Raw genomic sequence first — 112138 nt, 5'->3', positions numbered from 1 at the left:
AGTTTCCCGAACAGCGCGGTGATGCGCGCCGACGTGGCGATCCACGCGGTGCGGGTGCCCAACCCGTACCAGATGGTCACCGACTTCACTTTCGACGGCGTGACCCCGTTCGGTGACGCGTACAAATCCCGCGCATCCGACGCACCCGACGCACTAGACGCCGCGCTGACGAACGCGCCGGCCGGCGCCATCGTTCGCGGCGGGGTCTATTGGGAGGCCTACCGCGATCCGGTCTCCACTGTCGTTTTGCTGGACAAGAAGACGGGGTATCACTTAGCGCAGTGGAACCTGTAGTTCGTCTGGCCACGACGGACTCCGTCGACGCCGTCGAACTCGCCGCCGTCGCCGCGCGCACCTTCCCATTGGCCTGCCCTCCCGCGGTCGCACTCGGAGACATCGCCTCGTTCATCGACGCCAATCTCTCCGACGTGCGCTTCAGTGAGTACCTGGCCGACCCACGGCGGCTGATCTTCACCGCCGGTAATGACGGCGACATCATCGGCTACGTCATGCTGGTCGACGGCGTGAGCGACGACCCCGAAGTGCAACAGGCCGTACGGCTTCGGCCCGCCATCGAGCTGTCCAAGATGTATGTGCTTCCGGCACAGCATGGTTCGGGCGCGGCGGCGGCATTGATGGCTGCCGCACTCGCCGCTGCGAGTGAGCGCGGCCGACGCTGCGTCTGGCTGGGAGTCAACCAGAACAACGAACGCGCACAAAGCTTTTACACCAAGCATGGATTTACCGCCAGTGGTCACAGAAGCTTTCGGCTTGGCGCCCACACCGAGAGCGACTACGTGATGGTGCGCCCGATCACGCGGTGACGGCGGCGCTGAGCGCCAACAGGCGCGAGGTGGCCCGCAGGTACTTCTTGCGGAATCCACCGGCAAGCATCTCCCGGCTGAATACGTGGTCGAGCCTCTCCCCCGATGCCAGCACCGGAATGCCGGCGTCGTAGAGCCGGTCGGTCAGCGCCACCAGACGCAGTGCCACGTTCTGATCCTCGATCAAGTGCACACCCGTCAGGCAGACGGTCGTGACACCGTCGATCAGCGCCAGGTAGCGCGACGGGTGCATGGTGGCCAGATGGGCGCAGAGCGCGTCGAAGTCGTCGAGCGTCGCGCCCGCCACCGTCGCGGCGTGGGCAGCCACCTCGTCGTCGGACGGCGGGCGCGGCGCCGGCGCCAGGTCGCGATGTCGGTAGTCCGGTCCCTCGATCCGCACGACGTCGAAAATGGCTGCCAGCGTGGTGATTTCGCGCAAGAAATCCTGGGCGGCGAAGCGGCCCTCGCCCAGCTGCTCGGGCAGCGTGTTGGAGGTCGCGGCCACCGACACCCCGCGCTCGACGAGCTGTGCGAGCAGCCGCGAGATCAGCGTGGTGTTGCCCGGGTCGTCGAGTTCGAACTCGTCGATGCACAGCAGCGTGTAATTACCGAGCAACTCGACGCATTCAACGAAACCGAATACCCCGGCCAGCTGCGTAAGTTCCATGAAGGTCGCAAATGCTTTGCCGTGCACTGCATCATCGGGAACCTGGCGGTACGCAGCGGCCAGCAGATGCGTCTTGCCGACACCGAAACCGCCGTCGAGATAGAGCCCCACACCCGGCAATACCTCGCGCCGGCCGAGCAACTTCCGGCGCCCGGCGCGCCGTTCAATCGTCCGCTCGCAGAACTGTCGGCAGGCCTGCACGGCGGCCGACTGGCTCGGCTGGGCCGGGTCGGGCTGGTAGCTCGTGAAGCTCGCGTCGGCGAAGGTCGGCGGGGGGGTCAGCTGCGCGACCAGCCGTTCCGGCGAGACGGTCGGCTGCCGGTCGACCAGACGAGCAACCCCCTGCATGCACGCACCCTATCGACGTGTTGCAATCAAGCACATGGCTGACCATTCAGCTGACGATTCCGGCGCGGTGCAGATGCGTCTGCTGGGCGCCGAACGCGCCATCGACGGCGGCGAGCTGGCCGAGCTGTACAGCTACCCCGCCGACCACGACGGTGTGTGGTTGCGCGCGAATTTCATCGCCAGCCTCGACGGCGGCGCGACCTTCGGCGGCAAGTCCGGACAGCTGGGTGGTCCCGGCGATCGCGCGGTGTTCGGCGCGCTCCGGGAGACCGCCGACGTCATCCTGGTCGGCGCCGGCACCGTGCGCACCGAGGGCTACGCCGGGGCGCGGCCCAATGTCGCCGCGCGGCAACACCGTCAGGCCCGGGGGCAGAGCGAGGTGCCGCAGGTGGCGATCGTCTCCCGCTCCGGTCGTCTCGAGCGCGACATGCCGGTGTTCACCCGCACCGAGGTGGCGCCGCTGGTGTGCACCTGCACCGTGGCGCTCGACCACACCCGTCGCACCCTGGCCGATCTCGCCGAGGTGGTCGACTGCTCGGTCGGCGACCCCGAGAGCGTCGACTCCGCCGCGGTGCTGGGCGCGCTGGCCGAGCGCGGCCTACGGCGGGTGCTGACCGAGGGCGGCCCGATGCTGTTCAGCTCGTTCGTCGCGCGGAATCTGCTCGACGAACTGTGCCTGACCATCGCGCCGACCCTGGTCGGTGGCAGCGCCGGGCGGATCGCCACCGGCCCGGAGCAGGTTCTGACGGGGATGCGGCGCGCGCACATCCTGTCCGACGACGACGGCTACCTGTACACGCGCTACGTGCGCAGCGACGCCTGACGATCCGCCAATCGCTACTGTGGTCGGCATGAACAGGCGCGCCGCACTCGCCACGTCGCTGCTCGTGGTGACCGCCGTGGTGGCCGGCTGCGCGCCCGGATTGGCCGCCAATCCCCGGTTCGCCACCAACGCCGGCGCCCGGCCGCAGGGCAAACCGACGAAGACGACCACCCCCAACGGCCCGGCTCCGATCGCCAAGCCGAAGAACGAATTGCCTTGGCACGACTGCACATCCAAGGAATTCACGCAGGCCGCCGCGCCCGCTCCCGCCGGCGTCAAGCTGGAGTGCGCGACCTACGACGCTGACCTCGACCCGGTGAACGGCGCGGCCGGATCGTTGAGCATCGGCGTGGTGCGGGCTCGCGCGAGCGACACCCCCGACGACGCCGGGCCGCTGGTGTTCACGACCGGGTCGGACCTACCGTCGTCATTGCAACTGCCCGTGTGGCTCGCCCGCTCGGGCGCTGACGTGCTGAAAAGCCACCCCATCGTCGCCGTCGACCGGCGCGGCATGGGCACGTCCAGCCCGGTCGACTGCCTGGAGCAGTTCGATCGTCAGGAGATTCACGACCAGGCGCAGTTCGAGTCCGGCAACGACCCCGTCGCGAACCTCGCCAACATCGTGCAGACCTCCACCACCAGTTGCACCGACACCATCGCGCCGGGCGACTCGGCCTACGACAACACCCACTCCGCCACCGACATCGAGCGGCTGCGGAGCATTTGGGACGTGCCCGCGCTGGCGCTGATCGGTATCGGCAACGGCGCCCAGGTGGCGCTGTCGTACGCCAGCGCACATCCGGACAAGGTCGCGCGGCTGGTCCTGGACTCCCCGCTCGCCCTAGGCGTGGGCGCCGAGACCGCAGCCGAACAGAAGGTCAAAGGCCAGCAAGCGGCACTCGACGCGTTCACCAAACAGTGCGCCGCCGTCAACTGCCCGCTGGGACCGGACCCGAAAGCCGCCGTCGGCGACCTGCTCGACGCCGCCCGCTCCGGGCGGGGCCCCGCCGGCGCCTCCGTCGCCTCGATCGTCGCCGCCATCACCACGTCACTGGGCTACCCCACCGGCGATCGGATCGGCACCACCAACGAGTTGGCCACCGCGCTGGCCAACGCCCGCGGCGGCGACACCAATCTGCTGGCCGGCATCATCAACCGGGCCGACGGCACCACCGGCTCCGACGGCCAGTTCGTCAACACCTGCAGCGACGCCATCAACAGGCCCACCCCCGACCGGATCCGCGAACTGGTGGTCGCCTGGGCCAAGCTCTACCCGCAGTTCGGCACCGTCGGGGCACTCAGCCTGGTCAAGTGCGTCTCCTGGCCGAGCACGACGCCGCCGCAGCCGCCCAAGAAACTCTCCGTCAACGTGTTGCTGATGGGCGTGCAGGACGACCCCGTCGTCGGGTCGGAGGGCGTCTCGGCCACGGCGGCCACCATCATCAACGCCACGGCCGCCAGCAAGCGAGTGATGTGGCAGGGCATCGGCCACGGCGCCAGCATCTACTCGTCGTGCGCGGTCCCGCCGCTGATCGGCTACCTCAATAGCGGCACCCTGCCGGCCACCGACACCTATTGCCCTGCCTGACTCTTCAGGCCGTATAGGGTTCGCTCGTGACGCGAGCCATCTTTGCTCCCCGCATCTCCGCGCCGAGCACCGCCGACGTGCTGCGCGCGGCGCTGTGGCCGGTGGCCATCCTGGCGGTCATCCATCGCACCATCGTGGTGACCACGAACGGCAACATCACCGACGACTTCAAGCCGGTCTACCGCGCCGTCCTCAATTTCCGGCACGGCTGGGACATCTACAACGAACATTTCGACTACGTCGACCCGCACTACCTGTACCCGCCCGGCGGCACGTTGATCATGGCGCCGTTCGGCTATCTGCCGTTCGCCGAATCGCGGTACCTGTTCGTCGCGATCAACAGCGCCGCGATCGTTCTCGCGGCGTACGTACTGCTGAAGATGTTCAAGTTCAGCCTCAGCTCGGTGGCCGCGCCGGCATTGCTTCTGGCGATGTTCTGCACCGAATCCGTTACCAACACACTGGTTTTCACCAACATCAACGGCGTCATCCTGTTGTGCGAGGTGTTGTTCCTGCATTGGCTGCTGGATGGCCGGACCAGTCGGCAGTGGTGGGCGGGCATCGCGATCGGCCTGACGCTGGTGGTGAAGCCGGCGCTGGGCCCGCTGCTGTTGCTGCCGCTGCTGAATCGGCAGTGGCGCTCGTTGGTGCCGGCCTTCCTGGTGCCGCTGGTCTTCAACCTGGCCGCGTGGAAACTGGTCGTCAATCCCGGCGACTTCATCACCCGCACCGTGCCCTACATGCTGGGCGTCCGCGACTACTTCAACAGCTCGATCGAGGGCAACGGCGTCTATTTCGGGCTGCCGTTCTGGCTGATCCATCTGCTGCGAATCCTGTTCACGCTGTTGGCCATTGGCAGCCTGTGGCTGCTGTACCGCTATTACCGCACCCGCGATCCGTTGTTCTGGTTCACCACCTCGTCGGGCGTGCTCCTGCTCTGGTCGTGGCTGGTGCTGGCCCTGGCGCAGGGCTACTACTCGATGATGCTGTTCCCGTTCTTGATGACGGTGGTGCTGCGTAATTCGGTGATCCGCAACTGGCCGGCCTGGTTGGGCATCTACGGGTTCCTGACGATGGACCGCTGGCTGCTGTTCAACTGGATGTTCGCCGGGCGGCCGCTGGAGTACCTCAAGATCACCTACGGCTGGTCGCTGTTGCTGATCGTGACGTTCTGTGTGCTGTTGTTCCGCTACCAGGACGCCAAGGCCGACGGGCGGCTCGACGAGGGCATCGATCCGGCGTGGCTGACGACTGAGCAACCGCGCGGCGCGGTGATCGCGAGCGCGGCGGAGCCGGGCGCGGCGGGTCAGCGCAATCAGGGTTAGCGTGGAGGCATGACCACTTCCCAACCTCGGGTCCAGCTCAGCGACGACGAATGGCGCAAAAAGCTCAACCCGCAGGAGTTCGACGTGCTGCGCCGCGCCGGCACCGAGCGCCCCTTCGTCGGTGAGTACACCGACACCAAGACCGAGGGCGTCTACAACTGCCGCGCCTGCGGAGCAGAATTGTTCCGCAGCACCGAGAAATTCGAGTCGCACTGCGGCTGGCCGTCGTTCTTCGATCCGGCCGACTCCGACGCGGTGATCCTGCGTCCTGATCACTCGATGGGCACCACCCGGGTCGAGGTGCTGTGCGCCAACTGCCACAGCCACCTGGGCCACGTGTTCGAGGGCGAGGGCTACCCCACCCCGACGGATCAGCGCTATTGCATCAACTCGATCTCGCTGCGCCTGGTTCCGTCCTGAGCGTCGCTGTCCCCGCGAGCAGACGTGAGTGATCCCGCGCTGCTCGACGATCCCGTCTGGCACGCCCTCACCGGACCGCATCGCCGATTCGCGGTGGCCGGCGAACATCCGGGACGCGCCTGCCGGTACCGCGTCGACGTCGCTCCCTTCGGCGCTGTGCGCGATACGGCCGATCCCCACGCATGGCGCGAACTCGCCGACCTGTGCGGCCCCGGCGGGCGCGCCGCGCTCGAAGCCCCCGAGGTGATCGAAACGCCGACCGGATGGGCGACGGGCACCGTATTCGAGCTCGCCCAGATGATCGCTCCCGCCAACGGCCTAACCATCGGTGATACGACGGAAACCGTTGTCCCGCTTGATAAGCGCAATGCCGCCGAGATGATCGCGCTGGCCGAGCTGACCAGGCCGGGACCGTTTCTGACGTCCACCGTCGAGTTGGGCGGCTACCTCGGGGTGCGGCGCGAGGGCCGCCTGGTCGCGATGGCGGGCCGCCGGATGCACCTGCCCGGCTGGATCGAGATCAGCGCGGTCTGCACCCATCCGGATCACCGCGGGCAGGGCCTGTCGCGGTTGCTGATGGCAACCGTCGAGACCGCGATCCGGCGCACGGGGCACCGCGCTTTCCTGCACGTGCTGCACGAAAACACCCGCGCCATCAGTATTTATCGCGGCCTGGGGTTCACCACTCGCGCCGACATGACGATGACCGTGGCGCACCCGGAAGGCTAGTCGACGCGAGTGGCGTGCACTTCCCAGAACGGAGCATGCACGCGTCCGTCGGTCAGCCACGGCTCGATGGCACGGAAGCGCTCGGCGACCGACTCCATCTCCGCAGCGCGTTCGGGAGCGCGCCGGAGCATCTCGTCGAAGTTCTGCGCGCTCATGTTGATCTGGTAGGTCGTCGGCCCCAGATAGGTGATGTCCCAACCGGCGTCGGGCAGGACGTCGCGGAAGTCGTTCTCCGACAGCGACCGTGGCATGTGGAATCCGTTGACATTGCCCACACCGAACTCGAACATGAACAGCCGGGCCCCGGGTTTTGTCGCCCGGTGCAACGCACGGGCATAGGACCTCTGCAGCTCCGGTTCGGTCGAAAAGGTGTGGTAGAAGGCGCAATCCACGACGGTGTCGAAGCGGTTGTCCAACCCGTCCAGCTTCGTCGCATCGGCCAGCTGGAAATCCACCGACACCCCGGCCTTGGCCGCATTCTCGCGGGCGCGCACGAGCGCGGTCTCCGAGCCGTCGATGCCGGTGGCCGAATAACCCCGCGCGGCATAGTAGATGGCGTGATGGCCGGGCCCGGTTCCGGGATCGAGCACCTCGCCCCGGATAGCGCCGAGCGCTTCGAGTTGCTGTACTACCGGCTGCGGTCCACCGATGTCCCACGGCGTTGCGGCAGGCAGGCCGTGTGCGACCCGGTCGTCGCGGTACATCTCCTCGAAGCGGGCGGGATCGGTCGGATCGAATTGGGCCGTCATATGTCTCCCTCTGCAGCCGAGTCAGGGCAGCGAATTGACCAGTTGCTCGACCGGAACCCGCGGCCCGGTGTAGAACGGCGTTTCCTCGCGCGTGTGCCGCCGGGCGTCGGTGGCCCGCAGTTCTCGCATCAGGTCGACGATCCGGTGCAGTTCTGGCGCTTCGAACGCCAGCAACCACTCATAGTCACCGAGCGCGAAAGCCGGCACGGTGTTGGCCCGGACGTCTTTGTATTCGCGCGCGGCCATGCCGTGTTCGGCGAGCATGCGGCGACGCTCCTCGTCGGGCAGCAGGTACCACTCCAAGGACCGCACGAACGGGTAGACGCAGATGTAGTTGCCCGGCTCCTCGCCGGCCAGGAACGCCGGAACGTGGCTCTTGTTGAACTCGGCCGGCCGGTGCAGCGCGACGCTGCTCCACACCGGCGTCGACGCCCGGCCCAGCGTGGTAGTGCGACGGAAGTCGGAGTAGGTGGTCTGCAGGGCCTCGACGTGTTCGGCGTGCGTCCAGATCATGAAGTCGGCGTCGGCCCGTAAGCCGGCCACGTCGTACAGACCGCGGACTACCACGCCGCCCTCTTCGCGCTGCTTGAAGAAGGTGGCGGTCTCGTCGACGATCCCGTCGCGCTGGTCCCCCAATTCGCCGGGCCGCACCGAGAACACCGAGAACATCAGGTAACGAACGGTCGAGTTGAGAGCGTCGTAGTCCAGGCGAGCCATGGGATCTATCGTGCCACGGGCGTTTCGACCGCCCGGACCGCGGCAGCGGCGGCCCGGCCGGCCGCCCCGACACAGGCCGGCACGCCGATCCCGTCGAGGTAACTGCCGGCCACCTGCAACGTCGGCGGCAGCCCGGCGCGCAACTCGGCCACCAGGTCGCGATGACCCGGACCGTATTGCGGCATCGCGTCCGGCCAGCGCTGCACAAGCACGTCGACCGGTTCGACGGCCAGGCCGAACACCATGGCCAGGTCTTCCAGCGCCCACGCCAGCAGCTCGTCGTCGGAGGCGTGGGTCGCCAGATCGTCGCCGAAGCGCCCGAACGACAGCCGCAACAGCTCCACGTCGGTCCGTCGCCCCCACTTGCGCGACGACAATGTTATTGCCTTGGCGCGCAACCGTTCTCCGCTGGCCACCAGGACGCCCGAATTCTGTGGGAAGTCGATTCCGCGCGGCACCGCCATCGCGAGCACCGCCGACGACGCGCTCTCGATCCGGCGCGCGGCCGCCGCCGTCTGCGGGGCGATGCCGTCGACCAACCCGGCCAGCCGCGCGGCCGGGACGGCGAAGATCACAGCGTCGGCGTGCCATTGCGCGCCCGCGCCGTCGCGCAGAGACCAGCCCCGCCCGTCGGCTTCGACACCGGCGATCGCGGCCCGCGCCCAATTGATCCGGCCCTGGCGCACCAACTCCTCGACCAGGACCGTGTATCCCCCGCCGACCGCGCCGAAGATGGGTCCGGACGACACGCTGGTCAGCGCCTGGCGAACCGCGTCGGTCACGCTGCTGGCGCCGGCGTCCAGGCCGGTGGCCAGCGTCGGAGCCGCAGCGCGCAGGCCGATGGTGGCCGCCGACCCCGCGTAGACCCCGCTCAGCATGGGATCCACCGATCGGGCCACCACCTGCTCGCCGAACCGGTCGACGAGCAGGTCGGCGACGGCCGGATCGGCGCCCGGTTGCCAATTCAGTGGCTGGTCCGGCTCGGCGGCGATCCGCGCCAGCGTGGCGTCGTTGACCAGACCGGCCATCGACTCCGCCGACGACGGGATGCCGTTGAGAGTGCCGGTCGGCAGCGGGTGCAGCCGGTCCTGGCTGTAGATGAGCGGCCGTGCCCCGGTGGTGCCCAGTTGCTCGTTGGCCAGGCCCAATTCGGCCAGCAACGCGGGCATTTCGGGCCGGCGCACGACGAAAGCCTCGGCACCGACGTCGACCGCAACCCCGCCGACGCGCTCGGTACGCAGCACGCCGCCGAGCCGGTCGGCCGGGTCGAACAGGGTGATGCTCGCGTCGTCACCGACGTTCTGACGCAACCGGTACGCGGCGGTCAGTCCTGAAATACCCCCGCCGACAACGCAATACGAATGCTGGGCCGGTGTCATAAGGAGTGGATCAGCGCTACCAGGTCGGTGAGGATGGCCGGGTCGGTCTCCGGCAGCACGCCGTGGCCGAGATTGAAGACGTGCCCGGCGGCACCGGCGTCGACGGCACGTCGCCCATCGTCGACCACCGTGCGGGCGGCCCGCTCCACCGTCGGCCAGCCGGCCAGCAAGACCGCGGGATCGAGGTTGCCCTGCAAGGCTTTTCCGGCCTCGACGCGACCCGCGGCGTCGATCAGCGAGGTGCGCCAGTCGACACCGACCACCGTCGCGCCGGCCGATGACATCGCGCCGAGCAACTCAGCCGTCCCGACGCCGAAGTGGGTCATCGGAACGCCGTGATCGGCCAGCGCGGCGAACACCCGCGCACTGTGCGGCAGCACCAGGCGGCGATAGTCGGCCAGCGACAACACCCCGGCCCACGAGTCGAACACCTGAATCGCGTCGATCCCGGCATCGAGTTGCACCCGCAGGAAGCCGATCGTCAGGTCGGTCAGCTTCTCCATCAGCGCATTCCAGATGTCGGGCTCGGCCAGCATCATCGCCTTGGTCTTGGCGTGGTTGCGACTCGGACCACCCTCGACCAGGTAGGACGCCAGCGTGAACGGCGCCCCGGCAAAGCCGATCAGTGGCACCTGGCCCAGTTCGCGCACCAGCAGCGAGACCGCGTCCGCGACCGGTTGCACGCCGGCCGGATCGAGCGGTTGCAGTGTCTCGACGTCGGCGGCCGTGCGCACCGGCGCCGCGATCACCGGCCCCACATCGGCGACGATGTCCACGTCGACCCCGGCGCCGCGCAGCGGAACGACGATGTCGGAGAACAGGATTGCGGCATCGACGTCGTGCCGGCGAATCGGCTGCAGCGTAATCTCGGTGATCAGCTCGGCGTTGAAGCAGGCCTCCATCATGGTGTTCTGCTTGCGCAACTCGCGGTATTCCGGCAGCGAACGGCCGGCCTGACGCATGAACCACACCGGCACCCGGTTGGGCTTGCGGCCCGCGGCCGCAGCCAGATACGGAGATTCGGGGAGCGTGCGACGGTCACTCATCAGGATCAATGCTGCCACGCCCGGCCGACCGCCGGGTGCGGCGGGCGGGCCGAGGGGCGGCAGCGCCGAGCGATGGTCGGCGGTCAGCACACTGGCGCTCTTGCGCCATAGCTCTCCGAGACGGCGTTGTACCGGAGTTCGACCGCCGCACGGTCACCGTGCTCGGGTACCGTCTCGGCACACGCACGCTGGATCATGTTCGCCTGATCGATCAGGATGTCGGCGTGGCGGGGGTCGGTCGTCTGATCCATGATCGCCTTGAGCGCCTCGAGTTGGCGCATGTACAACGCGGGCATACCGTTGCTGGCTTGGCGGATCTTGTCGAAGGATCGCTGCATGAGATTTTCGTAGCTCACCTGCTCACAGATGACGCGGATGCGCCCGGTGCTGTCACGGTAGGCCTGATCCGGCGTCCACACCCGGGACAGTTGGCACAACGTGTTGCCGAGCCAATCGACGCACGTCATTGCTGTGTAAGTGTCGTTGACCGCCGGCGACAGTGCGCGGATGGCAATCTCGACCAACTGGTCGATGGCGAAGGCGGGATCTTGAGCAAGCGTCCGAACCGGGCCGGTGATCAGCGCGCGCTTCAAGCAGCGGGTTACTTGATCGGCCGCGTGCGGCGGCCACACGCCGACTAACTCACTGCCTTCGACCAGGAAGTTGCCGGGCCGGCAGGGCACATGGATCACCCCGTCGAACTCCGACGCCATCTGGACCAGCATGTCGTGGCGAATCGCTTGTAGGTAGCCACCTTTCGGCGTGGGCACGACCGATCCCGCCGACGCGACGGTGGCGACGAGCTCGCTGACTTCTTGAAGGTCATCCAGTTCAGGTCGCCTTCGCATCGGTATGTCTGGCCGTCGGACCTTGAGGTAGCGCGCAAGGTCGCCGGCAATGTTGGCGATGACGAAAGGAAGCTGGATCGCAACCGCGATGTGGTGCAGAAAGTAGATGAGCACAGCCAGATCGAGTAGCACCAGCCCGAACACCATCGAAACCGAGAAGTGCGGCACGAACTCGCCGTGTTCCGCCGGACCGATGGCCAACAACACCAGCACGCAATACACCGCTGTCGCGACGAAGGTGCCAAGCGTCAGTTGCGTACCGCGATCGCGGATGAAGTTGCGCAGCATCCGTGGGCCGAACTGGGTGGATGCGAGCGTGAGAGTGACGATGGTGACCGAGAAATTGATACCGATCACGGTCATGATCGCCGCCGCGACCGCCAACAGAATCTCGCGAGCCGTGTCGGCGCTGCCCGCCTCGACCCAGGCGGGCAGGGTGAGCGTGTGATGGTAGACCGCCCGATCGACTTGCAGAGTTCCCCAGAACAAAGCGACCGCGGCCACTACCTCCATACTCGGTATCAGCCAGAAATTCGTCCACAGCACCTCGCGTCGGTACTGCGACAATCTCACCGTCGATCGCACTAAATGAGAGTAGCCATCAGATCGGAAACGCGCTGGGTACGGCGCTCTCTGCGGGCTGGGCCTCCACCCGTGCGTAGTCTCGTCGTCGGTAATGCCCGCGAGCCAGTCGTCAGGAGCCCGGATGCCCGTCAGCCACCCGCCAGTCAGCTACGACGAGTTCCCCAGCCTGCGCATCGAACGCGCCGACCACGGCGTGCTGCACGTCATCCTCGACTCCCCCGGGCTCAACTCCGTAGGCCCGCAGATGCACCGCGACCTCGCCGACATCTGGCCGGCGATCGGGCGTGACCCCGAGGTGCGCGCGGTGCTGGTCCGCGGCGAAGGCAAGGCGTTCTCCTCGGGCGGCAGCTTCGACCTGATCGACGAGACCATGGGTGAGCACGAGGGCCGGCTGCGCATCATGCGCGAGGCCCGCGACCTGGTGCTGAACATGGTCAACCTGGACAAGCCGGTGATCTCGGCGATCCACGGGGCGGCGGTGGGCGCCGGCCTGGTGGTCGCACTGCTGGCCGACGTCTCGGTGGCCGGCCGCAACGCCAAGATCATCGACGGGCACACCAAGTTGGGCGTGGCCGCCGGCGATCACGCCGCGATCTGCTGGCCGCTGCTGGTGGGTATGGCCAAGGCGAAGTACTACCTGCTGACCTGCGCGCCGCTGTCTGGTGAGGAAGCCGAGCGCATCGGGCTGGTCTCGCTATGCGTCGACGACGGCGAGGTACTCGAGACCGCGAACCGCATCGCCGACGAGCTCGCACAGGGCGCGCAAGCGGCCATCCGGTTCACCAAACACAGCCTCAACCACTGGTACCGGTCGGCGGCGCCCGCCTTCGAAACGTCGCTTGGCCTGGAGTTCCTGAGCTTCGGCGGGCCCGACGTGCGGGAAGGTCTGGCCGCCCACCGCGAGAAGCGTCCGGCACGTTTCACCGCCGATTAGTGATCGCCCTCCGAGCACCTGCCGGACCGGAACGGCGCGCCTGTGTCCGGGTGTCGCCGGATAGGTCTAGCGTCAAACGCTGTGAACCGCCAGCAACGTTGCGAGGCGGATCGACGCGACGAGGAGGTGCGGCGCCCATGACAGCAGCCGAGCCCGCCCCGTTTCGTGAGGCAGTGGAGGCGATGAGCGGCGCGACCGTGCGATCGGAGATCGAGCTGGGCCCCATCCGGCCGCCGCAGCGGCTCGCGCCCTACAGCTACGCCCTCGGCGCCGAGGTCAAGCGGCCCGAAACCGACATCGTGCCGGAGCGCTCCGACGGTGACGCGTTCGGCCGGCTGATCCTGCTGTACGACCCGGAGGGCGCCGACGCGTGGGACGGCACCATGCGGCTGGTCGCCTACATCCAGGCCGACCTCGATTCCAGCGAAGCCGTCGACCCGCTGCTGCCCGAGGTCGCCTGGAGCTGGCTGGTCGAGGCGCTGGACGCCCGGGCCGAACAGGTCACGGCGCTCGGCGGCACGGTCACCGCGACTACCTCGGTGCGCTACGGCGACATTTCCGGACCGCCGCGGGCGCACCAGTTGGAGCTGCGCGCGTCCTGGACCGCACTCACCACCGACATCGGGACGCATGTCCAGGCGTTCTGCGAGGTGCTCGAGCACGCCGCGGGTCTGCCGCCGGTCGGGGTGACAGATTTGGGCACCCGGTCGCGCGTCTGACATGGCCAGCGAGCCGACAGAGACACCTACCGACACGCCCGACGCCGCGGAACCCGACGTCACGCCCTTGCTGCACCCCGCCGACGGGGTGCCCGATCTCTCGGTCACTGCCGACGAAATCAAAGCTGCCGCAACACTATTGGCGGGCGGCCAGGGGCCCTTCGCGGTCGACGCCGAGCGGGCGTCGGGGTTCCGGTACTCCAACCGCGCCTACCTGATTCAGATCCGGCGGGCCGGCGCAGGCACCGTGCTGATCGATCCGGTGAGCCATGGCGGCGCCTCGTTGGACGTGCTGCGGCCCGTAGCCGATGTGCTCTCCGACGACGAGTGGATACTGCACGCGGCCGACCAGGACCTGCCGTGCCTGGCCGAGGTAGGCATGCAACCGCCGGCGCTCTACGACACCGAATTGGCCGGGCGGCTGGCCGGATTCGACCGGGTGAACCTCGCGGCAATGACTCAGCGCCTGCTCGGCGTGGGGTTGGCCAAAGGCCACGGCGCGGCGGACTGGTCGCGACGCCCGCTGCCGGCGGCCTGGCTCAACTACGCGGCCCTCGACGTCGAGGTGTTGATCGACTTGCGCCACGCGATTGCGGCCGTGCTGGAAGAACAGGGCAAAAGCGGTTGGGCCGCACAGGAATTCGACTTTCTGCGGATCGCCGGTCAGGGTCCGCCGACCACCCGGCGGGACCGCTGGCGACGGACGTCAGGCATCCACAAGGTACGCAACCAGCGGGCGCTGGCCGCGGTCCGCGAATTATGGACTGTGCGAGACGAAATCGCGCAGCGACGCGACATCGCGCCGGGCCGCATCCTGCCCGACTCGGCGATCATCGAGGCTGCCACCACCGACCCCAAAACGCTCGACGACCTGGTCGCACTGCCGATCTTCGGCGGAAAACGGCAGCGCCGCAGCGCGTCCACCTGGCTGGCCGCGCTCAAGGTCGCACGCGAAAACCCCGGCCCCACTGAGGAAGCCGAGCCCCCGAACGGCCCACCGGCCCCCGCGCGCTGGGCGCGCCGACGGCCTGAGGCGGCCGTGCGCCTCGACGCCGCCCGATCGGCGCTGCGTGATCTATCGGAAAAGGTCACGGTACCGGCGGAGAACCTGGTGACACCCGAATTGATCCGGCGGCTGTGCTGGGACTGGGAGGACCCCGCCGGTGACGTCGCCACCGCGATCGACGAATTCCTGGCCGCCGGACAGGCCCGCGCTTGGCAGCGCGAGTTGGCCGTGCCGGTGCTGACCTCGGCGCTGCAGACGCCGCCCGCACCCGCCGAGGACTAATCCAGGCGTTCGGTGATCGCCGCGCCGGAGTCGACGCCGTCGCCGGACAACGCGGCGATCCAGCCGGTGATGCGACGGGCCACGTGCTGGTCGGTCAGGCCGGAGTCGTCGAGCACCTCACCGCGCGAGGCCTGGTCGAAAAACTGTTGCGGCAGACCGATATCGCGGCAGGGTACGTCGATCTCGGCGGCCCGCAGCGCGGCCGACACCGCCGAGCCGATACCACCGGACACCCCGTTGTCTTCCAGCGTGACGACGACCTTGTGCGCGATCGCGAGCTCCGCCAACGCCTCCGACACCGGCAGCACCCACCGCGGGTCGATCACCGTGACGCCGATGCCCTGGTCGCGCAGCCGCTCGGCCACCGCGAGCGCCATCGACGCGAACGCGCCGACCGAAACCAGCAGCACGTCGGCGCCCAGGCCGTCGGTCGGCACCGCGAGCACGTCCAGCCCGGAGTGCTTTTGGACAGCCGGAATGTCCTCGCCGACATCTCCTTTCGGGAACCGGATCACGGTCGGGCCGTCGTCGACGGCCAGCGCCTCGCCGAGCTCCTCGCGCAAGCGGGCGCCGTCGCGGGGTGCGGCCACCCGGATGCCCGGGACGATGCCCAGCATCGACATGTCCCACATGCCGTTATGACTCGCGCCGTCGCTGCCGGTGACACCTGCCCGGTCGAGCACGATCGTGACCGGCAGCTTGTGCAGGGCGACGTCCATCATGATCTGGTCGAACGCCCGGTTGAGGAACGTCGCGTAGATCGCGACGACGGGGTGCATGCCGCCCATCGCCAGCCCGGCGGCCGATGTCATCGCGTGCTGCTCGGCGATCCCGACGTCAAACAGCCTGTCCGGGAAGCGTTCTCCGAACGCGCTCAATCCAGTCGGCCCGGGCATCGCGGCGGTGATCGCGACGATGTCGCGGCGCTTGGTCGCCTGCTCGATGAGCGACTCCGAGAAGGTCGCCGTCCAACTCGGCCCCGGCACCTTGGTGGCCAGCCCGGTCGCCGGGTCGATCACGCCGCAGGAGTGCATCTGGTCGGCCTCGTCGTCCTCGGCCGGTCCGTAGCCCCGGCCCTTCTGGGTGACGACGTGCACCAGCACCGGGCCGTGGAATCCGCGCGCCCGCTTCAGCGCAGCCTCGACGGCGTGCTCGTCGTGGCCGTCGACCGGGCCCATGTACTTCAACCCCAGGTCGGTGAACAGCAGCTGCGGCGAAAGCGCGTCCTTCACACCGGCTTTCACGCTGTGCATGAACTGGTAGGCCAGGTCGCCGACGACCGGCATACCGCGCACAGCGCTGCGGCCGCGTTCCAGCAGGCTCTCGTAGCCGGGCTGCAGACGCAGCATGGCCAGATGATTGGCCAGCCCCCCAAAGGTCGGCGCGTAGCTGCGGCCGTTGTCGTTGACGACGATCACCACCGGCCGGCGCGCAGCGGCGATGTTGTTCAACGCCTCCCAGCACATTCCACCGGTGAGCGCCCCGTCGCCGACGACCGCGACCACATGCCGGTTCCGGTGGCCGGTCAGTTCGAAGGCCTTGGCCAACCCGTCGGCGTACGACAGAGCAGCGCTGGCATGACTCGACTCGACCCAGTCGTGCTCGCTCTCCGAGCGCGACGGATAACCGGACAGCCCATCCTTTTTCCGTAACGTCGCGAAGTCCGCGGCGCGACCGGTCAGCATCTTGTGCACGTAGGACTGGTGGCCGGTGTCGAAGATGATCGGATCGTGCGGGGAGTCGAAAACCCGGTGCAGTGCCAGCGTCAACTCGACCACGCCGAGGTTCGGGCCGAGGTGCCCACCGGTCGCGGCGACCTTGTGAATGAGAAACTCGCGGATCTCGGCCGCCAGATCGTCCAGATCCGCCTGCGAGAGGTGCTGCAGATCGGCGGGCCCACGGATCTGTTCAAGCATTCCGCCAGTGTACGCAGAAGGGTCGGGCAGGCACGCGGACCAGCGCGGATACCCCGATCACCACACCTGCCACGCTCAGAAACAACACAGACAAGCCTGCTAACGTAACCCCCCGGTGTGCCGGGAAGCCTGGTCGGCGTTCTTTCGCGCTGTTCGGGTCTTCCTGCTAATTACAGGCTATTCGGGAGTGCGGCATGACTTGCTCGGTCGACGCCACCGCGCTTAGCGGACGGACGTCAGGGTTCCTCGGGGTGATCATCGAATCACGCCCATTGGCAGCGGCGATCGAATCTTGAGGGCCGCCCACCTGCACATGTCGAACTACGCAATCGCCTGCCGGCAGGACCGCCGATGAGTAGCGCGCTGTTTCACGCCGTTTACGCGTCCACTGTGTTCGTGGTCTGTTATGTGCTGATCACGACCGAGCGGTTCAACAAGACCAAAGTCGCACTGGCCGGTGCGATCTTGATGTTCTTCTTGCCTTGGTTCACGTCGGAGGACATCTTCTATTCGCGAGGCACCGGGGTGAACTGGGACGTCCTGTTCCTGTTGCTCGGGATGATGATCATCGTCAGCGTCGTCCGTCAAACCGGAGCCTTCGAATACGTGGCGATCTGGTCGGCCAAGCGCGCCAAGGGATCTCCGTTGAGGATCCTTATTTTGCTGATTCTCGTCACCGCGCTCGGCACGGCCGTTCTGGACAACGTCACGACGATTTTGCTGATCGCGCCGGTCACCCTGCTGGTGTGTGACCGTCTCGCGATGAACCCCGCGCCGTTCTTGGTCGTCGAAGCCATCGCCGCCAATATCGCCGGCGCGGCGACCCTCGTCGGAGACCCGACGAGCATCATCATCGGTACCGGCGCCCACCTGAGCTTCATCGAGTTCAGCGCCAACATGGCGCCGGCGGTGTTACTGGTTCTTACGGCGCTGATCCTCATCCTCCCGTTGCTCTACCCCGGCTTCTTCGTCGCCGATCCGGAACGGGTCGCCGACGTGATGGCCCTGAATGAACGCGAAGCGATCCGCAATTCAAAACTGCTCAAGCAGTGCTCGATCGTGCTGGCCATCGTGTTCGTCGGGTTCGTGTTGCACCAGCAGATCCACATGGAACCGTCGATGGTGGCGATGGCCGGTGCCGGAATTCTGATCGTGATCTCGGGCATCGAGCGAGAGTTCTACCTGGCCAGCGTGGAGTGGGAAACGCTGTTGTTCTTCGCCGGCCTGTTCGTCATGGTCGGAGCGCTGGTGCGGACTGGAGTGATCAAGGAATTAGCCCAAGTCGCCAGCCACGTCGCGCAAGGAGACGCCTGGAAGGCGACGCTGCTTCTGCTCACTATTTCTTTCACGATCGGCAGCGTCATCAACAATGTTCCCTACGCGGCCGCGATGACCCCGATCGTCGCGCAATTCGCCGACTCCATCCCCGGACACGCGAGCTCCGGCGTGCTGTGGTGGGCGCTGCTGCTCGGAACGGTGCTCGGCGGAAATCTGACGATGGTCGGCGCAAGCGCGAACATCGTGGCGGTCGGGATCGCGGAGCGGTCCGGTCATCCAGTCTCGTTCTGGGACTTCACCAAACGCGGAGCAGCGGTCACGTTCATGTCGTTTGTGCTGTCCCTCGGCTACCTGTGGCTGCGCTACTTCGCCTAGCGGCGAGCATTGGTCGTATGGTGGCGTAGTGCGAGCTGAGGAACTCGACGAGCAGTTTCCCATCGTGGACGTGGACTCCGACGCCCTCGAGGCCGCGCGCATGATCGCCGAGCATCACCTGCCGGGGCTGATCGTCATTGACTCTTCGCGCAAGCCGTATGCCGTGCTGCTGGCCTCCGAGGTGTTGCACCTGATCCTGCCGCGCTATGTGCAGGACAACATGATGTTGGCCGGTGTCATGGGCGACGCGCTCGCCGATCACGCCCAGAACCTGGCCGGTAAGACCGTCGGGGACGTACTGCCCAAGCAGCCGAAGAAGATCCCTTCGGTGGACGCGCGCGACGGCGTCATCAAGGTGGCCGCCGAGATGGCGCAGCTGCGTACGCCGTTGATCGCGGTGGTCCAGAACGGCGCACTGCACGGGGTGATCACCGCTTCGCGACTGCTGGCCGGAGCGCTCAAGTCGTGAGCCCGAGCGCCGCAGCGTCGAACGCAACCTGAGAATTCCCTTACGCCCATCCCATTATCCGTTTCCGTCGGACGGAAGTATTGTGTCGGTGTGCGGGCAGAGGATCTCGACGAAAAGTTTCCGGTAGTCAAAATCGACTCGAATGCGCTTGACGCGGTTCGTTTGCTCGCTGAGCACCGGCTGAACGGTTTGGTGGTCGTCACCGACACCTCCGAGACACCGTTCGCGGTGCTGCCGGCCTCGCAGGTGGTGCGTTTTATCGTCCCGGGTTACGTGCAGGACGACCCCGGTCTCGCCAGCGTGGTCACCGAGACGATGGCCGACCATGCCGCGGAGAAGTTGAGCGGCAAGACCATTCGCGAACTGCTGCCCAAACAGCGCCAGCACATCCCAGTGGCCGAAGCCGACGACACCATCATCGAGGTGGCCGAGGTCATGGCACGGTTGCGGAGCCCATTGGTCGCGGTAGTCAAAGACGGCCGACTGCATGGGGTGATCACCGCATCCCGGTTGCTAGCTGCCGCGCTCAAAGAATGACCGCGGCTACCCGCAGCACGTCGGGCTAGACGGCGCCGATGATCTATTACGCACTCGCGGTGTTCGTCGTCGCGTACGGGTTCATCATCAGTGAGCGCTTCAATAAGACCACCGTCGCGCTGACCGGTGCGGGCCTGATGCTCTGCCTGCCGGTGCTGGACTCCGCCGACGTCTTCTACTCCCAGGACAGCGGAATCGACTGGGACGTCATCTTTTTGATGCTGGGCATGATGATCATCGTCAGCATCATGCGGCAGACCGGAGCATTCGAGTACGCCGCGATCTGGGCGGTCAAGCGCGCCAACGGCTCTCCGGTGCGCATCATGATTCTATTGATGCTGGTGATGGCGCTGGCATCGGCGATCCTGCCGAACGTCGTCTCGGTACTGCTGATCGCCCCCGTCACCTTGCTGGTCTGCGAGCGGCTCGAGATCAACCCCGTCCCCTTCCTGATCGCGGAGGTGTTCGCCTCCAACATCGGCGGCGCGGCGACACTCGTCGGCGATCCACCCAACATCATCATCGGCGCCCGAAAAGGCCTGTCGTTCAACGCGTTCTTGGTAAACATGGCGCCGGTCGTGGTGATCATCATGGTGGCTCTGTGCGCTGCTGTGCCGCTGCTGTTTCGCGGCCTCGGCACGGTCGACCCCGGGCGCGTCGCCGATGTCGTCACCGTGGACGACGACGACGTCATCCACGATCGTCGGCTGTTGGTCAAATGCGGCATCGTTCTCGTCGCCGTGCTCACCGGCTTCGTCGTCTCGCCCGACATCCACATGGCGCCCTCGCTGGTGGCACTGCTCGGCGCCGGCGCGCTGATCCTGTGGTCGCGGGCGGACCAATCCGACTACATGTCCAGCGTGGAGTGGGACTCTCTACTGTTCATCCTCGGCCTGTTCATCATGGTCGGCGCACTGCTGAAGACCGGTGTGATCGGCGCGATGGGACGACTGGCGGCCAGCGCCATCGGCGGCAACATGTTGCTGGCAACGATGCTGATTCTGATCGTCTCCACCGTGGCCTCGGGCCTGATCGACAACGTGCCGTACGTCGCGACGATGACCCCGATCGTCGATCAACTGGCGAAAACCATGCCCGGTCCGTCCCATCACGACGTGCTCTGGTGGTCGCTGGCACTGGGCGGGGACCTGGGTGGCAATCTGACCGCGGTCGGCGCCACCTCCAATATCGTGATGATCGGCATCGCGATGCGGTCCGGCAACCCGATCTCGTTCTGGGAGTTCACCCGTAAAGGCATCGCGGCGACGACTCTGACCACGGTGCTGTGCGCGCTTTACCTGTGGCTGCGGTACTTCGCGCTGGCCTGAGCGGTCAGCGGGTCAGCAACGCGACGCATTCGATGTGATGGGTCAGCGGGAACGAGTCGAACACCGACAGCTTCTGCACCGCGTACCCGTGCCCTTGGTAGAGTCCGACATCGCGCGCGAATGACGCTGCCTCACAACCGATATGGACGATGCGGGGCACGTCGGCCGCGGCCAGTAGGTCGATCACCTCGCGTCCGGCGCCACCGCGCGGCGGATCGAGGACGGCCACGTCGGCGCGGCCGCGCTGCGCGGTCAGGGCCCGTCGCACCGAATCGCTAACGACGTGCACCTGCGGAAGGTCGGCCAGCGTCGCACGCGCCGCCCGCGACGCGGCCCGGGCACTGTCGACGGTGAGCACCCGGCCCGACTCCCCCACCGCGTCGGCCAGGCCGGCGGCGAAAAGGCCCGCGCCACCGTAGAGGTCCCACGCCGTCGCCCCCGGATCGGGTTGAGCCCACTCGCCGACCAGCTCGCTGTAGGTCCGGGCGGCGTCGCGGTGGGCTTGCCAGAACCCGGTCACCGGCACCTGCCAGCTGTGCCGGCCCGCACGCTGCACACCCGAATGGCCGCCTTCGATCACGTCGGTCGCGTTGCGCCGGCCGTGGCGCACAGTCCGAGCGACATGTCGCTGCCCGTCGTCGTCGAGCACGACGTGCAGGTGCGCGCCGGGCGGCCAAGCCGTGTCGGTCAGCCCGTCGGTGATCCCCGGCGGCAGCTGACCGCAGTGCAGATCGGTGACCAGATCCTTGCTGTGGTAGCGGTGAAATCCCGGTCGGCCGTCCCCGCCGACGTCGAGCCGGATGCGCGTCCGCCAGCCGGTGGGCCCGGTCGGGCCGAGCGGCCGGACCTCATCGTCCCACTGGTAATTACCCAGGCGCGCAAGCTGATTGGAGACGACGGCGGCTTTCAAGGCCCGCGCCGCGGTCGGCTCGACGAACGCGAGGTCGCAGCAACCCGCCCCGTCGACGCCGGCTATCGGGCACAGCGACTCCGCCCGGTCGGCGGACGGGTCGATCACCTCGAGTGTCTCGGCATGCCAATACGATCCCCGGTCGGCGGTGACCCGCACCCGGACCTGCTCGCCGGGCAGCGCGTAACGGACGAACACCACCCGACCGTCGTGGCGCGCCACGCAACTACCGCCGTTGGCGGGCGCGCCCACGGTCAGCGTCAGCTCCTGCAACGCCGGTGGCGGCGCCGCGGTGGTGTCCGAGGTCAATCGAAGATCCCGCGACGCGCATCGCCAGGCGCGGCATGCGGTTGTAAAGTCTTGATCCGCTCCGACGAATTCAGTTGCCATGGAACGGAAGTCACCATCACGCCGGGCATGAAAAGCAGCCGTCCCTTGAGCCGCAGCGCGCTCTGGTTGTGCAGCACGTGCTCCCACCAGTGACCGACCACGTATTCCGGCAGGAACACGGTGACCACGCTGCGCGGCGACTCCTTGCTGACCCGCTTCACGTAATCGAGGATGGGACGGGTGATTTCGCGATATGGCGAGGCGATCACCTTCAGCGGCACGTTGAGGTTGCTGTCTTCCCACCGGCGGACGAGCTTGCGGGTCTCGGCATCGTCGACGCTGACCGTGATCGCCTCGAGCACATCGGGCCTCGTCGCCCGTGCGTAGGCCAGCGCGCGCAAGGTCGGCAGATGCAACTTCGACACCAGCACGATCGCATGGTTCTTGCTCGGCAGCACCATGTCGTTGTCGACCGCATGCTGCTCGATCTCCCGGCTGACCGTGTCGTAGTGCTTGCGGATCATCTTCATCAGGACGAACAGCAGGGCCATCGCGACGATCGCGATCCAGGCGCCCGCCAGGAACTTGGTGACCATCACGACGAGTAGCACCGTTCCGGTGGCCACGAACCCGATCGTGTTGACCACCCGGGAGCGGATCATCCTGCTGCGGGCAGCGGGATCGGATTCGTTGCGCAGCAACCGAGTCCAGTGCCGGACCATTCCGATTTGGCTCAGGGTGAACGAAATGAAGACGCCCACGATGTAGAGCTGGATCAACGCGGTGACTTGCGCCCGGAACGCGATGATCGCCGCCAGCGCGGCCACCGCCAGGAACACGATGCCGTTGGAGAACGCGAGGCGGTCGCCGCGAGTGTGCAACTGGCGGGGCAGATAGCTGTCCTGCGCGAGCACCGAGCCCAATACCGGAAAGCCATTGAACGCCGTGTTGGCCGCCAGCACCAAGATCAGCGCTGTCACGACGGCGATCAGCAGGAAGCCGATGTGGAAGCTGCCGAACACCGTCTGCGCGATCTGGGTGACGAGCGTCTTCTGCTGGTAGCCCGCCGGGGCGCCGCTCAACTGCGCGTCCGGGTCGTCGACGATCTGGACCTTGGTCTCCTTGGCCAGCAGGATGATGCCCATCAGCAGGCTGACCGCGATACCGCCGAGCATCAGCAGCGTCGTTGCCGCGTTGCGCGACTTGGGCTTTCGGAAGGCCGGCACTCCGTTGCTGATCGCCTCGACCCCGGTCAGCGCCGCACACCCCGACGAAAACGACCGCGCGACCAGGAACGCGAACGCGAAGCCGGTGATCGCCCCGTGTTCGGCGTGCATCGTGAAGCCGGCGGACTCGGCGCGCAGTGGCTCGCCCATCAGATAGATCCGGATCAGCCCCCAGCCGAGCATCGCGCCGACGCCGATGATGAACGCGTAGGTCGGAATGGCAAAGGCCACACCGGATTCCCGGATGCCGCGCAGGTTCAACCCCATCACGAGCAGGATGGCCGCGACGCAGAACAGCACCTTGTGGGTGGCCACGAACGGGATCGCGGAGCCGATGTTCGACATCGCAGACGCGGTCGAAACGGCAACAGTGAGAACGTAATCCACCATCAGCGCGCTGGCCACGGTGAGCCCGGCGTTGGACCCGAGGTTGGTGGTGACCACCTCGTAGTCCCCGCCGCCGGAGGGGTAGGCGTGCACGTTCTGCCTATAGCTGGCGACCACCACCAGCATCACTGCGGCGACCGCGACACCGATCCACGGTGTCAGCGCGTAAGCCGTCAGCCCCGCCACCGACAGCATCAGGAAGACCTCTTCGGGGGCGTATGCGACCGAGGACAGCGCGTCGGAGGCGAACACCGGCAGCGCGATCCGCTTGGGCAGCAGGGTGTGGCTCAGCCGGTCGCTGCGAAACGGCCGACCCAGCAGGAGTCGGCGCGCCGCAGTCGAAAGTTTGGACACGAGAGCCAAGAGTAAGCGCAACCGTGCCTGCCGGTACGGTTCGGTGGACGAGAATGTCTGCCAAATCGGCTGGCCATTACGGCTGACCGGGCCGAGAGGACGTCTGAGTGCGAGTCGTTGTGATGGGCTGCGGCCGGGTCGGATCGTCGGTCGCCGACGGTCTGTCCCGCATCGGCCACGAGGTAGCGGTGATCGACAGCGACAGCACCGCGTTCAGTCGCCTCAGCCCCGAGTTCGCCGGCGAGCGGGTGCTCGGACTGGGATTCGACCGCGACGTGTTGTTGAAGGCCGGTATCGAGGGCGCCGATGCCTTCGCCGCGGTGTCCTCCGGCGACAACTCCAACATCATCTCCGCGCGCCTGGCCCGCGAGACGTTCGGCGTCCGGCGGGTGGTCGCCCGGATCTACGACGCCAAGCGCGCCGAGGTCTACGAGCGCCTCGGCATTCCAACAATCGCCACGGTGCCCTGGACGACGGACCGGTTGCTGCACGCGCTGACCCGCGAGAGCGAGACCGCCAAGTGGCGGGACCCGAGCGGGACCGTCGCCGTCCTGGAACTGGCGCTGCACGAGGATTGGGTGGGCCGCCTGGTCACCGACCTCGAGAGCGCCACCGAGGCGCGGGTGGCGTTTCTGATCCGGTTCGGCACCGGCATCCTGCCCGAGCCCAAGACCGTCATCCAGTCCGGCGATCAGATCTACATCGCGGCGATCTCCGGACACGCGGCCGAGGCGCTGGCCATCGCGGCGCTGCCGCCGAGCGAGGACCCTGAACAGTGAAGCGCGCCGGCGACGATGCAGAGTTCATCGATGAGGAGGAGCGGCGCCAATGAAGGTCGCCATTGCCGGTGCGGGGGCCGTCGGTCGCTCCGTGGCGCGCGAGCTGATCGAGAACCACCACGACGTGACGCTGATCGAGCGCAACCCGGAACACATCGACGAGGACGCCATCCCGGCCGCACACTGGCGGTTCGGTGACGCGTGCGAGGTGAGTGTGCTGGAGTCGGTGCACCTGCACGAGTTCGACGTGGTGGTGGCCGCCACCGGCGACGACAAGGCCAACGTGGTGCTCAGCCTGCTGGCCAAGACGGAGTTCGCGGTGCCCCGCGTGGTGGCCCGGGTCAACGACCCGCGTAACGAGTGGTTGTTCACCGATGCCTGGGGTGTCGACGTGGCGGTGTCCACCCCCCGGATGCTGGCGTCGCTGATCGAGGAGGCCGTCGCGGTCGGAGATCTGGTGCGGCTGATGGAGTTCCGGAAGGGTCAGGCCAACCTGGTCGAGATCACGCTGCCGGACAACACGCCGTGGGGCGGCAAGCCGGTGCGCAAGCTGCAGTTGCCGCGCGACGTCGCGCTGGTCACCATCCTGCGCGGACCGCGGGTGATCGTGCCGCAGGACGACGAGCCGTTGGAAGGCGGCGACGAGCTGTTGTTCGTCGCGGTCACCGAGGCGGAAGAGGAACTGCGTCAGCATCTGCTGCCGCCTCAGTGAGCTCGACATCGAGCGCGCGCTGCGCCGTGCGGATCGCCAGGAACGTCACCAGCGCCGCCACCGCCGTCAGCGGCCAACCCATCGCGATGCGGGCCACCACCAGCCAGCCGGTGTGGTCGGAGTCGTAGAGCACCCGCTGCACCACGAAACGGGCCGTGAACACCACCACCCAGGTGAACGTCGCGACGTCGAACGCGTAGACCGCGCGACGCACACCGCGCCAGCCCCGGTCGTGGCCGTGCAGCCAGCTCCAGATGTAGCCCACGACGGGCCGGCGAATCACGATCGACACCGCGAAGATCGCCGCATAGATCAAAGACGTCCAGATGCCCAGCAGGAAGTAGCCTTTCGACTCCCCCATCAGGTAGGCGATCAGCACGCAGACCGCGACGCCGATCAACCCGGACACCGCCGGCTGCACGGACTCCCGGCGGAGCAGCCGCCACACGAGGATCAGCGCGGCCACGCCCAGCGCGGCACCGGACGCCGCGGCCAGACCGAGCAGCTTGGAGGTGCCGACGAACACGAGCACCGGCAGCGACGAATAGACGATCCCGGAGACCCCGCCGAGCTGCTCCATCATGCGCTCAGCCGGGGTGCTGCCGTCGGTCAGTTCGCCGTCGACGGCCTCAACCGTGTCGCCGGCGTCGTTGGCACGGCTCACCGCTGAATCTCGTAGTGCGGGTTGTAGATCGCTTTGCTGCCGTTCTCCAGCTTGCCGAGCCGCCCCTGAACACGCAGCGTGCGACCCGACTCGATGCCGGGAATCCGGCGCTGGCCCAACCACACCAGCTCGATGGTGTCGGTGCCGTCGAAGAGTTCCGCGCGCACCCCGTCGGAACAGCCCTGGCCGTTGCATTCGACGCTGCGCAGCATGCCGACCACCGTGACCTCTTGGCCGCGCTCACAATCGATGGCCCGTTGCGCCCCGGTCGTCACCGCCTCGTCGCACAACTCCTCGGCGTCACGCTGTTCGGGGTCCTCCGTCAATCGACGGGTAAGCCGGCGCAGATAACCTTCCGCCGCCATGGGCTCTCCTGAGCATCTGAATTGCTGGTCGTGTAATCCCAACGGACACCGTAGACCGATTGGTTCCCCAATGCCACGCGGCACCCGGGCAGTATCGAGGGGTGACTATCGACCTGCGCGGGGCACGCGCCATCGTGTTTCCCGGGACGGGGTCCGACGACCGCTACGTCGTCCGGGCGTTTGCCGGGCCGCTGCGGTCCGCGGGGGCCGAACTGGTTGCACCGGCGCCGCAGCCGGCCCGGTTGATCGCCGGCTACGTCGACGCCATGGACGAGGCCGCGCGCCATGGGCCCATCGTGGTCGGCGGGGTCTCGCTGGGCGCAGCGGTGTCGCTGGCGTGGGCATTGCGCCACCCCGAGCGCACGGTCGCGGTGCTGGCCGCGCTGCCGGCCTGGACGGGTGCACCCGACGGCGCGACGGCCGCACTCGCGGCCCAGGTCTCGGCGCGGCAATTGCGCGCGGACGGCCTGGAGGCGACGACGGCGCAGATGCGGGCGTCCAGCCCCCCGTGGCTGGCCGACGAGCTGACCCGGTCGTGGCTGGGCCAGTGGCCGCATCTGCCGGATGCAATGACGGAGGCCGCGGCCTACGTCGCGCCGGCACCGGCCGAGATCGCGCGACTGGCCACTCCGCTGGGTGTCGCTGCGGCGCTGGACGATCCGATACACCCCGTCGACGTCGGCCGTGAGTGGGCGGCCACCGCGCCGCGGGCGGCGCTGCGCACCGTCACCCTCGACCAGATCGGGGCGGATCCATCCGCGCTGGGCGCCGCCTGCTTGGCCGCGGCGGCGGACGCGGCGACCCGCGACTAGTTGCCGGTACCGCGCAGCTGCTGCATCGCCGACCCGGAGGCACTGCGACGTTCCGGCGGGGTGTCCTCGCCGGCTGCATCTGTCGGCGGCCCGACCGGCTGGTCAACGGCGGTGCCCTGCGCCGCCGCGGCGTCGCGCAGCTGTGACGCCATCGGCTCGGGCAGCTGCACCGGCAGCGGGGTGCGCACCGGCAGCGGGGTGTCACCCCGTCGAATCACCGTGTCCAGCAACGCGTTTCGCGCCTCTTCGGTGAGCGCATCGATGCTCTCGGCGGAGCCGTTGACCACGCAGCGGATCATCCAGCGATAACCGTCTACCCCGATGAAGCGCACGGCCCCGGTCGCGGTGCCGACCACCTCGCGGCCCCAACGACCGTCCTGGATGGTCACCTCGGCCCCGTCGTTGCGCAGCGAGTCGGCGAGCTCGCCGGCCACCTCCCGCCACAGTCCGCCCGTCTTGGGAGCGGCATAGGCCGCGATGGTGAAGCGGCCGTTGGCCGTGACCACCCACACCGCGCTCGGGACGCCGTTCTCGGTGAGCTCGACCTGCAACTGCGCCGCGGGCGGTAGCGGTACGAGCACCGAGCCGAGGTCGAGGCGGCCCGCGGTGGCGATCGCCGACTCGTCGAAGTCCTCGATGTCGAACGGGCCGTCGAGATCATCGGTGTCTACTGGAACCTCTACCGGCGTGTCCGGCTTCCGTTGCGCAGCAGGGGTTTCCGGCTCGTCGACCGAGTCGTCTTTGGATTTACGTCTGCCAAATGCCATGGCCTGCGCCGCCCCTCCTGCCTTTCAGGATCACTCTGTCCTGTCTATCGTCGTCGGCGGTCACAAACTCGCATGTCCGCCGGAGGAGCCGTGGCCGCCGTCGCCACGAGAGGTATCGGCCAGCCCAGCCTCGTCGAACGACGACACCTCGACGAGGTCGACCAGTTCGACGCGCTGCACCAGCAGCTGCGCGATGCGATCACCGCGGTTGACCTTGATCGGCGTCACGGGGTCGAAGTTGATCAATGAGACCTTGATCTCACCACGGTAACCCGCATCGACGGTGCCGGGGCTGTTGACGATCGAAAGTCCCACCCGCGCAGCCAATCCGGATCGCGGATGCACCAGACCCACCATCCCGACCGGAATAGCCACCGCGATCCCCGTTGCCACCAGCGCCCGGTGACCGGGCGCCAACTCGACGTCCTCCGCGCTGTAAAGATCCACGCCGGCATCGCCGTGATGGGCCCGGGCGGGCAGCGGAAGCCCGGGATCGAGACGAACAACCGCCAGACTGGTCGACACGGGGGCACAGATTACCCTTGACCGCGTGTCAGGGACGCCAGTCGCGCCGCAAACCGTGCGGTACAGCGAGCGTTTGTGGGTGCCGTGGTGGTGGTGGCCACTGGGTTTCGGGCTGGCCGCGCTGATTGCGGTCGAAGTCAACATGGGCGTGCCGAGCCTGCCGGACTGGCTCCCCTTCGCCGTATTGTTCGTCGTCGCCGCGGGCGCGCTGTTGTGGCTGGGCCGCATCGAGATTCGGGTGACCGCCGACGACGATGGAGTCGAGTTGTGGGCCGGCGAGGCACACCTGCCCACCGCCGTCATCGCCCGCACCGCCGAGATTCCACGGTCGGCCAAGTCTGCAGCATTGGGGCGCCAGCTCGACCCGGCCGCCTACGTGCTGCATCGAGGCTGGGCCGGGCCGATGGTGCTGGTGGTGCTGGACGATGAGGACGACCCGACGCCCTACTGGCTGGTGAGCACCCGCCACCCCGAGCGGGTGTTGTCGGCATTGCGCAGTTAGCGGTCAGGCCGCGCAGTCGGTACAGATCATCACGCCGCCCTTTTCGCTGGCCAGACGGCTGCGGTGCTGGACGAGGAAGCAGCTCGAGCAGGTGAACTCGTCGGCCTGCTTGGGGATCACCCGGACGGACAGCTCTTCGCCGGACAGATCGGCCCCGGGCAGCTCGAACGACTCCGCGGACTCTGACTCGTCGACGTCGACCACCGCCGACGCCGCCTCGTTTCGCCGTGCCTTGAGCTCTTCGAGAGAGTCCTCTGAAACGTCGTCGGTCTCGGTACGCCGTGGAGCGTCGTAATCGGTAGCCATCTTCTGTCCCCTCGTAACCCTGCAAGGTTTCCCTGCAAGCAAAGCTTTGTACCAGCGTCGAACGCATCCGCAAAACGATTCGTGCCCGTATCGCAGGGTGTTCAAGTGTGATTTACGTCACAACGCCTATTTAGCCGCGCTACCTCCCGCTAAACCTGGCGCTTTAGAGTGCGTACGTGGTCGCGCACATCACTGAAGGCACAGCGTTCGACAAGCACGGTCGCCCGTTCCGGCGCCGCAACGCCCGCCCGGCAATCGCCCTGCTGGTGGTGCTGCTGGTGGCCAGCGCCGTGGTGTGGACGATCGCCCTGACCCGCCCAACCGAAGTGCACGAGGCCACGGTCTGCAACGCACCCCCGGAGCAGGCCGATCCGGCCCTGCCACACCTGGGCAGCGCGGTGTCGCGCAGCACGATGATCAACGTCGCACCGGCCAAACTGGCCGACGCCAAGGTCCGCGTCCTGAACGCCAGCGGACGCGGGGGTCAGGCCGCCGACGTCGCCGGCGCGCTCAAGGATCTGGGGTTCGCGCAGCCGACCGCCGCCAATGACCCCGTCTACGCCAAGACGCGGCTGAACTGCCAGGGGCAGATCCGCTTCGGCGAGGCCGGACAGGCGGGCGCGGCTGCGGTGTGGCTGGTCGCGCCCTGCGCGGAGCTGTACCGCGACGACCGCACCGACGACTCCGTCGACCTGGCGATCGGCACCGAGTTCAGCGCCTTGGCGCACAGCGACGACATCGCGTCGGTGCTGGCGGGTCTCAAGCGCGGCGACTCCGAGGCGGCCGACTCCGCGCTGCTGACAAAGATCCACGCCGGCACCTGCTGACCCCGTCAGCCGGGAATCGGTGCCAGGCCGCCGAATTCGCCGAGCGTCGCCAGCAGCGCATCGACGACCCCGGGTGCGGCGGCGACCACCAGGGCGGCGTTGCCCGCCGGGTCGCCGTGATCAGGCAACAGCACCCGGGCACCCGCCTCGGTCGCAATGAGCGACCCGGCTGCCAGGTCCCATACGTGCAGACCGTGCTCGTAGTAGGCGTCCAGCCGTCCGGCCGCGACCATGCACAGATCCAGTGCCGCAGAACCGATTCGGCGCACGTCGCGCACCTTCGGCAGCACGCTGGACACCAGCGTCGCCTGCACCGTCCGGCGGCGCTGCGAGTAGGCGAACCCGGTGCCCACCAACGCCCGCGACAGGTCGTCGACGGCGCTGCACCGCAGCCGGCGGGTGCCGTCGGCGTCGGTGACGTGCGCGCCCAGGCCGGCCCCCGCCGAGTACAGCCGCCCGCCGACCACGTCGGCGACCGCGCCGGCCACCGAAACGCCGTCGATCTGCGCCGCGACCGACACCGCGTACGCCGGGATGCCGTAGACGAAGTTCACCGTGCCGTCGATGGGGTCCAGCACCCAGGTGACGGCGCCCGGCGCGACGCTTGCCGGTCCCCCGATCTCCTCGCCGAGCACCGCGTCACCGGATCTCAAGTGCGCCAACCGATCACGCAGGAGCCGCTCGGTGTCGGTGTCGACGACGGTGACCGGGTCGGTCGGGGTTGTCTTGGATCGCACCGCGTCGTCGCCGTCGGCGCCCGCGTCGGAGCCGAACACCTCCGCGCGCCGTCGGCGGACGAATTCGGCCGCCTCGGTGGCCAGCGACTCGGCCACCGCCCGAAGCTGCGCCGGGTGATTCTCAGGTGTGCTCACCGATCCATCGCATCACAGCTACCGGCCGTCCAGCCACGCACTAGGGTTTGGTCGACGCCTACGTCCGCCGAGGAGATTCGATGACCAGTTCCGACTCGACAAGCCCCGCACCGTCGAGCGGCGGGTCCGTCACACCGGCCCGGCGCGGATTCGGCATCGACGTCGGTGGCAGCGGGATCAAGGGCGGCATCGTCGACCTGGACACCGGGGAACTCGTCGGCGACCGCTACAAGCTGCTGACACCGCAACCGGCCACCCCCAAGGCCGTCGCCGAGACGATCGCGGCCGTCGTCCACGAGTTCGGCTGGACCGGGCCGCTCGGCGTGACGTACCCCGGCGTCGTCACCGACGGGATCGTGCGTACCGCCGCCAACGTCGACAAGAAGTGGATCGGCACCAACGCCCGCGACATCATCAGCGCCGGCTTGAACGGCCAGGAGGTGGTCGTGCTCAACGACGCCGACGCGGCCGGACTGGCCGAGCAGCGTTACGGGGCCGGCAAGGACACCGGGGGCGTCGTGGTGCTGCTCACATTCGGCACCGGGATCGGATCGGCGGTCATTCACAACGGGATATTGCTGCCCAACACCGAGTTCGGCCATCTCGAAGTGGGCGGCAAGGAGGCCGAGCACCGCGCCGCGTCGTCTGTCCGCGACCGAAAGGGCTGGAGCTTCGAGAAGTGGGCCAAGCAGGTGACGCGGGTGCTGATCGCCATTGAGAACGCGATGTGCCCCGAATTGTTCATCGCGGGCGGCGGAATCAGCCGCAAGGCCGACAAATGGGTCCCGCTGCTGAAGAATCGCACCCCGGTGGTCGCCGCGGCCCTGCAGAATTCCGCCGGAATCGTCGGCGCGGCGATGGCGGCGACGCGCGACGTGACCCACTGATTTGCGCTCTCTGGCGGGGGTGTAGCCGCGCTGTCGTTACAATGGTCACCGGCAGCCGCACGAGGAGATAGCGGCGAATATCCACCCTGATAATCGACGCCGACATCTGACATAGCTGACGTCTTCCGGTTGAGCATGCCTACGGCCACCGGAAGTGAGTTCTACCGAAGGGGTTTACGTGGCAGCGACCAAAGCACGACCGGCGACCGATGAGCCGGTGAAGCGCACCGCCGCCAAAGCACCCGCGGCCAAGCGTTCGCCGGCCAAGGCCACCAACGGCTCCGCCACCAAGACTGCAGCCAAGGCACCGGCAAAGGCAGCCAAGGCCGCTACGGCCACCAAGACCCGTACCGCCACCAAGAGCGCGGCCACCAAAGCCGCTCCGGCCCGCGGCCGCCCCAAGAAGGCGAGCACGAAGGGCGCCGACGACGCCGAGGCGACGACCACCGACGCCGAGGGCGAAGATCAGGAACTCGACAACGACGACCTTGCCGACGGACCCGGCGACGAAATCGATCTCGCCGACGAGGACCTGAATCTCGAGGATCTCGAAGACGACTCATCCGACGAGTCCGACGACGACTCGGACGACGCCGCGAAGTCCGGCACCGATGAGGCGGCCGCGAAGAAGCCGGCCAAGCCCGCCGAGGAAGAGTCCGACGAAGAGGAAATCGTCGAGCCGAGCGAAAAGGACAAGGCCTCAGGCGATTTCGTCTGGGACGAGGACGAGTCCGAGGCTCTGCGGCAGGCCCGCAAGGATGCCGAGCTGACCGCGTCGGCCGACTCGGTCCGGGCCTACCTCAAGCAGATCGGCAAGGTGGCGCTGCTCAACGCCGAAGAGGAAGTCGAGCTGGCCAAGCGGATCGAAGCCGGCCTGTACTGCACCCAGCTGATGACCGAGTTCACGGAGAAGGGCGAGAAGCTTCCCGCCGCGCAACGCCGTGATTACCAGTGGATCTGCCGCGACGGCGATCGCGCGAAAAACCATCTGCTGGAAGCCAACCTGCGACTCGTGGTGTCGCTGGCCAAGCGCTACACCGGCCGCGGCATGGCCTTCCTCGACCTTATCCAGGAGGGCAACCTCGGTCTGATCCGTGCGGTCGAAAAGTTCGACTACACAAAGGGTTACAAGTTCTCCACGTACGCAACCTGGTGGATCCGCCAGGCCATCACCCGCGCCATGGCCGACCAGGCCCGCACCATCCGTATCCCGGTGCACATGGTCGAGGTGATCAACAAGCTGGGCCGCATCCAGCGCGAGCTGCTGCAGGACCTGGGCCGCGAGCCCACGCCCGAAGAGCTGGCCAAGGAAATGGACATCACCCCGGAAAAGGTGCTGGAGATCCAGCAGTACGCCCGGGAGCCGATCTCGCTCGACCAGACCATCGGCGACGAGGGCGACAGCCAACTCGGTGACTTCATCGAGGACAGCGAAGCCGTGGTCGCCGTCGACGCCGTGTCGTTCACGCTGCTGCAGGACCAGCTGCAGTCGGTGCTCGAGACGCTCTCCGAGCGCGAGGCCGGCGTCGTACGGCTGCGCTTCGGGCTCACCGACGGCCAGCCGCGCACCCTCGACGAGATCGGTCAGGTCTACGGCGTGACGCGCGAGCGCATCCGTCAGATCGAGTCGAAGACGATGTCGAAGCTGCGGCACCCCAGCCGCTCGCAGGTGCTGCGCGACTACCTCGACTAAGCCGGTCGTTAAGACCCTGTCGCGCAATTAATTCGGATGCGCCCGGGTGGTCCCCTGTCCTAGGTTGACCCCATGTCACCCAGCCGCATCCTGGTCTCGTCGGGAACCGCATTCGAGGCGACCGTGGGCTATTCGCGCGCCGTGCGAGTCGGCCCGCTGATCGCGGTATCCGGCACCACCGCAGCGGTGCCGTCCGACGACATCGGTGCACAGGCGCGAGACGTGTTGCGCCGTATCGAGATTGCGCTCGGCGAAACGGGCGCGACGCTGGCCGACGTGGTCCGCACGCGCATCTTCGTCACTGACATCGGACGTTGGCGCGAGGTCGCGGCCGTGCACGCCGAGATCTTCGGTCGGATCCGCCCGGCCGCCACCATGGTCGAGGTCGCCGCGCTGATCCTGCCGGGCCTGCTCGTCGAGATCGAGGTCGACGCCTAAGCACCCAGCGACGGGAACGCTCCGTCGGCGCCCGGGCGGTAGCTGGTGACGCTGATCACAGAGCCAACGGGCAAGGGGCCGTAGAGATGCGGGAACACCATCGACTCCGGATCCGTTGCTACCCCTAGTTCCCAACGAATGGGTGAAGCCAGATGAGACGGATCGATGTGCAGCAGAACAAGGTCGTCGCGACCGCGGTAGAGGCGGTTGGCCGGCAGGTGCACTTGCTCCGGTGTCGACAGGTGCACGAAGCCAACGTCGGCGAGCGACTCGGGCCGATGCTCGCCCTGAGCCTGAGCGGCTGACCAGTCGTCAGCGGAGCAGAGATGGAGCAGCACCGCAGACCCCTGGTTCATAAGCACCATCTTGCCCGACGGCCTAAACCGCCGACCGAGGTGAGAAACGACACAGCCGGTAAACCCCCGGTGAAGACGGCCAAAAGCACAGACATCTGAGACAGTAGAGAAGGCAGAACGGAGTAGTCATGAATGCAACGTTGACCAGTCCAGAACTGACCCGGGCTGATCGGTGCGATCGATGCAGTGCTGCTGCACGGGTTCGCGCCAAGCTGCCCTCCGGAGCAGAACTCCTCTTCTGCCAGCACCATGCCAACGAGCATGAGGCGAAGCTGATCGAATTGTCCGCCGTGCTGGAAATCAGCGGCGACCCGATCGACGCTTAATCACACGACTCGCCACCTGCAAACCTGGCGGCAACAGCGTTCGTCGGTAATCCTTGACGGGTCATGACCGACCTTCCAGTGAAACCGTCGCGGCATCAAATCTGGCGCACCACCAAACGCGCGTTGTCCAAGAGTTGGGACGACTCCATCTTTTCGGAGTCCGCCGGAGCGGCGTTCTGGTCGGCACTGTCCTTACCGCCGCTGTTGCTCGCACTGCTGGGCAGCCTGGCCTACGTAGCCCCATTGTTCGGCCCGGACACCATGGGCGGCATCGAGCATTACTTGGTGTCGTTGTCCAACAAGATCTTCTCGCAGAGCGTGGTACACGAGATCATCGAGCCGACCATCGCTGACATCGAGGGCGGAGCCCGCGGCGAGGTGGTGTCGCTGGGCTTCCTGATCTCGCTGTGGGCGGGGTCCTCGGCGGTGTCGGCGTTCGTCGACGCGGTGGTCGAGGCTCACGATCAAACCCCGTTGCGGCATCCGGTGCGGCAACGGTTTTACGCACTCGCCCTGTATGTGTTGGCACTGCTGTTCGTGATCATCAGCGCGCCGCTGTTAGTGCGCGGCCCGCGAAAGCTCGCCGAGTTCATCCCCGACCGGATGCAGGATGTGTTGGCGTACGGGTACTACCCGGTGCTGTTGGCCGGACTCATCGCAACGCTCGTCGTGCTGTACCGGGTCGCCCTGCCCGACCCGCTGCCGACTCACCGGCTGATCTTCGGCGCGACCCTGGCCAGCGTCGCCTTCGTTGTCGCCACCGTCGGGCTGCGGATCTATCTGCGCTACATCACCAGCACTGGCTACACCTACGGCGCGCTGGCCACCCCGATCGCTTTTCTGCTGTTCGCGTTCTTCGGCGGCTTCTCGATCATGTTGGGCGCCGAATTCAACGCCGCCATCCAGGAGGCATGGCCGGCCCCGCGGACGCACGCCCACCGGATGCGGCGCTGGTTGGTCAAGCGGGCCAAGGAAGTCGCCGACGAGGTCGCGACGACGGACGACGAGCCGTCGCCGACGGATACCGGCCGCGTCAGCTCTTCTTGAGGGTTTCGTAGATTCGCTTGCAGTCCGGGCACACCGGCGAGCCGGGCTTCGCCGACTTCGTCACTGGGAACACCTCGCCGCATAGCGCCACGACATGCGAACCCATCACCGCACTTTCGGCGATCTTGTCCTTCTTGACGTAGTGGAAGTACTTGGGAGTGTCGCTGTCGGTCCCGTCGTCGACGCGTTCGTCGGTGTCGGTGCGTTCGATCGTCTGGGTGTCCATGTCGCACATTGTGCCGGAACCGCCCCCGCCCCCGTGCGTCAACTTATGGAACAGTGGAGTGATGAGGCACAGCCACGAGCTGGGTTTCGACGACGATGGTCGACCGATCCTCATCACCGCCGCCGCACCCGCATACGAGGTACAGCACCGGCAACGCGTCCGGAAGTACCTGACCATCATGTCGTTCCGGATACCGGCGCTCCTGCTGGCCGCATTCGCATACGGCTTGTGGCACAACGGGCTTATCTCCTTGGCCATCGTCGCGTTCTCGATTCCACTGCCCTGGATCGCGGTCCTGATCGCCAACGACCGCCCGCCCCGCCGGGCCGACGAGCCGCGCCGGTTCGACGGTCCGCAACGGCGCACTCCCCTGTTTCCCACCGCCGAGCGACCCGCCCTGGAACGCCGCAGTCCTTCGGCGCCCCAACCGGAATGGCGGCACGGGCACATCGACGGTTCCGCATAACCGGCATTTGTTAGCAGTTCTCAGTACATTCTTAGGGCCGCCCAACATTCGCGCACGTCAGCGCGTGTGAGATCGCAAGCGCGTGGGAACTACTTCACCCGATGGGTCGTTGTACCCCGTGAAAGCTCACGCCGATCAGGAGGCCGCCATGGCAAATGCCACCACACGCCGGGACAGCGATCTGGACTCTCAAAGCCCAGCCGCAGATCTGGTGCGCGTGTATCTGAACGGGATCGGCAAGACGGCACTGCTCACCGCAGCCGACGAGGTCGAACTCGCCAAGCGCATCGAGGCCGGCTTGTACGCCAAGCATTTGCTCGAAACCCGCAAGCGCTTGGGCGAAAACCGCAAGCGCGATCTTGCCGCCATCGTGCGCGACGGCGAAGCGGCCCGCAGCCATCTGCTGGAGGCCAACCTGCGACTGGTCGTCTCGCTGGCCAAGCGCTACACGGGTCGCGGTATGCCGCTGCTGGATCTCATCCAGGAGGGCAACCTCGGCCTGATCCGCGCGATGGAAAAGTTCGACTACGCAAAGGGATTCAAGTTCTCGACCTACGCGACGTGGTGGATCCGCCAGGCGATCACCCGCGGCATGGCCGACCAGAGCCGCACTATCCGGCTGCCGGTCCACCTGGTCGAGCAGGTCAACAAGCTCGCCCGGATCAAGCGGGAGATGCACCAGAACCTCGGCCGGGAAGCCAGCGACGAGGAACTTGCCGAAGAGTCCGGCATCCCCGTCGAGAAGATCAACGATCTGCTTGAGCACAGCCGTGACCCGGTCAGCCTCGACATGCCGGTCGGCTCCGAAGAGGAAGCGCCGCTGGGCGATTTCATCGAGGACGCCGAGGCCATGTCCGCAGAGAACTCGGTGATCGCCGAACTCCTGCACACCGACATCCGCAGCGTGCTCGCCACGCTCGACGAGCGGGAGCATCAGGTGATCCGGCTGCGCTTCGGACTCGACGACGGGCAGCCCCGCACACTCGATCAGATCGGCAAGCTGTTCGGTCTGTCCCGCGAGCGGGTCCGCCAGATCGAGCGCGAGGTGATGGCCAAGCTCCGCAACGGTGAGCGGGCCGACCGGCTCCGCTCCTACGCGAGCTGACGACCCGACCAGAAGCGAGACAGTATGCCCGCCGCAGCCGCGGCGGGCATACTGCTGCGCTGGAGTGTTAGCGAACCATTCGCCCAGCTTGCCAAGTAGACTCGGCGGCAATGGAAGGTGCGGAATGAACGACCTGGTTGATACCACCGAGATGTACCTGCGGACCATCTACGACCTCGAGGAAGAGGGCGTCACCCCGCTGCGTGCCCGTATCGCCGAACGGCTGGACCAGAGTGGGCCGACGGTCAGCCAGACCGTGTCGCGAATGGAGCGCGACGGGCTGCTGCATGTGGCCGGCGACCGCCACCTCGAGCTGACCGATAAGGGCCGGGCGCTGGCCGTCTCCGTGATGCGCAAGCACCGGCTCGCCGAGCGGCTGCTGGTCGACGTCATCGGCGTGCCGTGGGAAGAGGTCCACGCCGAGGCCTGTCGCTGGGAGCACGTGATGAGCGACGACGTCGAGCGCCGGCTGATGAAGGTGCTCAACAACCCGACCACCTCCCCGTTCGGCAACCCGATCCCCGGGCTCATCGATCTTGGCATCGGCGACGGCTTCGGCCCCGACGACGACAACCTGGTCCGGCTGACGGAGTTGCCGGCAGGCCCGCCCGTCGCCGTCGTGGTGCGCCAGCTGACCGAGCACGTGCAGGGCGACATCGACCTGATCAGCCGTCTCAAGGACGCCGGCGTCGTCCCGAACGCGCGCGTCACCGTCGAGTCCAACCAGGCCGGCGGCGTGACGATCGTCATCCCCGGCCACGAGAACGTGGGCCTGCCGCACGAGATGGCGCACGCCGTCAAGGTCGAAAAGGTCTAGCCACTCACATCGCACGGCGGGTGAACACTCGCCGCGGCGGTAGCCGCACCCCGAGCCGATCGGCCAACCGGTAGCCGGTGATCGCCAGCTCCCGAATGTGTTCGGGCCGCAGGCCCGACTGCAGCGCCGTGTCGAGCATCCCCGCCATCCGATGCCCCGGCTCGCAGCGCAGCGCGGCCTCCAGCGACACCCCGGCCAGCGGCCCGTCGCCGCGGGCATAGGCGCTGAAGGCCAACAACACCAACGCCTCGACGCGCCACGGCATCGGCAGCGTGCGCGACAGCAACGCCCACAGCGACTCCGCGTCGCCGGCGCTGTGCCCGACGGCCAGCGCGTACAACGTGTCGCGGACTTCGACGTCTGCCAACCCACAGGCGAGCCCGGCAACCTCGGTGTCGGCAAGCTGCTGCCCGTCGGCGACGGCAGCCGCGGCCGCCATCGCGGCTTCGATGTCGCGGCGCACGCAGCGATCGGAGTCGGCGCGATGCGACGTGTCGCGCAGCGCGGCACGCTCGGCGATCAGGTCGGTCAACTCCGCGCTGCGGAACCGGTCGGCGACCGCGATCACCGCCTGCAGATCGGCTCGGCGAGCGTAGAGCCGCCGCCCGTCCAGCACCGCGGCGGCCGCCAGCGGCGAGGCCGACGGGTCCTCGACAACACCTCCGGCGCCGCAGCCGTCGACGCAGTGCCAGCGACCGCCGACCGCCACCCGGTCCACGACGTGGACGGCCCACAACGCGATGTCGTGCCTGGCGAGTTCGTCGGTCAACGTCCAGCACAGGTCGCGGTACTGGTCGTTGCACATCGGGCAGCCCGCGCCGTCGGCGTCGACGATCACCGCGATGGCCGCCTCAGGGCCCGCGGCGGCGGCGACCTCCGCGAGATGCGCGACCTGTTCGGCGATCGTGTCGGACAGGTCGACGCGCATCACCGACCCGAGTTCGCCGCCGTCGATCGACAACAACACCAGCGATTTTTCGGGCACGAAGCCCAGCACCGCGGGGAGCGCGGCGATCACCGCGCCGGGCCGATTCAGTTCAAAGTCATGTCGCTGCTTGGTCATGGCGACGACGCTGGCAAGCGACACCGTCACGCCGTCCGCGTTGCGAGCGGCCGCGGCGGCCTGCTGTGCATGAAGCACCGACTGTGAATGACCGGAGCGGCCGTCAGCACTCGTCGTCGAAGGACCTCGGCGCCGCATCACCCGGGCCGCCGGCCTGCGCCCGCGCGAACAGCTGGGCGAGGTGCTCGTCGAACGGCGGTGAGTAGGACAGGTTCTCCGCGCAGCCGCCACCGTGCAGGCCGCCGATCACACCGGTGACGGTCGAACCGCTGATCCAGGGCGCGCCGCTGGTCCCGTCGACCAGGCCTGCGCACGGCAACTCGGGGTAGCCGGCATCACTGAGTCCGGTGCCGGTCCGGCACCCGATCGGCGCCCCGCCGATTCCCGCCGGATAAGCCACCACGGTCACCTCGCTGCCTCTCGCGGGTGCGGAACCGAGCGACAACGCCGAGCCCGCCGCCGCCTCCACCAGTCCGCCGGACGGCCGGCTCACGCGGGCGATCGCGTAGTCGGCATGGGGGTCTTTTGTCGCCAGCCAGCGCGGATCCAGGTAGACCGTGTCCACCGTCCACACATCCGCGGGGACGACGTTGCGGGCAAACCCGGGAACGAAGCGCACCGGTCCGCCGCCGGTGCTCAGGCAGTGCGCGGCCGTCAGCACCAGATTGCCCGCCGTCGAGTGCAGCACCGAACCGGTGCAGGCGTGCAGATCGCCCTCGGACAGGAAGATCGCACCAACCCGCGGATCGGGGTCGACGGGCGCGGCGATGACCCGGTTCATGGCGCCGGCGACCGCCTCATCCGGTTTGCTGATCACGGGTACCGATTGGGCTGAATGTCCGCAGCCGCCCAGCACCATCGCTAGCACCGCCGCTATCGCCAATATCCGCATCGCGGTCGATCATGCCCGATTGCACACGTGGGAGCGCCGATCGACGCTGTCGGCGTGGCACTTTCGGCGCAGCGGGAATCGGGTATGCCCCGGAATGTCGCCGGTGCTGATCGCGTTGGTCAGCACAGTGGCGGGCGGGTCAGGTATCCGCTGCTCGGCGGACTGAGGGACACTATCTGACACGGCGAGTGACACCGCGCCGTGGCGAGGAGGCAACCGAGATGGGCCACAACGAGCCGTCCGAAACACCCGACCGGGACCGGCGCTACCAGCCCGAGCAGAACGCCATGTACGAGCTCGAGTTCCCGGCGCCCCAACTGTCGCTGTCCGACGGCCGCGGGCCGGTTCTGGTGCACGCCCTCGAAGGCTTCTCCGACGCGGGTCACGCGATCAAGCTGGCGGCCGGCCACCTCAAGAACTCGCTGGACACCGAGCTGGTGGCGTCGTTTGCGATCGATGAACTGCTCGATTACCGCTCGCGGCGGCCGCTGATGACGTTCAAGACCGACCACTTCACCCACTACGAGGACCCCGAACTGAGCCTCTACGCCATGCACGACAGCGTAGGGACGCCGTTTCTGTTGTTGGCCGGCATGGAGCCGGACTTGAAGTGGGAGCGGTTCATCACAGCCGTCCGGTTGCTGGCCGAGCGGCTCGGCGTGCGACAGACCATCGGTCTGGGCGCCATCCCCATGGCCGTACCGCACACCCGGCCGATCACGCTGACCGCGCACTCGAACAACCGCGAGCTGATCGCCGACTTCACGCCGTGGATCTCCGAGGTGCAGGTTCCCGGCAGCGCGTCGAACCTGTTGGAGTACCGGATGGCGCAGCACGGTCAGGAGGTCGTCGGTTACACCGTGCACGTCCCCCACTACCTGGCGCAGACTGACTATCCGGCGGCTGCGCAGGCACTGCTGGAGCAGCTGGCCAAGACCGGCGCGTTGCAACTTCCTCTGACCTCTCTGACCGAGGCTGCGGAAGAAGTCAAGGTCAAAGTCGATGAACAGGTCGAGGCCAGCTCGGATGTCGCTCAAGTGGTGGAGGCGCTGGAGCGACAGTACGATGCCTTCATTGCCGCGCAAGAGAATCGGTCTCTCCTGACGCGGGATGAAGATCTACCCAGCGGTGACGAACTCGGAGCCGAGTTCGAGCGATTCCTGGCCCAGCAGGCCGAGAAGAACGACGACGATCCGACCTGATCGCCCTATCGGGCCCGACAGCGAAGTTGGCGACATGACTCAGCGCAAACCGAATCTTCGCTCGGTGCGCGAGGTCACGCCGCAACTCCAGTTCCGGACGGTGCACGGCTACCGGCGCGCGTTCCGTATCGCCGGCTCCGGTCCGGTGATCCTGCTGATCCACGGCATCGGCGATAACTCGACGACCTGGTCGACCGTGCAATCCGCTCTCGCGCAACGGTTTACCGTCATCGCGGTCGATCTGCTGGGACACGGCGAGTCGGACAAGCCGCGCGCGGACTATTCGGCTGCGGCCTACGCCAACGGAATGCGTGACCTGCTGTCGGTTCTGGACATCGAGCGCGTCACCGTTATCGGCCACTCGCTCGGCGGCGGTGTCGCCATGCAATTCGCCTACCAGTTCCCGCACTTGGTAGAGCGACTGGTATTGGTCGCCGCCGGCGGCGTCACCAAGGACGTCAACATTCTGCTGCGGTTCGCGTCGCTGCCGATGGGCAGCGAGGCGCTGGCGCTGCTGCGACTGCCGTTGGTGCTGCCGGCTTTGCAAATCGTCGGCCGCGCGGCCGGAATGTTGGTGGGCTCCACCGCGATCGGCCATGATCTGCCCGATGTACTGCGGATCTTGGCCGGCCTCCCAGAGCCGATGGCCTCGGCGGCATTCACCCGGACACTGCGCGCGGTGGTGGACTGGCGCGGCCAGAGCGTCACGATGCTGGACCGATGTTATCTGACGCAATCCGTTCCGGTGCAGATCATTTGGGGCACCGACGACGTCGTCGTGCCGATCAGCCACGCCCACATGGCGCACGCCGCCATGCCGGGCTCCCAGCTCGAGATCTTCGAGCGCTCCGGGCATTTCCCGTTCCATGACGATCCCGACCGCTTCATCGAGATCGTCGAGCGCTTCATCGACACCACCGCGCCGGCCGACTACGACCAGACCGCGCTTCGCGAACTGCTCCGCACCGGCGGCGGTGCACAGACGGTGTCCGGACCCATCGACACCCGGGTCGCGGTGCTCGAGGCCATGGGCGCCGACGAGCGCAGCGCCACCTGACCGCGGCCCCGTAGAGTCGCTCCCATGAGCGTCGACGTCACCGTGTTGCGGGTATTCACTGATGCGGCAGGCAATTTCGGCAATCTACTCGGCGTCGTCGACGCGGCCACGATCACACCAGACCAGCACCAGCGAATCGCCACCGAATTGGGTTACAGCGAAACAGTTTTCGTCGAGGTGCCCACAGACGGGGCCACCACCGCGAAAGCGCGGATCTACACCCCGCTGACCGAACTGGCGTTCGCCGGGCATCCGACGGTCGGAGCGGCGTGGTGGTTGCGCTCGATTGGCCGGCCCATTCACACGCTGCAGGTGCCCGCCGGCCTGGTGCAGGTGCGCTTCGACGGCGACATCACTACCGTCAGCGCCCGTTCGGACTGGTCACCGGAGTTCGCGATCCACGATGTGGACAGCGCCGACGACCTGGCCGCCGCCGACCCAGCCGACTTCTCCGACGACGTCGCACACTATCTCTGGACATGGACCGACGAGCCCGCCGGGTCGTTGCGCTCGCGAATGTTCGCGCCCAATCTCGGTGTGCCAGAAGACGAGGCGACGGGGTCGGCGGCCGTGCGCATCACCGACTATCTCAGCCGCGACCTGCACATCACGCAAGGTGCGGGATCGGTGATCGAGACGACGTGGAGCCCACACGGCTGGGTCCGGGTCGGCGGCTTCGTCGCCGAGGACGGCGTGCGTCGAATCTCTTAACCCTTGCGATGCAACGTCGCCGACAGGTGATGCTGCAGCGGCTGCCCGACCGCGGCCATCTCCAGGGAGTAGGAGAGCTCGTCGCCGTGGACCCGGAATCGGCGACCGAGTGACGTCACCTCTTTGGCGGACGGCGTCATGGCGACCTGAGTCGTCGACATCTCGAGCTCGATGGTGTCGCCGTCGGCAATGTAGCGGCCGACTTCGATCTCGGTGATGCCACTCGGGTGCGCCAGCACCAGTTCGATCTCGTTGTAGCGCGGCACCCGGAGGTAACCGGCTTCGGCGTGCAACGGCGCCCCGTCGGCCGCGGCCTTGGTCTTTTGGCCGTAGATCAAAAACGGTTTGCCCACATGGGAAAACGTGACTTCTTCGAGGTAGTCGAATGACTCGATGGTCGGGTACTCGCCGGCCCCCCGGCCCTGCCAGGTGCCGAGCAATGGCGCCAGGTGGTGCAGGTTGGGGTGTAGTTCGGGCGGCATCCGGTCAGCCTAGTCCGGCGTGCACGTCGGGCGTACGGACGCGTTCGGGTCGGATTCCGCTGCCGACCAGAATCGGCGGAATGTATTGAAATGGCCCGCGGCCGACGATTTTCGGCACCCGGACCGGGGACAGGTCGCCGGCGAGATTCGGTTCGATGACGTTGTTCTGAATGAACACCTGACCGGCCTGAATGATGCGGGTCGGTAGCTCGCGGCGGCGCTGCACCTTCGCCAAGTCGGCTTCGGTGACCCGGTTTTCGCGCAGCGGGCCGCACAGCGCGTTGGCCGCTGCCACCGCGTCCGCGACCGCGAGGTTGATGCCGATCCCGCCGACCGGCGACATCGCATGCGCGGCATCTCCTATGCACAACAACCCTTTTCGCCACCACTTCTCGAGGCGGTCCACCCGCACGTCGAGCTGGCTGGTGTCGTCCCACGAGTGCAGATCCTTGACGTGCTCGGCCAGTTGCGGCTGCACGGAGACGAGCCGCTGCGTGAACTCTCCGAGCGAACCGTCGCGTGGGTTCTCACCTTTGGGCATGATGTAGGCGATCTGCCAGTAGTCGGTGCGATAGATCATCGCCATCATCAGGCCCTTGCGGACGATCCCCACCAACTCCTGCGGATCGCCCGGACGCCAGCTCAGCCGGAACCACAGCACGTCGATCGGCGAGTTCGACGCTGCGGTCTGCAGTCCCGCCGCTGCGCGCACCGCGGACTTGCGTCCGTCCGCGCCGATCACCAACTGGCAACGCACCTCGAGGTCGGGCGTGCGCACTCCGACGACGCGATCCCCGTCGAAGATCAGGTCGGTAACCTCCGCATTGCGGATCAGCGTGAATTCCGGGTAAGCGCTTGCCTTTTCGGCCAGGAAGTCGAGAAAGTCCCACTGCGGCATCAACGCGATGTAGGGCTGCTTGAAGCCCAGCCGCGCGAGCGCGCTGAAGTTCCCGAAGGTTCGCAGCGTCCCGTCGGTATCGAAGGCGAGACGACGGACCTTGGTGTGCGGGAGGCGAAGAAACTCGTCGATCAGCCCCAGCTGGTCGATGATCCGTAGCGTGCTCGGATGCACGGTGTCGCCGCGGAAATCTCGCAGGAAGTCATTGTGCTTCTCCAGCACCGTCACGTCGATTCCCGCCCGCGCCAACAGAAGCGCGTGCACCATGCCCGCGGGACCACCGCCGGCGACGCATACCTGGGTGTGCACGACACGAGTCATGCTCCGACATTACGACGCCGGTCAACCGGGGGCGGACACCTTTCGGTGGGCCCGCAACGCCTTGATCTCGCGCTCGAAATCCGCGGCGGATTCGAAAGACCGGTACACCGACGCGAATCGTAGGTACGCCACTTCGTCGAGATCGCGCAGTGGGCCGAGGATGGCCAGCCCGACCTCGTTGCTGGGGACCTCCGGCGATCCGCCCGCCCGAACCGCGTCTTCCACCTGCTGTGCCAGCAGGCTCAGCGCGTCGTCGTCGACCTGGCGTCCCTGGCATGCTCGCCGCACGCCGCGCATGACCTTTTCCCGACTGAACGGCTCGGTCGCGCCACTGCGCTTGACGACAGCAAGCACCGCGGTTTCCACGGTGGTGAATCGGCGGCCACACTCGGGGCACGACCGGCGGCGCCGGATCGCCTGTCCCTCATCGGCTTCACGGGAGTCGACGACTCGCGAATCCGGGTGCCGACAGAACGGACAGTGCATGGCCGCTCCTTTGCCGCGCCGATCCGGGGGTGTCCCGGGCCTCCCCGAGCCTACCTGCGCCCAAGGGCGACGGCCTAGCGTCAGGGAGTGTCGCGGCTGGTGAACGGCTCAGCCCACCGGCGCGATAAGCGTCTGCCCCGCCGTCACCGCGGACGAGTCGAGCTCGTTGAGTTCGCGAATGCGGGCGGTGACCTGACTGGTCGGCGCGTCCGGGGCAACCCGGGCAGCCAAGTGCTGCAACGTCTCCCCGGGTTCGACCCGGACGACGGCGAGCTGGTCCGGCATCTGGACCGCGGCCTTCTCGGGACCGCTGTGCAGCATGCCGCCGAAGTGGGCGACGAACCCCAGCCAGACCGTGATGCCGGCGGCGACCAGGGCGAGCGCCACGGTGGTCACCGGGGTGATCGGCCGGGCGCGATGCGATGCGTTCGACATCAGCACGCCGGTACCGCGATAGCGCGGCGGGGCCGCGACGGGCCTGGATGACTGCGGGCCGCGGGATCCGGGGCGGCCGCTGCGGCCGGCCGGACGCACCTGAACCGGCCGAACCCGGGGCTGCGGGCTGCGGGAGATCGTCTCGATGTGCATCATGTGGGGTCCTCCAGTCGGGCTTGCGGGTCGATCACTTGTTCGAAGAGTAATCGATAATGTGTTCGAAAACCGAACATGTGATCGAACTGTTGCACACGCTGAAGACGATAGAACGGCCCACCGACAACTTTTGCAGCCCTGATCAGGCGTTAATCGCGACACGGGTCGAACACATGTTTGATATCTAGGGCAAATGCCGCTACATTCGTCCATATGAGCGATAGCCAGACCCCGGACGCCGACTCCGCACGTGCCCCGCGATCTGCGGATTCAGGGCTGACGCCGCGCCAGCGGACCATCCTGGACGTCATCCGCGCGTCGGTCACCAGCCGCGGCTATCCCCCGAGCATTCGGGAGATCGGCGACGCCGTCGGCCTGACGTCAACGTCCTCAGTTGCACACCAACTGCGCACGCTGGAGAAGAAGGGCTACCTCCGCCGCGACCCGAATCGGCCGCGTGCCGTCGACGTCCGCTCGGCCGACGACGCATCCAAGACTCCGGCGCTCACCGACGTCGCCGGCTCGGATGCGCTGCCGGAGCCGACCTTCGTGCCGGTGCTCGGCCGGATCGCCGCCGGTGGCCCGATCCTGGCCGAGGAGGCCGTCGAGGACGTCTTTCCGCTGCCGCGCGAACTCGTCGGTGAGGGCGCGCTGTTCCTGTTGAAGGTGGTCGGCGAGTCGATGGTCGATGCGGCGATCTGCGACGGCGACTGGGTCGTGGTCCGCCAGCAGAACGTCGCCGACAACGGCGACATCGTCGCGGCCATGATCGACGGTGAAGCGACCGTCAAGACGTTCAAGCGCACCGGTGGCCAGGTCTGGCTGATGCCGCACAATCCCGCGTTCGACCCGATTCCGGGCAACGACGCGGCCGTACTCGGCAAGGTCGTCACGGTCATTCGCAAGATCTGACGTCGCCGGTCAACCGGCCCGGTGGAATCCATTCGCCTTGGCGACTTCTTCACTGGCAAACCAGATCTCTGCCGGTGTGTCGTCGTACAGCTCGCTGTCGGGCATGTAGTACAACCCTGAGCTGGCGTTGGCTTTGACGACGTAGCCGTCCGGCACCTGGTACGGGTCGTCCATCGGCAGGTGAATCGCCAACTGCCCCGGCGCAATTCGCGCGATCGGCACGGCCTCTGTGACGAGCGCGTCGTCGTCTGCCGCCGCCGCATGCCGACCGCCGCGGACATCGTCGGCCACCGGAATTCCGGTCGGGTCGGTGTCGACGTCGTCCGAGTCCTCGTCGAAATGCTCATCGGCGTCGTGGTGCGGGTCGTCGTCGTGCTCGACATCGTCATCGTGCTCGAAGTCGTCGTCGTGACCGAAATCGTCGTCCTGTCCGAATTCGCGGAACTCGGAGAACTTTTCGGTGCTGTCGGCTTCATCGTCGGAGAGCAGTTCGTCGACCAGGCTCCTGTGCTCCGGCGGCGCCCACGCGCTGGACGACTGACTGGGCAGCCGCACGGTTCGCGGACGCGGCGGCCGGTAGTCCTTGGCCAGGCTCGACGACGCCAATTCGCTGTCACCCTCGGGCGACCATTGGGAGACCGACTCGGTGACGGGCTCGTATGCGGCGTCGTCCGAGTGGCCGATGGCGTCGCGCTTGACGGCGCGACGGCGACCAAACGAGCGCATCAGCAACGCCAGCACACCAATCAGCAGCAACGCCCCGACCCCGACCGCCAGCCACACCCAGTGGCCGGACAGCCAACTGCCTCCGGCGTTGGGGGTCGCGGAGTTAGCCGGCGTCTTCTGCCCCGGCACCTGAAGGCCGGACAGCGCCGACGCCAGGTTGGCCGGCTGAGTGGTGAAGGTGTTCTTCGTCTTGTTCCATGCGATCTGGCCGCCGGTGAACTTCTGCGTGATCACGTCCTTGGCGATGGTCTGGTCGGCAATTGGCGCACCGAGCTTGCCGGTCGCGCCCAACAGCTTGTCCCACGCGGTCTTGATCGCCCCGCGCACCACGTACGCGCCGTGATCTCCGCTCCAGAAGATGATCGGCTTGTCGTCGGCGGAGAATGCGCTGACCTTGCTTGCGGGCTTCAGGCCGCCGTCGGCCTCGTTGGAGATGGGGAAACCGAGATCGCTTTTAGCGGGTCCGCCGAGTGCCTCGTACTTGGTCAGGATGTCGGTCTGGACGGCATTCGCACCGGTCGCAGGACTGAAGAAAATTTTGCCGCCGGCGAAGTTCTGGGCCAGCCCGTCCGCGCCGATCGGATATTGGTCGCCTTGCTTGGCTCCCAGCGGACCGGCGGCCCCACCGGCGGCCCGCCACGCCATGTTGATGTCGGCGGTCGGGTCGACCGGCACCTGCAACCCGCTGAGCTGGCCGGCCAGGTCGGGTGGGACGGTGGTGAAGGCCTTGGTCAGCCGGTTCCAGGACACCTTGCCACCGCTGAACGCCTGGGTTGCGAGTTCGCCGTCGTAGGTCTCGTCGCCGATCGGAACACCCAGTGCGCCACCGGAGCTGCCCAGCTTGTCCCACGCCGCGTTGATCGCACCGCGCACGACGAAGGCCCCGTGGTCGGCGGTCCAGTAGATGAGCGGCTTGTCGCTGGCCGAGAAGGTGCTGACCCGGCTGTCCGGGCCCGCCAGGCCGCGAACTTCGCTGGTGATGGGAAAGCCGAGGTCGGAAGCGGCCGGCCCACCGAGCGACTCGTACTTGTCGAGAATCGCGCCCATCATCGATCGGGGTCCGCTGGCCGGCGTGAAAAACATCTTGCCGTGCACGAAGTCCTGGGCGAATCCCTGGCCCGCGACGTAACACTCCCCCTGTTTGGCGCCTAGGTCGGAGGTGTCCCCGCCGGCGTCTTTCCAAGCCGCGGTGATGGCGTTGTCGGCGTCGCCGATCGGTGATGCGCTCGCGGCGGGGGTCAGCAGGGCCGCGCAGGTGAGTGTCACTGCCAGCGCCACCAGGCCACGCGTCGAGCGCGCGAGGATGCCCGATCGTTTTCGCTGCGTTGTCATCCCGCCCTCCCGCGGCCGCCGAACCCGAATTCGGGGCACAGTTTCAACCGCCCCGCGGATCGCCCAGCTCTGCTGCAGGCGACGACCGCATGGGAAGTCATACAGAGACCCTACGGAATGGTCATCGTGTCGATGCCGAATTGCGGTCCGTTGGGCCGGTTTGTGTCGTTCGGCCTTCAGATTACGGTCCGTAGCTGTAGAAACGCACATCGCGGCACAAATAGCCGCCCGATCTGCGCTGACCGAGTTCGCACGCGCGCCTGAACTGGGCAGGGACCACCGGCGACGATTTGCCGGATTGGCCTAGTCCGCAGCCACTTTTCGACGGAGCCGCGTTGCGCGCAGGACGGCACGGAGTGCGCGCAAAGGTGATTCGCGCGCAATCAATTCCCGTGGTCAGACACCGAGGCTGCGACCGATGATTTCCTTCATGATTTCGGTCGTGCCGCCGTAAATGGTCTGCACGCGCGCGTCGAGATACGCACGCGCAACGGGGTATTCGCGCATATAGCCGTATCCCCCGTGCAACTGCAGGCAGCGATCGATCAGGTGCACCTGCTTCTCGGTGGCGTACCACTTGGCCATGGCGGCCTGCTCGACCGTCAGCTTCTCTTCGAGGTGCAGTGCGACGAATTCGTCGACCATGATGCGCACGACGGTTGCCTCGGTGGCCAGTTCGGCGAGTAAGAATCGGGAATTCTGAAAACTGCCGACCGGCTTGCCAAAGGCCTTGCGCTCCTTGGTGTACTCCACCGTCTGCTTGAGCACCTGCTCCATCGCGGCCGCGGCCATGATGGCGATCGAGATCCGTTCCTGCGGCAAGTTCTGCATCAGGTAGATGAAGCCCATGCCCTCTTCACCGAGCAGGTTCTCGGCGGGCACCTCGACGTCGGTGAACGACAATTCTGCGGTGTCCTGGGCATCCAGGCCGATCTTGTCCAGGTGCCGGCCTCGCTCGAAGCCCTTCATGCCACGTTCGACTGCCAGCAGCGAAAAGCCTTGCGCGCCTTTGTCCGGGTCGGTCTGCGCCACGACAATCACCAGGTCGGCGTTGATGCCGTTGGTGATGAACGTCTTGGAGCCGTTCAGCACGTAGTGATCGCCGTGTTTGACGGCGCGGGTCTTGATGCCCTGCAGGTCGCTGCCGGTGCCGGGCTCGGTCATCGCAATCGCGGTGATGAGTTCGCCGGTACAGAACTTCGGCAGCCAGCGCTGCTTCTGCTCTTCGGTGGTCAGGCTCATCAGGTAGGGCGCGACGATGTCGTTGTGCAGACCCCAGCCGATGCCGCTGTAGCGGCCGTAGGTGGTCTCCTCGGTGATGATGGTGTTGTAGCGGAAGTCGGAGTTGCCACCGCCGCCGTACTCCTCGGGGATCGACATTCCAAGAAAGCCCTGCTTACCGGCTTCCAGCCACACGCCGCGGTCGACGATCTTCGCCTTCTCCCACTCATCGTGGTACGGGGCGACGTGGCGTTCCAGGAACGAGCGGTACGACTCGCGGAACAGATCGTGCTCGGGCTCGAACAGTGTGCGCTGGTATTTGATGGCGCTACCCATGAGATGCCTCCGGCGGGGTTGGGAACTCTGCGCCCAAGATATACCAACCGGATGGTTGGTAGGTCGGGGCGCCGTCCCGGGCCTACAGTCGTCGGGATGGACGAGACGATCCTGGTGCAGGAACTCGGGCAACTGCTCGAGTTCTCCTACACCGACATGCTGTGTTACGCCGGTCCGTTCTCCCGGGCCGGCGTCGCCAGCGCGCTCAAGGTCCTGCAGCGGGCTTTCGCCGCGCTGTCCCCCAACCACCCGCCGCAACGTCGATCGATCGTCGTCCGCGCGGCGTTCGACGAACCGGGCATCCGCGACGGCATCGAGGCAGTGACGCGAGCTGTGACCGACGGCCGCTACTCGATCGATTCCGGCCTGGTCCGTCCCGGCCGCGGCCGCATGCTGCAGGGCTTCGTCTTCCAGGCCACCGTCAACGGCCGGACCGCGACCCTGATGATGCGACCCGGCTTCATCACCGAGGAGTTCTTCGCGCTGGCCGGCAAGGCCGAGCGCGACCAGGCCGAAGAGGCACACTTCGACAACCTGAACGTGGAGATGGCGCGCCACATCTTGGCGGCCTCCGCGGAAGACGTCTATGAGCTTCAGCTGTAAACGCCCGACGCGCCGCTCTCCTCTCGCCGCCCGATAGGGAATGCCTCCCGGACGACTCCGAGTCTGAGAAAAAGGTTAGAACCCAACCGGCATCCTCAGCCGCCGCTGCCAGCGTTCCAGGCCACTTGCCGTCGCGCCAAAAATCCTTCTAGCAGCACTGTTTAGCTCACAAAAAATTCCTAAAGTTTGTCGGCCAAGTTCATACCTATTACAAATATGAGCTGTACCTTACAGAAACCTGAGATTCATCAGGTGTCCGAGGGGAGGACGGAGCGATGGCCAGCCGGCGGCACTACAGATGTGGTGGATGCGTCGCGGCCTCGGATGGCTCGAGTGGCACTTGCGCCGCCAGCCCACCATCAATCACGGGGAAGGTACGACCATGCACGCAGTAACGAAACGGGCGATCATCGGCACCGCCGCGATCGCCGCGGCAGGACTCTTCGGGTCACTGCCGTACAGCGGCTCGCCGGTGGCCGAGCAGGACGCGCCGTCGGTGCAGCACCACGACGTCGCGCTGGTGGACGCCGTCAGCGACGCCGAAATCGCCTACATCAACGCCATCGCCGTCGATGTGGTGCACCCGAATGGCTTCGAGGACTCGGTGTGGACCGCCTTCGAGCCGCACGGCAACGAGTTCTTCGACTCGACCGGAGCCGGCGGCATCTTCCCCGTCGAAGGGACCATCGGCGGTGTTCCCGTCGAGGTGGGCGGCTACCTGAACGTCTTCGACGGCGGAGCGACCCAGCTGTACGACGGCTACCTGGCCAGCACCACGGCCCTCCTGGACGAGATCAACGGCCTGTTCGGCGCGCAGGCTGCGGACCAGCCGTTGCTGCTGGCCGCTCTCCAGGCCGACTACATCGGGGACCTCCCGAGCACCCTCGCCGTGGGACCCAACTTCGACGCGGTGCTGTCAGCGCTCGGCGGAACCGACGACCAGGCGGCATTGGCCGACTTCGGGAACTACTTCGAGTACTTCCTGACCAACTTGCCCAGTTTCTCGACGGACGGGTATCTCTCGACGACCGACATCACCGCGCTGTTCACCGATCTCGACAAGGTCGGCATGCAGCTGTTCACCGACTTCAGCGCCTTGGTGACGGGGCTGTTCGGCTCGCTGTAGCACTGCCGGGGGGAATAGACAGAGAGGCGCCGGAGTGGGGGCTCCGGCGCTTTTCTGTCTCCGTGGCCGCTGACCCGTGACACCGAACTTACGAACCTCGTCTACACCACTTTCCCGGGTTTTGATACTGAGAAACTGCTTTCAACGCGCTTCAACCGCGTTCGAAGTCTCGAAAACGTTCAAATAAGCTTCTTAACTGGGCTTTTAGCTGCTCAAAAAAGATTCAAGGTATCCGGCGATATCGCTGTACTCGTACAAAGCTTAAGTTGTAGCTTAATTTCACCTGAGAAACCTCAGGTGTCTTTAGGGGGAGGACGGGGGCATGGCCAGTCGGGGGGCAGCTGCAAGCAGCGCAGCAGTCGCGTGGTGGTCAGAACGTCTCGCTCGGCATCAGCGCCGGCAGCCCTCCTTTATCAACGGGGAAGGTAAGACCATGCACGTTGCAACAAAACGGTCGCTCATCGCGGCCGCAGCAATCACGGCGGCGGGACTGTTCGGGTCGCTGCCGTACGAAGGCGCATCGGTGGCGCAGCAGGGCGTGCCGACGGTGCACCACGACGTCGCGCTGGTGGACGTGTCGCAGTCAGCTGCGGACGCCGCGGCGGCCGTCGACTACACCCCGCTGCTCAACGCGGAGGAAGCGGTCAACACCACGCTGTACAACCTTTCGGTGGGCGACAACGGCCTGTACGAGACGCTTTACAACTCGCTGGGCGCCGATCTGTCGGAAAGCCTGCTGCAGACCGACGGTAACGGCGGCATCTACGAGGCGTTCGGCGGTGAATACCTCAACATCTTCAACGGGGCGGCAACCGCGGGCTACAACGGCTTCATCTCCAACACCCTGGCGTTCAACGCCGAGCTGAACAACATCCTGGGTGTGCCGATGGACGACTCGCAGGCGGCACTACTGGTCCAGTTCAACGACCTGTTCGTCGGCGCCGTGCCGGCCACCCTCGGCGACCCCGAACTGGGAGACAGCTTCATCCCGGATCTGGTGGCGATCGCGAACAGCCAGTACACCCTCGCGTCTAACGACCTGATCGAGTACACGCAGAACCTGTTCACGAACTACACCGACATCCTGGACAGCTTGACCAGCGTCAACCTGGGCGACCTGCTCACGGACCTGACCTCCGGTCTGACAACGCTGACCGAGGGCCTGACCGACAACATCAACGATCTGATCAACGCGATCATCACGTTGTTCTGATCCAGGGAGGAAATCAGAAGGCGCCGGGGCGGGGGGCTCCGGCGCTTTCTGCTGTTCGGGGTCGTCTCAGGTGACAAAGAACGGGCGCAGGCTGGCGGCCAGCGCAACCGGGACCCGCGCCTTGATCCGAGTGCCGTCGCCGATGTGCTCGGTCTCCTGTACGCGGCCGTCGGCGTGCACCCGCGATACCAGATCGCCTCGGTCGTAAGGGATTACGACGTCAACCGCGGTGTCGGTGGGCGCCGCCAGCTCGGACATCCGGGTGCGCAGCGTTTCAACGCCGTCGCCGGTGCGCGCCGAGACGAACACCGCGTCCGGCAGCGCACGCCGCAGCTTGGCCAAACCCAGACCGGTTGCGGCGTCGATCTTGTTGACCACGATCAATTCGGGCGCCGGACCACTGTGGTGGTCGGCGAACACCTCGGAGACCACCTGGTGCACCGCGCTGATCTGCGCCAGCGGGTTGACGTCCGAGCCGTCGACGACGTGCACGAGCAGGTCGGCGTCGACCACCTCTTCCAATGTCGAACGGAACGCCTCGACGAGTTGCGTCGGCAGATGCCGGACGAAGCCGACGGTGTCGCTGACCACGTAGGCGCGCCCGTCGTCGAATTGTCCACGGCGCGTGGTGGGTTCGAGGGTGGCGAACAACGCGTCCTGCACCAGCACCCCGGCGCCGGTCAGCGCGTTCAGCAGGCTGGACTTGCCGGCGTTGGTGTAGCCGACGATCGCGATCGAGGGCGCGTCGCTGCTGCGCCGACGGCTGCGCTGGGTGTCACGGACCTGCTTCATGTCGCGGATCTCGCGGCGCAGCTTGGACATTCGCTCGCGGATGCGACGACGGTCGGTCTCGATCTTGGTCTCACCGGGCCCACGCAGACCCACGCCGCCGCCGCTACCGCCGGCTCGACCACCCGCCTGCCGCGACATCGACTCACCCCAACCACGCAGGCGCGGCAGCATGTACTCCATCTGCGCCAACGACACCTGGGCCTTACCTTCGCGGCTGGTCGCGTGCTGGGCGAAGATGTCGAGAATCAGCGCGGTGCGATCGATGACCTTGACCTTGACCGCCTTCTCGAGCGCGGTCAGCTGCGCCGGCGAGAGCTCACCGTCGCAGATGACGGTGTCGGCCCCGGTGGCCGAGACCACGTCGCGCAACTCGGCGGCCTTGCCCGAGCCGATGTAGGTCGACGGGTCGGGCTTGCTGCGGCGCTGGACCATTCCCTCGAGCACCTCCGAGCCCGCGGTCTCGGCGAGCGCGGCCAATTCGGCGAGGCTGGCGTCGGCGTCGGCGGCGCTGCCGTCGGTCCACACGCCGACCAGGACCACCCGCTCGAGTCGCAGCTGGCGGTACTCGACCTCGGAGATGTCGGTGAGCTCGGTGGACAGCCCGGCGACGCGGCGGAGCGCTGCGCGGTCGTCGAGCGCGAGGTCGCCGGTGCTGGGGATGTCCGGAAAGTCAGGAGATGTCATAGGCAACTAATCATGGTGCCCGTCGAGGCGGCGGCACGCATCCGATTTAACCGAGCGCGCCGCGCCACCATTCCTCGCTCAGCTCGCCGTGGGCCACCAACACCGACGGCCCACGCAGGTAACTGGTGGCCTCGGTGACGGTGACGACGACGTCGCCACCGGGCACCCGCACCGTCAGGGTGCCGGTCGTCGCGCCGCCGTGCGACAGCGCGGCGACGGCGGCGGCGACGGTTCCCGTTCCGCAGGAACGGGTTTCGCCCACCCCCCGCTCGTGGACGCGCATGCTGACCGCGCCGTCGACCGGCGCGGTGAGGATCTCGACGTTGACGCCGTCGGGAAACTGGTCGCGGTCATAGCTGACCGGCGCCGCGACGTCCAACTCCCCCAACGCCTCGACGGTCAGCGCGGAGTCGACGCACGCCAGGTGCGGGTTACCGACGTCGACCGCCAGCCCATTGAAGGTCCGGCCGCCGACCACGGCCTGCCCCGGGCCGAGCCGGTTGGCCTTGCCCATATCGACCCGCACGTCGGCGTAGGTCCCATCGGCGTGGTGCAGCACCACGGGTCGCGGGCCGGCTTGCGACCCGACGACGAACTCGTCGCGGGTCTCCAGCCCACTGGCCCGCAGGTAGTGCGCGAAGACGCGCACGCCGTTGCCACACATCTGGGCGATCGACCCGTCGGCGTTGCGGTAGTCCATGTACCAGTCGCCCGCGTCGACGCCGTCGGGAATCCGGTCGACAACCCCGGCGTTCAGCGCGGCCGTGGCGGTGGTGACTCGCAATACGCCGTCGGCGCCCAGGCCACGGCGACGGTCGCACAGCGCCGACACCGCCTCCGGCGTCAGCGTGAGCGCGGCGTCCAGGTCCCGCAGCACGACGAAGTCGTTCTGCGTGCCATGGCCTTTCGCGAAGATCATCTGCGCCACGGGCCGGTTCACCCGCTCAGGATACGTGGCGCCACTGAGTCAGCGCCGCCTCGGCGTTGCCGTCGGCGGCGGCATCCATCCAGTGGATCCGGTGATCGCGACGAAACCAGGACCGCTGACGGCGCACATAGCGACGCGTGCCGATGAACGTCGGCTCCCGGGCGCCGTCGCCGTCGCCGCCGGCGTCGAGGTTGTCGAGCACCTGCGCGTAGCCGAGCGCCCGCGAAGCGGTGACGCCGTCGCGCAGCCCGCGTTCCAGCAGGGCGATCACCTCGTCGACGAGGCCGTCGGCGAACATCGTGTCGGTGCGCTGCTGCAGCCGCTCGTCGAGAAGCTCTGTGTCGCCATCCAATCCGATGATGAGGGTGTCCCAGCGCGGTGTTCCGATGACCGGGGCCGACGCGGCGAACGGCTGACCGGTCAGTTCCACCACCTCGAGGGCCCGCACGATGCGCCGGCCGTCGGTCGCCAGGATCGACGCCGCCGCGGCGGCGTCGCGGGCGGCGAGTTCGGCGTGCAATGCGCTGACGCCGACCTCGGCGAGGCGCTGTTCCCACTTCGCCCGCACCGCCGGGTCGGTGGCCGGGAACGACCACTCGTCGAGCAGCGATTGGATGTAGAGCATCGAACCACCGACCAGGACCGGCACGTTGCCGCGCGCGGTGATCGCCTCCACGTCGGCGGCGGCGTCGCGTTGATAGCGAGCGACGGTTGCGGTGGCCGTGACGTCGAGGACGTCGAGCTGGTGGTGCGGGATGCCGCGGCGTTGCGCGACGGGCAGTTTCGCGGTGCCGATGTCCATCCCGCGGTAGAACTGCATCGCGTCGGCGTTGACGATCTCGCCGCCGATGCGGTCCGCGATGTCAAGGGCCAGTTGCGATTTGCCGGTTCCGGTCGGGCCGACGATCGCCAGCGGCCTCACGGCTGCCAGACGCCGGCGACATATCCGACGCCGTAGGGCGCCGCGCGGTACAGCTCCTTCGCCGAGCGGGGTGCCGGCTCGGTGAGCCCGGCCAGGACGCCGAACGCGACCCGCCCCGTGACCTGCGGCGGCAACGGGGCCAGCGCGGACACGTCGCCGGACGCGAGCGCCTCGTCGAGGGCGTTCTGCACGTCGACGTCGGTGGGTTGGTAGCCCCCGGGGGCGGGCGGGGTCAACGTGTTGGCGCCGTCGGCGACGATGAGCACCCCGGTCGGCTCTCCCGCTGCGTCGATCTCGGCGCGCAGCCGGTGGCCGATCTCGACCGCGGCCCGGCTGTCGTGCCGGTCGGCACAGACCCGGACTTCCGCGTGCGCGTCGGGCTGAGCCTGCGCGCGAAGCCAGCCGGCGAGCAGCGCGCAGAGCGGCATCGGGGTCGGATCGCCCGTCGCCCGAGGCGACAGGCTGACGGGCACATCTACCCCGAAACCCGCGAACGTCCCCACGCTGCCGGAACCGAAGGTCACGTCGGCGGCGCCCACCCCGACGACGATCCACCGCGGCGGCAGGGTGGCCGCCGCGGCGATCATCGCCGCCCGCAACTCGGCGACCTCGTAAGCTGCCGCGCCGGCGAGCTCGGGGACCAGCACCGGCGCTGACGGAACGATTGCGATGGCGCTCAGCACGCCATCAAACTAGCGGGTCGGCGTCACGGCGGCGAACGTGTCGGTGTGCGCCTCGACCGCCTTCGCCTCGCCGCGCGCCAGCGCCGCGGTCGCCAAGATCATCACGGTGACCGCGACCACGAGGGCGAACACCGTGTGCTCACCGTGCTGGATGGTCTCCCCGAGCACGAAAACCCCCAGCAGCGCGCCCACCGTCGGCTTGGCCACCGTCATGGTCGGCATCGAGACGTTGAGCGGTCCGCCACGATAGGCCGACTGCTGGAACACCATTCCGGCGACGGCGGCCCCGATACAGGCATACAACTCCGGGGTGGCCAGGACCGCCAGGATCCCGCCCTCGGCCGCCTCGACCGCGCCTTTGACCAACACCGCGAACAGCGCCAGCGACGCCCCGGACACGGCCGCCAGCAATACCGCCGCGATCGCCCCGTCCGGCCACAGCCGCGCCCCGAGCAGACACAGGCCCACCAGCGGTCCGGCCACGGCGGCCACGATCAGCCATGTCTGCAACGACGCCCTCGAGTGCCCGGCCACCGGGTTTCCGACGGTCACAACCACCGCCAGCGCGGCCGCCAGGATCGCCGCCCAACTCCAGTCCCACCGGCTCACCGGAGCCCCGGTCATCCGGGCATACAGCGGCAGAGCGAACAGCAGCGCCGTGACCTGCAGCCCGGTCACCAGGATCACCGAGCCCAGGCTCAGCGCGCCGGCTTGCAGACCGTAGTTCGCGACCGCGGCAACCGCCCCCAACCGCCAGTCGCGGTTGCGCCACGACATGAAGAACAGAGCGAGGTAGCCGACCCGCTCCTCGGTGACCTCGTGCGCGGACCGCTGCCGCGCCACGTTGCCCAACGCCGACGCGAAGGCGGCGGCCAGCGCCAGCACGACGGCGATATCTGATTTCGGCACGGCTCTACCCCCTCACGTCCACTCTTCCCCGCCACGGTACTGACGTCGGCCGCGAAAACATCGGCGCGGCGCGGCTGCGCTACTGATTCGTCGGCTGTTTCTCAGGCGCGGCCACGTCCTGGCCGGTGCCCGCCGCCATGGTCGCCGCCTCGCCGCGGGCCAGCGCGATCGTCGCGATCACCACCAGCACCCCGGCGACGATGAGCGCCAACACCTTCGGGCCGGTGGTGCCCAGCGTCTCGCCTAGCACCAGAACGCCGAGCAGCGAGGCCACCGTCGGCTTGGCCACCGTCACCGTCGGCAGGGACGCGGTGAGCGCTCCCGCGCGAAATGCCGACTGCTGGAAGATCATTCCGACCAACGCGGCGGGCAGCAGGCCGTAGGACTCGGGCGCCCGCAGAAACGCCCCGAAGCCTCCCGAGGCCGCGCCGACGGCACCCTTGGTCAGCACCGCGAACAACGCCAGCGCCGATCCGGCCACCACCGCCAGCAGCACCGGCGCCGCCACGCTGCGCGCCCAGATCCGCGCGCCCAGCACGCAGAGCACCAGAATCGGGCCCATCACCGCGATGACGATCAGCCAGCTGCGCAGCGAGGCACGCGCCACCCCGGCGTCCGGATCGCCGACGGTCACCAGCACCGCCAGCGATCCCGCCAGCAGCACCGCCCACGTCCACTCCCACCGGGTGACCCGGTGGTGTGCCAGGCGCGCGTAGATCGGTAGCGCAAACAGCAGCGAGGTCACCTGCAACGCGGTCACCAAGATCACCGAACCGAGCGCCAGCGCAACGGCCTGCAGGCTGTAGTTGGCCACGGCGCCCATGCCGCCCATCCACCACCGCGGGTCGCGCACCGACAGCCAGAACAATTCGAGGTGACCGACCTCCTTGTCGGTGACCTCCTGGGCCGATCGCTGACGGATGACGTCGCCGATCGCGGACGCCAGCGCGGCGCACAACGCGATCAGTGCCGCGACATACTCCGCCGTCGTCATCGTTCACCGCCTATTCATCGCTGGTTTCCGTCAACCAGACTAAGGGCGGACGGCCACCGCTCGCCGGTTACGCCTCGCCGTCGGCCGCATTTCGGCCTGCGCGACGGCCCCGAGCCGCCAACTCAGAACGCTGCGGGCGACAAGCTGCTTCAATATCTGGTGGGGTGCGGACGTGCGCACCCCGTGTCGACGGCGCCGCTGAGCGCGGCAGATGCGCGGCCACCAACCGCGCGAAGGGTAGGTAACGGCAGTTCATGACGCCTGACGAGCCAGACAACCAGCCCCGGCCCACCCCGCGGCCGGGACCGCGGCCCGGTCCGCGGCCGACGCCAGGTCCGCATGCCGCCCACCCGGTGGCGCTGTCCGCGCCCACGAGCGACCCGCACAAGTTCGGCCGTGTCGATGACGACGGGACGGTCTGGCTGATCAGCTCGGCCGGCGAGCGCGTCGTCGGATCCTGGCAGGCCGGCGACACCGAGGCGGCGTTCGCCCACTTCGGGCGGCGCTTCGACGACCTGAGCACCGAGATCGGGCTGCTGGAAGAGCGCCTGACCGCAGGCACCGGGGATGCTCGCAAGATCAAAGCCACCGCCGCGGCCCTGGCGGAGACGTTGCCCACCGCGAACGTCCTCGGCGACGTCGACGCGCTGACCGCCCGCCTCACCGGCATCGCCGAACACGCCGACACCGCCGCCGCCGCGGACCGCGCTCGTCGTGACGAACACCGCGCCAGCCAGACCGCCCGGAAAGACGCCCTGGCCGCCGAGGCCGAGGAACTGGGCAACAACTCGACGCAGTGGAAGGTCGCGGGTGACCGGCTGCGCGCGATCCTCGACGAGTGGAAGACCATCACCGGGCTCGACCGCAAGACCGATGACGCGCTGTGGAAGCGCTATTCGGCGGCCCGCGAATCCTTCAACCGGCGGCGGGGATCGCATTTCGCGGAGTTGGACCGCGAGCGGGCGGGGGCCCGCGAGGCCAAGGAGAAGCTCTGCGTCAAGGCCGAAGCGCTCGTCGACTCGACGGAGTGGGGTCCCACCAGCGCCGAATTTCGGAAGCTGCTGGTGGATTGGAAGGCCGCCGGACGGGCGGCCCGCGACGTCGACGACGCCCTGTGGGCCCGCTTCAAGGGCGCCCAGGACACGTTCTTCAAGGCCCGCAACTCCGCGACCGCCGAGCGGGACGCCGAGTTCACCGCGAACGCCACGGCCAAAGAGGCGCTGCTGTCCGAAGCCGAGCGGATCGACATCGGCAACCCGAAGGCGGCCGCCGCGGCACTGCGGAACATCGGCGACAAGTGGGACGCCATCGGCAAGGCGCCGCGGGAGAAGTCGGCCGACCTCGAGCGGCGGTTGCGCGCGGTCGAGAAGAAGGTGCGCGACGCCGCCGAACCGTCCGGGCCCGACCCCGAGGCGCAGGCGCGGGCCGACCAGTTCCGCGAGCGTGCCGAACAGTACGAGCGCCAGGCGCAGAAGGCCGAAGCAGCGGGCCGTGCCAAGGAGGCTGCCGAAGCCAAGGCCAACGCCGAGCAGTGGCGGCAGTGGGCCGACGCCGCCAAAGACGCGCTGAAGCGTTAGCCCGCGCCCGGCCCTTCGCCGTTGGTCGGCCGGGGGTTGTCGAGAGTGTCGAGCAGCGTCCGGGACTGCACCTCGGCCGCGGATTGACGGCGCTGCTGCTCGGCGGCGAGTTGCACGATCGTCCGCGACCACACCACCCGGGCCCAGTGGAAGGTCAGCATGATGACGGCGATCCACGCCACGATCAACCCGACGCCGGGACCCGGCTGCCCGTGGGCGACCGTCTGACGCGACCAGATGGCGAGCAGCCCGGCGGCGCTGGCCACCGCGGAACCCGCCAGCGCCACCCAGGCCAGCGCCCAGCGGCGGGTGAGCAGGGCCAGCATCGAGAACCCGACGCCGAAAACCAAAGCCAGCCAACTGAATACACGCGACGGCAGCGCGATGGCCGCCTTGCCGGCGCCGTGCGAGCCGAACAGCACGTCCCAGCCCCGCACGTCGCCGGTGTGCGGCAGGACGAAGGACCCGATCAGCACGAACACCAGGATCGCGACCACCAAAGCCCGTGCACCCGGCTCTATTTCGCGCGCGATGCGGCGCTCGGCCGCCTCGATGTCGTCGCGGAAGGCGTCGAAGTCGCCCTGCTGGCCGCTCATAGCGTGCACCCCTTTGTCTGTGTCGACGTCGCCGGTCGCCCGATCGTCGGCATGCCGAGGGTCGTGCCGGAGGCCCGCGGGCGCAATCCGGCCGCGTGCGCATCGCCGGCGCGGGTGCGCCGGTAGCTGAGAATCTCGCCGTCGGCGATCAGATGGTGCGGTGCGGCACGGGTCACCGTCGTGGTGACGATGTCACCCGGGCGCACTTCCCGGTCGCCGGGCGCGAAGTGCACCAGCCGGCCGTCGCGCGCGCGGCCGCTCATCCGCGCGGTGCTGCTGTCCTTGCGGCCCTCTCCGGTGGCCACCAGGAGTTCGACGGTGCGGCCGATCTGATTCTGGTTCTCTTCCCAGGCGATCTGGTCCTGCAACTCGATCAGCCGGTCATAGCGTTCCTGCACAACGGCTTTCGGGAGCTGGTCGGCCAACTCGGCGGCCGGGGTGCCGGGGCGCTTGGAATACTGGAAGGTGAAGGCCCCCGCGAAGCGGGCCTGACGGACCACGTCGAGGGTGGCGGCGAAGTCGTCCTCGGTCTCGCCGGGGAACCCGACGATCAGGTCGGTGGTGATCGCCGCGTGCGGCATGGCCGCGCGCACGCGGTCGATGATGCCGAGGTAGCGCTCGGCCCGGTAGGACCTGCGCATCGCGCGCAGCACCCGGTCTGACCCTGATTGCAGCGGCATGTGCAGGGTGGGGCAGACATTCGGGGTGTTCGCCATCGCCTCGATGACGTCGTCGGTGAACTCGGCGGGATGGGGCGAGGTGAAGCGCACCCGCTCGAGGCCGTCGATACGGCCGCACGCGGTGAGCAGTTCGGCGAACGCGCCGCGGTTGCGGGGAATGGCCGGGTCGGCGAACGACACCCCGTAAGCGTTGACGTTCTGGCCCAGCAGCGTCACTTCGAGCACGCCGTCGTCGACCAGCGAGCGGACCTCGGCCAGAATGTCGTCGGGGCTGCGGTCGACCTCCTTGCCGCGCAGCGACGGGACGATGCAGAACGTGCAGCTGTTGTTGCATCCGACCGAGATGGAAACCCATGCGGCGTAGGCTGATTCACGCGCCGCGGGTAATGCCGACGGGAATTCCTGTAGTGATTCGGCGATTTCGACTTGGGCGACCCGGTTGTGCCTGGCCCGCTCCAGCAGCGTCGGCAGCGACCCGATGTTGTGCGTGCCGAAGACGACGTCGACCCACGGGGCCTTGCGCAGCACGTCGTCCTTGTCCTTCTGCGCCAGGCATCCGCCGACCGCGATCTGGAAATCGGGGTTGCTGCGCTTGCGCGGAGCCAGGTGACTGATGTTGCCGTACAGCTTGTTGTCGGCGTTCTCCCGCACCGCGCAGGTGTTGAACACCACCACGTCGGCGTCGTCGCCGCCCGAGGCGCGCTCGTAGCCTGCCGCTTCGAGCAGGCCCGCCAGCCGCTCCGAATCGTGGACGTTCATCTGGCAGCCGTAGGTGCGGACCTCGTAGGTACGCGACGGCGCCAGCGGCGCCACCGCGGGCGCAGCGTCCGATTCCACCGTCGAAGTCACTGGGCCATGGTACGGCGGGGTGACGTCGCGGCGTTCGGCCGACCTAGACGCGACGGCGCTCCCGCTCCCCCGCCAACTCGACGCTGACCACGTCGAAGGCCATGCTCTGGTTGAAACCACGGCGCGCGAGCATCGCCACCAGGCGGCGGGTGACCCGGGCGTCGGCCGCCTCGTCGCTGAGGTTCTCGCGCCGGAGCTTCTTGCGGACGAGTTCTTCGGCCCTGCCGCGCTCGGCGGCGGGGTTGATGCCGCCGAGCACCGAGGTGATCACCTCTTTGTCGACGCCCTTGGTGTGCAGCTCAGCGGCCAACGCCCGCTTGCCTTTTCCGGCATTGGCCAGCCGCGAGTGCACCCACTGCTCGGCGAAGTCCACATCGTCGAGCAGTCCGACCTCGGTGAGCCGGCCCAGCACGCGGTCGCTGACATCGTCGGGGTAACCGCGCTTGGTCAGCTGGCCGGCCAACTCGGCCCGGCTACGGGCCCTCGCGGTGAGCAGGCGCAGGCACAACGCCCGCGCCTGCTCGTCGCGAGATGGCTCAGAAGTCGACGGGAGCGGGGAGGGGCTCGACATTGGCGGGCTCGTCGGTCAGCACGGCACCGATGCCGAGCTTCTCCTTGATCTTCTTCTCGATCTCGTTGGCCACGTCGACGTTCTCCAGCAGGAAGTTGCGGGCGTTCTCCTTGCCCTGCCCCAACTGCTCGCCCTCGTAGGTGAACCACGACCCGGACTTGCGGACGAAGCCCTGGTCCACACCCATGTCGATGAGCGAGCCCTCGCGGCTGATGCCGCGGCCGTAGAGGATGTCGAACTCGGCCTGCTTGAACGGCGGCGACACCTTGTTCTTGACGACCTTGACCCGGGTGCGGTTACCGACCGCGTCGGTGCCGTCCTTCAGCGTCTCGATCCGCCGCACGTCCAGACGCACCGACGAGTAGAACTTCAGCGCCTTTCCACCCGTGGTGGTTTCGGGCGAGCCGAACATCACGCCGATCTTCTCGCGCAGCTGGTTGATGAAGATCGCCGTGGTGCCCGAGTTGCTCAGTGCGCCAGTGATTTTCCGCAGCGCCTGGCTCATCAACCGGGCCTGCAGGCCGACGTGGCTGTCGCCCATTTCGCCCTCGATCTCCGCACGCGGCACCAGGGCGGCGACCGAGTCGACGACCAGGATGTCCAGGGCGCCCGAGCGGATCAGCATGTCTGCGATCTCGAGGGCCTGCTCACCGGTGTCCGGCTGGCTGACCAGCAGCGAGTCGGTGTCGACTCCCAGCCTGGCGGCGTAGTCGGGGTCCAGCGCGTGCTCGGCGTCGATGAACGCCGCGATGCCGCCGGCGGCTTGGGCGTTGGCCACCGCGTGCAGTGCGACGGTGGTCTTACCCGACGACTCCGGGCCGTAGATCTCGACGATGCGGCCGCGGGGCAGTCCGCCGATGCCGAGAGCCACGTCCAGCGAAATGGATCCGGTGGGGATGACCGAAATCGGTTGGCGCACTTCGTCTCCGAGGCGCATCACCGAACCTTTGCCGTGACTCTTCTCGATCTGGGCCATCGCCAGTTCGAGTGCCTTTTCGCGGTCTGGGGCTTGTGCCATGGTGCTACCTCTCGGTGTAGTCGTTGTTCTCCGGTGACCGGTGTTGGTCGATTGGCCGTGACGTTAAAGCAGCCCTCCGACAAGTCGGCATCTGTCGAACGATCACCACAGTAGCGAACAGGTGTTCGAAAGCAAGCAGGCGCGCCGCCGGGCGTGTTTCCGGCGCGGCGACCCGCGTCGAGCTCGCGAAGTCGGGCAGGGTAAGCAATTAGCCGAGTGTCAATGCAGCGTTCTTGTATCGGCCAACGGCGCCCCCTTAGGGTTGTGGCCGGTCTGGACCCGGCGCCGTCGGCGCGCCGATCCGGCGACACCGAGGTCGCGCAAGGTCGGGGCTTCAGCACATCTTTCGTGCAGGTCGTCGACCGCGAATACAGGAAGGTCCGAAAGCAATGGTTGAGAAGAAGCCCGCCGTAGACGACGCCGTGCCGACCGCTCCGGTCGACCCGCAGGCCAACCGCCCAACTCCCCCGCCGGTGGCGTCGAACGGTGCCGCCAAGGCTCCGGACGACGGCGAGGCGCCGGCGATCGTCGGCGCCGCCGAAGCGGCCATGCACATGTTCGACGCGGCCATCGAGGCGTTGCCCGACCAGAAGGACAACACCTTCGTCAAACGAGCCGATGTCATCCTGACCGGCCTGCGCAAGCTCGAGGCGTCGCTGTCGCTGGCGGCCAGCCGCAGCCGTGCCACCCCCTCGGTCGTCGTGGCGCTGAGCCAGGCACGCCGGAGCTACGCGACCCTGATGAAGCGCGCCGCACTCGCGCCGTCCGCCTCCCTCGGCCAGCAGATCTATTCGGCCCGGCGCGGGGCCGACCTGACCATCCAGGAAGCGGCCAACGGCGTCGGGCTGCGCGCCGACCTGCTCGAGGCCATCGAGAACGGTGAGCCGACCACCCCGGAGGAGACCTCCAAGATCAAGGCTCTGATCGCCGCGCTTGATGGCTGATTTCCCGGAGCCGAACGGACGCCCGAGCATCGTCGACGCCATTGTCGACGACGTACTCTCGGCCGACCCCGCCGAGCGGGAGCGTCAACTCGAACTGCTCCGGGAGGCATTCATCCCCCGGCTGGCCACCATCGGCGGCGACAACCAGTACGTACACCGGGTCGCGCGCTGGAGCGAGCTTCCCGAAGCCGGGCAGCCACTCATCGATGCGCTGGTCGCCAAGCATCTCCTGGTCAAGGAGCGGCGCGGCGTCGGGGACAGCGGCGAGGTGGGCGAGGTCTTCGTCGAGGTCGCCGAGGCGAGCCTGCTGCACGACTGGACCGAGCTGCACGCGTGGCTGCGCGAGCGACGGCACAACCTCAACACCGCCGACGACCTGCAGCGTTACGCCGCCGAATGGGAGGCCGGGAACCGTCACGCCAACTGGCTGATGTCCGGAACCCGTCTCGCCGATGCCGAAACCCTCTCCGACACAACCGAATTCGCCGATCAGGTGGCACACACCCGCGACTACCTGAAGGCGTCGCGGCGCAACGAGAACATCCGCCTGGAGCACGAGGCCCGACACAGCCACGATGCGCTGGCCGCCGCGGTGAAGCAACTGGACGCGGCGCAGACACGCGCTGCCGCGGCGCACGAGCAGGCCATGGCGCTGAACGGGCGCGTCCGCCTACTTCAGGTGGCGCTGGTCGCCGCCGTGATCGTCGCGTTGATCGCGATCATCGCCGCGCTGTAGCTCACCACTGCTCGCGGGGCACGTCGAAGTCGGAGCACAGCGCCCGCCAGACGTCGCGCGGTTCGATCCCCGCCTCGATCGCCTGCTCGGCGGTGCGTCCCTCGAATCCGGTCAGCACGTGATCGGCCAATACCGAGGCGCCGTAGGTCGCGCCGAATCGCAGGGTCACCCGTTCGTTGAATTCCGTCAGACGCACCCCGCCAAGCTACCTACCCGGCGGACGCCAGCGCCTGATGGCACACCCGCACCGGATCGGCCACGTCGCCCGCCCCGGCCGCGGCACGGCGGGCGGCGTCGCGGTAGCCGGGTGCCGACAGCACATCGGCAACCGCCTCGGCCAGCGCGTCGGCTGTCAACGGGCGCACCAGCCGCCCGCTGCCGTGCCGCACGACGCGGTTGGCGATCTCCCACTGATCGCCGCCGCCGGGAACCATCACCACCGGGACGCCGGCCAGCAGCGCCTTGGCCACGATGCCGTGGCCGCCGCCACAGATCGCCACGTCGGCGCGGGCGAGCAGATCGTCTTGGCGGCCCAGCCCGGCGGCGGCCCACGACGGCAGGCTCAGCTCCGGACCGCCGAGTCGCGAGATCACCACGCGGACGCCGAGGGGGCCCAGGCATTGCAATGCCGTCTCGGCCATGCCCGTCGTGCCGGTCGTCGCGGTCGACGGCGCGACCATGACCACCGGACCCGAACCCGGCGGGATCGCGAGCGTCTGCTCGGTCGGCTCGAAATGCAGCGGGCCCACCAGCACGGCGTCCTCGGGCCAGTCCGGCCGCGGCACCTCCAGGGCGGGCAGGGTCGCGATCAGCATCCTCAGCGGTCCGGGATCAGTTGCCGGCAAACCGATTTCGGTGCGTACCTGGGCGCGCTGCCGATCGCCGATGCGCACCGACCGCGCCGTCAGCCTGCGCATCGTGGCGTCGCGCAATCGGCCGCGCAGCCCGGTGCCGGGCGCCAGCCCGCTGCCGATCGGCGGCAGCCCCACCGACGGCCGGTAGAGCGGATGCGGGTCGAGTTCGACCCACGGAATCCCCAGCAGTTCCGCGGCCATCCCCCCGCACGCGGTGATGACGTCGGAGACCACCAGGTCCAGCCCCATCGACTGCAGCTGCGGGCGGTTCAGCACGGCCATCCGCGCCGCGCGCTGGTGAATCTTCGCCCCGGCATCGCCGTCGTCGTCGTCCGCGGTGGGGTCGAGGCCGACCAGCTCGACCGCATCGACGCCCACCGCTCGTGCCGTGTCCAGCCACTCGGTGCCGGTCAGCAGCGTCGGGCTGTCGCCGGCAGTCAGGAATCGCCGGCACAGGGCGATCGCCGGAAAGGCGTGCCCGGGATCCGGCCCGGCCACCACCGCGACGCGCATCGCCCTACCCTGCCACAGCGGCTGTGAGCGTTGACTCTGCGTCCAAGGCGTGCGCTACTCGCACTTTTGCGCCATGGACGCAGAATCAACATGGCTCCACTCGCCTACGCTGTGATCATGACCGAGCAGACCATCGAGAACACCCGCGTTGTGGAGACCGTCCTATACGCACTACAGGACGGTGACCTCGACGCCGTCAGCGCCGGACTGGCCGAAAACCTCGTCTACGAGAACGTCGGATTGCCGACCATCCACGGCCGCCGCCGGGCAATGAAATTGTTCTCGGCGACGGGCGACGGCGGCTTTGAGGTGAAGATCCACCGGACCGCCGCCGACGGCGTCGCCGTGCTCAACGAGCGCACCGACGCGATCGTCCTCGGGCCGCTGCGGCTGCAGTTCTGGGTGTGCGGCGTCTTCGAGGTGCACGACGGGCAGATCACGCTGTGGCGCGACTACTTCGATTTCTTCGACATGTTCAAGGCGACCCTGCGCGGCCTCGCCGGCGTGGTGATCCCGTCGCTGCGGGCCTCGCTGTAGAGCGATGAGCGACAGCGCTTCCCGGCCTAACGCCGTTCAGTTCATCCGGTACTGCTGCGGCGGGCAGTTGCCCGACTCGATGCGGGACTGGGTGCGCAACGACCTGACCGGTAAAGGCGCGACGGGCCGGATGATGCGCCGGGTCGCGGTACCGGCGGTGCTGGTGCTCGCGCCGTTCTGGCTGATTCCGACGACGCTGGACGTGCATCTGAGCATGACGCTGCCGATCCTGATTCCGTTCGTCTATTTCTCGCATGCGCTGAACAAAGTCTGGCGCCGGCACATGCTGCAGGTACACGGGCTCGACCCGAAACTGGTTGACACGCAACGCAGTAAACGCGAAGAGCAAATGCGTAGGTCCTACATCGAGCGCTACGGCCCGCGGGACGAGTAGCGCGACCTACGCCCGTCGCGGCGCGCGACCGAGTTCGTCGAACGCCTGCGCCCAGCCGATCAGCCGATCGGTGGCACCGCTGAGCTCGTCGCGGTACCGCTGCCGCGATGCGGCAAGTGCGGCATTGCAGTCCGCGTTCGCGGACGACACCAGTTGCGCCGCGGCGGTGACCATCTCGTTGTACTGGCGGACACCGGCGCTCAACTGCGCGGTGAACGCGTTGATCGTGGGCGCGAGGTACGACCGCGATTGCGGGGTCCCGTGGGCCGCCCGCTCCATCGACACCACTTCGGCGGCGGTGGCCGCCATCGCGGCCGAGCTTTGTTTGGCCGCGGTGGTCAGGTCTCGAATCTCGGTGTCGGGCAACATGTTGCCGCGTTCCATCACCCCCAACAACGAGAAGAAGCCGCGCTCCGAAGCGCCGAGCGCGTACATCGCCGGTCGCGCCGCCGAACTCGGCGGTGGCAGCCGCCGGATGTTCGTGGGCCGCTGGGCGGGCAGCGGATCGGCCTTCAGCCAGCGGTAGCGGATCAGCAGCAGGGTGGCGGTCATCGCCTGTGCGACGGCGACTCCCCCGGTGATCTGCAGCAGCAGTGCGAACCAGCCCCACGCCGCAAGGATCGCGGTCACCGCGGCCCAGAACACCGTCCCGGCGGCGAAGATCAGCCCCCAGCGCAGCGCGCGACGCCGGCGTCGTAGCTGTCGTTCCCGCGGATCGGTTGCGGCGCTGATCTTTTGAAACACCAACTCCGAGATGTCGCTGGCCGTGTCGAGACCGCGCAGCAGCAGGCTCCGTAGGAGACCGCTGCGTTCGGACGGCACCGCCATGCGCTTGCCCGCCCCTACTGGCCGAGAGGCTTTTCGGTGGGCGCGGCCTGCGGCGCCGCGGCGGGTGTGCCGGGGGTGGCGGCCGGGTCGGCTGCGCTCGCACCGCCGGCCGGGAGTGCCTCGCCACGCATCGATGCCCGGATCTGCTCCAGGCGGGAGTGACCGGCCATCTCGACACCGGCTTGCTGGACCTCGATCATCCGGCCCTGTACCGAACTCTGGGCCAGCTCGGCCTGGCCGAGCGCGTTGGCGTAGCGGCGCTCGATCTTGTCGCGGACCTCATCGAGGTTCGGCGTGGTGCCGGGCGCGGCGATCTCACTCATCGACCGCAGCGACTTGCTGACCTGCTCCTGCATCTTGGCCTGCTCGAGCTGGCTGAGCAGCTTGGTGCGCTCGGCGATCTTCTGCTGCAGCACCATTGCGTTCTGCTCGACCGCCTTCTTGGCCTGCGCGGCGGAGCCGAGCGCCTGGTCGTGCAGCACCTTGAGGTCTTCCACGCTCTGCTCGGCGGTCACCAACTGCGCGGCAAACGCCTCGGCGGCGTTGTTGTATTCGGTGGCCTTGGCGGCGTCACCGTCTGCCGTGGCCTTGTCGGCCAGCGTGACCGCCTGGCGGACGTTGACCTGCAGCTTCTCGATGTCGGCCAGCTGGCGGTTGAGCCGCATCTCGAGCTGACGCTGGTTGCCGATCACCTGCGCGGCCTGTTGGGTCAGCGCCTGGTGCTGGCGTTGCGCTTCCTCGATGGCCTGCTGGATCTGCACCTTGGGGTCGGCGTGCTCGTCGATCTTCGCGTTGAACAGCGCCATGACGTATTTCCACGCTTTGACGAACGGGTTGGCCATCAGTTAGCTCCGCCTTCGTGTGTCGATGTCTGCCGTCAGGCCCAACCTATCGTCTCCCCTGACTCAGGCAATAGCTAGCGACGCGACCGGCGGAATGACGACCTTGGTGCTGACGTCGATGTTGGCCGCAGTCGGCGCGGCGGCGTGGGCGCGTTTCTGCACCGACTCCTGGCCGGCAAGTTGTTCGCTGGCGTCGGTGAGCAGCTGCGAAAGCGGAACGTCCAGCGCGTCGCAGATCGCGCTGAGCAACTCACTGGACGCCTCTTTGCGGCCGCGCTCGACCTCCGAGAGGTACCCGAGGCTCACCCGCGCGGTGTCGGAGACCTGTCGCAGCGTGCGGCCTTGGGTGATGCGGGCTTCACGCAGTACGTCGCCGAGAACTTCGCGCAGCAGTGACGGCATCGGGCTCTCCTTCGGTCCGGTCAGTGGTCCAACAGGTCAACGTGCACGGCGCAGCGAATGGTTCCCGGGCACTACGGCGCGGCGATCAGGGCACGCAGCCGGGTGATCGACTCGCGCACGGCGGCGAGTCTGATGTCCCACCGCGATCCGGATAGCCGCAGCTCGACGACCTTGGTGTCGACCGGACCGGCCAAACCCATGAACACCGTGCCCACGTCGTGCCCGCCGTGCGGTTCCGGCCCGGCGACGCCGGTCAGGCCGACACCCCAGGTCGCGTCGCAGCGTTGACGGGCGCCGACCGCCAGCGCCCGCGCGGTCGGCGCGGCAACCGGCCCGACATCGGCGAGTATTTGCGGCGCAACCCCGGCCAGCAGGATCTTGGTCTGCTCGGTGTAGGTGACCAGCCCGCCCCGCAGCACCTCGCTGGCGCCCGGGACGCCGGCCAGGGTGGCGGCGAGCAACCCGGCGGTCAGCGACTCGGCGGTCGCCACGCTCTGCTGTCGAACGGTCAGATCCGCGACCAGGCCCCGTGCATCCTCAGTCAGCAGCGGATCGTCCACGGCTGTCCCTGACGGCGGAGACCACGTAATCCAACCCGGTGAGCACGGTCAACACGATCGCGGCGGCCATCATCACCCAGGCCGCCAGCAGCCACGATCCGGACACCGGTAGCACGAATAGCCCGATCGCGACGGCCTGGACCAGGGTCTTGAGCTTGCCGCCGCGACTGGCGGGGATGACGCCGTGGCGCAACATCACGAAGCGCAGCACAGTGATCCCGACCTCGCGTGCCAGGATGACCACCGTCACCCACCAGTGCAGGTCGCCCAGCATCGACAGGCCGATCAGCGCGGCGCCGATCAGCGTCTTGTCGGCGATCGGGTCGGCCATTGTGCCGAACTCCGTCACCATCCCGTAGTTGCGCGCCAGGGCGCCGTCGAAGCGGTCGGTGATGACCGCGACGGCGAACACCACGAAAGCGATGATGCGGCTTGGCGTTTCGTGTCCGTTGCCGGCGAACAGCGCCAGCAGGAAGACCGGCACCAAGACGAGGCGCAGCAGCGTGAGCACGTTGGCGAGATTGGTCACCCGAACACGCGGGACCACCGGACCTGGTTGAGGCTGCCCCGACACGGCAACAGAATATCGGTTACCGGCCAGGGGGGCTCAAACCGATACTCTGCAATTCGTGAATGCCGCCAGCGGAGACCCGGCCAACGGCCCGACGATCCGGCGCGCGCACACGTCCGACGTCCCCCTGATCAAGCATCTGGTGGACACCTACGCCGGCAAGATACTGCTGGAAAAGAATCTGGTGACGCTGTACGAAGCCGTCCAGGAGTTCTGGGTCGCCGAGTACGACGGCAAGGTCGTCGGCTGCGGCGCACTGCATGTGTTGTGGGCCGATCTCGGCGAGGTCCGCACGGTGGCCGTCGATCCGTCCCTGACCGGGCGCGGCATCGGTCACGCGATCGTCGACCAACTCTTGCGCGTCGCGCGCGATCTCCAGCTCCAGCGGCTGTTCGTGCTGACTTTCGAGACCGAGTTCTTCAGCAGGCATGGCTTCACCGAGATCGAAGGCACCCCGGTGCCACACGACGTGTACGAGGAAATGCAGCGCTCCTACGACATCGGCGTCGCCGAATTCCTCGACCTGAGCTACGTCAAGCCGAACACCTTGGGCAACTCCCGGATGCTGCTGGTGCTCTGACGGTGCATAGGTCCGCTGTAGTCGGGCTGGCCGCGTTGGTGCTCTGGCCAACGGCGGCCTGTCTCTCGGACCACCGGGACGATGCGGACCGGGTGGATCAGTCGATCAAGGCGATGCCCGGTGTGGCGGGCACCGACATGCATTACTTGTCGGATTTCGAGAACGGCCAGAACTTTCGCCTGACGGTGCGCCTCGACGCGCACGTCAGCGAGCAGCAAGCCGCGTCCGTCGGCAGCGGCTTCGTCGACCAGATGCAGCGGCATCATCTCGGCAGCCACCGGGTCGAGCTCGACCTGAACTATCCCGCAACGCCGCGAGTGAAAAGCAGCTATCTCCCTGACTATTCACAGGCGACCTTCAAGCTCGGCGACAATGCCTCCCCGCCAATGGATCTCACCGGCTCAGATGTCGGCGCGAGCACCGCCGCGTGGCTGCGCGCGGTCCGCTCTCCGATCGCCGAGTACGCGAGCCTCACCCAGCCGGCGTGGGGTGGACCCGCGACGAGCCGCGACATCGAAATCACGCTCAAACCCGATGCGACGAGCGCGTCGGCGACCGCTCTGCAGCACAGCGACCCCGCCTTGTCGGTCGCGACCTGGCGGGTCATGGTGGTGACCGAGCAGAGCTACCGGCCCCAGGAATACACCTCCAAGCCCAACCCGCCCAGTGACCGGGACATGGCGCTCTGGCGGCAGATCACCGACGTCGTGGGACTGCGCACCGACGCGAGCGGCTCGACCCAGATATCCGTCGAGCACAGTCAGGCGGAGACACAGATCGACGCCGGTCTGCCCAGTGGGCCGGACGCCCGCACGACGGCGTTCTCGGTCGCCGATCTGGCTCGACAATTCGACCACCCTGTGCAGTTGACGCTGCGGACCGGCGACGGGCCCGTCGAAGTCATCGTCGGCGGTTGCGAACGCCACGATGCGGGCCACCGCCGGCTACCCCTGGAAATCGAGATGTCGCATATCTACGAGAAGTGCTGAACTGGTTGCTGGTTCGTCAGCGCGCGAAATCCGACGGCCGGAAGTGTCCTGCTGCCAGTTTGCTCTCGATCTCCTCGAGGGTCCGCCCGGTGAAGTCAGGCATTCGGAGGAACACGAAGATCCACGCCGCCGCGTTGAACAGTGCGTAGAGCCACATCGCCGGACCCGGACCGATCGCGTTGATGAGAGACAACATGGTCAGCGTGAGGAAAAGATTTGTCGCCCACAGCGTGGCCGACTGCGCCGCCGTGGCCGCGGGCCGCACGGCCAAGGGGTAGACCTCCGACCCGGTCAGCCATCCCATCAACTGCAGGCCGCCACCGTTGAAGACCATGAACGCGATCAGGCACGCAATGATGTACGGCGTCACGTCGCGACCGCTGTCGCTGACGATGAAGAGCGCACCCAGGGCAAACAGGCTCAGAGCAGCACCGGGCACCATGATGAGCGTGAGTCGGCGCCGGCCCACTCTGTCAACGAACGCCAACCCGACCAGCTGGGCGATCAGGTAAGTCGCACCCAGCGCGACCGAGACCCGCAGAGCCACCGCCGCGTACACCCCGTCGTTGGTCAAGATCGTAGGCGAGTAGTAAATGATCATCTCGATTCCGCTGAGCTGGGTGAACAACGCAACCCCGCACCCTAGGACCAAGGCCGGACGCACCCATGGGTCGCGCAGGGCGGCCCAGCCATGGCGGCCCGCCGTACGTTCGACGCGCGCGAGTTCGGCCGCCTCGTCGAGCTCGGCTTCCACGTCGTAGCCGTCGGGGCGGACGCGCTCCAGGACGGATCGCGCAGCGTCTCGATCGTCGTTCTTGACCAACCAGCGTGGACTCTCGGGGAGTCGGATCAGCAACCGCAACATGATCGCGGCCGGGATACAGGCGAGTCCGATAGGTCCCCGCCACGACATCGATTCGGACGCTCCGACGACGGTGGCCGCCAAAACTCCCGCCCCGATTGCGATTTGGAAGCAGAGGACCAGTCGCCCTCGGTAAGCGGGCGGCGACACCTCGGCGACGTACATCGGGGCGGTCTGCGTCGCGCCACCCACCGCGAAGCCCAGCACCAACCGCCCTATCGACAACCAGAGGGGATCGGGCGCGGCCGCGCACCAGAGCGAGCCGACACCGAATACACCGGCGAGCATCAGCAGCGTGCCGCGGCGTCCCCGCTCCTCACACAGCCGGCTACAGACCAGCGCCCCGATGACCGCACCCAGCAAGATGCTGGCGGCGATCACTTGTTTCCAGACTTGGCCGATGCCGAAGTCCTGGGTGAGCTGCAACAACGCCCAAGAAATCACGCCGGTGTCGTAGCCGTAGAGCATTCCCGAGATCGCCGCCACGAGCGCTATCGCGAGCACAGTGCCGGTCAGCTGGCTTTTCGTTGCCGCCGGTTCCGCTCTGGCCCTGCTACGAATCCGATCGACCAAGCCAAAAGCCAAGGGGCTGAGGCGCTTCCGCCGACCGCCGTCAGAGTCGTCCGCAGCCATCAGCGACACCGGGCATGGCGGACAACAAACGACATTAATAAGCGGTTCCCGCTCGACAAGACCGACAAACGACCCGCTTTCGCCACGGACGATGCACGTGGAGACGAATCGCGTTGTGCGACAGAGTTACTCGCACTCAGTCGAGCTCGGCCAGTGTGGTACATGCCACAGTGAGCGAGCAATAAGGCCCTGGTCGGTGGAGCGCCGCCTAGTCGTCGCCGTCCGCGTCGGAGCCGTCGGCGTTCGACCCGCCGCGAATCAGCATCAGGGTGCCGGCCAGGTCCTCGGGCTTGACCAGCACGTCGCGTGCCTTGGAACCCTCACTGGGGCCGACGATGTCGCGAGTCTCCATGAGGTCCATCAAGCGGCCCGCCTTGGCGAACCCGACCCGCAGCTTGCGCTGCAGCATCGACGTCGAGCCGAACTGAGACGACACCACCAGCTCGACGGCCTGCAGGAACACGTCCATGTCGTCGCCGATGTCGGGGTCGACGTCCTTGCGCTCGCCAGAGGGCTTGGCCGCGGTGACGCCCTCGGTGTACTCCGGCTCGGCCTGGTCCTTGCAGGCGCTGACGACGGCGTGGATCTCCTCGTCGGAGATGTAGGCGCCCTGTAGCCGCAGCGGCTTGCCCGCACCCATCGGGAGAAACAGCCCGTCGCCCATGCCGATCAGCTTCTCCGCGCCGGCCTGGTCGAGGATGACGCGGCTGTCCGTCAACGACGAGGTCGCGAACGACAGGCGGGACGGCACGTTGGTCTTGATCAATCCGGTCACCACGTCGACCGACGGGCGCTGGGTGGCCAGCACCAGGTGAATGCCTGCGGCACGGGCCTTTTGGGTGATGCGGACGATCGCGTCCTCGACGTCGCGCGGGGCGGTCATCATCAGGTCGGCCAGCTCGTCGACGATCGCGAGAACGTACGGGTAGGGCCGGTACACGCGTTGGCTGCCCAGCGGCGCGGTGATCTCACCGCTGCGCACCTTCGCGTTGAAGTCGTCGATGTGCCGCACCCGGGACGCCTGCATGTCCTGGTAGCGCTGCTCCATCTCTTCGACCAGCCACGCCAGCGCCGCCGCGGCCTTCTTCGGCTCCGTGATGATCGGCGTGATGAGGTGCGGAATGCCCTCGTACGGGGTCAGTTCCACCATCTTCGGGTCGATCAGGATCATCCTGACCTCTTCCGGGGTGGCCCGGGCCAGCAGCGACACCAGCATCGAGTTGACGAAGCTGGACTTACCTGAGCCGGTCGAACCGGCGACCAGCAGGTGCGGCATCTTGGCCAGGTTGGCCGAGATGAAGTCGCCTTCGATGTCCTTGCCGAGCCCGATCACCAGCGGATGGTGATCGCGACGGGTCGACGGCGCGGTGAGAACGTCTGCCAGCCGGACCATTTCGCGGTCGGTGTTGGGGACCTCGATGCCCACGGCGGACTTCCCCGGGATCGGCGCGAGCATCCGGACGCTTTCGGTGGCCACCGCGTAGGCGATGTTCTTCTGCAGCGCGGTGATCTTCTCGACCTTGACGCCGGGGCCGAGTTCGACCTCGTAGCGCGTGACGGTCGGCCCGCGGGTGCAACCCGTGACGGCCGCGTCGACCTTGAACTGCTGCAGCACCGAGGAGATCGAGTCGGCCATCTGATCGTTGGCCGCGCTGCGCTTCTTCGGTGGATCGCCGGCCACCAAAAGATTCAGCGGCGGCAATACGTACGGCCCCTCGACGACGCGGTCGAGCACCAAAGTGTCCTGCTTCGCAGCGGCTTTCGGCTCCTTCTTCCGGCCGCGCGCTGCGGCGGGCTCCGGCACCGTCGGGCTCTCGTCGGCCGCGACCGGCTGGTCGCTCGACGGCCACGCCTGGGCCGCCGCGTCCTCGTCGTAACCCGCGGCGTCGTCGTAGTAGCCGTCGGAAAAGTCTTCTGCGACATCACTGTCGACGAAATCGTCGTCGTAGTACTCGTCGTCACCATCGTGGTAGCCGAACATCCGGGTGCCGAACATGTTTCGCAGCGTCTCGGGGACCTCGCGAATCGTGGTGCCCGTCAACAGCAACAGGCCGAACAGTGCGCCGATGAACAGCAGCGGGGCGCAGATCCACGGCGTCAGACCCTCGGAGAGCGGCCCGCCGATGGCGAAGCCGACGAAGCCGGCGGCGTGCGCACGCCCGACCGGGTTGTCCGGCGAGCCGGCCCACAAGTGCCACAGTCCGAGCGCCGGCAGCGCGACCATCGCGGCGCCGAGCACCAGCCGCGGACGGGCCTCGGGATTGGGCTCGGTCCGCATCAGCAGCAGCGCGAGCCCGGCGAGGACGATCGGCAACACCCCGACCGCCGAGCCGATGAACATCCGCACCGCCGCGTCGACCCACGCGCCGACCGGGCGGGCCGCGTGAAACCACGATCCGGCGGCAACCACGACCGCGACACCCAGCAGCGCCAGGGCGATGCCGTCGCGACGGTGGCCCGGGTCGATCTCGCGCGCCCGGCCCATCGACCGCGCGGTGCTACCGGTTCCCTTGGCCAACATCAGCCATGTCGCGCGGACCGCACGGCCGGCGGTCAGGCCCGTGCTGGCGACCAGCCCGTGGTTGCGGCGCCGAGCCGGGCGACGAGGGGCCGCGGCGGGGCGGCGGGCCGGCTTCTTTCGGGCCTGCGTGGATCGTGAACCGCCCCGCGGCGCCGCCTTTGACCTGCTCGTTCGAGCCCCGGACCGCGCGACAGTCTTGCTAGCCATACCGGCAAGCCTAATCGCAAAAACACCATCTGCACCATCCGCCACACCCGTTACTAGAGCGTGACCATCCAACCGCCGTTTCAGCGGCCGAAATGGCTGGGTAGGGTGACATCCGTCACGTAACAACCCACTGCTCAGAAGCCTGCAGGAGACCCGAATGCCCGTTGTCGTCGTCGCCACCCTGACCGTCAAACCCGAATCGGTCGACACCGTCCGCGACATCCTCACCAAGTCGGTCGAGGAAGTGCACGCCGAACCCGGCTGCCAGCTGTACTCGCTGCACCAGTCCGGCGAGACCTTCGTCTTCGTCGAGCAGTGGGCCGACGAGGACGCGCTCAAGACCCACAGCACCGCCCCCGCGGTCGGCAAGATGTTCGCCGCGGCCGGTGAGCACCTGGCCGGCGCCCCCGACATCAAGATGCTGCAGCCCGTTCCGGCGGGCTCGCCGGAGCAAGGGATCCTGCGGCACTGATGAGCCGGCCCCTGGACGGAAAGGTCGCCTTCGTCACCGGCGCCGCGCGCGGGCAGGGTCGCGCGCATGCGGTGCGCCTTGCCGCCGATGGCGCCGATGTCATCGCCATCGACATCTGCGCACCGATCGGCAGCGTCAAGTATCCGCTTGCTAGCTCCGAGGACCTTGCCGCCACCGTCAAACTCGTCGAAGACACCGGCGCCCGGATCGTGGCCCGGGAGGCCGACGTCCGCGACCGCGAATCGCTGTCGGAGGCGGTGCGCGCGGGTGTCGACGAACTCGGTCGGCTCGACATCGTGGTGGCCAATGCGGGCATCGCCCCGATGGCATCCGGCGACGACGGTTGGATCGACGTCATAGACGTCAACCTCACAGGCGTCTACAACACGATCAAGGCATCGATACCGACGATGGTCAAGCAGGGCACCGGCGGATCGATCGTGCTGATCAGCTCGGCCGCCGGCCTGGCCGGCGTCGGCAGCCCGGACGCGGGATCGGTGGGCTACGCGGCTGCCAAACACGGTGTGGTCGGACTGATGCGCGTGTACGCCAATCTGCTTGCTTCACAGAATATCCGGGTCAATTCGTTGCATCCGACCGGAGTCGAGACACCGATGATCAACAACGAGTTCACCCGCGAGTGGCTCGCGAAAATGGCTGCCGCGTCGGATACCCCCGGGGCGATGGGCAACGCGTTGCCGGTCGAGGTTCTGCAACCGGAAGACATCGCCAATGCGGTGGCCTGGCTGGTTTCCGACCAGGCCCGCTACATCACGGGTGTGACCTTGCCGGTCGATGCGGGCTTCTTGAACAAGTAGTGCCATGGCCCGTAATCCTTCGGCGCACACGGCTTTCGGGCCGATGCTGCTCGTCGCCGTCGAGCAGGGTGAGCCGCCGGAACGGCGCTTACTGGACGACGACCTGGTGGCCCGCTTTCTGCCCGCGCCCCTGCGGTGGCTGGTCAGCTCGCCGTCGTCGACGCTGCTGCAGCGGCTGACTCATGCCGCGATGGAACGGGAAGCGCCAGGGCTGTTCGCCGGCATCCTCGGCCGCAAGCGCTACATCGCCGACACGGTCGCCGCCTCGCTCGCCGACATCGATGCCGTGGCGGTGCTGGGTGCCGGATTCGACACGCTCGCATACCGAATGGCGCGGGTCACCGACGTCCCGATCTTCGAGGTGGACCTGCCCGTCACGATCGCGCGCAAGGACGCGGCGGTGCACCGGGCGCTCGGCGCACCGGCCCGCTCGGTTCGGTTGGTGCCGTTTGACTTCGAACGCGACGACATCGTGGCCGCGCTGACGGAGAACGGCTATCGCCGGGAGAGCCGGACGATGTTCGTCTGGGAGGCCGTGACGCAGTACCTCAGCGCCGAGGCCGTGCACAGCACACTGTCCAGCCTGCGGTCGGCGCCGGCGGGCAGCCGACTCGTGTTCACCTACGTACGAAGAGATTTCATCGAAGGCGTGAACCGCTACGGTGGAGATGCTCTATACCGCAGATTCGTCCAGCGGCAGCAACTATGGCACTTCGGTCTGCCGCCGCAGGAAGTCGCGACGTTTCTGGCCGGCTTCGGTTGGCAACTCCGTGAGCAGGCCGGGCCGGACCTGATCGCGCAGCGCTACGTCGAACCGACCGGCCGCCGCCTCACCGTCTCGCCGATCGAATGGACGGCCTATGCCGAGAAGACGTAAGCCCGATGCGTCCCGACACGCCGTGACATGGGCGTTCCCACGTCGCGACCGGTGGCGGGTTGATACTCAACACGTGGCCAGCAACGAAGCTGTCCCGCTACCGGGCATATCGCCGGGGGCTCTTTCCGAACCCTCGTACCGCTACCTGTCACCCCATCAGGCGGCCGTTCTCGACGCCGCCACGCGCCGTTTGGATCTCGGTCCGCAAGACGGCCCGGACGAGCACCGCGTGATCATCTACGTCGATCGGTTGCTGTCGGTGTTGAACGTCGCCCCCGGCGGACTTCACGTCGTGGGTTCGCTGCGCCAGCGGGTCGCCGAACTTCGCCGGCAGTACACCGGCGGGATCGCGTTGCTCGATCAGATGGCCGGCGGCGATTTCACCACCGCACCGCCGCTGCGTCAGCAGCTCATCCTCGGCCGCAGCCAATTGGCCGCGTTCGTCGGAATGTTGTTCGACCACATCATCGAAGCGATGGGCCTGATCGACGCCGAGGTCAGATTTCGATGACCGTCGGCACGATCATCGGCTGCCGTCGGTAGGTCTCCCCCACCCATTTGCCGACGGTCCGCCGCACCGCCTGGGCGATCCGAGCCGAATCGGTGACGTTCTGTGCGACAAGCGATTCCAGTTCCGCCTCGACTTTGCGGACCGCGGGCTCGAGGGCCTTGGGATCTTCGGAGAAGCCCCGCGAATGCAAATGCGGCGGGCCCGCGGGCCTGCCGGTCTCGCGCCGCATCACGACGGTCACCGCGACGAAGCCCGAGGACAGGATGAGCCGCTCGCCGAGCGTGCTGTCGCCGACGTCGCCGGTGATCAGCCCGTCGACGAACATCTTGCCGACCGGTACCGCGCCGGCGATGCTGACCGCGCCGCCGACCAGGTCGACGCTGACACCGTTCTCCGCCAACACAATCGACTCTTCGGAGACTCCGGTGCTGGCTGCGAGCTTGGCGTTCGCCCGCAGCATGCGCCATGTCCCGTGCACCGGCATGACGTTGCGTGGGCGAATCCCGTTGTAGAGGAACAGCAATTCGCCGGAGTAGGCGTGCCCTGAAACGTGTACGCGGGCTTGCTGGTTGGTGACGACTCGGGCGCCGATCTTGGCCAATTCGTCGATGACGCCGTACACGGCCTCCTCGTTGCCCGGGATCAACGAAGACGACAGGATGATCAGGTCGCCGTCGGTCAGCGTGATGCTGCGGTGCTCGCCGCGCGACATCCGTGACAGCGCCGCCATGGGCTCGCCCTGCGTGCCGGTGGTGATCAGCACCACCTGCTCGGGCGCCATCAGCTCGGCGGCGCCGATGTCGACGATGTCCGACTCGTCCACGTGCAGGTAGCCGAGGTCCCGTGCGATGCCCATGTTGCGGACCATCGAGCGGCCCACGAACGAGACGCGTCGGCCCAGCGCCACCGCGGCGTCGATAATCTGTTGCACCCGATCGACATTGGAGGCGAAGCACGCGACGATGACGCGTCCCTCCGCGCCGCGAATCAGTCGATGCAGCGACGGACCGATCTCGCTCTCCGACGGCCCGACGCCGGGAATCTCGGCGTTGGTGGAATCGCACAGGAACAGGTCCACGCCCGAGTCGCCCAGCCGGGACATGCCCGGCAGGTCGGTGGGCCGTCCGTCGAGCGGCAGTTGGTCGAGTTTGATGTCGCCGGTGTGCAGCACCGTCCCGGCGCCCGAGCGGATTGCAATGGCCAGCGCGTCCGGGATCGAGTGGTTGACCGCGAAGAACTCGCACTCGAAAACGCCGTGGGTGGTGCGCATGCCCTCGGCCACTTCGACGAACACCGGTTTGACCCGGTGCTCACGGCATTTCGCGGCGACCAGCGCCAGGGTGAACTTCGAGCCGACCACCGGAATGTCGGGACGAAGCTTGAGCAGGAACGGAATTGCGCCGATGTGGTCCTCGTGTGCATGGGTGAGCACCAGCGCCTCGACATCGTCGAGGCGGTGCTCGATGTGCCGGATGTCGGGCAGGATCAGGTCGACGCCGGGCTCGTCGTGGGTGGGAAACATCACCCCGCAGTCGACGATGAGCAAGCGGTTCAGGTGCTCGAAAACGGTCATGTTGCGCCCGATTTCGCTGATCCCGCCGAGCGCGGTCACCCGCAGACCACCCTTGGCCAGCGGGCCGGGCGGTTGAAGGTCGAGTTCCACCTGCGAACTACCTGAGCACCGAGGCCGCGCGCATGTCGGCAGCCAGTGCGTCGATCTGTTCGGGAGTCGCGGCCACTTGCGGCAGGCGCGGATCGCCGACCTCGATGCCCTGCAGGCGGAGTCCCGCCTTGGACAGCGTGACGCCGCCGAGCCGGCTCATCGCGTTGGACAGTGGGGCGACCGCCACGTTGATCTTGCGGGCGGTGGCGTGGTCGCCAGATGCGAAGGCGGTCAACAGGTCTCGTAGTTGACCGGGAGCCAGGTGAGAAATCACGCTGATGAAGCCGGTGGCGCCCATCGCCAGCCACGGCAGGTTCAGCGCATCGTCACCGGAGTAGTAAGCCAGTCCGGACTCGGCCATCAACTGGGTGCCGGCGTGCAGGTCACCCTTGGCGTCTTTGACGCCGACGATGTTGGGATGCTCGGCCAGCGCGCGCAGGGTGTCGTACTCGATCGGCACCACCGAGCGCGGCGGAATGTCGTAGAGCAGCACGGGCAATGGCGTCGCGTCGGCGACCGCGGTGAAGTGCGCCAACAGGCCGGCCTGCGGCGGGCGCGAGTAGTAGGGCGTGACGACCAGCAGACCGTGCGCACCCTCCGCGGCGCTGGCCTTGGCCAGGTGGACGCTGTGCGCGGTGTCGTAGCTGCCCGCGCCGGCGATCACGCGAGCCCGGTCGCCGACGGCTTCGAGGACGGCCCGCAGCAGCGCGAGCTTTTCGGCGTCGGTCGTGGTGGGCGATTCGCCGGTCGTCCCGGATACGACCAGACCGTCGCAACCTGAGTCGACCAGGTGAGTCGCCAGTCGGGCCGCGGCCGGAAGGTCCAGGGAGCCGTCGGGGGCGAAGGGAGTCACCATGGCGGTCAGCAGCGTGCCCAAGCGTGCGTAAACGTCGAATCCGCCGGTGCTCACGGCCCCAAGGTTACCTGGCGGTACCAAACCGATTTGCCGGTGCAGGCGCCCATTGCTCAGGCCTGGAGTTGCTCAGCCCTCGAGTTGCTCAGGCCTCGGTGGCCAGCGGACTTGTCGCCACCTCGGTGCCGTCGGACAGCCGGGCGATCTCGAAGTCGCCGAACACCGCCGGCGCGGCGTCCACCAGCAGCCGCAGACAGGCGATCGCCAGCCGACGGATCTCGATGTCGGCTTGTTCGCTGGCCCGCATCGCGATGAAATGCCGCCAGGCGCGGTAGTTGCCGGTGACGACGATGCGGGTCTCGGTGGCGTTCGGTAGCACCGCGCGCGCGGCCTGACGGGCCTGCTTGCGGCGCAGTACCGCATTCGGTTGGTCGGCGAACTTGGCTTCGAGCCTGTCCAGCAGGTCGGCGTAGGTGGCGCGGCTGGCGTCGGCGGCGTCGGTGAGGATGCGCCGCAACTCGTCGTCGTCCTCCATGCCCGGCGGCACCACGATTTGCGAGTCGCTTTCCGGCACGTAGCGCTGCGACAGTTGCGAATAGGAGAAGTGGCGGTGCCGGATCACCTCGTGGGTGCACGATCGTGAGACGCCGCTGATGTAGACCGACACGCTGGCGTGCTCGAGTACCGAGAAATGCCCGACGTCGATGATGTGCCGCAGATAACTCGCATTGGTCGCGGTTTTGGGGTTGGGCTTTGACCAGCTCTGGTAGCAGGCCCGGCCGGCGAACTCGGTCAGCGCCTCGCCGCCGTCGGCGTCGGTGGTCCAGTCGACGTCGGGCGGGGCGACGAAGTCGGTCTTGGCGATCAGTTGCACATGCAACGGCGCGGTCTCGGCCACGGCGAACACCCTAACTGCTTGTCGTCAGCGCCAGCGGGCCCAGACGTAGGGCACGAGTGCCCGCAGGAAGTCCAGGTCCGGTCCCGGCTCGGCGTCAGCGAACGCATCTTCGAAGTACTCCTCGGCGACCAGCAGAATGCCCTCGGCGTACTCGCTGGTGAAGGTGATGCTGCCGTAGTCGTCCATCAGCCGACGAATCGTGCCGACCAGTTCGGGCGATCGCTCGGGTCGGCTGCGGTGCAGGTAATCCCGCACCAGGTCGCGGTCGCTACCGCGCGCCGTCGACGCGAGGTGCACCAGCGGCAGCGTTCGTTTGCCCTCGTACAGATCGCCCAGAATCTCTTTGCCGTAGAGCTGTTCGTCACCGACCAGGTTCAGCAGATCGTCGCGGATCTGGAACGCGGCGCCGAAGTGGAATCCGAACCGCACCAACGGCCCGAGGTCGGCCGTCCCACCGGAGCCGACGATGGCGCCGACCCGCAGCGGATGAATCGTGGTGTACCAGCACGTCTTGTGCATGATCAGGTGCAGGTAGTCATCGGGCTGCAGCTCCTCGACATTGTCGAGCTGCCAGCCCACCTCGGTCGCCTGCCCCTCGAGCGTGCGCATCGCCATGGTGTCGAATTCGGCCCACACCAGGTCGGCGAGATCACGATCCAGCCGCCGGGTGGACCTGCGGAGTACCTGTCCGGCGACCACCGCCAGCGCGTCGCCGGCGTTCAATGCGGCTGCCATGCCGTGCGAGGCGGCCAGAGTCGGTCTGCCGCGCCGCATCTCGCTGCCGTCAGCAATGTCGTCATGTACCAGAAATGCGTTGTGCAGCAGCTCGATTGCGACGGCCAGGCCCAACAGCTCGTTCGCTTCGGCACCGAATGCGCGCCCCGCGGACAGGCAGAGCGCGGGCCGGAGCGCCTTGCCCGGCCGCGACGGGTATTCACGCATCGGCGCATAGAGCCACTGGCTCGGCTCGCCATCGGGCATCGCGTCGAGCATCGACCGACGGACCAGTTTCGCGACATCGCGCAAACGCTCGTCGACCACACCCACCAGCGCGGCGCGGTCCGCAGTGCTGGTCACGTGCTCGGCAGACGAACGGTGAGCGTCACCGGCAGCCACAGGTCGGGGTTGCCACTGGCCAGCAGCGTGCCCCGGTAAACGCCCGGCCGGGCATCGGGCGCGACCTCGACCGTGAGCTCGATGCCCCGGCTCGAGCGCGCGGGCATCGCGACGATCTCGGCATCGAGTCGCACTGCCGCGGCGGAGATTACGTTGCCGTCGTGGCTGAGCAGATCGCTGACATGCAGCCGAACATCGCCGCGGTCCTCGGGTCCGCGATTGTGCAACCAGATCTCGGCGGAGGCCGACTTCCCTAGTGCGGCATCGACATTGACTCCTCGTTGGGGGTGGGAATCGCTGACATCGAGGCTGACCGACGCACTGCCGCTCTTCGTGGTGGCGGGTAGCGACCGGAGCAGGAACTGTCCCGCCATCGACCACCAGGCCCGTGTCAGTCGCTCGAATTCGTGCACCCCGTCCCCGGCCGAGGCGCCGTCGTCGTCGGGGGGTCCCTCATTCGCTTTCGGCTCCACCGCGCGGACGAAGCGGTCGACGATGCGGCTCGCGGCCCGGAAGCCTTCGGCCTGAATCGCGCTGAGCGCCCGCGCGTTCGCGGCGGGGTCGAATACCGAAGCCCACGGCAAATCGTCGATAGTGCCGTCGTCGTCGATTCCCCGACTGGTCAACGATTCCTCCTGCGGGTTTCGGCCGTACGTCGGCAAACAACAATTCATCTGAGTTAACCGTGTAAATCGAGCGGTGCGACGGTATGCTACCTGGGCAAACCGGTACCGGAGGTCTCATTGACTACTACCGACGTCGCAACGGTCAACCAGGCCTTACTGGCGCTGTACGGCGCCCTCGATCGGGCCGTCACGAGCAACGCCGGGCCCGGCGTCGAGGAGATCGTCGAGCGGTACCTGCCCGGCAGCACCGGACCCAACGCCGGCTGGTACGACGAACTGCTGGGTTTCCTCGGCCGGCAACCGCCGCGCGGCGTCCATTCGGCACCCCCATCCCTCGAACTGAGCGACGCGCTCACCGTTCTGCAGGACCGCAGGACTTATCCCGGTGAAGACGCCGGTTCTGGTTCGCTGAGCCCCGTTCAGTTGTCGAGGATGACGTATGCGATCGGTGCGCTCAGCCAACTCCCGATGTATCAGGACTCCGACGAGTGGGGCGACCAGTTCGCAAGCACACTCGCTGTCGTCAGCCCGGACCTGACTTCCAATGCCGACCTACTCGCCCTGCTACGCGAGACGTTCCGCCGGCGCGACGACTGGCCGGCCGTCATGCGGTCGGCCACGGGTCAGAACCTCATCGACAGCGGGGTTGCGGACGTGCCCCTGTGCGATCTCAAAGCCAAGTGGGTGCAAGGGCACTTGAGTGCTGTGCTGACAACGGAATTCGACAGCGCAGCGGCGTCGCTGACTGAGCTCAAGAATGTCATCGACCCGCTGAACTGGGCCAAATGTCTGTCGTTCTTCTGCGCCATGGAGGCAAAGTCGGCCAGGGTCGATGGCTGGAGCAGAGTGCTGGAACACGTCAGCACGACCTGCGCCATCGCGGGCACCCCCCAGATGGTGACGCCGCTGAAGTACTGGAAAGGCCCGCAGGACAACGAGTCCACGCTGACGGCCTATCTGAACTACGCGCTCGACGACGCCCCGGCCGACGATGGCAAGGGCGACGGCCGGGTGGTCGTCGACGAGGGCTTCATCCGGATGACGTCGACAAGCGGCGACGCGAATGTTCCGGGCGTGCACGTACGAACCCGCAAAGTTGTTGCCTTCCGCGATGTCTCGTGGATTGCCGGAGCGATCTTCGCGTGCTCGATGGGCTATGGCTACGAAGGCATGGACATGCTGCTCGGCGGGGTCGAGAAGCGGGCGAAAGACACCCACGGATGGACCGACTGGATGCCGTCCGCGCAGCCGCCGCACGACGGGCCGGCTGATCGACCGGGGCAACCGGACCAGCCGCCGGACCCGAGCAGGCGCGCCGTGCAGATCGCCATCGAGATGGCGAACGAATGCATCGACGACATGTCCACCAAGAGCGCGGCCATCGCCGCCAAATGGGCAGCCGGACAAGTACCCATCGAGGAGACGATCGCATACAGCACCGATCTGGCGGTGCGTCTGGCCGTCGACCCGTGGCGTTTCCTCGAACGGTTACGCGACCCGGCGCAGGGGAAGAACGCATGACCACCTCGTCACTCATCACTCAGTGGGCCGAGGCGGCGCGCCGCTTCGTTAACCAGGCGGGCGAGATTGTGCTGCAGATCAATACGCAGATCAACGACGAGACGTTCACCACCGAGAAGTGGGCCAAGGCGTCGCAGCAGCTTGTCAACCTCACCCTGACCACCGGCCTCGAGATGCCCCAAATCCCCTGCCCGGCGGGCACGGCCGATCCGCGTGACCTCTCCGACTTCATCGACGTCGAGCCGGACGGTCAGTATCAGCGGGCGCTGTCGGTTGCCGCTCCGTTCGCCCAAGACGGTGCGCCGTCGTGCGTTATCCCCGGTAACTCGATCTTCTTCGTACCGGGAGTGGTCCGCGTGCACGCCACGTCGTTCCGGCTGGGCGTTAATTGGCCGAACCTGCGCAGCGGAACGTATCGCGGTCGGATCCGGATGACCCAAATCGGCTGCGATACTTCACAATCCGTCGAAAAAGACGTCGTCATCGACCTGTGAGCACGCCCGGACCGCCGCGCACGATCGACGATCTGCTCGACCGTGCCGTACAGGCAATCAACAGTGGTGACCGCGCCACCGCCAGCGCGCTGGCGCAACAGGTGCTGGCCGTCGACAGCGGCAACCTGGAAGCGGAGGATCTGCTCGCGACCCCGGCCGCCGGCACCGGCGAATTACGGCGCTTGACAATACTTTTCGCCGATGTCGTCGATTCGACCGCGTTGTCGACGCGTATCGAGCCGGAGATCTACCGTACCGTCATCGGACGTTACCGTCAGCAGGTCAACGACATCGTGAACCGATACGAGGGCCATGTCTTCTCCACCAAGGGCGACGGACTCCTCGCCGTGTTCGGCCATCCCAAGGCCCACGAGAACGACGTGCGCCGCGCCGTTCAGGCCGGCCTGGACATCAGCCGGGAGGTCGCCCGGCTCAGCGCGCAGGTGCGAGCGCGGTTCGACTTCGACATTTCGGTGCGCGCCGGAATCCACCGGGGTGTGGTCTATCTCGACGTCGAGCAGGACGACGTCTACGGGCTCGGCGCCAACCTCGCCTCGCGCGTCTCGGGGCTGGCACCTCCGGGTTGCGTGGTCGTCTCTGGATCGATCGCACCGCTGGCGCGCGCGTATTTCGAGCTCGAGGCCAAGCCCCCGCAGACGGTCAAGGGCATCGACGAGCCAGTCGAGCATCACCTCGTCCACGGTGAACGCATCAGCTGGACCCGGATCCCACTCGGTCCGCTGGTCGGCCGCCAGAAGGAGCTCGAATACCTGCAGGCCAGTTGGGAATTGGCCGCGCAAGGCACTTTGACCACGCCCGGCGTCGGTTTCATCGGTGAAGCCGGCGTCGGCAAGAGTCGATTGGCCACCGTGGCCGCCGACATTGCCGAGCAGTCGGGCAACCCGGTGCTGGCGCTGATCGGGTCGCCGTTTCACGGTGATGTCGGCCTGTATCCGATTCGGGCCATGCTCGAGCAGCGATGCGGAATCGACCGGACCACCGAGCAGACCGAGCGGCTGCGCCTGCTGGACGAACAGGTGCGCGCGCACGGTTTCGAGCCGGAATCAGCGGTCCCGCTGCTGGCTTTGGTGTTGGGGATCTCGACGGATCACGGTTACGAACCGGTGCGCGCCGAGGGCGCCAAACTTTCGCGGCTGATCGCCAAGGCGATCCTGCATTACTTCAGCGCCATCGTCGGCGAGAGTCCTGCCGTGATCTTGGCCGAGGATCTCCAGTGGTTCGATCCATCCACGCTCGAGGTCGTCGAGTCGCTGCTGCGAATCGATACCGGCCGGATGTTCGTCGTCCTGACCGGACGCGACGCCGATTCACTGCCGAACATCACCGGAATTAAGACTTTTCGGCTTTCACCGCTGACGGCGACGGAGACCGACGAGCTGATCACGGCGCTCGATCCCACGCTGTCGGCCGACGAGCGGGCCGAAGTGCAGCACCGCTGCGACGGGGTACCGCTCTACATCGAAGAGATCGTCACCAAGCTGCACGAGCAGCCCAGCGACGGAGCCCGGTGGGCGCGGGTGCCGGACGCCCTCTACGAACCGCTGTTCGCTCGACTTCGCGCCAGCGACATCACCATTCAGGTCGTCGAGGCGGCGGCGACGATCGGGCGAGAATTCGACCGGGCGATCCTGCGAACGGTTCTCGACATGACGGAATCTGATTTCGACGACGCCATCCGCGATCTCGAGACCGCGCTGGTGTTCGAGCCGACGACGATGCACAGTTGGCGATTTCGCCACCAGCTGCTCCGGGAAGTCGCCTACGAGTTGCCGCCACCCAGCGTCCAGCGCATTCTGCACAGCCGGGTGGCGGACGCGCTGGTCGGCGATTCCGATCACCCCGACTGGCACCTCGTCGCCCTGCACTACGAGCAAGCCGAGCGATTCGACGAGTCCGCCAACGCTTTCCAACAGGCGGCTACAGACGCCCGGCGGCGCGGTGCGCTCGACGAAGCCCGCGCTTGCCTGACCCGCGCCATCGCACAGGTAGCACGCGCCGCACCCGGATCGGCGCGGGATCGCCGCGAGGTCCGGCTTCGACTCCGCCGAGGATTCCTGGCGTCGGCTGCAGAAGGAACCGCAAGCTCGCAGGCGGCGGTGGACTTCGAGCGCTGCCTGGAACTCGCCGGCACCGATCTTCGAGAGTCCGATCTGGTCGCGACGCTGACCGCGCTGTGGGCCTACTACCTGCCGCGCGGCGACCTGCGACGAACGATTCAGGTCTCGGATTCCATTCGTCGCCAGGTACCCACCGACCGGCACTGGTTCTGGCGCTTGAACAACACCGCATATGGCATGGTGGCCTGGTACGGCGGCGACTTCGACGAGGCACGAGAGCTGTTGGAAGAGAGCATATCCGGTGCAGACAGCCTCGCCCGTCCCGTATCGGATCCAACGTGGTTCGTCCCCAACGAACCCGTCGCGTCGATGCACACCCATCTCGGGCTCGCGCGGTTCGTGCAGGGCGAGCTACGCGGCGCCGAGGTGCAACTCGGTCAAGCCGTGCGTCGCGCGAACGACCTCAGCTTCCCGCAGGGACCGTTCAGCCTCGCCTACGAACGCTGCTATGAAATCTGGGTGCGGATCGAGTCGCACCAACTCGCTGCCGCCGCCGAGATCGCCTCGCATCTGAAAGCAGACGCCAAGCGGCATGGTTTCGACTTCTGGTTCTTGATGGCAAGCGCACAAGAGGTCGCCATCAACGGGCTGTCCGCGCTCGCGGCGGGCCGGCACGACCCGGCGGAGCTCGGGGGCTACATCGCGATGATGCTGGTCACCGTGCAGAGCTGGCGCGCCGCCGAGGCAACGCTGTTCGTGTCGTTCTACGATGCGGTGCTCGCGCAGTTGCTCACCGCGGCAGGCAAATTCGGTGAGGCCCGCGAGCGACTGGACATTGCCCTGCAATTGGGCGAGGAAACCGGCGTGAACTTCTACCGGGCGGAGCTGTTGCGCCTGCGGGCCCGGGTCGCTGCCGACGCCGCCGCGCGTGATGCAGACCTGCAAGCGGCCGTGGACACCGCCCGGCGGCAGAACGCGTCCATCTTCGAATTACGGTCCGCGATAGACACGTTCGAGCTGCACGGCGATCCCTCGGAAGCCGTCCTGGCCGACACCGTCAGCCGATTCCCCGGCGACAGCGACTGGCCCGATCTGGTCCGAGCCAGGACCCTGCTCGGGTGAGCCGCCCCGGCGGCAAGGTCGCGATCGTCGGCGGCGGGATGGCCGGTCTGAGCGCGGCATGGCGCCTGAGCGAACCGGGCTGGCGCAACCGATTCGACTCCATCACCGTCTATCAACGAGGCTGGCGACTCGGCGGCAAGGGAGCGTCCAGCCGCGGCCCCAATGGTCGGATCGAAGAACACGGACTGCACATCTGGCTGGGCTACTGCGAGAACGCCTTCGGGATACTACGCGAGTGCTACGCCGAGATCGACCGCGCCACAACCGATCCGAGGTCGCCGATCCAGACCTGGGATCAGGCCCTGATCCCAGGTGACAATCTGGGATTGGCCGATCGATTCAACAGCGACTGGTTGATGTGGCTGGGAACCTTCACCCGCAACGACGGACTGCCCGGCGAACCGGACGCCACCGGGCGCGAGATGACGGTCTTCGAATTCACCCGGCGCGCCATTCGCCTGGTACGTGACTTCGCCGAATCACAGCGCAGCGCGGCACCTGCCGGGCTCGAGCTGTCCACCTCCCCCGAACCGTCGCCCGTGTCGCGCTGGGTCGACGCCGTCCAATGCGCGGCGATGGCCGCTCTGGTGGCGCTGACCGATCCCGACTCCGGGACACCGGGGCTGGGGCGGGTGATCGACGACGCGGTCGCTGCGGTCCGGGAAGCCCTCGACTACGACCGACGTCCCGACCATCGACGGTCGTGGCAGCTGCTGTCGATGATGGTGGCGGTCATTCGCGGGATCCTCGCCGACAACCTGGTGACGGATCCGCGCGGCTTCCGCGCCATCAACGACGAGGACTACAACGCGTGGCTACTACGCCACGGCGCCCATCCCGACGTGTTGGATTTCGCGTTGGTGCGCGGCCTGTACGACCTGGTTTTCGCGTACGAGGATGCCGACCCGCAGCGACCGTCTTTCGGTGCGGGACAGGCGATCTTCCTCACCGCACTGGCGCTGTTCCAGTACAAGGGGGCGATCTTCTGGAAGATGACGGCCGGGATGGGCGATATCGTGATCGCCCCGATCTACCAGGCGCTGAAAAAGCGCGGGGTCGAGTTCGAATTCTTTCACCGCCTCGACGCGCTGCATCTCGACGAACAGCGGCTGTCGATCGACTCGATCACGATGGGCCGACAGGTACGGCTCGCCGACGATCGGACCACGTACGAGCCCCTGACGAGAGTTCGTGGCCTGCCGGTGTTCCCGAGCACCCCGTTGACCGATCAACTCGCCGACGACCAGCTGCCCAGCGGTGGCTGGCATTCGTTGGAGACGCACTGGTCCGACCGCGCGGACGCCGAAACGCTGGTGCTGCGTCGAGGCATCGATTTCGACCATGTGGTGCTCGCGGTCTCGGTCGGCATGCTGCCGATCGTGGCCGGTGAGCTGATCGAGGATCGGATCGACTGGCAGGACATGACCTCCCGGGTGCGGACCGTCGCCACCCAGGCATTTCAAATGTGGCTTCGCCCAGACGAACCCACCCTGGGCTGGCATGAACCAGCCGTCACGATCAGCGCCTATCTGCGCCCGTTCGAGACGTGGGCGTCGATGCCGCAGACCTTGTGGAGTGAAGGCTGGCCCGACGATGACCGGCCTGGGACCGTCGCGTATTTCTGCGGCACCCTCAACGCCACGTGGCCGACCGAGGAGTCGGGCCCGGCATATCTGCTGCGATACCGACAGCAGGTCGCCAGCCAGGCGGCTGATTTCGTCGACCGGAATCTGCAGCCGTTCTTCCCAAACGCGGTCACCGACAACGGATTCGACTGGCATCTACTCAGCGGCGTGAACGGCGAACGAGGCCGCGACGCCCTCGACACCCAACACATGAGCGTGAACGTCGACCCATCGGACCGCTACGTGCAGTCCGTACCCGGCACCGAGCGATACCGCCTACGGCCCGACGAAAGTGGCTACGACAACCTGGTTCTGGCCGGTGACTGGACGGATTGCGCGATGAACGCCGGTTGCATCGAAGCCGCCGTGATGTCGGGCCTCATCGCGGCCAACGCGCTACTGGGTCGTCACCGCTTCCACCGCATCCGCGGGCTCTACCTGCCCTGAGCGCTCCGCAACGCACCGGCGAGATCGCCACGCCTGCCGACTGTCACATCGGACAGCCCCAACCAGCCCGCCATAGTCCGCAACTCGCCGGCCAACGCCTCGGCGACCCGCGCCGGCGCCTGGCCCTCCTCGGCGAACGCCCCCACCACATGCAGGGCATCGGCAGACCGGTCGGCCTTGAGGTCGACGCGCCCGACCAATTCGCCGTCGAGCAGGAACGGCCACACGTAGTAGCCGTACTGCCGCTTGCTCGCGGGCGTGTAAATCTCGATGCGGTAGTGGAAGTCGAACAGTCGCTCGACCCGCGGGCGAAAAAAGATGAGCGGATCGAACGGACACAACAGCGCCGTGCCGCGGTCACGCCGCGGAATCGTCTGTCCCGCAGCGAGATACGCGGGTAAAGACCAGCCGTCCACCTCGACCGGCTCCAGCTGCCCGTCGGCGACCAACCGGGCGAGCGCCGGTTTCGACTGGCTCGGCGACAGCCGGAAGTAGTCGCGGAGGTCGGGCTCGGTGGCGATCCCCAGCGCCCTCGCGGCTCGCAGCATCAACTCCCGCACCGCCTCGTCTTCGTAGACGTGGCGGGCCAGCACCTCGGGCGGCAACACCCGCTCGGCCAGGTCGTAGTGCCGCGCAAACCCGACCCGGGTCGAGGTGGTCAGCGTGCCGGCGGCGAACAGCGCCTCGGCAACCCATTTGGTGTCGCTGCGACTCCCCCACCAGTCGCCCCGCGGACCGCGCGGAGCGGTCGCCAGGTGCGCCTCGATCTGTCCCGCCGTACTGGGTCCGAGTTCGGCGACGGCGGCCACGATCCTGTCGGCGAGCTTCGGATTGGCCTTCACGATGTGGGTGCCCCAGCGGCCGTGCCGGTAGTGTCCCATCCGCCAGCGCATCAACGGCCAGTCGTCGACGGCCATCAGCGCGGCCTCGTGGGCCCAGTACTCGACGAGCAGCCGCGGCGAACGCGCGCTGTGCGCCCACGCGGCCCGGTCCAGCACATCCCGGTCGTAGGGCCCGAGACGACTGAACACCGGCGCATAGTGCGCTCGCACCGCGACCGACACCGAGTCGAGTTGCAGCACCTGAATCCGAGTGATCAAGCGGCGCACGTGCGCCCGGGTGACGGTCCCGTTGGGTTTGGCCTCGACGAAACCCTGCGCGGCCACGGCGATTCGCCGCGCCTGCGAAGCCTTCAGCAGAGTCATCTGCGCCGCTCCCCCTCATCGCGACGCTCTGCATCGTCGTCGGCGCGCGTCACGCGCGGCGGTAGCTGTGAAACCGGTATCGCACGCCCGCGCGGCTGGTCTGCCAGTCACCCGGCGTGCCGACCCATTCCTCGTCGAGCACGGGGGCCACGGCATCACCGTCATCGCGGGGCAGGTCGATATCGATTTCGGTGACCTCGCACCGGCGGGCCTGCGGCAGCGCCAGCGCGTAGATCTCACCGCCGCCGATCACCCAGGTGTCGGGATCGGTCAGCGCCTCGTCGAGGCCATGGACCACCGTCGCGCCGTCTGCCATGAAGTCAGTCTGGCGAGTCACAACGACATTTCTGCGTCCCGGGAGCGGCCGGAACCGCGGCGGCAGCGAGTCCCAGGTACGGCGTCCCATCACCACGGTGTGGCCGACGGTGAGTTCCTTGAAGCGGATCAGGTCCTCGGGCACCTGCCACGGGATATCGCCGTCGCGCCCGATGACGCCGGACGTCGACTGCGCCCAGATCAGACCGAGGTCAGTCATACAGCGACGGGCGCTTTGATCGCCGGATGCGGGTGATAGTCCTCGACGACGATATCGTCGTAGGTGTAGTCGAAGATCGAATCGCGCTGCGCCAGAACCAACTTGGGGTACGGCCGCGCGTCGCGGGTCAACTGCTCGGTGACCTGCTCGACGTGGTTGTCGTAGATGTGGCAGTCGCCGCCGGTCCACACGAAGTCACCGACGCCCAAGCCGGCCTGCGCGGCCATCATGTGGGTCAGCAGCGCGTAGCTGGCGATGTTGAACGGCACGCCGAGGAACAGGTCCGCGCTACGTTGGTAGAGCTGGCAGCTGAGCTTGCCGTCGGCCACGTAGAACTGGAACAGCGCATGACACGGCGCCAGCGCCATCTGCGGAATCTCGCCGACATTCCAGGCCGACACGATGATGCGTCGCGAATCCGGGTCGGTTTTGAGCAGGTTCAGTGCCGCGGTGATCTGGTCGACGTGGTCGCCCGACGGTGTGGGCCACGAGCGCCACTGCACGCCGTACACCGGTCCGAGATCGCCTGTGTCGCCTGCCCATTCGTCCCAAATCGAGACGCCGTGCTCCTGCAGCCAGCCGACGTTGGAGTCGCCGCGCAGGAACCAGAGCAGCTCGTAGACCACCGATTTCAGGTGCACCCTCTTGGTGGTGATCAGCGGGAACCCGTCGGACAGGTCGAAGCGCATCTGATGACCGAACAGGCTGCGGGTGCCGGTGCCGGTGCGGTCAGACTTGGGCGTGCCCTGCTCGAGAACCAGCCGCAGCAGATCTTCGTACGGGGTGGGGATCGGCACGCGTTCACCTTAGCGTCGATCGCAAGCGCACCGAAGATGCGCGCCGCGGGTCGACGCCATCTACTCAGCGTCCAGACCCGGGGAGTAGAACGGATGGCATGCCGAACATCACCGACACCGTCACCACCGCTGATGGCGCCTGCCCGGTCCGCCTGTTCACCCCCGAAGGCCAGGGCCCCTGGCCGGGCATCGTCATGATTCCCGACGCCGGCGGAGTCCGGCAGACCTTCTTCGACATGGCCGCCAAGCTGGCCGATGCCGGCTACGCCGTGCTGCTGCCCGACGTCTACTACCGGCAGGGCGACTGGGCGCCGTTCGACATGAAGACCGCGTTCAGCGACGAGAGCGAGCGCAACCGCCTGTTCTCCTTCATCGGCAGCATCACCGCCGACAAGTGGGCGTCCGACGCCGGCGCCTACTTCGACTACCTGGCCTCGCGGCCGGAGGTCAGCGGCACGAAGTTCGGCATCACCGGCTACTGCATGGGCGGTCGCGCGGCGCTGACCATCGCCGGGCTGCTTCCCGACCGGGTCGCCGCCGCGACGTCGTACCACGGCGGCGGGCTGGTCACCGACGGCGCCGACAGCCCGCACCTGCGGGCCGACAAGATCCAGGCCACCATCTACGTCGGCGGCGCCGAGAACGACGCGTCGTTCACCGACGACCACGCCGAGCAGTTGGAGAAGGCGCTGACCGCGGCCGGCGTCGAGCACAAGATCGAGACCTACGCCGCCGGCCACGGTTTCGCGGTGCCGGACAACGGCTCGTACGACGCCGACGCTGCCGACCGGCACTGGACCACGATGCGCGAGGTGTTCGGGGCCAACCTCAGCGCCTAGCTACTCCGGCCAGCTGTTGTTGAGGATCTCGCTCACGAAGTCGACCCGAGTGAATGCGGGATCGAAGTGCGCCAGCACGTCGTCGTTCATCGTGCCGAAGGTGGTCTGCGGGCGGTGCTTCATGCCGTCGTTGAACGCCGCCACGATGCCCTGCTTGAACTGAGGACGCGGGTGCGCGGCGGTCACGGCCGTCAGCGCCTCGGGCGCCAACTGTTCCCGCCCGACCCCGAGCACGTCGACTTCGACGCCGGCCTGCACCAGTGCCACTTCGGGCGCCAAGAACTCGGGGACGCCGGGCGTGGTGTGCAGCGCGATGCCGAGCCAGACCTTGTCGACTCCTGCCTCGCCGAAACCGCGGGCCAGCAGGAATTCCCGTGCCGCGTTGGCACCGTCGACCTCGAAGCGAATGGTCGAAGACCGGTAGGTCTCGGTGAGGCCGATGTCGTGGAACATCGCTGCGGCATAGAGCAATTCGAGGTCAGGGTGCAGTCCGCGCCGCAGACCCTGTAAAGCGCCGAAGAAGAACACCCGTCGGGAATGGTGGTAGAGCAGGTCGTTTTCGGCGTCGCGGACGAACTCGGTGATGTCGCGGGCCAGCGCGCTGTCGGGGACGCGGATACCGGCGACGGTGTCGAGGGACTCAACGGTCATGATCGTGCCTTTCGTTTCGTTGGATTCAGCGTGCTGCGTCGAGCCGTCAACACCCGATGTCGTTTCAGCCGCCTTTCCCACAGATTGCGACACAATGGGCCGGTGACTGAGCGGTCCCGAGAAGTGGTCATCGTTGTCTTCGACGACGTGACGATGCTGGACGTCGCGGGGGCGGGCGAGGTGTTCGCGGAGGCGAATCGCTTCGGCGCCGATTACCGCATCACCGTCGCATCGGTGGACGGCCGCGACGTCACCACGTCGATCGGGACGCGGTTGGGAGTCACGCAATCCATCGCATCGATCGAGTCCGCCCACATCGTGATGGTCGCCGGCAGCGACGGCCTGCCCCGTCGGGCCATCGACCCTGAGTTCGTCGACGCGGTGAAGTCCATTGCGGGGCGGACACGGCGGCTGGCCTCGATCTGCACCGGGTCGTTCGTGCTGGCGCAGGCCGGTCTGCTGAACGGTCGACGCGCCACCACCCACTGGCACGACGTCCGCTTGTTCGCGCGGGCGTTCCCCGCGGTCACCGTCGAACCGGACGCGATCTTCGTCCGCGACGGCGAGGTGTTCACGTCGGCCGGCATCTCGTCGGGAATCGACCTGGCGCTGGCGCTGGTCGAGCTGGATTACGGAACCGAGCTGGTCAGGTCGGTGGCCCGGTGGTTGGTTGTCTATCTCCAGCGCGCGGGTGGCCAATCGCAGTTCTCGGCGCGGGTGGAATCCGTTGTGCCGCAGCGTTCTCCGCTACGCACGGTCACCGACGCCATCTCGGCCGAGCCTGCCGAGGACCACAGCGTGACCAGCCTCGCGGCGCGGGCGTCGTTGAGCACGCGACAGTTGACCCGGCTGTTCCGGGCAGAGCTGGGGCAGACGCCCGCCCGCTATGTCGAAGCGGTGCGCATCGACGCCGCCCGCGCCGCTTTGGATGCCGGACACTCCGTCGCCGAGACCGCGAGGGTCGCCGGATTCGGCAGCCCGGAAAGCCTGCGGCGGGTGTTCGTCGACCAGCTCGGGCTCTCGCCGAAGGCCTATCGCGACAGGTTCCGAACCGCGTCCCGTGGCTAGCTGCCGCAGGGCATACTGATCCGCCATGCGCGTCGATGCGATGACGGTCCCTCAGCCCCTCGGCCAGATCGGTGACCTCGCCCGCCGAACGCAGTCGGCCGGTTTCTCCGGCCTGCTGTTCACCGAGACCGGACGCACGGCGTACCTCAACGCCGCGGTCGCCTCACAGGCCGCGCCCAGCCTGGAGTTGTCCACCGGCGTCGCGGTCGCGTTTCCCCGCAGCCCGTTCGTGACCGCGGCCGCGGCCTGGGAGCTGCAAGAGGCGTCGGGCGGCAAGTTCCGGCTGGGGCTCGGCACGCAGGTTCGCACGCACGTCGTTCGCCGCTACGGCGTGGACTTCGAGAAGCCGGGGCCGCGGCTGCGCGATTACCTACTGGCGGTGAAGGCCTGCTTCGCCGCGTTCCGGTCGGGAAAGCTGGATCACCACGGCGAGTACTACGACCTGGATTTCATTACGCCGCAATGGAGTGCGGGCCCGATCGACGCACCCGACCCCAAGGTCGACATCGCCGCGGTGAACCCCTGGATGCTGCGGATGGCCGGCGAGGTGGCCGACGGCGTGCACGTTCATCCGATCGGCGAGCCCGGCTACATCGCGCGGCATGTGATGCCGAAAGTGGCTGAGGGGGCGGCGAAGTCGGACCGATCGCCGTCGACGTGGCAATCATCGTCCCGGTGATGACGGTCGTCGGCGACACCGACGAAGAGCGCGATGCGCAACGCGAGTCGGTGCGCGCCAGCATGGCGTTCTACGGCAGCACGCCCAACTACGCCTTCATCTGGGACGAGGCCGGGTTCGACGGCACCACGGCCCGGATCCGCGAGAAACAGAAGGCCGGGGACTTCGCCGGGATGGCCGCTCAGGTCAGCGACGACCACGTCGCCGCCTTCGCCACCGAAGCGACGTGGGACACGTTGGCCGACAGGCTGATCGAGAAGTACGACGGCAGCGCCACCCGGCTGGTGATGTACAACGCGGTCGGCGAGCCGGACCGCTTCGAACGGTACGGCGAGGTCGCCCGCCGGATCAGCGCCCGATCAGCTTCTGCATGAAGTCGGGATAGCGCGCGCCCTGCACCTCGATAGCCGCCGCGGCGGAGTCGATCTCGCGAAGATCGTCGTCGCTCAACTCCACATCGGCCGCGCCGAGGTTCTCGTCGAGCCGCTCGAGGCGACGCGTGCCGGGGATCGGCGAGATCCAGGGTCGCTGCGCGAGCAACCAGGCCAGCGCGATCTGACCGGGTGTGGCACCCTTGCGGTCCGCGATCGTCTGCAGCAGGTCGACCACGGCGCGGTTGGCATCCCGGACATCGGCGGCAAAACGCGGGATGTTGTTGCGGATGTCGGCCTTGTCGAATTGTGTACTGGTGTCGATGCTTCCGGTGAGAAAGCCCTTGCCGAGTGGGCTGTACGGCACGAAGCCGATGCCGAGTTCGGCCAGGGTCGACAGCACGCCGCTGTCGGGACTCTCCGGTTCACGCCACCACAGCGAGTATTCGCTCTGCAGTGCGGTCACCGGTTGCACGGCGTGCGCGCGGCGGATGTTGTCCGCGGACGCCTCGGACATCCCGAAGTGCTTCACTTTCCCGCTGTCGATGAGTTCCTTCACCGCGCCCGCGACGTCCTCGACGGGGACCTCGGGGTCGACGCGGTGTTGGTAGAACAGGTCGATGCTCTCGACACCGAGTCGGCGCAGCGAGTTTTCGGCGACTTCTGTGATGTGCTCGGGCCGGCTGTCCACCCCGGCGACGTTGCCGTCGGGGCCGAAGGCGAATCCGAACTTCGTCGCGATCACGACGTCGTCCCGGAACGGCGCCAGCGCCTCACCGACCAGTAATTCGTTGTCGCCGTAGGCCTCCGCGGTGTCGAAGAGCGTGACACCACGCTCGACCGCGCCACGCAGGACCGCGATCATGTCGTCCTTGGAGCCGGACGGGCCAAAGCCGCGGCTCATTCCCATGCAGCCCAAGCCAATTGCCGAGACCTCGAGCGTGCCGCCTAAGATGCGGGTTTCCATCTGCCACTCCCCTTACGACGCCGGAAGGTCCACCAGCGCGGCCAACCGGGAGCGATGGCGGTAGGCGGTGCCGAACGCCAACTGATCACTCTTGGCCCGCTTCAGGTATAGATGCGCGGGATACTCCCACGTCATGCCGAGGCCGCCGTGCAACTGCACGCACTCCTCGGCGGCGTGCACCGCGGCCCCGCTGCAGAAGGCCTGCGCGACGGCCGCGGCGACCGCCGCGTCGTCATCCTGCCGCGCGCAGGTGTCGGCCGCGTAGCGTGCCGCCGCCGCAACGGAATTGAGCTCGACCCACAGATCGGCGAGGCGATGCTTGATCGCCTGGTACGAACCGATCGCCCGGCCGAACTGCTTACGGTCCTTGGCGTACGCCAACGTGGTCTCGAAGCACCACTGCGCGATGCCGAGCTGCTCGGAGGCCAGCAGCGCCGCCCCGGTGTCCAGCGCCTCCGCGATCGCCGCGCCGGCGTCGGCCGAACCGACCCGCGACGACGCCGCACCCGAGAACTCCACGTTGGCAAGCGGTCTCGTCATGTCCAGGCTCAGGACCGGCGACACCTCGAGACCCGCCGCGTCGCGTGCGACGGTGTGCAACTCCAGTCCGTCGGCCCCGGCGACGGGCACCAGCAGCACGTCGGCCTCGCCGACTCCGGCGACGCTGGTGATCCGTCCGGTCACCCCATCCCCGTCGACCGTGAGTCCGGTGATCGTGTCATCGGGTGCGGTGGACAACGGCACCGCCAGCGCGGCGGTGAGCGAGCCGTCCGCCAATCCCCGGACCGTCTCGGTGTCACCGGCTCGAAGCAGTGCGACGGTGGCCACCACGGAGCTGGTCAGGTAAGGCACGGGCGCGACGGCGCGGCCGATCTCCTCCATCACCACCGCGGCCTCGCGGGCCGAAGCCCCCGCGCCACCGAGTTCCTCGGGCACCAGCAGGCCGGCCATGCCGAGGTCGGCGGCCAGGGTGTGCCAGAGGCCCGAGAAGTCTTGTGGCTCCGGGTCATACACGGAGGTGATGGCTTCGGGCGGGCACCGGTCGGCGAACAGCCGCCGGACGCTGTCCCGCAGCGCTTCCTCGGTGTCGGAGTACAGCAGATCGCTCATTTGGCTTACTTCTCCAGATCCATAAAGCTCACGTCCTTGTCGACCCGGTGTTCGGGTGGCAGGCCCAGAATGCGTTCCGCAATGGTGTTGCGCAGGATCTCCGAGGTGCCGCCCTCGATCGAATTGCCCTTCGCCCGCAGGTAGCGGTATCCGGGATCACGGCCGATGAAGTCGACCGAGTCCGGTTGGCGCATCGTCCAATCGTCATACTGCAGGCCGAGTTCCGGGTGCAGCTCGATCTCGAAGCCCGACACCGCCTGGGCCAGCCGGGCGAACGTCACCTTCATCCCGGCGCCCTCGGGCCCTGGCTGTCCGACCGCCAGACGCTGACGCAGCCGCAACCCGGTCAGCCGGGTGACCTCGGCATCCACCCACAACCGCATCAGCTCGTCATGCATTGCGGCATTACGCAATTCGGGTTGCGCCCGCCAAGCGTCGGCGACCTTACCGATGATGCCGTTCTCGCGGCTGCCGCCCGCCATCGACCCGATCGCCACGCGTTCGTTGTTCAGTGTCGTGGTCGCGACCTTCCAGCCGCCGCCTTCAGCACCGAGACGGTTGGCGTCCGGAACCCGGACGTCGGTGAGGAACACCTCGTTGAATTCGGCCTCGCCGGTGATCTGCCGCAGCGGCCGCACGTCGACGCCGGGATCGGTCATGTCCAGCACGAAATACGTCAGCCCCTGGTGTTTGGGCACCGTGGGATCGGTCCGGGCCACCAGGATGGCTCGCTGCGCGTTCTGCGCGCTCGACGTCCACACCTTCTGCCCGTTGACAATCCAGTCGTCGCCGTCACGGACCGCCCGGGTCGCGACCCCGGCCAGGTCCGAGCCGGCCCCCGGTTCGCTGAACAGCTGGCAGTAGATGTGCTCACCGGTGAACAACGGCCGCAGGAAGTTTCGCCGTTGCTCCTCGGTGCCGAACGCGGCGATGGTCGGTGCCGCCATGCCCATGCCGATGCCGTTGCGCGCGCCGCCGCCACCGGGCGGCGCACCGGCCGCGGTCAGCTCTTCTTCGACCTGCGCCTGGAAGTTACGGGAGAGGTCGAGGCCTCCGGAGCCGACCGGGAAGTGCACCCATGCCAGCCCGGCATCGAAACGCGCACCGAGGAACTCATGTGCCTGCTTCGGGTCGTGTTCGTCGAGCAGCGCCCGCACCCGGGCCTGCAGGTCCTCGGCGCTCACCGGAAGCCCGCCGGGTCGCCGAGCAGTCGGCCGCCGTCGAGCACCAGGGTGTCGCCGGTGATCCAGCTCGACTCGTCGGATACCAGGAAGGCCACCGCGGCCGCCACGTCGGGCGGCTCGCCGATCCGGTCCAACGCGCTGCCCGCCGCGACCAGATCCTCGTGGTCCTTCCAGAGCGCTTCGGCGAGCTTGGTCCGCACCACACCCGGGGCGACCGCGTTCACCCGCACCTTGGGTGAAAGTTCCAGCGCCAGTTGCTTGGTCACGTGGATCAGGGCGGCCTTGGTCGCGTTGTACATCCCCATGTTCGGCGCCTGGTGCATGCCGCCGATCGACGCGGTGTTGACGATCGCACCACCGTGTTCCTTCATCCACGCCTTCGCCGCCAGCGACGTCCACAGCAGCGGCGCCCAGAGGTTGACGTCGAAGGTCTTGGAGAACCGCGCGTGATCCTGGTCGATCAGCGGGCCGTAGGCCGGGTTGGTGCCGGCGTTGTTCACCAGGATGTCGATGCTGCCGAAGCGTTCGAGCGTCAGATCGACGCAGCGCCGGGCGGCGTCCTCGTCGACCGCGTGCGCGACAACGCCAATCGCGTTGCCGCCGACCTGTTCAGCGGCGGCGTCGGCGCTGTCCTGCTTGCGGGAGGTGAGCACGATGTTCGCACCACCCTCGGCCAACCGCTGCGCGATGGCCAGGCCGATGCCCCGCGAGCCGCCGGTGATGATCGCGGTGCGGCCAGTGAAGTCAGTCATAGTGCCTCCATCAGGCTGTGTTGGTAACGACGCATGCCGCGTAGCCAGCGGTCATAGTCGGCGCCCTTGTGCCGGTACATCTCCAGCACGGCGGGATGCGGAAGGATCAGGAAGTGCTCGTCTTCGACTGCGCCCAAGACGATTTCGGCCACATCGGCCGGCTCGATGACGTCACCGGCGGAGGTGACGGCCTTGGTCGCGAGCTTCGCCAGCGGGTCATCGGACTCCCCCGGCGAATACAACAGCTTCGTGTTGACGCCCATCGGGCACAGGCAACTGACCCGGACGCCCTGATCGCCGAAGGTGATGTTCAGCCATTCGGCGAAACCCACCGCGGCGTGCTTGGTCACCGAATAAGTGGCCGAACCCAGTTGGGTGAGCAATCCGGCGGCCGACGCGGTGCTGACGAAGTAGCCTTCGCCGCGCTCGATCCATTCGGGCACCAGGAGTTGCGCGGCGCGGATGTGCGCTTTCAGGTTCACGTCGATGGACTGGTCCCACTCGTCCTCGGTGACGTCGAGGCCCGACACACCGGTGATGCCCGCGTTGGCGAAGTACAGATCAACGGGTCCGAATTCGTTGGTGGCCAACGCGATCAACTGTTTGATGTGCGCGGTGTCGGAAACGTCACCGCTGGACGCGACGGCGACACCGGACCGGTCGGCATTGATGCCGTCGGCCACCGCCTGCGCGGCGTCGCCGTTGAGATCGGCGACCACCACCCGGGCGCCCTGGTGCGCCAGTTTCGCGGCTATCGCGGCGCCGATACCATTGCCGCCGCCGGTGACGATGGCGACCTTGTCGGCAACTTTCACGTGTCGTTCCCTTCTTCTCGGTGGAGCAGTCTCGTGATCCATCCGCGGGTGTCCGCCGGGTCGATCACGTCGTCGAGTTCGAATGTGGTGGCCGACGTCAGCGCCTTGCCATGTTGATAGGCGGCCTCCACCAGCTTGTCGAACAGGTTCTGGCGTTCGGTCGGGTCTTCGACGGCGGCGAGTTCCTTGCTGAACCCCAACCGCACCGCGCCCTCCAGCCCCATGCCGCCGATCTCCCCGGTCGGCCAGGCGACGGTGAATTCCGGGGCGTGAAAAGAACCGCCCGCCATTGCCATTGCGCCCAGCCCGTAGCCCTTGCGCAGAATCACCATCCCGAACGGAACGGTCATTCGCGCGCCGACGATGAACAGCTTGCTGAATCGACGGACGGCCGCGTCGACCTCGGCGTCCGGGCCAACCATGAAACCCGGGGTGTCGCACAGCGAAATGACCGGTAGCCCGGCCGATTCACACAGCGTCAGGAAATCGGCCATCTTGTCGGCGGCCTCGGAGTCGATGGCGCCGCCGAGGTGGTGACTGCTGTTGGCCAGCAATCCGAACGGCGCACCCTCGACGCGGACGAACGCGGTGACCACGCCGACGCCGTAGTCGGCGCGCAGTTCCAGCACGGAGCCGATGTCGGCGACCGACTCGATCGCATGGTGCACGTCGTAGGCCCGCAGCCGGTTCTCCGGAACGACGTGTTGCGCCCGGCGCGGGTCGGGGGCCTCCCAATCGGATTGTCGCCCTTGGAAATAGGACAGGTACTGCTGGGCCAGCGCTACCGCGTGGGCCTCGTCGCGGGCGACCAGTCCGACCACGCCGTTGCGGCGCTGTACCTCGATCGGCCCGATGTCCTCCGGCCGGTACTGCCCGAGCCCACCACCCTCGATCATCGCCGGCCCACCCATGCCGATGTTCGCGTCGGGGGTCGCGATGATAACGTCGCAGGTCCCGGCCAGCGCCGCGTTGCCCGCGAAGCAGCGCCCGGAGACGATGGACACCAACGGCACCCGGCCGCTGAGAGCACCGAGCGCCCGGAACGTCGGCACGTCGAGACCGGCGATGCTGGCGACATCGGTGTCGCCCGGCCGCCCGCCGCCGCCCTCGGCGAACAGCACGACGGGCAACTTTCGGCGGGCCGCCAACTCGAAGACCCGGTCGGTCTTGGCGTGATTCCGCATGCCCTGGGTGCCGGCGAGCACGGTGTAGTCGTACGACAGCACGGCCGTTTCGATGCCGTCGATCGTCGCGATCCCGGCGACCAATCCGTCGGCCGGGGTGTTGGCGATCAGGTCCTCCTCGGAGCGCCTGCTGCGCTGTGCGGCCACGGCCAGAGCGCCGTACTCGATGAAACTGCCCGGGTCGACGAGGTCGTCGATGTTCTCTCTCGCACTCCGTCGATTCTGCTTGTGCCGCTTGGTGATCGCCGCGGGACGCCCCTCATCGAGGGTGACCAGGTGACGACGCCTGACCTCGTCGAGATCGGCCCGCTCCCGGTCGAGATCGAGGGTGGCGACGTTGTCCGCGTCCGCGCTATCGCCGATGCGGATGACCACCGCCAGCGGGTCACCGGTGCCCACCACCTGGCCCGGCGCCGCCAGCACCCGGACCACGCGCACCGCGTCCGGCGCGGCCAGCACGTGCTGCATCTTCATCGCTTCCAGCACCACCAGCTGCGCGCCCGCGGCGAACTCCACGCCCTCGCCAGCAACGTCGATCACGGTGCCGGCCAGCTGCGCGCGGAGCACTTCCTCCCCCGGGTACAGCTCAGGTGTCGCCGCCCGCGTCTCGTGGCGCCACGACTGCGCCGCGTCGACAAATGCGGAGAGATTGTCGTCGACGAACGTCGTGGAGACCGGACCCTCATGGATATCGTTGTGCGACAGAATCTCTTGCAAAAAGCCGATGTTGGTCCGGATCCCCTCGATGCCGAATTCGTCAAGCGCGGTCTGCGCCTTACGCAGCGCCGCCGAGAACGAAGGTCCGCGCACCCGGGTGATCACTTTGGCCAGCAGCGAGTCGTAGCGCGGGCTCGGCGTCAGGCCGGCACGACCGAAGGTGTCCACCCGAACTCCCGGTCCGCTCGGTGGCGCGAACGCCGCCAGCGTGCCCGCCGTCGGCACGAGCGACCCGTCGGCGTCCATTGTCTCCATGTTGACCCGAGTCTGAATGGCAATGCCGCGCACCGCGGCCAGCGCACCGACCACCTCGTCACCCTCGGCGGTGACGCCGGCGGGCAACCGCAACTGGTGAAACGGTGCGCCCTGGGCGATCCGCAACTGGACCGCGACGAGGTCGACGCCCGTGACCTCTTCGGTCACCGTGTGCTCGACCTGGATCCGCGGGTTGACTTCGAGGAAGACGAACCGCTCGCCGGCCACCAGGAACTCGACGGTCGCGACCCCGCGGTAGTCGGCGTAAGCGCACAACCTGGCTGCGGCCCGGTGCAGATCTCGTCGCACGGCCGGCGAAAGACTTTGCGCAGGAGCGATTTCGATCAATTTCTGGTGCCGACGCTGAATGCTGCAGTCGCGGTCACCCAACGCCAGCGCCCGTCCCGGCGTGGCGACGACCTGTACCTCGATGTGGCGCGCATCGGCCAGGTGCGCCTCGGCGAACAGCGCGGAGTCGCCGAACCCGAGTTCGGCCTCGGCGGCACACTGCCGGTAGGCATCGTCGATCTGTGCGGCACTGTGCACGACGCGCATCCCCCGGCCACCGCCTCCGGACAGCGCCTTGATGACGATCGGGCCGCCCTGCGCCGCCGCGAACGTCCGAATGTCATCGATGCTGCTCGGCCCGTCCGTGGCGGGCAGCACTGGCACACCGACGTTCGCCGCCGCCTGCCGGGCCGCCGACTTGTTGCCGAACAGATTGAGCGTTGCGGCGTCGGGCCCGACAAAAGTGAAACCCGCGCTCGCGCAGGCGCGCGCGAACTCCGACTGTTCGCTGAGGAAGCCGTAACCCGGGTGGATCAGTTCGGCTCCGGAGTTCTTCGCGGCGGCCAGGACCGCGGCGTGATCGAGGTAGGCGGCCGGTCCGGCGCCGGGCAGCGCGATCGCCTCATCGGCGGCATGGATGTGCGGACTGTCGGCGTCGTCCTCGGCGTAGACAGCGACCGTGCCGAGCTCCAACTCGGTTGCGGTACGGATGATTCGGAGCGCGATCTCACCGCGATTAGCGATCAGCAAACGCGTCACGTGCGGTCCTTCGCGAGGTCGACCCTGTCGGAATCCAGCGGCTATCCCGATCTCATCATGCCGCTCTCGCATTTACCCCACTATTGGCCCCCACCTACCGGGCGGACGAGTAGCTTTGGTGCGGCGTCGATATGAAGGAACCAGCCGTTGAAGGAAAAGATGACGAAGCGCTACCTGACCGCAGTTCTCGGAGCCACGCTCGCGACCGCCGGGCTGACGGTCACCGCCGCACCGGCCAGCGCCGGGTGCGTGAACCCCGGGCAGGCGTTCGCCCAGATGTGTGACAGCCCCGTCGACAGCGACGGCATGTGGGAACGCTGCCTGACGTCCTACCCCGGCGGGCCGTACAACCCCGCCAAGGTGGACTGCGAAACGATGAGCGCGGGCGATCCGCCGAAGGAGACGGACCCGATCTTCCTCACGCCGCCAACGCACATCGACCCCTAACTCCCGACGATTTATGCGGTGGCCCGGAGCAGGCCGCTGAGGTAATTTCGGCGAATGTCAATCAACCGTCGCAAGGTTCTCGGCGGGGCTGGCCTGGCCGGTGCGGCAGCAGCCGCCGGTGTGGGCGTCGATCGTCTGGTCACAGGCAACCACGCCGAGAAGGAACTGGCACTGGCAGACGATGCCGCGCGCTTCGGCGATCCCCGCATCCCTGCCGAGACGATCACCTCGCATACGCACCTGTACCACCTCGGCTCCTCGCCGGTGACCAGCTTTGAGGGCGGCTCCTTCCAACAGGCCGACGAGGACACCTTCCCGATCCTCACCGGCCAAGCGGCCAGCATCGTCTCGCTCACGTTGCAGCCCGGCGGTATTCGCGAACCCCATTGGCATCCCAGCGCGTGGGAGATCAACATCGTCACCAAGGGTGTCGCCAGCTGGGCGCTGGTGGACGGCAACGGCAACCACGAGAGTTTCGACCAGAAAGTCGGCGACGTGGTGTTCGCGCCGCAGGGCTCGTTCCACTACTTCGAGAACCGCGGCTCCGAGGACATGAAGATCGTTATCGTGCAGAACACCAGCGCCGCCGAGCCCAAAGACAACATCGGCATCGGTGAATCGATCAGCAGACTCCCGCCCCGGGTGCTCTCAGCGATCTTCGGCGTGCCGGCGGACACGTTCGCGTCGTTCAAGAAGTTCGACAAAGCAATCCTGATCCTGAAGCGGCAGTAGGACATTCCATGACTGACGACGCGCAGCGCTTCGGCAATCCCCGCATACCGGCCGAAACAACCACCAACAAGTCTCACCTGTTCGAGCTCGGCGCCGTGCCCCCGGCCGGGTATGACGGCGGCTCGCAGCGGCAGGCACACGAAGACAATTTCCCGATCCTCGCTGGGCAGGAAGCCAGTATCCAGCTGATCACGTTGGCGCCCGGCGGTATTCGCGAACCACACTGGCACCCCAGCGCCTGGGAAATCAATCTGGTCACCAAGGGTGTCGCGAGCTGGGTCCTGATCGATGGCAACGGCAACTACGAGGCGTTCGAGGCCCGCGTCGACGATCTGGTGTTCGCGCCGCAGGGATCGCTGCACTACTTCGAGAATCTCGGCACCGAGGATCTAGACGTGCTGATCATCCAGAACTCCAGCGCCACCGAGGACAAGGACAACATCGGCATCGGCGAATCGCTGAGTCAGCTTCCGCCGCAGGTGTTGTCAGCGATCTTCGGCGTCCCCACGGCGACCTTCGACAAGTTCACCAAGCACGACGGTGCGGTCACCATTCTGCGGGCTCGCTGACCGGTCATTCCATGAGCGTCGCGGCCAGCGTTCCGCCCAGTTCGTAGGCCCGCTCGCGGGCGCTTGCGTCGACCTCGCCGGTAATCTCCAGTGCGTCAGCGGCTTTGGCGAGTGCCAGCCCCGTGACGACCTTGTCCACCGAGGACACCGCGCCGACGGTGTCGTTGTTGCCGTGCACCCACAGGCCATAAGGCCGGCCCGCGACATGGTCCAGGCCCGGGTAGTACACGGTGTCGAAGAAGTGTTTATTTGCCTTGGAGGTCGGCACCTGCCGGGTGGCGGGTCACCTCCCCGCGTTCGAGGCCCAGGCCACGGCGTGGCAGTCGGGGCAGCACCAGCCCGATGCGCTGGCGGCGGCGACCGTCGCCTACGACGTGCTCGGCCACGGCGCGGGTTTCGTTCACATCTCGAGTGCGTTCGACGCCGAACGCCGCGCCCGGCAGGGCCAGCAGATGCCACCGCAGTGGATGCGCCGCCGCATCGGCGGGTAGCGAGCGTGAGACGTCGCCCCCTCAGCAACGTGAGCGCCTCAGCGCGAGTCACCCCCGCTGGAAGCCGCGCGGAGTGATCGGCAGGTAGGACAGCTCGCCGGTCGAGTAGAGATGTCGATCGCGCTCCCTGGCCGGTAGCGCGACAGTTCGTTCCTCGGCCGTGGCAGCAGCACCAGCTAGCGACCACTCCCGAGGGATGTCATAACGCACGACGCGGTGCTGCGTGCTATCCACATTGCCGTCCGGTCTGACTTTGATCAGTTCGTGCACCGCCCGTTTAAGACGGTTCATCGCCCCCATAGTTATGCCATAGACCGTCATCCCGACGGCCCCGTTGCTCACGTAGTTGATCGTGCCGCTCTCGCCGAGGTAGCGGCGGCGGGCGACGTCCCAGAGCGAGCCAAGCGCCCTGGTGATCAGCACCGAGACCGAGAGCTCTCGCCCAGGATTCGAGTCCTCCATCGTGAGCCACCAGTGAGCTTCGGTCTTCGGAGCGTCGTGCGATGCCGCCTTGTGGAGGTAGACGTGGGTAGGGCCTTCATGCATGATCACCGGTTCACCATTCAGCGGCTGCCAGGTCATCTTGGCCTCGTCGTCATCGACGGCCACGGCGCTCACGCCGTGCTTGACGGCGTTGTAGACGAAAGCGTCATCAAGCACTCGATTCGCGCAGTCGATCAGGAGCAGTTGCAGCCCGTCGATGGCGTCTTCGAACTCGGCGTCGGTGAGCTGAACCACGGCATCGACCCGGCTGACGCCGCCCAGGAACACCGTGGCGATGGCCTCGCGGTCGAACCCGCTGTTCAGCACTGTGGCCACCTTGTTCTTGTATTCGCCGAAGTGGGTCGAGGCTGACATGCCCAGCCAGGGACACTCGGGGTGCTCGACGTGGGCGAAAAACATACGCAGCAACGTTTCGGAGGCGTGGTTGGCGATCATCACCGCCTCCATGCGGATGTACCGCTGGCGGGCGTCCGGTGACGGCGGCGGCATTGAACCGAAGTGGGCCGCTCCTACGATCCGGTTCGCGCCGAACAGAGGCCCGAGTTGTTCGTCGGTGCATGCCATCAGCGACAGCGCCTCGATCCGCATCCTGATGAACTCGGCCGGGTCTGCGGTGTAGAACACGGCGTTCAGCTCCGGATATTGACCGGGGTCCAACCGACGGCCCTTCGGGTCGTCCTTCTCCCACGGCTTCGATCCACCTCGGTACTTGCCCATATGCCGGAGTCTAGGAACGGGTGCCGACAACTGAGCGACGCCATCCGCGGGCGAACCACCTAGCAGAGAGCGAGTGCGCTGATCTTGTTGACGTGATGCTTCAGGGCGGCTGCGAGTAGATCACGCAACGGCGAGTCGGGTGTCAGGCCCATCGACGCAAAACTGGTCGGGGGTTCGTCCATCCCGTCAACGGTCTCCGCTCCCGCGAGCGACAGAAACACGTTCTGCACCGTCCCTTTCGCGCGACGGAGCATGATCAGGATGAGCGTGTCGTAAATCGTCATCTGGTCCAGGATGCTGCTCAATGGCGCGTCGGCAGGGGGAGTGACGATCACCGGATCACCCCCTGCCGTCGTATTGGCAAAAAACCAATCACGGTCCTCGGGATACGCGCTGATCTGGCGACCCACCTGTTCGAAAACGCCGTCAACATTCGGGTGGTCAATCGGAAGGCGGAGCCAAATACCGAGGCTTCCAATCTCCCCTTCTATGTACTCGCGAACCTCGGGCAGAGCAGGGCTGTCTAGCGAGAACGCCAGCGCATCGCGGTATGCGGCGCGTACGTCATCGAGCGTCTTGCCCCCACCGACGATGCTTTCGGGCATCGAGTAGAACTGCCACGCCGGATCATGCGCTGCGTCGAGGCGATAGATGACGATTTGCGCAGGCTCTGTCATCAACTCACCTCCTTACGTGCCTCGGACTCGGATAGGCCGACATCTTCGATCAAGACACGCCGAACCATATTTCCCGTTATGTCGTCTCCGTCATGGTATGCGAACGTGAACTCTTTGTGCCTTCCTCGATACCGGCGGTGACCGCCGGAACTACGAAGATATCCACAGTGCTTCTCGATTATCTTCGCCAGCTTCCGGCCTCGCATCGACGGCCATCGATCACCCACGGTCATCCCGCCGCCGTCGCGCAGTGCCGTGGTTCACACGCGGATGGTAGCGACGCTGGCGCTCGTTGTGATGTACCTGACGATGTGCATGTCGCGCCGGGTGCTCATGCCGTTCGTTACAACTCGCTCATCAGCGTCGCGGCGACCGTCGCCCCGAGGTTCCAGCACGCCTCGACATCGGCCTTGGTCGGCTTCCCCGACACAACGACGTGATCGGTCGCCTTGACCCATCCGAGCCCTGCGGTGATCCCGTCGATGGCACGCTCGGCTCCCTCGGTGCCCTCGTTGCCGTGGAGCCACAGCCCGAACGGTCGGCCACGGGTCGAATCGAGCAGCTGGTAGTACGACTGATCGAACGCCAGCTTGAGAGCGCCGCTGATATAGCCGAGGTTGACCGGCGACCCCAGCAGGTAGCCGTCGGCCTCCAGCATTTCGACGGGCGACACCATGAGCGCCGGTCGGCGGACCACCTCCACGCCCTCGATGTCGGGGTCGGTGGTCCCTGCGACCACGGCCTCGAACATCTCCTGGCAGTGCG

Annotated in this window: 116 protein-coding genes and 3 pseudogenes (2 of these 119 cut by a window edge); 56 read left to right on the top strand and 63 right to left on the bottom strand. The window is 67.3% G+C overall.

Going from position 1 to position 112138, the window contains the following annotated elements:
• Window positions 1-294, top strand: the 3' portion of a protein-coding gene (locus PT015_RS02895; protein ID WP_285188672.1) for a hypothetical protein. 213 nt of this gene lie to the left of the window's left edge; 294 of the gene's 507 nt are visible here — the last part of the coding sequence; the start codon falls outside the window, past its left edge; its stop codon occupies window positions 292-294.
• Window positions 282-824, top strand: coding sequence for a GNAT family N-acetyltransferase (locus tag PT015_RS02890; protein ID WP_285188671.1), 543 nt, complete (start codon window positions 282-284; stop codon window positions 822-824). The genes PT015_RS02895 and PT015_RS02890 overlap by 13 nt, the downstream gene beginning before the upstream one ends.
• On the opposite strand, the gene zapE is transcribed toward PT015_RS02890, so the two are convergent.
• Entirely contained in the window at window positions 814-1839 is a 1026-nt protein-coding gene (zapE, locus tag PT015_RS02885; RefSeq protein WP_285188669.1) for a cell division protein ZapE, read from the bottom strand. The two genes, PT015_RS02890 and zapE, sit on opposite strands and share 11 nt — an antisense overlap.
• A gap of 34 nt (window positions 1840-1873) precedes the next feature.
• Here zapE and PT015_RS02880 point away from each other — a divergent pair, with 34 nt between their 5' ends.
• Genes PT015_RS02880 through PT015_RS02860 form a run of 5 tightly spaced genes read left to right on the top strand, consistent with a single transcriptional unit; the run spans window position 1874 to window position 6724 of the window.
• Window positions 1874-2662 (top strand): pyrimidine reductase family protein, encoded by a 789-nt coding sequence (locus tag PT015_RS02880; protein WP_285188668.1) that lies wholly within the window; start codon window positions 1874-1876, stop codon window positions 2660-2662.
• Window positions 2663-2681: 19 nt separating this feature from the next.
• Window positions 2682-4250, top strand: coding sequence for an alpha/beta fold hydrolase (locus PT015_RS02875; protein WP_390887920.1), 1569 nt, complete (start codon window positions 2682-2684; stop codon window positions 4248-4250).
• Between the two features lie 26 nt (window positions 4251-4276).
• Window positions 4277-5575, top strand: coding sequence for an arabinofuranan 3-O-arabinosyltransferase (aftC, locus tag PT015_RS02870; protein WP_285188665.1), 1299 nt, complete (start codon window positions 4277-4279; stop codon window positions 5573-5575).
• Between the two features lie 9 nt (window positions 5576-5584).
• A complete protein-coding gene (gene msrB / locus PT015_RS02865; RefSeq protein WP_285188663.1) occupies window positions 5585-5995 on the top strand; it encodes a peptide-methionine (R)-S-oxide reductase MsrB in 411 nt (136 codons plus the stop codon).
• Between the two features lie 24 nt (window positions 5996-6019).
• Complete coding sequence (locus PT015_RS02860) at window positions 6020-6724, top strand: GNAT family N-acetyltransferase (protein WP_285188661.1); 705 nt, start codon at window positions 6020-6022, stop codon at window positions 6722-6724.
• Here the strand turns inward: PT015_RS02860 and PT015_RS02855 are convergent.
• From PT015_RS02855 to PT015_RS02835, 5 genes are all read right to left on the bottom strand, one after another.
• Window positions 6721-7473, bottom strand: coding sequence for a class I SAM-dependent methyltransferase (locus PT015_RS02855; protein WP_285188658.1), 753 nt, complete (start codon window positions 7471-7473; stop codon window positions 6721-6723). The two genes, PT015_RS02860 and PT015_RS02855, sit on opposite strands and share 4 nt — an antisense overlap.
• Before the next feature lie 21 nt (window positions 7474-7494).
• Window positions 7495-8190 (bottom strand): hydrogen peroxide-dependent heme synthase, encoded by a 696-nt coding sequence (gene hemQ / locus PT015_RS02850; RefSeq protein ID WP_285188656.1) that lies wholly within the window; start codon window positions 8188-8190, stop codon window positions 7495-7497.
• A 5-nt stretch (window positions 8191-8195) separates the two neighbouring features.
• Window positions 8196-9569 (bottom strand): protoporphyrinogen oxidase, encoded by a 1374-nt coding sequence (locus PT015_RS02845; RefSeq protein ID WP_285188655.1) that lies wholly within the window; start codon window positions 9567-9569, stop codon window positions 8196-8198.
• The gene (gene hemE, locus PT015_RS02840) at window positions 9566-10615 is read right to left on the bottom strand and encodes a uroporphyrinogen decarboxylase (RefSeq protein ID WP_285190895.1); all 1050 of its coding nucleotides are present in this window, start codon (window positions 10613-10615) and stop codon (window positions 9566-9568) included. Before hemE ends, PT015_RS02845 begins: the two co-directional genes overlap by 4 nt.
• A gap of 83 nt (window positions 10616-10698) precedes the next feature.
• On the bottom strand, window positions 10699-12048 hold the full coding sequence (locus PT015_RS02835; RefSeq protein ID WP_285188654.1) for a DUF2254 domain-containing protein: 1350 nt from the start codon (window positions 12046-12048) through the stop codon (window positions 10699-10701).
• A 121-nt stretch (window positions 12049-12169) separates the two neighbouring features.
• Between PT015_RS02835 and PT015_RS02830 the strand changes: the two genes are divergently transcribed.
• The 3 genes and pseudogenes from PT015_RS02830 to PT015_RS02820 all read left to right on the top strand — a co-directional run bounded on the left by PT015_RS02830 (window position 12170) and on the right by PT015_RS02820 (window position 14989).
• Window positions 12170-12982 (top strand): enoyl-CoA hydratase/isomerase family protein, encoded by an 813-nt coding sequence (locus PT015_RS02830; RefSeq protein ID WP_285188653.1) that lies wholly within the window; start codon window positions 12170-12172, stop codon window positions 12980-12982.
• Window positions 12983-13063: 81 nt separating this feature from the next.
• Window positions 13064-13701, top strand: a pseudogene (locus PT015_RS02825) (DUF3000 domain-containing protein).
• 1 nt (window position 13702) lies between these two features.
• On the top strand, window positions 13703-14989 hold the full coding sequence (locus tag PT015_RS02820; protein WP_285188651.1) for a ribonuclease D: 1287 nt from the start codon (window positions 13703-13705) through the stop codon (window positions 14987-14989).
• Here the strand turns inward: PT015_RS02820 and dxs are convergent.
• Entirely contained in the window at window positions 14986-16905 is a 1920-nt protein-coding gene (gene dxs / locus PT015_RS02815; protein WP_285188649.1) for a 1-deoxy-D-xylulose-5-phosphate synthase, read from the bottom strand. The two genes, PT015_RS02820 and dxs, sit on opposite strands and share 4 nt — an antisense overlap.
• A gap of 351 nt (window positions 16906-17256) precedes the next feature.
• Here dxs and PT015_RS02810 point away from each other — a divergent pair, with 351 nt between their 5' ends.
• The 4 genes from PT015_RS02810 (at window position 17257) to PT015_RS02795 (ending at window position 20892) form a co-directional block, all read left to right on the top strand.
• Complete coding sequence (locus tag PT015_RS02810; RefSeq protein WP_285188647.1) at window positions 17257-18558, top strand: ArsB/NhaD family transporter; 1302 nt, start codon at window positions 17257-17259, stop codon at window positions 18556-18558.
• Window positions 18559-18586: 28 nt separating this feature from the next.
• A complete protein-coding gene (locus PT015_RS02805) occupies window positions 18587-19027 on the top strand; it encodes a CBS domain-containing protein (RefSeq protein WP_285188646.1) in 441 nt (146 codons plus the stop codon).
• A 90-nt stretch (window positions 19028-19117) separates the two neighbouring features.
• Window positions 19118-19564: a CBS domain-containing protein gene (locus tag PT015_RS02800; protein ID WP_285188644.1), complete on the top strand. Its 447-nt coding sequence runs from the start codon at window positions 19118-19120 to the stop codon at window positions 19562-19564.
• A gap of 38 nt (window positions 19565-19602) precedes the next feature.
• A complete protein-coding gene (locus PT015_RS02795; protein ID WP_285188642.1) occupies window positions 19603-20892 on the top strand; it encodes an ArsB/NhaD family transporter in 1290 nt (429 codons plus the stop codon).
• Window positions 20893-20896: 4 nt separating this feature from the next.
• Here the strand turns inward: PT015_RS02795 and PT015_RS02790 are convergent, their stop codons facing one another.
• Window positions 20897-22075: a class I SAM-dependent RNA methyltransferase gene (locus tag PT015_RS02790; RefSeq protein WP_390887987.1), complete on the bottom strand. Its 1179-nt coding sequence runs from the start codon at window positions 22073-22075 to the stop codon at window positions 20897-20899.
• A 32-nt stretch (window positions 22076-22107) separates the two neighbouring features.
• On the bottom strand, window positions 22108-24099 hold the full coding sequence (locus tag PT015_RS02785) for an APC family permease (RefSeq protein WP_285188638.1): 1992 nt from the start codon (window positions 24097-24099) through the stop codon (window positions 22108-22110).
• A 107-nt stretch (window positions 24100-24206) separates the two neighbouring features.
• Here PT015_RS02785 and PT015_RS02780 point away from each other — a divergent pair, with 107 nt between their 5' ends.
• Both PT015_RS02780 and PT015_RS02775 read left to right on the top strand, forming a co-directional pair.
• Window positions 24207-24878 carry a potassium channel family protein gene (locus tag PT015_RS02780; protein WP_285188636.1) on the top strand — a complete coding sequence of 224 codons (672 nt, stop codon included), beginning with the start codon at window positions 24207-24209 and terminating at the stop codon, window positions 24876-24878.
• Between the two features lie 49 nt (window positions 24879-24927).
• Complete coding sequence (locus tag PT015_RS02775; protein WP_285188634.1) at window positions 24928-25590, top strand: potassium channel family protein; 663 nt, start codon at window positions 24928-24930, stop codon at window positions 25588-25590.
• Here PT015_RS02775 and PT015_RS02770 read toward each other — a convergent pair.
• The gene (locus PT015_RS02770; RefSeq protein ID WP_285190894.1) at window positions 25541-26173 is read right to left on the bottom strand and encodes a DUF3159 domain-containing protein; all 633 of its coding nucleotides are present in this window, start codon (window positions 26171-26173) and stop codon (window positions 25541-25543) included. The genes PT015_RS02775 and PT015_RS02770 overlap by 50 nt on opposite strands.
• Window positions 26174-26250: 77 nt before the next feature.
• Window positions 26251-26619, bottom strand: a complete 369-nt coding sequence (locus PT015_RS02765; RefSeq protein WP_285188632.1) for an OB-fold nucleic acid binding domain-containing protein — start codon at window positions 26617-26619, stop codon at window positions 26251-26253.
• Between the two features lie 101 nt (window positions 26620-26720).
• Between PT015_RS02765 and PT015_RS02760 the strand changes: the two genes are divergently transcribed.
• Window positions 26721-27431 carry an alpha/beta fold hydrolase gene (locus PT015_RS02760; protein WP_285188629.1) on the top strand — a complete coding sequence of 237 codons (711 nt, stop codon included), beginning with the start codon at window positions 26721-26723 and terminating at the stop codon, window positions 27429-27431.
• Here PT015_RS02760 and PT015_RS02755 read toward each other — a convergent pair.
• Together PT015_RS02755 and dut are read right to left on the bottom strand one after the other, a co-directional pair.
• On the bottom strand, window positions 27428-28198 hold the full coding sequence (locus PT015_RS02755) for a DUF3710 domain-containing protein (protein WP_285188627.1): 771 nt from the start codon (window positions 28196-28198) through the stop codon (window positions 27428-27430). The genes PT015_RS02760 and PT015_RS02755 overlap by 4 nt on opposite strands.
• Window positions 28199-28258: 60 nt before the next feature.
• Window positions 28259-28723, bottom strand: coding sequence for a dUTP diphosphatase (gene dut, locus PT015_RS02750; RefSeq protein ID WP_285188626.1), 465 nt, complete (start codon window positions 28721-28723; stop codon window positions 28259-28261).
• 25 nt (window positions 28724-28748) lie between these two features.
• Between dut and PT015_RS02745 the strand changes: the two genes are divergently transcribed.
• On the top strand, window positions 28749-29225 hold the full coding sequence (locus tag PT015_RS02745) for a DUF3093 domain-containing protein (RefSeq protein WP_285188625.1): 477 nt from the start codon (window positions 28749-28751) through the stop codon (window positions 29223-29225).
• 3 nt (window positions 29226-29228) lie between these two features.
• Here the strand turns inward: PT015_RS02745 and PT015_RS02740 are convergent, their stop codons facing one another.
• Complete coding sequence (locus PT015_RS02740; RefSeq protein WP_067332485.1) at window positions 29229-29531, bottom strand: DUF4193 domain-containing protein; 303 nt, start codon at window positions 29529-29531, stop codon at window positions 29229-29231.
• A 176-nt stretch (window positions 29532-29707) separates the two neighbouring features.
• Between PT015_RS02740 and cei the strand changes: the two genes are divergently transcribed.
• Window positions 29708-30358 (top strand): envelope integrity protein Cei, encoded by a 651-nt coding sequence (gene cei, locus PT015_RS02735; RefSeq protein ID WP_285188624.1) that lies wholly within the window; start codon window positions 29708-29710, stop codon window positions 30356-30358.
• A 5-nt stretch (window positions 30359-30363) separates the two neighbouring features.
• On the opposite strand, the gene PT015_RS02730 is transcribed toward cei, so the two are convergent.
• Window positions 30364-31230: an inositol monophosphatase family protein gene (locus tag PT015_RS02730; protein ID WP_285188622.1), complete on the bottom strand. Its 867-nt coding sequence runs from the start codon at window positions 31228-31230 to the stop codon at window positions 30364-30366.
• An 80-nt stretch (window positions 31231-31310) separates the two neighbouring features.
• Between PT015_RS02730 and ppgK the strand changes: the two genes are divergently transcribed.
• The 3 genes from ppgK to PT015_RS02715 all read left to right on the top strand — a co-directional run bounded on the left by ppgK (window position 31311) and on the right by PT015_RS02715 (window position 34248).
• Complete coding sequence (gene ppgK, locus PT015_RS02725) at window positions 31311-32117, top strand: polyphosphate--glucose phosphotransferase (protein ID WP_285188621.1); 807 nt, start codon at window positions 31311-31313, stop codon at window positions 32115-32117.
• Between the two features lie 178 nt (window positions 32118-32295).
• A complete protein-coding gene (locus PT015_RS02720) occupies window positions 32296-33810 on the top strand; it encodes an RNA polymerase sigma factor (protein ID WP_285188620.1) in 1515 nt (504 codons plus the stop codon).
• 72 nt (window positions 33811-33882) lie between these two features.
• Window positions 33883-34248: a RidA family protein gene (locus tag PT015_RS02715; RefSeq protein WP_285188618.1), complete on the top strand. Its 366-nt coding sequence runs from the start codon at window positions 33883-33885 to the stop codon at window positions 34246-34248.
• On the opposite strand, the gene PT015_RS02710 is transcribed toward PT015_RS02715, so the two are convergent.
• Window positions 34245-34604 (bottom strand): DUF952 domain-containing protein, encoded by a 360-nt coding sequence (locus PT015_RS02710; protein ID WP_285188616.1) that lies wholly within the window; start codon window positions 34602-34604, stop codon window positions 34245-34247. The genes PT015_RS02715 and PT015_RS02710 overlap by 4 nt on opposite strands.
• Window positions 34605-34732: 128 nt before the next feature.
• Between PT015_RS02710 and PT015_RS02705 the strand changes: the two genes are divergently transcribed.
• Entirely contained in the window at window positions 34733-34930 is a 198-nt protein-coding gene (locus PT015_RS02705; protein ID WP_067332495.1) for a DUF7455 domain-containing protein, read from the top strand.
• A 63-nt stretch (window positions 34931-34993) separates the two neighbouring features.
• Complete coding sequence (locus PT015_RS02700) at window positions 34994-35977, top strand: YihY/virulence factor BrkB family protein (RefSeq protein WP_285188610.1); 984 nt, start codon at window positions 34994-34996, stop codon at window positions 35975-35977.
• Here the strand turns inward: PT015_RS02700 and PT015_RS02695 are convergent.
• Complete coding sequence (locus PT015_RS02695) at window positions 35964-36203, bottom strand: DUF3039 domain-containing protein (RefSeq protein WP_285188609.1); 240 nt, start codon at window positions 36201-36203, stop codon at window positions 35964-35966. The genes PT015_RS02700 and PT015_RS02695 overlap by 14 nt on opposite strands.
• Between PT015_RS02695 and PT015_RS02690 the strand changes: the two genes are divergently transcribed.
• From PT015_RS02690 to PT015_RS02680, 3 genes are all read left to right on the top strand, one after another.
• Window positions 36202-36669, top strand: coding sequence for a DUF3099 domain-containing protein (locus PT015_RS02690; RefSeq protein ID WP_390887919.1), 468 nt, complete (start codon window positions 36202-36204; stop codon window positions 36667-36669). The two genes, PT015_RS02695 and PT015_RS02690, sit on opposite strands and share 2 nt — an antisense overlap.
• Before the next feature lie 148 nt (window positions 36670-36817).
• Window positions 36818-37774, top strand: a complete 957-nt coding sequence (sigB, locus tag PT015_RS02685) for a sigma-70 family RNA polymerase sigma factor SigB (protein ID WP_285188606.1) — start codon at window positions 36818-36820, stop codon at window positions 37772-37774.
• Window positions 37775-37898: 124 nt separating this feature from the next.
• The gene (locus tag PT015_RS02680) at window positions 37899-38591 is read left to right on the top strand and encodes a metal-dependent transcriptional regulator (protein WP_285188605.1); all 693 of its coding nucleotides are present in this window, start codon (window positions 37899-37901) and stop codon (window positions 38589-38591) included.
• A gap of 4 nt (window positions 38592-38595) precedes the next feature.
• Here the strand turns inward: PT015_RS02680 and PT015_RS02675 are convergent, their stop codons facing one another.
• Complete coding sequence (locus PT015_RS02675) at window positions 38596-39654, bottom strand: DUF4192 domain-containing protein (RefSeq protein ID WP_285190893.1); 1059 nt, start codon at window positions 39652-39654, stop codon at window positions 38596-38598.
• Window positions 39655-39757: 103 nt separating this feature from the next.
• Window positions 39758-40546 (bottom strand): trypsin-like serine peptidase, encoded by a 789-nt coding sequence (locus tag PT015_RS02670; RefSeq protein WP_285188604.1) that lies wholly within the window; start codon window positions 40544-40546, stop codon window positions 39758-39760.
• 221 nt (window positions 40547-40767) lie between these two features.
• Between PT015_RS02670 and PT015_RS02665 the strand changes: the two genes are divergently transcribed.
• Genes PT015_RS02665 through PT015_RS02655 form a run of 3 tightly spaced genes read left to right on the top strand, consistent with a single transcriptional unit; the run spans window position 40768 to window position 43516 of the window.
• Window positions 40768-41748, top strand: a complete 981-nt coding sequence (locus PT015_RS02665; RefSeq protein WP_285188603.1) for a proteasome assembly chaperone family protein — start codon at window positions 40768-40770, stop codon at window positions 41746-41748.
• A gap of 34 nt (window positions 41749-41782) precedes the next feature.
• Window positions 41783-42805, top strand: a complete 1023-nt coding sequence (locus PT015_RS02660; RefSeq protein ID WP_285188602.1) for an alpha/beta fold hydrolase — start codon at window positions 41783-41785, stop codon at window positions 42803-42805.
• Between the two features lie 24 nt (window positions 42806-42829).
• The gene (locus tag PT015_RS02655) at window positions 42830-43516 is read left to right on the top strand and encodes a PhzF family phenazine biosynthesis protein (protein ID WP_285188601.1); all 687 of its coding nucleotides are present in this window, start codon (window positions 42830-42832) and stop codon (window positions 43514-43516) included.
• Here the strand turns inward: PT015_RS02655 and PT015_RS02650 are convergent.
• The 4 genes from PT015_RS02650 to PT015_RS02635 all read right to left on the bottom strand — a co-directional run bounded on the left by PT015_RS02650 (window position 43513) and on the right by PT015_RS02635 (window position 46294).
• Entirely contained in the window at window positions 43513-43998 is a 486-nt protein-coding gene (locus tag PT015_RS02650) for a peroxynitrite isomerase (protein ID WP_285188600.1), read from the bottom strand. The two genes, PT015_RS02655 and PT015_RS02650, sit on opposite strands and share 4 nt — an antisense overlap.
• A 4-nt stretch (window positions 43999-44002) precedes the next feature.
• A complete protein-coding gene (locus PT015_RS02645) occupies window positions 44003-45217 on the bottom strand; it encodes an FAD-dependent oxidoreductase (protein WP_285188598.1) in 1215 nt (404 codons plus the stop codon).
• 21 nt (window positions 45218-45238) lie between these two features.
• The gene (gene nrdR / locus PT015_RS02640; RefSeq protein WP_285188597.1) at window positions 45239-45703 is read right to left on the bottom strand and encodes a transcriptional regulator NrdR; all 465 of its coding nucleotides are present in this window, start codon (window positions 45701-45703) and stop codon (window positions 45239-45241) included.
• A 108-nt stretch (window positions 45704-45811) separates the two neighbouring features.
• The gene (locus PT015_RS02635) at window positions 45812-46294 is read right to left on the bottom strand and encodes a LysM peptidoglycan-binding domain-containing protein (RefSeq protein WP_285188596.1); all 483 of its coding nucleotides are present in this window, start codon (window positions 46292-46294) and stop codon (window positions 45812-45814) included.
• 213 nt (window positions 46295-46507) lie between these two features.
• Here PT015_RS02635 and lexA point away from each other — a divergent pair, with 213 nt between their 5' ends.
• Window positions 46508-47206 (top strand): transcriptional repressor LexA, encoded by a 699-nt coding sequence (gene lexA, locus PT015_RS02630; RefSeq protein ID WP_285188594.1) that lies wholly within the window; start codon window positions 46508-46510, stop codon window positions 47204-47206.
• Window positions 47207-47215: 9 nt separating this feature from the next.
• Here the strand turns inward: lexA and PT015_RS02625 are convergent, their stop codons facing one another.
• Both PT015_RS02625 and PT015_RS02620 read right to left on the bottom strand, forming a co-directional pair.
• Window positions 47216-49264, bottom strand: coding sequence for an LGFP repeat-containing protein (locus PT015_RS02625; protein WP_285188592.1), 2049 nt, complete (start codon window positions 49262-49264; stop codon window positions 47216-47218).
• Window positions 49265-49660: 396 nt separating this feature from the next.
• Entirely contained in the window at window positions 49661-50821 is a 1161-nt protein-coding gene (locus PT015_RS02620) for an acyl-CoA dehydrogenase family protein (RefSeq protein ID WP_285188591.1), read from the bottom strand.
• 96 nt (window positions 50822-50917) lie between these two features.
• Between PT015_RS02620 and PT015_RS02615 the strand changes: the two genes are divergently transcribed.
• The 3 genes from PT015_RS02615 (at window position 50918) to PT015_RS02605 (ending at window position 53763) form a co-directional block, all read left to right on the top strand.
• Complete coding sequence (locus PT015_RS02615; RefSeq protein ID WP_285188590.1) at window positions 50918-51424, top strand: hypothetical protein; 507 nt, start codon at window positions 50918-50920, stop codon at window positions 51422-51424.
• Between the two features lie 382 nt (window positions 51425-51806).
• Window positions 51807-52550, top strand: a complete 744-nt coding sequence (locus PT015_RS02610) for a hypothetical protein (protein WP_285188588.1) — start codon at window positions 51807-51809, stop codon at window positions 52548-52550.
• A 433-nt stretch (window positions 52551-52983) separates the two neighbouring features.
• The gene (locus PT015_RS02605; protein ID WP_285188586.1) at window positions 52984-53763 is read left to right on the top strand and encodes a hypothetical protein; all 780 of its coding nucleotides are present in this window, start codon (window positions 52984-52986) and stop codon (window positions 53761-53763) included.
• A gap of 66 nt (window positions 53764-53829) precedes the next feature.
• On the opposite strand, the gene hflX is transcribed toward PT015_RS02605, so the two are convergent.
• The 6 genes from hflX to PT015_RS02575 form a co-directional block, all read right to left on the bottom strand.
• Complete coding sequence (gene hflX, locus PT015_RS02600; protein ID WP_285188585.1) at window positions 53830-55239, bottom strand: GTPase HflX; 1410 nt, start codon at window positions 55237-55239, stop codon at window positions 53830-53832.
• A gap of 46 nt (window positions 55240-55285) precedes the next feature.
• Complete coding sequence (gene dapF, locus PT015_RS02595; protein WP_285190892.1) at window positions 55286-56158, bottom strand: diaminopimelate epimerase; 873 nt, start codon at window positions 56156-56158, stop codon at window positions 55286-55288.
• A 25-nt stretch (window positions 56159-56183) separates the two neighbouring features.
• Window positions 56184-57089, bottom strand: coding sequence for a tRNA (adenosine(37)-N6)-dimethylallyltransferase MiaA (gene miaA / locus PT015_RS02590; protein ID WP_285188584.1), 906 nt, complete (start codon window positions 57087-57089; stop codon window positions 56184-56186).
• Window positions 57086-57772 (bottom strand): class III extradiol ring-cleavage dioxygenase family protein, encoded by a 687-nt coding sequence (locus PT015_RS02585; protein ID WP_285188583.1) that lies wholly within the window; start codon window positions 57770-57772, stop codon window positions 57086-57088. The genes miaA and PT015_RS02585 overlap by 4 nt, the downstream gene beginning before the upstream one ends.
• Window positions 57773-57781: 9 nt before the next feature.
• Window positions 57782-58681 carry a DMT family transporter gene (locus PT015_RS02580; RefSeq protein WP_285188582.1) on the bottom strand — a complete coding sequence of 300 codons (900 nt, stop codon included), beginning with the start codon at window positions 58679-58681 and terminating at the stop codon, window positions 57782-57784.
• A 79-nt stretch (window positions 58682-58760) separates the two neighbouring features.
• Window positions 58761-59675, bottom strand: a complete 915-nt coding sequence (locus PT015_RS02575; protein WP_285188581.1) for a DMT family transporter — start codon at window positions 59673-59675, stop codon at window positions 58761-58763.
• 254 nt (window positions 59676-59929) lie between these two features.
• Between PT015_RS02575 and PT015_RS02570 the strand changes: the two genes are divergently transcribed.
• Complete coding sequence (locus tag PT015_RS02570) at window positions 59930-61252, top strand: DUF349 domain-containing protein (protein ID WP_285188580.1); 1323 nt, start codon at window positions 59930-59932, stop codon at window positions 61250-61252.
• Here the strand turns inward: PT015_RS02570 and PT015_RS02565 are convergent.
• From PT015_RS02565 to recA, 4 genes are all read right to left on the bottom strand, one after another.
• Entirely contained in the window at window positions 61249-61848 is a 600-nt protein-coding gene (locus PT015_RS02565; RefSeq protein WP_285188578.1) for an Rv2732c family membrane protein, read from the bottom strand. The two genes, PT015_RS02570 and PT015_RS02565, sit on opposite strands and share 4 nt — an antisense overlap.
• On the bottom strand, window positions 61845-63287 hold the full coding sequence (gene miaB / locus PT015_RS02560; RefSeq protein ID WP_285190891.1) for a tRNA (N6-isopentenyl adenosine(37)-C2)-methylthiotransferase MiaB: 1443 nt from the start codon (window positions 63285-63287) through the stop codon (window positions 61845-61847). Before miaB ends, PT015_RS02565 begins: the two co-directional genes overlap by 4 nt.
• Window positions 63288-63420: 133 nt before the next feature.
• On the bottom strand, window positions 63421-63948 hold the full coding sequence (recX, locus tag PT015_RS02555; protein WP_285188576.1) for a recombination regulator RecX: 528 nt from the start codon (window positions 63946-63948) through the stop codon (window positions 63421-63423).
• On the bottom strand, window positions 63914-64966 hold the full coding sequence (recA, locus tag PT015_RS02550) for a recombinase RecA (RefSeq protein ID WP_285188574.1): 1053 nt from the start codon (window positions 64964-64966) through the stop codon (window positions 63914-63916). The genes recX and recA overlap by 35 nt, the downstream gene beginning before the upstream one ends.
• A gap of 548 nt (window positions 64967-65514) precedes the next feature.
• Here recA and PT015_RS02545 point away from each other — a divergent pair.
• Together PT015_RS02545 and PT015_RS02540 are read left to right on the top strand one after the other, a co-directional pair.
• On the top strand, window positions 65515-65910 hold the full coding sequence (locus tag PT015_RS02545) for a helix-turn-helix domain-containing protein (protein WP_285190890.1): 396 nt from the start codon (window positions 65515-65517) through the stop codon (window positions 65908-65910).
• Window positions 65903-66646: an nSTAND1 domain-containing NTPase gene (locus PT015_RS02540; RefSeq protein ID WP_285188572.1), complete on the top strand. Its 744-nt coding sequence runs from the start codon at window positions 65903-65905 to the stop codon at window positions 66644-66646. The genes PT015_RS02545 and PT015_RS02540 overlap by 8 nt, the downstream gene beginning before the upstream one ends.
• Before the next feature lies 1 nt (window position 66647).
• Here the strand turns inward: PT015_RS02540 and PT015_RS02535 are convergent, their stop codons facing one another.
• The gene (locus tag PT015_RS02535; protein ID WP_285188571.1) at window positions 66648-66842 is read right to left on the bottom strand and encodes a DUF3046 domain-containing protein; all 195 of its coding nucleotides are present in this window, start codon (window positions 66840-66842) and stop codon (window positions 66648-66650) included.
• A 13-nt stretch (window positions 66843-66855) separates the two neighbouring features.
• Window positions 66856-68013 (bottom strand): glycosyltransferase, encoded by a 1158-nt coding sequence (locus PT015_RS02530; RefSeq protein ID WP_285188570.1) that lies wholly within the window; start codon window positions 68011-68013, stop codon window positions 66856-66858.
• Between the two features lie 117 nt (window positions 68014-68130).
• Between PT015_RS02530 and PT015_RS02525 the strand changes: the two genes are divergently transcribed.
• Together PT015_RS02525 and PT015_RS02520 are read left to right on the top strand one after the other, a co-directional pair.
• Entirely contained in the window at window positions 68131-68550 is a 420-nt protein-coding gene (locus PT015_RS02525; protein WP_285188568.1) for a limonene-1,2-epoxide hydrolase family protein, read from the top strand.
• 4 nt (window positions 68551-68554) lie between these two features.
• On the top strand, window positions 68555-68944 hold the full coding sequence (locus PT015_RS02520; RefSeq protein WP_285188566.1) for a DUF5313 domain-containing protein: 390 nt from the start codon (window positions 68555-68557) through the stop codon (window positions 68942-68944).
• Window positions 68945-68950: 6 nt separating this feature from the next.
• On the opposite strand, the gene pspM is transcribed toward PT015_RS02520, so the two are convergent.
• The 5 genes from pspM to pgsA form a co-directional block, all read right to left on the bottom strand.
• A complete protein-coding gene (gene pspM / locus PT015_RS02515) occupies window positions 68951-69772 on the bottom strand; it encodes a phage shock envelope stress response protein PspM (protein WP_285188564.1) in 822 nt (273 codons plus the stop codon).
• 14 nt (window positions 69773-69786) lie between these two features.
• Entirely contained in the window at window positions 69787-70614 is an 828-nt protein-coding gene (gene pspA / locus PT015_RS02510) for a phage shock protein PspA (RefSeq protein WP_285188562.1), read from the bottom strand.
• Between the two features lie 63 nt (window positions 70615-70677).
• Window positions 70678-71016: a transcriptional regulator ClgR gene (clgR, locus tag PT015_RS02505; RefSeq protein WP_285188559.1), complete on the bottom strand. Its 339-nt coding sequence runs from the start codon at window positions 71014-71016 to the stop codon at window positions 70678-70680.
• Window positions 71017-71087: 71 nt separating this feature from the next.
• Window positions 71088-71576 carry a CinA family protein gene (locus tag PT015_RS02500; protein WP_285188557.1) on the bottom strand — a complete coding sequence of 163 codons (489 nt, stop codon included), beginning with the start codon at window positions 71574-71576 and terminating at the stop codon, window positions 71088-71090.
• A complete protein-coding gene (pgsA, locus tag PT015_RS02495) occupies window positions 71554-72150 on the bottom strand; it encodes a CDP-diacylglycerol--glycerol-3-phosphate 3-phosphatidyltransferase (protein WP_285188555.1) in 597 nt (198 codons plus the stop codon). The genes PT015_RS02500 and pgsA overlap by 23 nt, the downstream gene beginning before the upstream one ends.
• 55 nt (window positions 72151-72205) lie before the next feature.
• Here pgsA and PT015_RS02490 point away from each other — a divergent pair, with 55 nt between their 5' ends.
• Both PT015_RS02490 and PT015_RS02485 read left to right on the top strand, forming a co-directional pair.
• Window positions 72206-72727, top strand: a complete 522-nt coding sequence (locus PT015_RS02490; RefSeq protein WP_285188554.1) for an amino-acid N-acetyltransferase — start codon at window positions 72206-72208, stop codon at window positions 72725-72727.
• Between the two features lie 92 nt (window positions 72728-72819).
• Window positions 72820-73716, top strand: a complete 897-nt coding sequence (locus tag PT015_RS02485) for a hypothetical protein (RefSeq protein ID WP_285188553.1) — start codon at window positions 72820-72822, stop codon at window positions 73714-73716.
• Window positions 73717-73732: 16 nt separating this feature from the next.
• On the opposite strand, the gene PT015_RS02480 is transcribed toward PT015_RS02485, so the two are convergent.
• Together PT015_RS02480 and PT015_RS02475 are read right to left on the bottom strand one after the other, a co-directional pair.
• On the bottom strand, window positions 73733-75211 hold the full coding sequence (locus PT015_RS02480) for a sugar porter family MFS transporter (RefSeq protein ID WP_285188552.1): 1479 nt from the start codon (window positions 75209-75211) through the stop codon (window positions 73733-73735).
• 208 nt (window positions 75212-75419) lie between these two features.
• Complete coding sequence (locus tag PT015_RS02475; protein WP_285188551.1) at window positions 75420-77939, bottom strand: DNA translocase FtsK; 2520 nt, start codon at window positions 77937-77939, stop codon at window positions 75420-75422.
• 157 nt (window positions 77940-78096) lie between these two features.
• Between PT015_RS02475 and PT015_RS02470 the strand changes: the two genes are divergently transcribed.
• The 4 genes from PT015_RS02470 to PT015_RS02455 all read left to right on the top strand — a co-directional run bounded on the left by PT015_RS02470 (window position 78097) and on the right by PT015_RS02455 (window position 80617).
• The gene (locus PT015_RS02470) at window positions 78097-78411 is read left to right on the top strand and encodes a putative quinol monooxygenase (protein WP_285188550.1); all 315 of its coding nucleotides are present in this window, start codon (window positions 78097-78099) and stop codon (window positions 78409-78411) included.
• A complete protein-coding gene (locus PT015_RS02465; RefSeq protein ID WP_285190889.1) occupies window positions 78408-79229 on the top strand; it encodes a mycofactocin-coupled SDR family oxidoreductase in 822 nt (273 codons plus the stop codon). Before PT015_RS02470 ends, PT015_RS02465 begins: the two co-directional genes overlap by 4 nt.
• Window positions 79230-79233: 4 nt before the next feature.
• Window positions 79234-80106 carry an SAM-dependent methyltransferase gene (locus PT015_RS02460; RefSeq protein WP_285188549.1) on the top strand — a complete coding sequence of 291 codons (873 nt, stop codon included), beginning with the start codon at window positions 79234-79236 and terminating at the stop codon, window positions 80104-80106.
• Between the two features lie 73 nt (window positions 80107-80179).
• Window positions 80180-80617, top strand: coding sequence for a hypothetical protein (locus PT015_RS02455; protein WP_285188548.1), 438 nt, complete (start codon window positions 80180-80182; stop codon window positions 80615-80617).
• Here PT015_RS02455 and PT015_RS02450 read toward each other — a convergent pair.
• The 5 genes from PT015_RS02450 to PT015_RS02430 form a co-directional block, all read right to left on the bottom strand.
• Window positions 80604-82280: a ribonuclease J gene (locus PT015_RS02450; protein ID WP_285188547.1), complete on the bottom strand. Its 1677-nt coding sequence runs from the start codon at window positions 82278-82280 to the stop codon at window positions 80604-80606. The two genes, PT015_RS02455 and PT015_RS02450, sit on opposite strands and share 14 nt — an antisense overlap.
• A gap of 7 nt (window positions 82281-82287) precedes the next feature.
• Window positions 82288-83190 carry a 4-hydroxy-tetrahydrodipicolinate synthase gene (gene dapA / locus PT015_RS02445; RefSeq protein ID WP_285188546.1) on the bottom strand — a complete coding sequence of 301 codons (903 nt, stop codon included), beginning with the start codon at window positions 83188-83190 and terminating at the stop codon, window positions 82288-82290.
• Window positions 83191-83278: 88 nt separating this feature from the next.
• A complete protein-coding gene (thyX, locus tag PT015_RS02440; protein ID WP_285188545.1) occupies window positions 83279-84031 on the bottom strand; it encodes an FAD-dependent thymidylate synthase in 753 nt (250 codons plus the stop codon).
• 24 nt (window positions 84032-84055) lie between these two features.
• Window positions 84056-85108, bottom strand: coding sequence for a polyprenyl synthetase family protein (locus PT015_RS02435; protein WP_285188544.1), 1053 nt, complete (start codon window positions 85106-85108; stop codon window positions 84056-84058).
• Complete coding sequence (locus PT015_RS02430) at window positions 85105-85773, bottom strand: hypothetical protein (protein WP_285188543.1); 669 nt, start codon at window positions 85771-85773, stop codon at window positions 85105-85107. The genes PT015_RS02435 and PT015_RS02430 overlap by 4 nt, the downstream gene beginning before the upstream one ends.
• 117 nt (window positions 85774-85890) lie before the next feature.
• On the opposite strand from PT015_RS02430, the gene PT015_RS02425 reads away from it, so the two are divergent.
• Genes PT015_RS02425 through PT015_RS02410 form a run of 4 tightly spaced genes read left to right on the top strand, consistent with a single transcriptional unit; the run spans window position 85891 to window position 93060 of the window.
• Entirely contained in the window at window positions 85891-87294 is a 1404-nt protein-coding gene (locus PT015_RS02425; RefSeq protein WP_285188542.1) for a hypothetical protein, read from the top strand.
• Window positions 87291-87788 carry a hypothetical protein gene (locus PT015_RS02420; protein WP_285188541.1) on the top strand — a complete coding sequence of 166 codons (498 nt, stop codon included), beginning with the start codon at window positions 87291-87293 and terminating at the stop codon, window positions 87786-87788. The genes PT015_RS02425 and PT015_RS02420 overlap by 4 nt, the downstream gene beginning before the upstream one ends.
• On the top strand, window positions 87785-90988 hold the full coding sequence (locus tag PT015_RS02415) for an ATP-binding protein (RefSeq protein ID WP_285188540.1): 3204 nt from the start codon (window positions 87785-87787) through the stop codon (window positions 90986-90988). Before PT015_RS02420 ends, PT015_RS02415 begins: the two co-directional genes overlap by 4 nt.
• Complete coding sequence (locus tag PT015_RS02410) at window positions 90985-93060, top strand: FAD-dependent oxidoreductase (RefSeq protein WP_313825749.1); 2076 nt, start codon at window positions 90985-90987, stop codon at window positions 93058-93060. Before PT015_RS02415 ends, PT015_RS02410 begins: the two co-directional genes overlap by 4 nt.
• Here the strand turns inward: PT015_RS02410 and PT015_RS02405 are convergent.
• Genes PT015_RS02405 through PT015_RS02395 form a run of 3 tightly spaced genes read right to left on the bottom strand, consistent with a single transcriptional unit; the run spans window position 93048 to window position 95597 of the window.
• Window positions 93048-94265 (bottom strand): winged helix-turn-helix domain-containing protein, encoded by a 1218-nt coding sequence (locus PT015_RS02405; RefSeq protein WP_285188539.1) that lies wholly within the window; start codon window positions 94263-94265, stop codon window positions 93048-93050. The two genes, PT015_RS02410 and PT015_RS02405, sit on opposite strands and share 13 nt — an antisense overlap.
• A 49-nt stretch (window positions 94266-94314) precedes the next feature.
• Complete coding sequence (locus PT015_RS02400; protein WP_285188538.1) at window positions 94315-94800, bottom strand: dihydrofolate reductase; 486 nt, start codon at window positions 94798-94800, stop codon at window positions 94315-94317.
• Entirely contained in the window at window positions 94797-95597 is an 801-nt protein-coding gene (locus PT015_RS02395) for a thymidylate synthase (protein ID WP_285188537.1), read from the bottom strand. Before PT015_RS02395 ends, PT015_RS02400 begins: the two co-directional genes overlap by 4 nt.
• 98 nt (window positions 95598-95695) lie before the next feature.
• On the opposite strand from PT015_RS02395, the gene PT015_RS02390 reads away from it, so the two are divergent.
• Window positions 95696-96436, top strand: coding sequence for a dienelactone hydrolase family protein (locus PT015_RS02390; protein WP_285188536.1), 741 nt, complete (start codon window positions 95696-95698; stop codon window positions 96434-96436).
• On the opposite strand, the gene PT015_RS02385 is transcribed toward PT015_RS02390, so the two are convergent.
• Window positions 96437-97087 (bottom strand): HD domain-containing protein, encoded by a 651-nt coding sequence (locus PT015_RS02385; protein WP_285188535.1) that lies wholly within the window; start codon window positions 97085-97087, stop codon window positions 96437-96439.
• A gap of 153 nt (window positions 97088-97240) precedes the next feature.
• On the opposite strand from PT015_RS02385, the gene PT015_RS02380 reads away from it, so the two are divergent.
• Both PT015_RS02380 and PT015_RS02375 read left to right on the top strand, forming a co-directional pair.
• Window positions 97241-98155, top strand: coding sequence for a GlxA family transcriptional regulator (locus PT015_RS02380; protein ID WP_285190887.1), 915 nt, complete (start codon window positions 97241-97243; stop codon window positions 98153-98155).
• Between the two features lie 25 nt (window positions 98156-98180).
• Window positions 98181-99208, top strand: a pseudogene (locus PT015_RS02375) (TIGR03617 family F420-dependent LLM class oxidoreductase).
• On the opposite strand, the gene PT015_RS02370 reads toward PT015_RS02375, so the two are convergent.
• From PT015_RS02370 to PT015_RS02345, 6 genes are read right to left on the bottom strand one after another with little or no spacing between them, the layout of a single operon-like run.
• Window positions 99183-100172, bottom strand: coding sequence for an aldo/keto reductase (locus PT015_RS02370; protein ID WP_285188534.1), 990 nt, complete (start codon window positions 100170-100172; stop codon window positions 99183-99185). The pseudogene PT015_RS02375 and the gene PT015_RS02370 sit on opposite strands and share 26 nt — an antisense overlap.
• Window positions 100173-100184: 12 nt before the next feature.
• The gene (locus PT015_RS02365; RefSeq protein ID WP_285188533.1) at window positions 100185-101282 is read right to left on the bottom strand and encodes an acyl-CoA dehydrogenase family protein; all 1098 of its coding nucleotides are present in this window, start codon (window positions 101280-101282) and stop codon (window positions 100185-100187) included.
• A gap of 5 nt (window positions 101283-101287) precedes the next feature.
• Window positions 101288-102466 (bottom strand): acyl-CoA dehydrogenase family protein, encoded by a 1179-nt coding sequence (locus tag PT015_RS02360; protein ID WP_285188532.1) that lies wholly within the window; start codon window positions 102464-102466, stop codon window positions 101288-101290.
• Window positions 102463-103218 (bottom strand): SDR family oxidoreductase, encoded by a 756-nt coding sequence (locus PT015_RS02355; protein ID WP_285188531.1) that lies wholly within the window; start codon window positions 103216-103218, stop codon window positions 102463-102465. Before PT015_RS02355 ends, PT015_RS02360 begins: the two co-directional genes overlap by 4 nt.
• Window positions 103215-104033: an SDR family oxidoreductase gene (locus PT015_RS02350; RefSeq protein WP_285188530.1), complete on the bottom strand. Its 819-nt coding sequence runs from the start codon at window positions 104031-104033 to the stop codon at window positions 103215-103217. The genes PT015_RS02355 and PT015_RS02350 overlap by 4 nt, the downstream gene beginning before the upstream one ends.
• Complete coding sequence (locus tag PT015_RS02345) at window positions 104030-107236, bottom strand: acetyl-CoA carboxylase family protein (protein ID WP_285188529.1); 3207 nt, start codon at window positions 107234-107236, stop codon at window positions 104030-104032. Before PT015_RS02345 ends, PT015_RS02350 begins: the two co-directional genes overlap by 4 nt.
• A 159-nt stretch (window positions 107237-107395) precedes the next feature.
• Here PT015_RS02345 and PT015_RS02340 point away from each other — a divergent pair, with 159 nt between their 5' ends.
• Genes PT015_RS02340 through PT015_RS02330 form a run of 3 tightly spaced genes read left to right on the top strand, consistent with a single transcriptional unit; the run spans window position 107396 to window position 108984 of the window.
• Complete coding sequence (locus tag PT015_RS02340) at window positions 107396-107683, top strand: CDGP domain-containing protein (protein ID WP_285188528.1); 288 nt, start codon at window positions 107396-107398, stop codon at window positions 107681-107683.
• Between the two features lie 54 nt (window positions 107684-107737).
• Window positions 107738-108415, top strand: a complete 678-nt coding sequence (locus PT015_RS02335; protein WP_285188527.1) for a cupin domain-containing protein — start codon at window positions 107738-107740, stop codon at window positions 108413-108415.
• Between the two features lie 8 nt (window positions 108416-108423).
• Window positions 108424-108984 (top strand): cupin domain-containing protein, encoded by a 561-nt coding sequence (locus PT015_RS02330; protein ID WP_285188526.1) that lies wholly within the window; start codon window positions 108424-108426, stop codon window positions 108982-108984.
• A gap of 4 nt (window positions 108985-108988) precedes the next feature.
• Here the strand turns inward: PT015_RS02330 and PT015_RS02325 are convergent.
• Window positions 108989-109243, bottom strand: a pseudogene (locus PT015_RS02325) (flavodoxin); the annotation flags it as partial.
• 16 nt (window positions 109244-109259) lie between these two features.
• On the opposite strand from PT015_RS02325, the gene PT015_RS02320 reads away from it, so the two are divergent.
• The gene (locus PT015_RS02320; protein WP_390887918.1) at window positions 109260-109475 is read left to right on the top strand and encodes a hypothetical protein; all 216 of its coding nucleotides are present in this window, start codon (window positions 109260-109262) and stop codon (window positions 109473-109475) included.
• A gap of 48 nt (window positions 109476-109523) precedes the next feature.
• Here the strand turns inward: PT015_RS02320 and PT015_RS02315 are convergent, their stop codons facing one another.
• The 3 genes from PT015_RS02315 to PT015_RS02305 all read right to left on the bottom strand — a co-directional run.
• The gene (locus PT015_RS02315; RefSeq protein ID WP_285188525.1) at window positions 109524-110636 is read right to left on the bottom strand and encodes a hypothetical protein; all 1113 of its coding nucleotides are present in this window, start codon (window positions 110634-110636) and stop codon (window positions 109524-109526) included.
• A 119-nt stretch (window positions 110637-110755) separates the two neighbouring features.
• Window positions 110756-111373, bottom strand: coding sequence for a hypothetical protein (locus PT015_RS02310; protein WP_285188524.1), 618 nt, complete (start codon window positions 111371-111373; stop codon window positions 110756-110758).
• A 343-nt stretch (window positions 111374-111716) separates the two neighbouring features.
• Window positions 111717-112138, bottom strand: partial view of a flavodoxin family protein gene (locus PT015_RS02305; protein ID WP_285188523.1) — the 3' portion only. 37 nt of this gene lie beyond the right edge of the window; only the last 422 of its 459 coding nucleotides appear in the window; its start codon lies beyond the right edge, outside the window; it ends in the stop codon at window positions 111717-111719.

It is taken from the genome of Candidatus Mycobacterium wuenschmannii (genome assembly GCF_030252325.1).
Lineage (GTDB): Bacteria > Actinomycetota > Actinomycetes > Mycobacteriales > Mycobacteriaceae > Mycobacterium > Mycobacterium wuenschmannii.
Note: the sequence above shows the minus strand (reverse complement) of the source record. Positions and strands in the feature narration are given on the sequence as shown.

Bases quoted from the DNA above. Each gene is read 5' to 3' on its own strand.
- PT015_RS02795 (WP_285188642.1), top strand. From the start codon at position 19,603: ATGATCTATTACGCACTCGCGGTGTTCGTCGTCGCGTACGGGTTCATC.
- PT015_RS02670 (WP_285188604.1), bottom strand. From the start codon at position 40,546: ATGCGGATATTGGCGATAGCGGCGGTGCTAGCGATGGTGCTGGGCGGC.
- nrdR (WP_285188597.1), bottom strand. From the start codon at position 45,703: ATGCACTGTCCGTTCTGTCGGCACCCGGATTCGCGAGTCGTCGACTCC.
- PT015_RS02355 (WP_285188531.1), bottom strand. From the start codon at position 103,218: ATGACTGACTTCACTGGCCGCACCGCGATCATCACCGGCGGCTCGCGG.
- PT015_RS02370 (WP_285188534.1), bottom strand. From the start codon at position 100,172: ATGGAAACCCGCATCTTAGGCGGCACGCTCGAGGTCTCGGCAATTGGC.
- PT015_RS02520 (WP_285188566.1), top strand. From the start codon at position 68,555: ATGAGCGACAGCGCTTCCCGGCCTAACGCCGTTCAGTTCATCCGGTAC.
- PT015_RS02405 (WP_285188539.1), bottom strand. From the start codon at position 94,265: ATGACTCTGCTGAAGGCTTCGCAGGCGCGGCGAATCGCCGTGGCCGCG.
- PT015_RS02855 (WP_285188658.1), bottom strand. From the start codon at position 7,473: ATGACGGCCCAATTCGATCCGACCGATCCCGCCCGCTTCGAGGAGATG.
- PT015_RS02690 (WP_390887919.1), top strand. From the start codon at position 36,202: ATGTCGCACATTGTGCCGGAACCGCCCCCGCCCCCGTGCGTCAACTTA.
- hflX (WP_285188585.1), bottom strand. From the start codon at position 55,239: ATGACATCTCCTGACTTTCCGGACATCCCCAGCACCGGCGACCTCGCG.
- dxs (WP_285188649.1), bottom strand. From the start codon at position 16,905: ATGCTTGAACAGATCCGTGGGCCCGCCGATCTGCAGCACCTCTCGCAG.
- hemQ (WP_285188656.1), bottom strand. From the start codon at position 8,190: ATGGCTCGCCTGGACTACGACGCTCTCAACTCGACCGTTCGTTACCTG.
- pspM (WP_285188564.1), bottom strand. From the start codon at position 69,772: ATGGCGGTGCCGTCCGAACGCAGCGGTCTCCTACGGAGCCTGCTGCTG.
- ppgK (WP_285188621.1), top strand. From the start codon at position 31,311: ATGACCAGTTCCGACTCGACAAGCCCCGCACCGTCGAGCGGCGGGTCC.
- PT015_RS02540 (WP_285188572.1), top strand. From the start codon at position 65,903: ATGGCTGATTTCCCGGAGCCGAACGGACGCCCGAGCATCGTCGACGCC.
- PT015_RS02570 (WP_285188580.1), top strand. From the start codon at position 59,930: ATGACGCCTGACGAGCCAGACAACCAGCCCCGGCCCACCCCGCGGCCG.
- clgR (WP_285188559.1), bottom strand. From the start codon at position 71,016: ATGCCGTCACTGCTGCGCGAAGTTCTCGGCGACGTACTGCGTGAAGCC.
- lexA (WP_285188594.1), top strand. From the start codon at position 46,508: ATGAGCGATAGCCAGACCCCGGACGCCGACTCCGCACGTGCCCCGCGA.
- recX (WP_285188576.1), bottom strand. From the start codon at position 63,948: ATGTCGAGCCCCTCCCCGCTCCCGTCGACTTCTGAGCCATCTCGCGAC.
- PT015_RS02755 (WP_285188627.1), bottom strand. From the start codon at position 28,198: ATGGCATTTGGCAGACGTAAATCCAAAGACGACTCGGTCGACGAGCCG.
- PT015_RS02770 (WP_285190894.1), bottom strand. From the start codon at position 26,173: ATGATGGAGCAGCTCGGCGGGGTCTCCGGGATCGTCTATTCGTCGCTG.
- PT015_RS02705 (WP_067332495.1), top strand. From the start codon at position 34,733: ATGAATGCAACGTTGACCAGTCCAGAACTGACCCGGGCTGATCGGTGC.
- PT015_RS02660 (WP_285188602.1), top strand. From the start codon at position 41,783: ATGACTCAGCGCAAACCGAATCTTCGCTCGGTGCGCGAGGTCACGCCG.
- PT015_RS02390 (WP_285188536.1), top strand. From the start codon at position 95,696: ATGCCGAACATCACCGACACCGTCACCACCGCTGATGGCGCCTGCCCG.
- PT015_RS02645 (WP_285188598.1), bottom strand. From the start codon at position 45,217: ATGACTCGTGTCGTGCACACCCAGGTATGCGTCGCCGGCGGTGGTCCC.
- PT015_RS02765 (WP_285188632.1), bottom strand. From the start codon at position 26,619: ATGGCGGCGGAAGGTTATCTGCGCCGGCTTACCCGTCGATTGACGGAG.
- PT015_RS02380 (WP_285190887.1), top strand. From the start codon at position 97,241: ATGCTGGACGTCGCGGGGGCGGGCGAGGTGTTCGCGGAGGCGAATCGC.
- PT015_RS02575 (WP_285188581.1), bottom strand. From the start codon at position 59,675: ATGACGACGGCGGAGTATGTCGCGGCACTGATCGCGTTGTGCGCCGCG.
- PT015_RS02655 (WP_285188601.1), top strand. From the start codon at position 42,830: ATGAGCGTCGACGTCACCGTGTTGCGGGTATTCACTGATGCGGCAGGC.
- PT015_RS02695 (WP_285188609.1), bottom strand. From the start codon at position 36,203: ATGGACACCCAGACGATCGAACGCACCGACACCGACGAACGCGTCGAC.
- PT015_RS02480 (WP_285188552.1), bottom strand. From the start codon at position 75,211: ATGGCTGCGGACGACTCTGACGGCGGTCGGCGGAAGCGCCTCAGCCCC.
- PT015_RS02665 (WP_285188603.1), top strand. From the start codon at position 40,768: ATGGGCCACAACGAGCCGTCCGAAACACCCGACCGGGACCGGCGCTAC.
- sigB (WP_285188606.1), top strand. From the start codon at position 36,818: ATGGCAAATGCCACCACACGCCGGGACAGCGATCTGGACTCTCAAAGC.
- zapE (WP_285188669.1), bottom strand. From the start codon at position 1,839: ATGCAGGGGGTTGCTCGTCTGGTCGACCGGCAGCCGACCGTCTCGCCG.
- PT015_RS02820 (WP_285188651.1), top strand. From the start codon at position 13,703: ATGGCCAGCGAGCCGACAGAGACACCTACCGACACGCCCGACGCCGCG.
- PT015_RS02715 (WP_285188618.1), top strand. From the start codon at position 33,883: ATGTCACCCAGCCGCATCCTGGTCTCGTCGGGAACCGCATTCGAGGCG.
- PT015_RS02475 (WP_285188551.1), bottom strand. From the start codon at position 77,939: ATGGCTAGCAAGACTGTCGCGCGGTCCGGGGCTCGAACGAGCAGGTCA.
- PT015_RS02710 (WP_285188616.1), bottom strand. From the start codon at position 34,604: ATGAACCAGGGGTCTGCGGTGCTGCTCCATCTCTGCTCCGCTGACGAC.
- PT015_RS02605 (WP_285188586.1), top strand. From the start codon at position 52,984: ATGCACGTTGCAACAAAACGGTCGCTCATCGCGGCCGCAGCAATCACG.
- PT015_RS02340 (WP_285188528.1), top strand. From the start codon at position 107,396: ATGACGAAGCGCTACCTGACCGCAGTTCTCGGAGCCACGCTCGCGACC.
- PT015_RS02565 (WP_285188578.1), bottom strand. From the start codon at position 61,848: ATGAGCGGCCAGCAGGGCGACTTCGACGCCTTCCGCGACGACATCGAG.
- PT015_RS02880 (WP_285188668.1), top strand. From the start codon at position 1,874: ATGGCTGACCATTCAGCTGACGATTCCGGCGCGGTGCAGATGCGTCTG.
- PT015_RS02310 (WP_285188524.1), bottom strand. From the start codon at position 111,373: ATGACAGAGCCTGCGCAAATCGTCATCTATCGCCTCGACGCAGCGCAT.
- PT015_RS02545 (WP_285190890.1), top strand. From the start codon at position 65,515: ATGCACATGTTCGACGCGGCCATCGAGGCGTTGCCCGACCAGAAGGAC.
- PT015_RS02610 (WP_285188588.1), top strand. From the start codon at position 51,807: ATGCACGCAGTAACGAAACGGGCGATCATCGGCACCGCCGCGATCGCC.
- PT015_RS02810 (WP_285188647.1), top strand. From the start codon at position 17,257: ATGAGTAGCGCGCTGTTTCACGCCGTTTACGCGTCCACTGTGTTCGTG.
- dapF (WP_285190892.1), bottom strand. From the start codon at position 56,158: ATGATCTTCGCGAAAGGCCATGGCACGCAGAACGACTTCGTCGTGCTG.
- PT015_RS02620 (WP_285188591.1), bottom strand. From the start codon at position 50,821: ATGGGTAGCGCCATCAAATACCAGCGCACACTGTTCGAGCCCGAGCAC.
- PT015_RS02530 (WP_285188570.1), bottom strand. From the start codon at position 68,013: ATGCGCGTCGCGGTGGTGGCCGGGCCGGATCCCGGGCACGCCTTTCCG.
- recA (WP_285188574.1), bottom strand. From the start codon at position 64,966: ATGGCACAAGCCCCAGACCGCGAAAAGGCACTCGAACTGGCGATGGCC.
- PT015_RS02365 (WP_285188533.1), bottom strand. From the start codon at position 101,282: ATGAGCGATCTGCTGTACTCCGACACCGAGGAAGCGCTGCGGGACAGC.
- PT015_RS02775 (WP_285188634.1), top strand. From the start codon at position 24,928: ATGAAGGTCGCCATTGCCGGTGCGGGGGCCGTCGGTCGCTCCGTGGCG.
- pspA (WP_285188562.1), bottom strand. From the start codon at position 70,614: ATGGCCAACCCGTTCGTCAAAGCGTGGAAATACGTCATGGCGCTGTTC.
- PT015_RS02680 (WP_285188605.1), top strand. From the start codon at position 37,899: ATGAACGACCTGGTTGATACCACCGAGATGTACCTGCGGACCATCTAC.
- msrB (WP_285188663.1), top strand. From the start codon at position 5,585: ATGACCACTTCCCAACCTCGGGTCCAGCTCAGCGACGACGAATGGCGC.
- PT015_RS02420 (WP_285188541.1), top strand. From the start codon at position 87,291: ATGACCACCTCGTCACTCATCACTCAGTGGGCCGAGGCGGCGCGCCGC.
- PT015_RS02460 (WP_285188549.1), top strand. From the start codon at position 79,234: ATGGCCCGTAATCCTTCGGCGCACACGGCTTTCGGGCCGATGCTGCTC.
- PT015_RS02635 (WP_285188596.1), bottom strand. From the start codon at position 46,294: ATGATGCACATCGAGACGATCTCCCGCAGCCCGCAGCCCCGGGTTCGG.
- PT015_RS02830 (WP_285188653.1), top strand. From the start codon at position 12,170: ATGCCCGTCAGCCACCCGCCAGTCAGCTACGACGAGTTCCCCAGCCTG.
- PT015_RS02700 (WP_285188610.1), top strand. From the start codon at position 34,994: ATGACCGACCTTCCAGTGAAACCGTCGCGGCATCAAATCTGGCGCACC.
- PT015_RS02615 (WP_285188590.1), top strand. From the start codon at position 50,918: ATGGACGAGACGATCCTGGTGCAGGAACTCGGGCAACTGCTCGAGTTC.
- PT015_RS02470 (WP_285188550.1), top strand. From the start codon at position 78,097: ATGCCCGTTGTCGTCGTCGCCACCCTGACCGTCAAACCCGAATCGGTC.
- miaB (WP_285190891.1), bottom strand. From the start codon at position 63,287: ATGAACGTCCACGATTCGGAGCGGCTGGCGGGCCTGCTCGAAGCGGCA.
- PT015_RS02650 (WP_285188600.1), bottom strand. From the start codon at position 43,998: ATGCCGCCCGAACTACACCCCAACCTGCACCACCTGGCGCCATTGCTC.
- PT015_RS02525 (WP_285188568.1), top strand. From the start codon at position 68,131: ATGACCGAGCAGACCATCGAGAACACCCGCGTTGTGGAGACCGTCCTA.
- PT015_RS02330 (WP_285188526.1), top strand. From the start codon at position 108,424: ATGACTGACGACGCGCAGCGCTTCGGCAATCCCCGCATACCGGCCGAA.
- PT015_RS02740 (WP_067332485.1), bottom strand. From the start codon at position 29,531: ATGGCTACCGATTACGACGCTCCACGGCGTACCGAGACCGACGACGTT.
- PT015_RS02335 (WP_285188527.1), top strand. From the start codon at position 107,738: ATGTCAATCAACCGTCGCAAGGTTCTCGGCGGGGCTGGCCTGGCCGGT.
- PT015_RS02845 (WP_285188655.1), bottom strand. From the start codon at position 9,569: ATGACACCGGCCCAGCATTCGTATTGCGTTGTCGGCGGGGGTATTTCA.
- PT015_RS02385 (WP_285188535.1), bottom strand. From the start codon at position 97,087: ATGACCGTTGAGTCCCTCGACACCGTCGCCGGTATCCGCGTCCCCGAC.
- hemE (WP_285190895.1), bottom strand. From the start codon at position 10,615: ATGAGTGACCGTCGCACGCTCCCCGAATCTCCGTATCTGGCTGCGGCC.
- PT015_RS02675 (WP_285190893.1), bottom strand. From the start codon at position 39,654: ATGACCAAGCAGCGACATGACTTTGAACTGAATCGGCCCGGCGCGGTG.
- PT015_RS02400 (WP_285188538.1), bottom strand. From the start codon at position 94,800: ATGACTGACCTCGGTCTGATCTGGGCGCAGTCGACGTCCGGCGTCATC.
- PT015_RS02625 (WP_285188592.1), bottom strand. From the start codon at position 49,264: ATGACAACGCAGCGAAAACGATCGGGCATCCTCGCGCGCTCGACGCGT.